Annotated in this window: 108 protein-coding genes (2 of these 108 only partly in view); 57 read left to right on the top strand and 51 right to left on the bottom strand. The window is 70.9% G+C overall.

Features of this window, described 5'->3' with window-relative positions:
- The 10 genes from alaS to ACLF3G_RS03585 form a co-directional block, all read right to left on the bottom strand.
- Positions 1–1,401 carry the 5' portion of an alanine--tRNA ligase gene (gene alaS / locus ACLF3G_RS03540; RefSeq protein WP_430667936.1) on the bottom strand. 1,248 nt of this gene lie to the left of the window's left edge, so only the first 1,401 of its 2,649 coding nucleotides appear in the window; it begins with the start codon at positions 1,399–1,401; its stop codon lies off the left edge, out of view.
- A gap of 62 nt (positions 1,402–1,463) precedes the next feature.
- Positions 1,464–1,742, bottom strand: coding sequence for a PepSY domain-containing protein (locus ACLF3G_RS03545; RefSeq protein ID WP_430667937.1), 279 nt, complete (start codon positions 1,740–1,742; stop codon positions 1,464–1,466).
- Between the two features lie 56 nt (positions 1,743–1,798).
- Positions 1,799–2,833: a recombinase RecA gene (gene recA / locus ACLF3G_RS03550; protein WP_430667938.1), complete on the bottom strand. Its 1,035-nt coding sequence runs from the start codon at positions 2,831–2,833 to the stop codon at positions 1,799–1,801.
- Positions 2,834–2,996: 163 nt separating this feature from the next.
- A complete protein-coding gene (locus tag ACLF3G_RS03555; protein WP_430667939.1) occupies positions 2,997–4,568 on the bottom strand; it encodes an ATP-binding protein in 1,572 nt (523 codons plus the stop codon).
- A 51-nt stretch (positions 4,569–4,619) separates the two neighbouring features.
- Complete coding sequence (locus tag ACLF3G_RS03560; protein ID WP_430667940.1) at positions 4,620–5,690, bottom strand: EscU/YscU/HrcU family type III secretion system export apparatus switch protein; 1,071 nt, start codon at positions 5,688–5,690, stop codon at positions 4,620–4,622.
- A gap of 3 nt (positions 5,691–5,693) precedes the next feature.
- Positions 5,694–6,476 (bottom strand): flagellar biosynthetic protein FliR, encoded by a 783-nt coding sequence (locus ACLF3G_RS03565; protein WP_430667941.1) that lies wholly within the window; start codon positions 6,474–6,476, stop codon positions 5,694–5,696.
- Between the two features lie 22 nt (positions 6,477–6,498).
- Complete coding sequence (locus tag ACLF3G_RS03570; RefSeq protein ID WP_430667942.1) at positions 6,499–6,774, bottom strand: flagellar biosynthetic protein FliQ; 276 nt, start codon at positions 6,772–6,774, stop codon at positions 6,499–6,501.
- A gap of 43 nt (positions 6,775–6,817) precedes the next feature.
- On the bottom strand, positions 6,818–7,108 hold the full coding sequence (locus ACLF3G_RS03575; RefSeq protein WP_430667943.1) for a flagellar hook-basal body complex protein FliE: 291 nt from the start codon (positions 7,106–7,108) through the stop codon (positions 6,818–6,820).
- A gap of 22 nt (positions 7,109–7,130) precedes the next feature.
- Positions 7,131–7,556, bottom strand: a complete 426-nt coding sequence (gene flgC, locus ACLF3G_RS03580; protein WP_430667944.1) for a flagellar basal body rod protein FlgC — start codon at positions 7,554–7,556, stop codon at positions 7,131–7,133.
- Between the two features lie 25 nt (positions 7,557–7,581).
- Entirely contained in the window at positions 7,582–8,022 is a 441-nt protein-coding gene (locus ACLF3G_RS03585; RefSeq protein WP_430667945.1) for a flagellar basal body rod protein FlgB, read from the bottom strand.
- A 130-nt stretch (positions 8,023–8,152) separates the two neighbouring features.
- On the opposite strand from ACLF3G_RS03585, the gene ACLF3G_RS03590 reads away from it, so the two are divergent.
- From ACLF3G_RS03590 to ACLF3G_RS03605, 4 genes are all read left to right on the top strand, one after another.
- The gene (locus ACLF3G_RS03590) at positions 8,153–8,443 is read left to right on the top strand and encodes a hypothetical protein (RefSeq protein ID WP_430667946.1); all 291 of its coding nucleotides are present in this window, start codon (positions 8,153–8,155) and stop codon (positions 8,441–8,443) included.
- A gap of 46 nt (positions 8,444–8,489) precedes the next feature.
- Positions 8,490–8,783: a hypothetical protein gene (locus ACLF3G_RS03595; protein WP_430667947.1), complete on the top strand. Its 294-nt coding sequence runs from the start codon at positions 8,490–8,492 to the stop codon at positions 8,781–8,783.
- A complete protein-coding gene (fliP, locus tag ACLF3G_RS03600) occupies positions 8,780–9,499 on the top strand; it encodes a flagellar type III secretion system pore protein FliP (RefSeq protein WP_430667948.1) in 720 nt (239 codons plus the stop codon). Before ACLF3G_RS03595 ends, fliP begins: the two co-directional genes overlap by 4 nt.
- Positions 9,500–9,611: 112 nt before the next feature.
- Positions 9,612–11,021: a hypothetical protein gene (locus tag ACLF3G_RS03605; RefSeq protein ID WP_430667949.1), complete on the top strand. Its 1,410-nt coding sequence runs from the start codon at positions 9,612–9,614 to the stop codon at positions 11,019–11,021.
- Positions 11,022–11,041: 20 nt separating this feature from the next.
- Here the strand turns inward: ACLF3G_RS03605 and speE are convergent, their stop codons facing one another.
- The 9 genes from speE to ACLF3G_RS03650 all read right to left on the bottom strand — a co-directional run bounded on the left by speE (position 11,042) and on the right by ACLF3G_RS03650 (position 19,352).
- Positions 11,042–11,911, bottom strand: coding sequence for a polyamine aminopropyltransferase (speE, locus tag ACLF3G_RS03610; protein ID WP_430667950.1), 870 nt, complete (start codon positions 11,909–11,911; stop codon positions 11,042–11,044).
- A 75-nt stretch (positions 11,912–11,986) separates the two neighbouring features.
- Positions 11,987–12,439, bottom strand: a complete 453-nt coding sequence (speD, locus tag ACLF3G_RS03615; RefSeq protein ID WP_430667951.1) for an adenosylmethionine decarboxylase — start codon at positions 12,437–12,439, stop codon at positions 11,987–11,989.
- 212 nt (positions 12,440–12,651) lie between these two features.
- The gene (locus ACLF3G_RS03620) at positions 12,652–15,591 is read right to left on the bottom strand and encodes a hypothetical protein (protein ID WP_430667952.1); all 2,940 of its coding nucleotides are present in this window, start codon (positions 15,589–15,591) and stop codon (positions 12,652–12,654) included.
- 29 nt (positions 15,592–15,620) lie between these two features.
- Complete coding sequence (locus tag ACLF3G_RS03625) at positions 15,621–16,238, bottom strand: protein phosphatase CheZ (protein WP_430667953.1); 618 nt, start codon at positions 16,236–16,238, stop codon at positions 15,621–15,623.
- Positions 16,231–16,611: a chemotaxis response regulator CheY gene (locus ACLF3G_RS03630; protein ID WP_430667954.1), complete on the bottom strand. Its 381-nt coding sequence runs from the start codon at positions 16,609–16,611 to the stop codon at positions 16,231–16,233. Before ACLF3G_RS03630 ends, ACLF3G_RS03625 begins: the two co-directional genes overlap by 8 nt.
- A 47-nt stretch (positions 16,612–16,658) precedes the next feature.
- Positions 16,659–17,300, bottom strand: coding sequence for a MotE family protein (locus tag ACLF3G_RS03635; protein WP_430667955.1), 642 nt, complete (start codon positions 17,298–17,300; stop codon positions 16,659–16,661).
- Entirely contained in the window at positions 17,297–17,713 is a 417-nt protein-coding gene (locus ACLF3G_RS03640; protein ID WP_430667956.1) for a DUF6468 domain-containing protein, read from the bottom strand. The genes ACLF3G_RS03635 and ACLF3G_RS03640 overlap by 4 nt, the downstream gene beginning before the upstream one ends.
- The gene (gene fliM / locus ACLF3G_RS03645) at positions 17,710–18,822 is read right to left on the bottom strand and encodes a flagellar motor switch protein FliM (RefSeq protein WP_430667957.1); all 1,113 of its coding nucleotides are present in this window, start codon (positions 18,820–18,822) and stop codon (positions 17,710–17,712) included. The genes ACLF3G_RS03640 and fliM overlap by 4 nt, the downstream gene beginning before the upstream one ends.
- Positions 18,819–19,352: a flagellar basal body-associated FliL family protein gene (locus ACLF3G_RS03650; RefSeq protein WP_430667958.1), complete on the bottom strand. Its 534-nt coding sequence runs from the start codon at positions 19,350–19,352 to the stop codon at positions 18,819–18,821. The genes fliM and ACLF3G_RS03650 overlap by 4 nt, the downstream gene beginning before the upstream one ends.
- A gap of 209 nt (positions 19,353–19,561) precedes the next feature.
- On the opposite strand from ACLF3G_RS03650, the gene ACLF3G_RS03655 reads away from it, so the two are divergent.
- Genes ACLF3G_RS03655 through flgH form a run of 4 tightly spaced genes read left to right on the top strand, consistent with a single transcriptional unit; the run spans position 19,562 to position 22,775 of the window.
- Complete coding sequence (locus ACLF3G_RS03655) at positions 19,562–20,308, top strand: flagellar hook basal-body protein (protein ID WP_430667959.1); 747 nt, start codon at positions 19,562–19,564, stop codon at positions 20,306–20,308.
- A gap of 39 nt (positions 20,309–20,347) precedes the next feature.
- On the top strand, positions 20,348–21,133 hold the full coding sequence (flgG, locus tag ACLF3G_RS03660; RefSeq protein WP_430667960.1) for a flagellar basal-body rod protein FlgG: 786 nt from the start codon (positions 20,348–20,350) through the stop codon (positions 21,131–21,133).
- A gap of 5 nt (positions 21,134–21,138) precedes the next feature.
- Positions 21,139–22,056, top strand: a complete 918-nt coding sequence (gene flgA / locus ACLF3G_RS03665; RefSeq protein ID WP_430667961.1) for a flagellar basal body P-ring formation chaperone FlgA — start codon at positions 21,139–21,141, stop codon at positions 22,054–22,056.
- Positions 22,053–22,775: a flagellar basal body L-ring protein FlgH gene (gene flgH, locus ACLF3G_RS03670; RefSeq protein ID WP_430667962.1), complete on the top strand. Its 723-nt coding sequence runs from the start codon at positions 22,053–22,055 to the stop codon at positions 22,773–22,775. Before flgA ends, flgH begins: the two co-directional genes overlap by 4 nt.
- 13 nt (positions 22,776–22,788) lie before the next feature.
- On the opposite strand, the gene ACLF3G_RS03675 is transcribed toward flgH, so the two are convergent.
- The 3 genes from ACLF3G_RS03675 to ACLF3G_RS03685 all read right to left on the bottom strand — a co-directional run bounded on the left by ACLF3G_RS03675 (position 22,789) and on the right by ACLF3G_RS03685 (position 26,531).
- Positions 22,789–23,610, bottom strand: a complete 822-nt coding sequence (locus ACLF3G_RS03675; RefSeq protein WP_430667963.1) for an alpha/beta fold hydrolase — start codon at positions 23,608–23,610, stop codon at positions 22,789–22,791.
- 63 nt (positions 23,611–23,673) lie between these two features.
- Positions 23,674–25,524, bottom strand: coding sequence for a TRAP transporter permease (locus ACLF3G_RS03680; protein WP_430667964.1), 1,851 nt, complete (start codon positions 25,522–25,524; stop codon positions 23,674–23,676).
- A gap of 62 nt (positions 25,525–25,586) precedes the next feature.
- Complete coding sequence (locus tag ACLF3G_RS03685) at positions 25,587–26,531, bottom strand: TAXI family TRAP transporter solute-binding subunit (RefSeq protein ID WP_430667965.1); 945 nt, start codon at positions 26,529–26,531, stop codon at positions 25,587–25,589.
- A 127-nt stretch (positions 26,532–26,658) separates the two neighbouring features.
- On the opposite strand from ACLF3G_RS03685, the gene ACLF3G_RS03690 reads away from it, so the two are divergent.
- A complete protein-coding gene (locus tag ACLF3G_RS03690; protein WP_430667966.1) occupies positions 26,659–27,387 on the top strand; it encodes an SOS response-associated peptidase in 729 nt (242 codons plus the stop codon).
- A 70-nt stretch (positions 27,388–27,457) separates the two neighbouring features.
- Here the strand turns inward: ACLF3G_RS03690 and dksA are convergent, their stop codons facing one another.
- On the bottom strand, positions 27,458–27,871 hold the full coding sequence (dksA, locus tag ACLF3G_RS03695) for an RNA polymerase-binding protein DksA (protein WP_430668136.1): 414 nt from the start codon (positions 27,869–27,871) through the stop codon (positions 27,458–27,460).
- Positions 27,872–28,015: 144 nt separating this feature from the next.
- Entirely contained in the window at positions 28,016–28,429 is a 414-nt protein-coding gene (locus ACLF3G_RS03700) for a flagellar assembly protein FliX (protein ID WP_430667967.1), read from the bottom strand.
- 163 nt (positions 28,430–28,592) lie between these two features.
- Here ACLF3G_RS03700 and ACLF3G_RS03705 point away from each other — a divergent pair, with 163 nt between their 5' ends.
- Genes ACLF3G_RS03705 through ACLF3G_RS03760 form a run of 12 tightly spaced genes read left to right on the top strand, consistent with a single transcriptional unit; the run spans position 28,593 to position 37,566 of the window.
- Positions 28,593–29,705, top strand: coding sequence for a flagellar basal body P-ring protein FlgI (locus ACLF3G_RS03705; protein ID WP_430667968.1), 1,113 nt, complete (start codon positions 28,593–28,595; stop codon positions 29,703–29,705).
- Positions 29,705–30,016 carry a rod-binding protein gene (locus tag ACLF3G_RS03710; protein ID WP_430667969.1) on the top strand — a complete coding sequence of 104 codons (312 nt, stop codon included), beginning with the start codon at positions 29,705–29,707 and terminating at the stop codon, positions 30,014–30,016. The genes ACLF3G_RS03705 and ACLF3G_RS03710 overlap by 1 nt, the downstream gene beginning before the upstream one ends.
- Entirely contained in the window at positions 30,013–30,408 is a 396-nt protein-coding gene (locus tag ACLF3G_RS03715) for a hypothetical protein (protein ID WP_430667970.1), read from the top strand. Before ACLF3G_RS03710 ends, ACLF3G_RS03715 begins: the two co-directional genes overlap by 4 nt.
- A 50-nt stretch (positions 30,409–30,458) precedes the next feature.
- A complete protein-coding gene (locus tag ACLF3G_RS03720; protein WP_430667971.1) occupies positions 30,459–31,019 on the top strand; it encodes a hypothetical protein in 561 nt (186 codons plus the stop codon).
- The gene (locus ACLF3G_RS03725; RefSeq protein ID WP_430667972.1) at positions 31,016–31,528 is read left to right on the top strand and encodes a hypothetical protein; all 513 of its coding nucleotides are present in this window, start codon (positions 31,016–31,018) and stop codon (positions 31,526–31,528) included. The genes ACLF3G_RS03720 and ACLF3G_RS03725 overlap by 4 nt, the downstream gene beginning before the upstream one ends.
- Positions 31,529–31,569: 41 nt before the next feature.
- Entirely contained in the window at positions 31,570–32,334 is a 765-nt protein-coding gene (locus ACLF3G_RS03730; protein ID WP_430667973.1) for a RibD family protein, read from the top strand.
- Positions 32,331–33,308, top strand: a complete 978-nt coding sequence (locus ACLF3G_RS03735; protein ID WP_430667974.1) for a zinc-dependent alcohol dehydrogenase — start codon at positions 32,331–32,333, stop codon at positions 33,306–33,308. The genes ACLF3G_RS03730 and ACLF3G_RS03735 overlap by 4 nt, the downstream gene beginning before the upstream one ends.
- Before the next feature lie 13 nt (positions 33,309–33,321).
- Complete coding sequence (locus ACLF3G_RS03740) at positions 33,322–33,735, top strand: 6-pyruvoyl trahydropterin synthase family protein (protein WP_430667975.1); 414 nt, start codon at positions 33,322–33,324, stop codon at positions 33,733–33,735.
- Positions 33,736–33,737: 2 nt separating this feature from the next.
- Positions 33,738–34,781: a glycosyltransferase family 4 protein gene (locus tag ACLF3G_RS03745; RefSeq protein WP_430667976.1), complete on the top strand. Its 1,044-nt coding sequence runs from the start codon at positions 33,738–33,740 to the stop codon at positions 34,779–34,781.
- Between the two features lie 2 nt (positions 34,782–34,783).
- Positions 34,784–35,659, top strand: a complete 876-nt coding sequence (locus ACLF3G_RS03750; RefSeq protein ID WP_430667977.1) for a class I SAM-dependent methyltransferase — start codon at positions 34,784–34,786, stop codon at positions 35,657–35,659.
- A 19-nt stretch (positions 35,660–35,678) separates the two neighbouring features.
- Entirely contained in the window at positions 35,679–36,938 is a 1,260-nt protein-coding gene (otnK, locus tag ACLF3G_RS03755; RefSeq protein ID WP_430667978.1) for a 3-oxo-tetronate kinase, read from the top strand.
- Entirely contained in the window at positions 36,931–37,566 is a 636-nt protein-coding gene (locus ACLF3G_RS03760) for an aldolase (RefSeq protein WP_430667979.1), read from the top strand. The genes otnK and ACLF3G_RS03760 overlap by 8 nt, the downstream gene beginning before the upstream one ends.
- Here the strand turns inward: ACLF3G_RS03760 and ACLF3G_RS03765 are convergent, their stop codons facing one another.
- The 5 genes from ACLF3G_RS03765 to ACLF3G_RS03785 form a co-directional block, all read right to left on the bottom strand.
- Positions 37,567–38,037: a GNAT family N-acetyltransferase gene (locus ACLF3G_RS03765; RefSeq protein WP_430667980.1), complete on the bottom strand. Its 471-nt coding sequence runs from the start codon at positions 38,035–38,037 to the stop codon at positions 37,567–37,569.
- A 73-nt stretch (positions 38,038–38,110) separates the two neighbouring features.
- The gene (locus tag ACLF3G_RS03770) at positions 38,111–38,767 is read right to left on the bottom strand and encodes a hypothetical protein (RefSeq protein ID WP_430667981.1); all 657 of its coding nucleotides are present in this window, start codon (positions 38,765–38,767) and stop codon (positions 38,111–38,113) included.
- A 5-nt stretch (positions 38,768–38,772) separates the two neighbouring features.
- The gene (locus ACLF3G_RS03775; protein WP_430667982.1) at positions 38,773–39,087 is read right to left on the bottom strand and encodes a hypothetical protein; all 315 of its coding nucleotides are present in this window, start codon (positions 39,085–39,087) and stop codon (positions 38,773–38,775) included.
- A 273-nt stretch (positions 39,088–39,360) separates the two neighbouring features.
- Positions 39,361–40,491 carry a bifunctional 2-methylcitrate synthase/citrate synthase gene (locus ACLF3G_RS03780; protein WP_430667983.1) on the bottom strand — a complete coding sequence of 377 codons (1,131 nt, stop codon included), beginning with the start codon at positions 40,489–40,491 and terminating at the stop codon, positions 39,361–39,363.
- 16 nt (positions 40,492–40,507) lie between these two features.
- Entirely contained in the window at positions 40,508–42,049 is a 1,542-nt protein-coding gene (locus ACLF3G_RS03785) for an MmgE/PrpD family protein (RefSeq protein WP_430667984.1), read from the bottom strand.
- A 125-nt stretch (positions 42,050–42,174) separates the two neighbouring features.
- On the opposite strand from ACLF3G_RS03785, the gene ACLF3G_RS03790 reads away from it, so the two are divergent.
- The 13 genes from ACLF3G_RS03790 (at position 42,175) to ACLF3G_RS03850 (ending at position 55,546) form a co-directional block, all read left to right on the top strand.
- Positions 42,175–43,101, top strand: a complete 927-nt coding sequence (locus ACLF3G_RS03790; RefSeq protein WP_430667985.1) for a LysR family transcriptional regulator — start codon at positions 42,175–42,177, stop codon at positions 43,099–43,101.
- A gap of 9 nt (positions 43,102–43,110) precedes the next feature.
- Entirely contained in the window at positions 43,111–43,461 is a 351-nt protein-coding gene (locus ACLF3G_RS03795; protein WP_430667986.1) for a hypothetical protein, read from the top strand.
- A gap of 108 nt (positions 43,462–43,569) precedes the next feature.
- Positions 43,570–43,737, top strand: coding sequence for a hemin uptake protein HemP (hemP, locus tag ACLF3G_RS03800; protein ID WP_430667987.1), 168 nt, complete (start codon positions 43,570–43,572; stop codon positions 43,735–43,737).
- Positions 43,738–43,814: 77 nt separating this feature from the next.
- Complete coding sequence (locus ACLF3G_RS03805) at positions 43,815–45,821, top strand: TonB-dependent hemoglobin/transferrin/lactoferrin family receptor (RefSeq protein WP_430667988.1); 2,007 nt, start codon at positions 43,815–43,817, stop codon at positions 45,819–45,821.
- 28 nt (positions 45,822–45,849) lie between these two features.
- Complete coding sequence (locus ACLF3G_RS03810; RefSeq protein ID WP_430667989.1) at positions 45,850–46,869, top strand: hemin-degrading factor; 1,020 nt, start codon at positions 45,850–45,852, stop codon at positions 46,867–46,869.
- Entirely contained in the window at positions 46,866–47,723 is an 858-nt protein-coding gene (locus ACLF3G_RS03815; RefSeq protein ID WP_430667990.1) for a heme/hemin ABC transporter substrate-binding protein, read from the top strand. The genes ACLF3G_RS03810 and ACLF3G_RS03815 overlap by 4 nt, the downstream gene beginning before the upstream one ends.
- A gap of 56 nt (positions 47,724–47,779) precedes the next feature.
- On the top strand, positions 47,780–48,805 hold the full coding sequence (locus ACLF3G_RS03820; protein WP_430667991.1) for a FecCD family ABC transporter permease: 1,026 nt from the start codon (positions 47,780–47,782) through the stop codon (positions 48,803–48,805).
- Complete coding sequence (locus tag ACLF3G_RS03825; protein WP_430667992.1) at positions 48,802–49,593, top strand: heme ABC transporter ATP-binding protein; 792 nt, start codon at positions 48,802–48,804, stop codon at positions 49,591–49,593. Before ACLF3G_RS03820 ends, ACLF3G_RS03825 begins: the two co-directional genes overlap by 4 nt.
- 35 nt (positions 49,594–49,628) lie before the next feature.
- Complete coding sequence (locus ACLF3G_RS03830) at positions 49,629–51,338, top strand: ShlB/FhaC/HecB family hemolysin secretion/activation protein (RefSeq protein WP_430667993.1); 1,710 nt, start codon at positions 49,629–49,631, stop codon at positions 51,336–51,338.
- 25 nt (positions 51,339–51,363) lie between these two features.
- Positions 51,364–52,575 carry a CoA transferase gene (locus tag ACLF3G_RS03835; protein WP_430667994.1) on the top strand — a complete coding sequence of 404 codons (1,212 nt, stop codon included), beginning with the start codon at positions 51,364–51,366 and terminating at the stop codon, positions 52,573–52,575.
- Position 52,576: 1 nt separating this feature from the next.
- Complete coding sequence (locus tag ACLF3G_RS03840; protein WP_430667995.1) at positions 52,577–54,250, top strand: acyl-CoA dehydrogenase family protein; 1,674 nt, start codon at positions 52,577–52,579, stop codon at positions 54,248–54,250.
- Between the two features lie 74 nt (positions 54,251–54,324).
- Positions 54,325–54,504: a hypothetical protein gene (locus ACLF3G_RS03845; protein ID WP_430667996.1), complete on the top strand. Its 180-nt coding sequence runs from the start codon at positions 54,325–54,327 to the stop codon at positions 54,502–54,504.
- A 124-nt stretch (positions 54,505–54,628) separates the two neighbouring features.
- Positions 54,629–55,546 carry a peptidoglycan-binding domain-containing protein gene (locus ACLF3G_RS03850; RefSeq protein WP_430667997.1) on the top strand — a complete coding sequence of 306 codons (918 nt, stop codon included), beginning with the start codon at positions 54,629–54,631 and terminating at the stop codon, positions 55,544–55,546.
- 57 nt (positions 55,547–55,603) lie between these two features.
- Here the strand turns inward: ACLF3G_RS03850 and ACLF3G_RS03855 are convergent, their stop codons facing one another.
- From ACLF3G_RS03855 to ACLF3G_RS03880, 6 genes are all read right to left on the bottom strand, one after another.
- On the bottom strand, positions 55,604–56,935 hold the full coding sequence (locus tag ACLF3G_RS03855; RefSeq protein WP_430667998.1) for a TRAP transporter large permease: 1,332 nt from the start codon (positions 56,933–56,935) through the stop codon (positions 55,604–55,606).
- A gap of 2 nt (positions 56,936–56,937) precedes the next feature.
- Positions 56,938–57,468, bottom strand: coding sequence for a TRAP transporter small permease (locus tag ACLF3G_RS03860; RefSeq protein WP_430667999.1), 531 nt, complete (start codon positions 57,466–57,468; stop codon positions 56,938–56,940).
- 161 nt (positions 57,469–57,629) lie between these two features.
- Positions 57,630–58,616: a TRAP transporter substrate-binding protein DctP gene (gene dctP, locus ACLF3G_RS03865; RefSeq protein ID WP_430668000.1), complete on the bottom strand. Its 987-nt coding sequence runs from the start codon at positions 58,614–58,616 to the stop codon at positions 57,630–57,632.
- Positions 58,617–58,682: 66 nt separating this feature from the next.
- Positions 58,683–59,666, bottom strand: coding sequence for a TRAP transporter substrate-binding protein (locus ACLF3G_RS03870; protein ID WP_430668001.1), 984 nt, complete (start codon positions 59,664–59,666; stop codon positions 58,683–58,685).
- A gap of 121 nt (positions 59,667–59,787) precedes the next feature.
- Complete coding sequence (locus tag ACLF3G_RS03875) at positions 59,788–61,350, bottom strand: ABC transporter substrate-binding protein (RefSeq protein ID WP_430668002.1); 1,563 nt, start codon at positions 61,348–61,350, stop codon at positions 59,788–59,790.
- A 5-nt stretch (positions 61,351–61,355) separates the two neighbouring features.
- Positions 61,356–61,793, bottom strand: coding sequence for a CBS domain-containing protein (locus ACLF3G_RS03880; protein ID WP_430668003.1), 438 nt, complete (start codon positions 61,791–61,793; stop codon positions 61,356–61,358).
- Between the two features lie 200 nt (positions 61,794–61,993).
- On the opposite strand from ACLF3G_RS03880, the gene ACLF3G_RS03885 reads away from it, so the two are divergent.
- Genes ACLF3G_RS03885 through ACLF3G_RS03900 form a run of 4 tightly spaced genes read left to right on the top strand, consistent with a single transcriptional unit; the run spans position 61,994 to position 65,948 of the window.
- Positions 61,994–63,082, top strand: coding sequence for an Ldh family oxidoreductase (locus ACLF3G_RS03885; RefSeq protein WP_430668004.1), 1,089 nt, complete (start codon positions 61,994–61,996; stop codon positions 63,080–63,082).
- A 14-nt stretch (positions 63,083–63,096) separates the two neighbouring features.
- The gene (locus ACLF3G_RS03890) at positions 63,097–63,993 is read left to right on the top strand and encodes an isocitrate lyase/PEP mutase family protein (protein WP_430668005.1); all 897 of its coding nucleotides are present in this window, start codon (positions 63,097–63,099) and stop codon (positions 63,991–63,993) included.
- The gene (locus tag ACLF3G_RS03895; protein ID WP_430668006.1) at positions 63,990–64,709 is read left to right on the top strand and encodes a haloacid dehalogenase type II; all 720 of its coding nucleotides are present in this window, start codon (positions 63,990–63,992) and stop codon (positions 64,707–64,709) included. The genes ACLF3G_RS03890 and ACLF3G_RS03895 overlap by 4 nt, the downstream gene beginning before the upstream one ends.
- A 57-nt stretch (positions 64,710–64,766) precedes the next feature.
- Positions 64,767–65,948: a class I SAM-dependent methyltransferase gene (locus ACLF3G_RS03900; protein ID WP_430668007.1), complete on the top strand. Its 1,182-nt coding sequence runs from the start codon at positions 64,767–64,769 to the stop codon at positions 65,946–65,948.
- Positions 65,949–65,978: 30 nt separating this feature from the next.
- Here ACLF3G_RS03900 and ACLF3G_RS03905 read toward each other — a convergent pair whose 3' ends face one another.
- Positions 65,979–66,974: a Bug family tripartite tricarboxylate transporter substrate binding protein gene (locus tag ACLF3G_RS03905; protein ID WP_430668008.1), complete on the bottom strand. Its 996-nt coding sequence runs from the start codon at positions 66,972–66,974 to the stop codon at positions 65,979–65,981.
- Between the two features lie 108 nt (positions 66,975–67,082).
- Here ACLF3G_RS03905 and ACLF3G_RS03910 point away from each other — a divergent pair, with 108 nt between their 5' ends.
- From ACLF3G_RS03910 to ACLF3G_RS03930, 5 genes are all read left to right on the top strand, one after another.
- Positions 67,083–67,802, top strand: coding sequence for a DUF1028 domain-containing protein (locus tag ACLF3G_RS03910; RefSeq protein WP_430668009.1), 720 nt, complete (start codon positions 67,083–67,085; stop codon positions 67,800–67,802).
- 29 nt (positions 67,803–67,831) lie between these two features.
- Positions 67,832–69,037, top strand: coding sequence for an MFS transporter (locus tag ACLF3G_RS03915; protein WP_430668010.1), 1,206 nt, complete (start codon positions 67,832–67,834; stop codon positions 69,035–69,037).
- Between the two features lie 29 nt (positions 69,038–69,066).
- On the top strand, positions 69,067–70,032 hold the full coding sequence (locus ACLF3G_RS03920; RefSeq protein WP_430668011.1) for a Gfo/Idh/MocA family oxidoreductase: 966 nt from the start codon (positions 69,067–69,069) through the stop codon (positions 70,030–70,032).
- On the top strand, positions 70,022–70,672 hold the full coding sequence (locus ACLF3G_RS03925) for a hypothetical protein (protein ID WP_430668012.1): 651 nt from the start codon (positions 70,022–70,024) through the stop codon (positions 70,670–70,672). The genes ACLF3G_RS03920 and ACLF3G_RS03925 overlap by 11 nt, the downstream gene beginning before the upstream one ends.
- A gap of 79 nt (positions 70,673–70,751) precedes the next feature.
- The gene (locus ACLF3G_RS03930) at positions 70,752–71,909 is read left to right on the top strand and encodes a sensor histidine kinase (protein ID WP_430668013.1); all 1,158 of its coding nucleotides are present in this window, start codon (positions 70,752–70,754) and stop codon (positions 71,907–71,909) included.
- 54 nt (positions 71,910–71,963) lie between these two features.
- On the opposite strand, the gene pobA is transcribed toward ACLF3G_RS03930, so the two are convergent.
- Positions 71,964–73,148: a 4-hydroxybenzoate 3-monooxygenase gene (gene pobA, locus ACLF3G_RS03935; protein ID WP_430668014.1), complete on the bottom strand. Its 1,185-nt coding sequence runs from the start codon at positions 73,146–73,148 to the stop codon at positions 71,964–71,966.
- A gap of 246 nt (positions 73,149–73,394) precedes the next feature.
- Between pobA and phnD the strand changes: the two genes are divergently transcribed.
- Genes phnD through ACLF3G_RS03955 form a run of 4 tightly spaced genes read left to right on the top strand, consistent with a single transcriptional unit; the run spans position 73,395 to position 76,610 of the window.
- Positions 73,395–74,318, top strand: coding sequence for a phosphate/phosphite/phosphonate ABC transporter substrate-binding protein (gene phnD, locus ACLF3G_RS03940; protein WP_430668015.1), 924 nt, complete (start codon positions 73,395–73,397; stop codon positions 74,316–74,318).
- Complete coding sequence (phnE, locus tag ACLF3G_RS03945; RefSeq protein WP_430668016.1) at positions 74,315–75,178, top strand: phosphonate ABC transporter, permease protein PhnE; 864 nt, start codon at positions 74,315–74,317, stop codon at positions 75,176–75,178. The genes phnD and phnE (ACLF3G_RS03945) overlap by 4 nt, the downstream gene beginning before the upstream one ends.
- On the top strand, positions 75,175–75,957 hold the full coding sequence (phnE, locus tag ACLF3G_RS03950; protein WP_430668017.1) for a phosphonate ABC transporter, permease protein PhnE: 783 nt from the start codon (positions 75,175–75,177) through the stop codon (positions 75,955–75,957). Before phnE (ACLF3G_RS03945) ends, phnE (ACLF3G_RS03950) begins: the two co-directional genes overlap by 4 nt.
- A complete protein-coding gene (locus ACLF3G_RS03955; RefSeq protein ID WP_430668018.1) occupies positions 75,954–76,610 on the top strand; it encodes a chloramphenicol acetyltransferase in 657 nt (218 codons plus the stop codon). Before phnE (ACLF3G_RS03950) ends, ACLF3G_RS03955 begins: the two co-directional genes overlap by 4 nt.
- Positions 76,611–76,629: 19 nt before the next feature.
- Here the strand turns inward: ACLF3G_RS03955 and ACLF3G_RS03960 are convergent, their stop codons facing one another.
- The 4 genes from ACLF3G_RS03960 to ACLF3G_RS03975 all read right to left on the bottom strand — a co-directional run bounded on the left by ACLF3G_RS03960 (position 76,630) and on the right by ACLF3G_RS03975 (position 81,042).
- Positions 76,630–77,661, bottom strand: a complete 1,032-nt coding sequence (locus tag ACLF3G_RS03960) for an amino acid ABC transporter substrate-binding protein (RefSeq protein WP_430668019.1) — start codon at positions 77,659–77,661, stop codon at positions 76,630–76,632.
- The gene (locus ACLF3G_RS03965; RefSeq protein WP_430668020.1) at positions 77,658–79,571 is read right to left on the bottom strand and encodes a TRAP transporter permease; all 1,914 of its coding nucleotides are present in this window, start codon (positions 79,569–79,571) and stop codon (positions 77,658–77,660) included. Before ACLF3G_RS03965 ends, ACLF3G_RS03960 begins: the two co-directional genes overlap by 4 nt.
- Positions 79,572–79,596: 25 nt before the next feature.
- Complete coding sequence (locus ACLF3G_RS03970; protein ID WP_430668021.1) at positions 79,597–80,592, bottom strand: TAXI family TRAP transporter solute-binding subunit; 996 nt, start codon at positions 80,590–80,592, stop codon at positions 79,597–79,599.
- Positions 80,593–80,694: 102 nt separating this feature from the next.
- Positions 80,695–81,042 carry a hypothetical protein gene (locus ACLF3G_RS03975; protein ID WP_430668022.1) on the bottom strand — a complete coding sequence of 116 codons (348 nt, stop codon included), beginning with the start codon at positions 81,040–81,042 and terminating at the stop codon, positions 80,695–80,697.
- A 143-nt stretch (positions 81,043–81,185) separates the two neighbouring features.
- Between ACLF3G_RS03975 and ACLF3G_RS03980 the strand changes: the two genes are divergently transcribed.
- A complete protein-coding gene (locus ACLF3G_RS03980) occupies positions 81,186–82,769 on the top strand; it encodes an ABC transporter substrate-binding protein (protein WP_430668023.1) in 1,584 nt (527 codons plus the stop codon).
- A gap of 58 nt (positions 82,770–82,827) precedes the next feature.
- Positions 82,828–84,549, top strand: a complete 1,722-nt coding sequence (locus tag ACLF3G_RS03985) for an ABC transporter ATP-binding protein (protein WP_430668024.1) — start codon at positions 82,828–82,830, stop codon at positions 84,547–84,549.
- Between the two features lie 3 nt (positions 84,550–84,552).
- On the opposite strand, the gene ACLF3G_RS03990 is transcribed toward ACLF3G_RS03985, so the two are convergent.
- The 3 genes from ACLF3G_RS03990 to ACLF3G_RS04000 all read right to left on the bottom strand — a co-directional run bounded on the left by ACLF3G_RS03990 (position 84,553) and on the right by ACLF3G_RS04000 (position 88,488).
- Positions 84,553–86,304, bottom strand: a complete 1,752-nt coding sequence (locus ACLF3G_RS03990; protein WP_430668025.1) for a DEAD/DEAH box helicase — start codon at positions 86,302–86,304, stop codon at positions 84,553–84,555.
- 82 nt (positions 86,305–86,386) lie between these two features.
- Positions 86,387–87,235 carry an HpcH/HpaI aldolase/citrate lyase family protein gene (locus ACLF3G_RS03995; protein WP_430668026.1) on the bottom strand — a complete coding sequence of 283 codons (849 nt, stop codon included), beginning with the start codon at positions 87,233–87,235 and terminating at the stop codon, positions 86,387–86,389.
- Positions 87,232–88,488 (bottom strand): CaiB/BaiF CoA transferase family protein, encoded by a 1,257-nt coding sequence (locus tag ACLF3G_RS04000; protein ID WP_430668027.1) that lies wholly within the window; start codon positions 88,486–88,488, stop codon positions 87,232–87,234. The genes ACLF3G_RS03995 and ACLF3G_RS04000 overlap by 4 nt, the downstream gene beginning before the upstream one ends.
- 118 nt (positions 88,489–88,606) lie before the next feature.
- Between ACLF3G_RS04000 and ACLF3G_RS04005 the strand changes: the two genes are divergently transcribed.
- Positions 88,607–89,545: a LysR substrate-binding domain-containing protein gene (locus tag ACLF3G_RS04005; RefSeq protein WP_430668028.1), complete on the top strand. Its 939-nt coding sequence runs from the start codon at positions 88,607–88,609 to the stop codon at positions 89,543–89,545.
- A 91-nt stretch (positions 89,546–89,636) separates the two neighbouring features.
- On the opposite strand, the gene ACLF3G_RS04010 is transcribed toward ACLF3G_RS04005, so the two are convergent.
- Positions 89,637–91,094: a pentapeptide repeat-containing protein gene (locus ACLF3G_RS04010; protein WP_430668029.1), complete on the bottom strand. Its 1,458-nt coding sequence runs from the start codon at positions 91,092–91,094 to the stop codon at positions 89,637–89,639.
- A gap of 257 nt (positions 91,095–91,351) precedes the next feature.
- Positions 91,352–92,326: a Bug family tripartite tricarboxylate transporter substrate binding protein gene (locus ACLF3G_RS04015; RefSeq protein WP_430668030.1), complete on the bottom strand. Its 975-nt coding sequence runs from the start codon at positions 92,324–92,326 to the stop codon at positions 91,352–91,354.
- Between the two features lie 175 nt (positions 92,327–92,501).
- Here ACLF3G_RS04015 and ACLF3G_RS04020 point away from each other — a divergent pair, with 175 nt between their 5' ends.
- From ACLF3G_RS04020 to ACLF3G_RS04030, 3 genes are all read left to right on the top strand, one after another.
- Positions 92,502–93,608: a Bug family tripartite tricarboxylate transporter substrate binding protein gene (locus ACLF3G_RS04020; protein ID WP_430668031.1), complete on the top strand. Its 1,107-nt coding sequence runs from the start codon at positions 92,502–92,504 to the stop codon at positions 93,606–93,608.
- An 84-nt stretch (positions 93,609–93,692) separates the two neighbouring features.
- Positions 93,693–95,666, top strand: a complete 1,974-nt coding sequence (locus tag ACLF3G_RS04025) for a tripartite tricarboxylate transporter permease (RefSeq protein ID WP_430668032.1) — start codon at positions 93,693–93,695, stop codon at positions 95,664–95,666.
- Positions 95,667–95,687: 21 nt separating this feature from the next.
- The gene (locus ACLF3G_RS04030; protein WP_430668033.1) at positions 95,688–96,794 is read left to right on the top strand and encodes a 4-oxalomesaconate tautomerase; all 1,107 of its coding nucleotides are present in this window, start codon (positions 95,688–95,690) and stop codon (positions 96,792–96,794) included.
- Here the strand turns inward: ACLF3G_RS04030 and ACLF3G_RS04035 are convergent.
- The 3 genes from ACLF3G_RS04035 to ACLF3G_RS04045 are packed head-to-tail and all read right to left on the bottom strand — an operon-like array spanning position 96,755 to position 100,176.
- Positions 96,755–98,692 (bottom strand): PAS domain-containing protein, encoded by a 1,938-nt coding sequence (locus ACLF3G_RS04035; RefSeq protein ID WP_430668034.1) that lies wholly within the window; start codon positions 98,690–98,692, stop codon positions 96,755–96,757. The two genes, ACLF3G_RS04030 and ACLF3G_RS04035, sit on opposite strands and share 40 nt — an antisense overlap.
- Before the next feature lie 54 nt (positions 98,693–98,746).
- Positions 98,747–99,940 (bottom strand): PqqD family peptide modification chaperone, encoded by a 1,194-nt coding sequence (locus tag ACLF3G_RS04040; protein ID WP_430668035.1) that lies wholly within the window; start codon positions 99,938–99,940, stop codon positions 98,747–98,749.
- A gap of 23 nt (positions 99,941–99,963) precedes the next feature.
- The gene (locus ACLF3G_RS04045; protein WP_430668036.1) at positions 99,964–100,176 is read right to left on the bottom strand and encodes a hypothetical protein; all 213 of its coding nucleotides are present in this window, start codon (positions 100,174–100,176) and stop codon (positions 99,964–99,966) included.
- Between the two features lie 302 nt (positions 100,177–100,478).
- Here ACLF3G_RS04045 and ACLF3G_RS04050 point away from each other — a divergent pair, with 302 nt between their 5' ends.
- The 3 genes from ACLF3G_RS04050 (at position 100,479) to ACLF3G_RS04060 (ending at position 106,288) form a co-directional block, all read left to right on the top strand.
- Positions 100,479–104,087, top strand: a complete 3,609-nt coding sequence (locus tag ACLF3G_RS04050) for a PAS domain S-box protein (protein WP_430668037.1) — start codon at positions 100,479–100,481, stop codon at positions 104,085–104,087.
- Positions 104,088–104,213: 126 nt separating this feature from the next.
- Positions 104,214–105,035 carry a response regulator transcription factor gene (locus ACLF3G_RS04055; RefSeq protein WP_430668038.1) on the top strand — a complete coding sequence of 274 codons (822 nt, stop codon included), beginning with the start codon at positions 104,214–104,216 and terminating at the stop codon, positions 105,033–105,035.
- Positions 105,032–106,288, top strand: coding sequence for an ATP-binding protein (locus ACLF3G_RS04060; protein WP_430668039.1), 1,257 nt, complete (start codon positions 105,032–105,034; stop codon positions 106,286–106,288). The genes ACLF3G_RS04055 and ACLF3G_RS04060 overlap by 4 nt, the downstream gene beginning before the upstream one ends.
- Before the next feature lie 13 nt (positions 106,289–106,301).
- Here the strand turns inward: ACLF3G_RS04060 and ACLF3G_RS04065 are convergent, their stop codons facing one another.
- Entirely contained in the window at positions 106,302–106,811 is a 510-nt protein-coding gene (locus ACLF3G_RS04065; protein ID WP_430668040.1) for a ferritin-like domain-containing protein, read from the bottom strand.
- A 138-nt stretch (positions 106,812–106,949) separates the two neighbouring features.
- The gene (locus ACLF3G_RS04070) at positions 106,950–109,133 is read right to left on the bottom strand and encodes an ATP-binding protein (protein WP_430668041.1); all 2,184 of its coding nucleotides are present in this window, start codon (positions 109,131–109,133) and stop codon (positions 106,950–106,952) included.
- A gap of 264 nt (positions 109,134–109,397) precedes the next feature.
- Here ACLF3G_RS04070 and ACLF3G_RS04075 point away from each other — a divergent pair, with 264 nt between their 5' ends.
- Positions 109,398–109,822, top strand: partial view of a shikimate dehydrogenase gene (locus tag ACLF3G_RS04075; RefSeq protein WP_430668042.1) — the 5' end (the start) only. 448 nt of this gene lie beyond the right edge of the window; the window shows 425 of its 873 coding nt (coding positions 1–425); it begins with the start codon at positions 109,398–109,400; its stop codon lies beyond the right edge, outside the window.

Consider the following 109,822-nt stretch of genomic DNA (forward strand, 5'->3'; position numbering starts at 1 on the left):
ACCCTCGGCACTCTCGGTCGAGTAGCCGAGGAACTCGGTGGCGCCGAGCTTCTCGCGGATGTCGAACCACTGGGTTTCCGTCGCGGCCTCGCCGGAGCCGGCCCAGGCGGCGCGGGCGCGCTGCTTCTGCTCGGCCATCGCAGCTTCGAAACCGGCGGTGTCCACGGACTTGCCCTCGCCGCGCAGCGCGTCCTGCGTCAGGTCGAGCGGGAAGCCGTAGGTGTCGTAGAGCTTGAAGGCGACCTCGCCAGGCAGCGTGCCGCCCTCGCCCAGCTTTCCCGATTCATCCGACAGCAGGCCGAGGCCGCGTTCCAGCAGCAAGCGGAAGCGGGTTTCCTCCAGGCGCAGGGTCTCGATCACCAGCGCCTCGGCGCGGAAGATCTCGGGGTAGGCGGCACCCATCTGGCGGGTCAGGGCCGGGACCAGGCGGTGCAGCAGCGGCTCCCGCGCGCCCATCATGTGGGCGTGGCGCATGGCGCGGCGCAGGATGCGGCGGAGGACGTAGCCGCGGCCCTCGTTGGAGGGCAGCACGCCATCGGCGATCAGGAAGGTGCCGGCGCGCAGGTGGTCGGCCACCACGCGGTGGCTGGTCTTCCACTGGCCATCGGGGTCCTGCCCGGTGGCCTCGGCGCTCGCCAGGATCAGGGCGCGCAGCGTGTCCGTGTCATAGTTGTCGTGCTTGCCCTGCAGGATGGCGGCGAAGCGTTCCAGCCCCATGCCGGTGTCGATCGAGGGGCGCGGCAGCGGCACGCGGGTGCCGGGCGGGCCTTCCTCGTACTGCATGAAGACCAGGTTCCAGATCTCGATGAACCGGTCGCCATTCTCGTCCGGGCTGCCGGGCGGGCCGCCGGGGATCTTGTCGCCGTGGTCGAAGAAGATCTCGGAGCACGGGCCGCAGGGGCCGGTGTCGCCCATGCGCCAAAAATTGTCGGCGGTCGGGATGCGGATGATGCGGCTGTCCGGCAGGCCGGCGATCTTCTTCCAGAAGACCGGCGCCTCCTCGTCCTCCGAGTACACCGTGACCAGCAGGCGGTCCTTGGGCAGCGAGAAATCGCGGGTCAGCAGGGTCCAGGCATGCTCGATCGCCTGGTCCTTGAAGTAGTCGCCGAAGCTGAAATTGCCCAGCATCTCGAAGAAGGTGTGGTGCCGGGCGGTGTAGCCGACATTGTCCAGGTCGTTGTGCTTGCCGCCGGCGCGGACGCATTTCTGGGCGGTCGTGGCGCGCTGGTAGCTGCGCTTCTCCTGGCCCGTGAAGACATTCTTGAACTGCACCATGCCGCTGTTGGCGAACATCAGCGTCGGGTCGTTGCGCGGCACGAGGGGGGAGCTTTCCACCACCTCGTGCCCGTTACGCGCGAAATAGTCCAGGAAGGTGGCGCGGATGTCGTTGCTGCTGCTCATGGTCTCGGCATGTCTCTCAACGGGCCGGGATCGTTAGAGCAGAATGAGCAAAACCGGAAGCTTCAGTCCCGATCCGTCTTCAGGACGCGCCCGTCGCGCGGGTCGATATCAACCTCGATCTCCCGGCCCTGGGCATCGCGGCCTTCGACCTCCCACTTGCCGTCGTCGCATTCAACCTTGCGAACCTGAGTGACACCTGCCTCCCGGCCAATCTCGGCCGCGCGGGCCAGGTCGATGCCGCCCTGGCAGTCGCGCGACGCCGCGGCGGGCGGCGTTTGCGCCATCACTGGCACCCCAGCGAGGAACAGGGTGGCGAAAGCTGCGGCGAAGGGCTTGGACAAGGGACTGCTCCGTTCAGGGTCAGCACCAACCAACGCCGCAGCGGATTAAGGTTCCGTCACTCCGCCGCGGCGGCATCCTCCCCTTCGCCTGCCAGCATGGTGCTGGCGAGGCCGTTGGCCTGGTCGCGGATGCGCTTTTCCACGCTTTCGGCCATGGCCGGGTTGTCGCGCAGGAACTGCTTGGCGTTCTCACGTCCCTGCCCGATACGCTGGCTGTCGCAGCTGAACCAGGCGCCCGACTTCTCGATGATCCCGGCCTTCACGCCGAGATCGATCAGCTCGCCGACCTTGGAGATGCCCTCCCCGTACATGATGTCGAACTCGATCTGCCGGAATGGCGGCGCCATCTTGTTCTTCACCACCTTCACGCGGGTCTGGTTGCCGGTGGTGGTCTCCCGGTCCTTGATCGCGCCGATGCGGCGGATTTCCATGCGGATGGAGGCGTAGAACTTCAGCGCGTTGCCGCCCGTCGTGGTCTCCGGGTTGCCGAACATCACGCCGATCTTCAGGCGGATCTGGTTCAGGAAGACCAGCAGGGTGTTGGAGCGGGAGACGCTGCCGGTCAGCTTGCGCAGCGCCTGCGACATCAGGCGCGCATGCAGGCCGACATGGGTGTCGCCCATCTCGCCTTCGAGTTCCGCCCGCGGCACCAGCGCGGCCACGCTGTCCACCACCAGCACGTCGATGGCGCCCGACCGCACCAGCGTGTCGCAGATCTCGAGCGCCTGTTCGCCCGCATCCGGCTGGCTGATCAGCAGGTTCTCGATATCGACGCCGAGCTTCTTGGCGTAGCCGGGGTCGAGCGCATGTTCCGCGTCGATGAAGGCGCAGGTGCCGCCGCGCTTCTGCGCCTCGGCGATGATGTGCAGCGCCAGCGTGGTCTTGCCCGAGCTTTCCGGGCCGTAGACCTCGATGATCCGCCCCTTCGGCACGCCGCCGATGCCGAGCGCGAGGTCCAGCCCGAGCGAACCGGTGGAGATCACCTCCACTTCGTCGGTCGCGGCCTTGTTGCCCATGCGCATGATCGAGCCCTTGCCGAAGGCGCGTTCGATCTGGCTCAGCGCGGCGTCCAGAGCCTTGGTCTTGTCCATGCGGCTCGCTCTCCCGAAATCCGATCTCAACCTATGGGTGAAATTGAGGCAGGTCTACCACCTGCCGGTCAATCCCTCTGACCGGGGGCGCCCTGAAAAAGGGGCTTCATCGCCGGTCGGCTGAGTGGAATATCGCGCGGAACAGCGATTTCGACAAGAACATTTAGGAAACTTTCAACGTCTCCACCGGCAAAATCGACTTCAGCTCGGCGACCAGCGCGCCTAGGCTGTAGGGCTTGGCCAGCAGGCGGATCCCCTCCGCGTTCAGGTCGCGGCCGAGCGCCGCCTCGGCATAGCCGGACATCAGCAGCACCGGCAGGTCGGGCCATTTCCGCCGCAACTTCGCCGCCAGTTCCAGCCCGTCCAGCCCCGGCATCACCACGTCGGACACCATGGCGAGCGGCCTGGTGGCGCTGCGGTCCAATGCCTCCAGTGCTTCTTCCGCGCAGCCGGCGGTCAGCACGTCGAAGCCGGCGCGGCGCAGCGCCCGCTCCGCCAGGCGCAGCAGCGGCACCTCGTCCTCCACCAGCAGGATCGGGCCGCCTTCATGGGTCACCAGGGGCACCACGGCCGGCGGCTGCGGCAGCGGCGGCGCGGCGACCATGGTGGTGGGCAAGGGGACATCGGCGGGGCCTTCATGCCGCGGCAGCCAGATGCGGAAGCGGGTGCCCTGCCCCGGCTTGCTATCTACCGCGATGAAGCCGCCAGATTGCCGGACGATGCCATGCACCGTGGACAGCCCGAGCCCGGTGCCGCCGCGATCCCGGCGCGTGGTGAAGAAGGGGTCGAAGATGCGCGGCAGCACCTCCTCCGGGATGCCGGCGCCGCTGTCGGCGACTTCCAGCATTGCGTAGCGGCCGGGTGGCAGGACCTCGGCGCCCAGCGGTTCCGGGCGCAGCACGACGGCGTGCCCGGTGCCGATCCGCATGGCGCCGCCATCCGGCATCGCATCGCGGGCGTTCAGCGCTAGGTTCATGATGACCTGGTCGAGCTGCGTCGGGTCGATCCGTACGCGACGGGAAGGCTCGTCCAGCGTCAGGGCCAGCCGCACGCGGCTGCCGAGCAGGCGATGCAGCAACTCGCCCATCGCCGCCACCGCCTCGTTCAGGTCGACCACGCGGGGGCGCAGCGCCTGCTGGCGGGCGAAGGCGAGGAGCTGGCGCACCAGGGCGGCGCCGCGACCGGCGCTTTCCATCACCTGGCGCAGCTCCGGCCCGGCATCCCCGGCCGGCGCCCGGGCCAGGGCGGATTCGGCGCTGCCGGCGATGGCGGTCAGCAGGTTGTTGAAATCATGCGCGATGCCGCCGGCCAGGGCGCCCACCGCCTGCAGCCGCGCCGCCGCCGCCTGTTCCTCCGGCGGCCGCGCCAGGATGCGGGTCAGGCGCAGCACGGAGTTCCCTTCCTGCATCGGCAGCCGGCGGCGCTCGGCCTCGAATCGCGGCGAGCCTTCGACGGCCAGGGTGACGACCCAGCGCTGGCCGGAGGCGAGCGCCGCCATCGCCTCGCTGCTGCGGTCATCCGCCAGCAGGCGCTTCAGCTTCAGGCCAGGGCGCAGCGGCAGCATCGGGCCGCAGAGTGCGGCGAAATCGCTGTTCCAGGCCAGCAGGCAGTCTTCCTGGTCGACCAGGGCGAGGCCGGTGCCGGCCGCCTCCAGCACCGCCATCACCGTGGCGTCCGGGCCGGGCCGTAGGGTACGGCTGAGCAGGGCTTGCAGCTTGCGTCGAGTTTCAGTCACGGCACTCTCCTCCTCCGGCGCCAGGCGGCGCCGGATGGTTGCTTGCTGCGGTCATTTCGCATCCGTCCTGGCCGCGGCGCCACGCTGGCGCCAGACAAAGGCGATGATTTCCGCGACGGCCTGATAATGTTCCGCCGGGATTTCGGTATCCACCTCCAGCCGCCAAAGCGCACGGGCCAAGGGTGGATTGGCGACGAGGGGCACGCCGGCGGCCTCCGCGGCCGTGCGGATGCGGGCGGCCATGGCATCGACGCCCTTGGCCACCAACGTCGGTGCCGCGCTGTCGCCGCCATAGGCCAGCGCCACGGCGTAGTGGGTTGGGTTGGTGATGACGACGGCCGCCTTCGGCACCGCCGCCATCATGCGCTGGCGGCCGCGGGCCAGGCGGAGCTGCCGGCGGCGCGCCTTGAGCATCGGGTCGCCTTCCGCATCCTTCGCCTCCTCCCGCAGTTCCTTGATGCTCATGCGCAGGCGGCTGAGGTGGCGGAAGCGGACCCACAGCATGTCGAGCGCGGCGATGCCGGCGAAGGCGACCAGGGCGGCCAGCATCAGGCGCAGCGCCGCAGCCCCGGCCGAGGCTGGCAGCGCGCCCGGCGCCTGGTGCAACGAGGCCTGGAGTTCCGCGAGGTCGCCCAGCGCGTACCACAGCGCAGCGCCGACGAGCCCCAGCTTCAGCAGCGTGCGCAGGAACTCCGCCGCGGCTTCGGGCGCGACCAGGCGCTTGGCGCCGGCCAGCGGGCTGATCTTGTCGAGCCGCGGCACCATGGCCTTGGCCGAGACCAGCCCGCGGGTCTGCAGCAGCGTGGCGGCGACGGCGCCGAGCGCCGCGGCGGCCGCCACCGGCAGCACCGCCATCAGGCCATGCCCGGCCAGGATCTGCACCGCCTCCGCCATGACCAGTTCGTGGCTGCGTTCCATGATGGCGCGGAGTGCGCGCAGGATGTCGGCGCCCATCGGCGGCAGCGCCAGCATGGCGGCGAGCGTGCCGGCGGCCAGCGCGGCCCAGCCCACCACCTCCCGCGACAGGGCGACCTGGCCATCCTCGCGCGCTCGCTCGATCCGCCGAGGCGTGGCGGCTTCCGACCGGTCGGTGGCATCGGCATCGTCGCCATCCCCGGCCATGGCTCAACGCGCCCCGGGCAGGGCGAGGAAGCTGGCGCGCAGCGCCTCGGCGAAGGTTGCGATCATCGGCGGCGCCAGCAGGCCGAGCAGCGCAAGCCCGGCCAGGATCTGGCCCGGCACGGCGACGAAGAAGGTCTGCACCTGCGGCGCCAGCCTGGCCAACAGCCCGAGAGCGACGTTCAGGACGATGGCGCCGATGACGAAGGGCGCCGCCAGACGCAGCGCCAGCGCCAGCGCATCCGCGCCGGCCTGCGCCAGGGTGGCGGCGGCGGCACCGGCGGGGAACGGGTTGCCGGCGGGCAGCACGGCGTAGCTTTCGGCCAGCGCCCGCAGCGCCACGCCGTGCAGCCCCGTCGCCATCACCAGCACGACCGCGAGCAGCCCAAGCGCACGGCCGAGCGCGGTGGCCTGCAAACCGAGGCCCGGGTCCACCACCAGCAGCCCGCCCAGCCCGATCAGCGCCGAGATCGCCTGCCCGGCCATGGCGAAGGCCAGCAACGCCAGCCGCGCCAGCCCGCCGATCCAGAGGCCGATGAGGATTTCCGTGGCCAGCAGCCGCAGCGCATCGGCGGCCTCCTGCGGCACCGGCGGCAGGCCCGGCGCGACCACGGGAAACAGCAGCGCCACCAGGGCCAGCCCGAGCCCGAGCCGCAACGGCGCCGGCACCTCCTCCTCCCCCAGCCCGGGCAGCAGCATCACGGCGGCGCCGAGCCGCGCGAAGACCACCACGACCTGAAAGGCGATGGCCGGCAGGGTTTGCAAAAGGGCGAGATCGGCCTCGTTCACGCGGCGCAATTCAGCGCCCGGCTCATGGCGCGCCTCCCAGCGCGACCATCCGGTCGAATAGCGTGTGGGTCCAGCCGGTCATGGCGGCCAGGGTGAAGGGGCCGAGCAGCAGCATCAGCGCACCGCCGACGACGAGCTTGGGCAGGAAGGCGAGCGTCGCCTCCTGGATCTGGGTCAGCGCCTGCACCAGCGAGACGACGAGGCCGATCACCAGGATGGCGACCAATGGCGGACCCATCACCTGGGTGGAGACCCACAGCGCTTCCCGCAGCGCCTGCCCCATGGCCTGTTCCGACATCGGCCCTCCTGGCCCTCCACGTGCGCGCCGCTTCCGGCAGGCATCAGATCGGCATCCGCATCACGTCCTGGTACGCCGCGACCACGCGGTCGCGCAGCGAGACGGCGGTCTGCAAGGCAAGCTCGGCGCGGGAGATGGCGAGCACCGCCTCCGTCACGCTGCCCTGGCCCATCAGCGCCTGGGTCGAGGTGGCCTCGGCACTTCGCCCGACCTCGATGCCGGATTCCAGCGCGCGGCTCATCGCCGCGCCAAAGCCGCTGCCGGCGGGTTCGGCGCCGGCGGGCCGGGCGGCGGAGGCATAGGCGGCGGCGGCCTGGACGGCACCGACCGTCATCAGCGGAATGACCTGGCAGCGCTCATCGCAGCGCCTCGATGGCGCGGGTCAGCATGCCGCGGGTGGTCTCCAGCACGGACAGGTTGGCGCTGTAGCCGCGCTGCGCCTCCCGCATGTCCATCACCTCGACCACGCTGTCGACGTTCGGCGTCTTCACGTAGCCCCGCGCATCGGCGGCGGGATGAGCGGGGTCGAAGCGCGTCGGAAAATCGCCGGGCGCGGTGCCGATGCGGGACACGGCGACGGTTTCCGTGCCTGGGCCGGACCCGCTGCCCAGGGCATGGTCCAGCCGGTTGGCGAAGCTGACGGTGCGCCGGCGATAGGGGTCAGCTCCGGCGGATTCCCCCGTGCTGTCCCGGTTGGCGAGGTTCTCCGCCACCACCCGCAGCCGGGTGGACTGCGCCGCCATGCCGGCGGCGGAAATGCGCAATGCGCGGTCGAGATCCATGCCTGCCCTCCTCCTGACGCCCCGTTCAGCCCTGGCGGCCGAGCGCGAGGCGGTACATGCCCGTGAAGCTGCGGTGCACCTGCATGGCGAGCGCATGCGCGGTGTCGGTTTCCGCGATGCGCACCGCCTCCCGGTCCAGGGACACGGCGTTGCCGTCCGGCGCGGCCTCGGCCACCGAACGATCCTCCCTTCCGCCATCGCGGGCGCGGCCGCCGGCGTGCAGGTGGTTGGGGGTCGTGCGCGCCAGGGCGGGCTGCATCGTGCCGGCCAGCGTGCGGGCGAAGGGCGTCAGGTCCCGCGGGCGGAACAGCGGCGTGTCCGCATTGGCGATGTTCTGCGCCAGCACGGCCTGGCGCCGGTCCAGCCAGCCCAGGCGTCGCGCGGCGAGGTCCAGCGGTTCGGCACGCGGGCCGGGGCGGGTCGACGCCGCGCCCAGGCCGGGCGGGGTCAGGTTCAAGGACTGCATGCGGCGCATCCTGCCGCGCGGACATGAATCAATGGTTGCCACCTCGGGTTGTACTGCGCGGTGCGGGTCGAGAGGGATCGTCGCGGCGCGCATCAAGGATTTGTTCATGCGGGCCTGCGCAAATTGGGGCATGTCGGATGATCTCAGCCCGGGCCACGCGACCGCCGCCTTCCACGACACAGGCCTGCACGCTCGCGCCGTGCAGGCGGCGATCGAGGCGATGGGGGGCACCGTGCTGATGGCCCGCGCCCTGGTGGAATCGGGGCGGCGGGTGGATCTGGAGGGGCTGGACCGCGACGCGACGGCGCTGTGCGCCGCGGTGCTCGGGCTGGCCGGAGACCAGGGAAGGCGGCTGCGCCCGGCGCTGGAGGGCCTGCTGCGACAGGTCGATGGCCTGCTGGCCGAGGTGGCGCGCAACTGAAGCGGCACGGCGCCCAGGACGGGGCGCCGGATGCAGGGGTGTCAGGATGACCGAATCGAGCCTGCCGACCGCGGCGCTGACCGCCATCGCCGCGCTGCTGGCCGTGCTCGCGGCGTTGCTGCTGGCCGGGCGCGCCGCGCGGGCGGCCGGCATGGGCGCACGGCCGGGCAAGCGCCTGGCGGTGGAGGAGACGCTGGCGCTGGACGGGCGGCGGCGCCTGACCCTGCTACGCTGCGAGGGCCGCCACCTGCTGCTGCTGACCGGCGGGGCGCAGGAGGTGGTGGTAGGCTGGCTGCCGCCGGACCCGGCCGCGCCTGCGCCCGGGGCGCCGCCGCGATGAGGTGGCTGGTCCTGGCGCTGCTGCTGCTGCCCGGCTCCGCGATCGGGCAGAGCCTGAACCTCGATCTCGGCGCGGGCCAGGCCGGCACCACGGCGCGGCTGCTGCAATTCACCGCGCTGATCGGGCTGCTGTCGCTGGCGCCGTCCCTGCTTGTGATGATGACCGCCTTCGCGCGCATCGCCATCGTGCTGGCCTTGCTGCGCAGCGCCATCGGCGCGCCCTCCATCCCGCCCAACCCGGTGCTGATCGGTCTCGCGCTGTTCCTGACGCTGTTCGTGATGGAGCCGGTGCTGCTGAAATCCTGGCAGGAGGGAATTCTGCCGATGGCGGAAGGGCGCATCGGCGAACTCGCCGGGATGCAGGCGGCGGCCGAGCCGTTCCGCGTCTTCATGGCCGCCCAGGTGCGCGACGACGACCTGGCGCTGTTCCTCGACCTGGCGAACCTGCCCATGGTGGGCGCGACAGAAGCACCGTGGCGGGCGCTGACGCCGGCCTTCATGGTCAGCGAGCTACGCCGCGCCTTCGAGATCGGGTTCCTGGTCTTCCTGCCCTTCCTGGTGATCGACCTGGTGGCGGCCAGCCTGCTGATGTCGCTCGGCATGATGATGCTGCCGCCGACCGTGGTGGCGCTGCCCTTCAAGCTGGCCTTCTTCGTGCTGGTCGACGGCTGGCGGCTGATCGCGGGCAGTCTGGTGCAGGGATTCGCCGCGGGCTGAGCGCCACACGCCGCCGGTGAAATGCGCGAAACCAAATAGTCGTTGCACCGCCCGCGCCGCGCGCCGCACCGTCAGCTTCCGTTTTTCGGGGTGCGTCATGCCGCGCTGGATCATGGCCCTGTCGCTGGTCTGCGCGTTGTCGGCGGCGCTGCTGCCGGCCCGGGCCGCCCTGGCGCAGGCGCCGGCGCGGGAATCGCGCATCGTCCAGTGCAGTGTGCCGGCGTCCCGCGACGGTCCGTGGCAGACAGGATCCGGCTTCATGGTGCTGGGCGATGTCGCGCAGCATCTGACAACCAGTGCGCCGGCGCTGCCGTTGCAGGCGGTGCGGCAGACCTCAAAAGCCGTGCCGACGCTGGAGCTGACGCTGTCCCGGCCGAGCTGGCTGACACCGCTGGAATGGCGCAACGCGTGGTTCGAGGCGGTGGTCTATCCCGCCGACCGGTCGCCGGTTGCGCTGCGTGAAGCTGATCTGACGCGCGGCACCGTGCTGCCGCCAACGCCGAATGACGACGCGACGACCGTTTCCGCGGTCTTTCCGGCGCTGGAGGCGGGATGGCGGCCCTCCTACTGGGAGGTAGTGCTGCTGCTTTGCGTCGATCCGGCGGAGTCACTGAACCCGCTGCGGGCAAATGGGCGGGAATTGCGGGCTTATGCGCGGCAGCCGATGTTCGTCTCCAAGCTGCGCACCTCGGCCTCCGCCGGGCTGGCGACGAGCCTGCTGGCCTATCTGCTGCTGGCTTTCGCAGCAATGCAGATCCACCAGCGGCAATATGCACACAGCCGCAAGCTGCTGGGCAGCGGCGCGCCGAGTGCCTATGGCTACGCGCTGCGGCCGACCGTGATCGCGCAGGACAGCTTCGGCTACTGCAGCCTGTCGCGCTTCCAGGTGCTGCTGTTCACGCTCGTGCTGGCCGGGGTCTATGCCTACGTCATGGCACGGACCGGGGAATTGCCGAACCTCAGCAACAGCGTGCTGACGCTGCTCGGCGTGACGCTGACGGGTTCCACCCTGGCTCGGCTGACCGAGGGGTCGGTGATGCAGACGCAGAACCGGATGTGGCTGTTCGGCACCGGCGTGCTGGACCCGGCCCCCCGGCTGCCGCGCTGGACCGACCTGGTGGAATCCGATGGCGAGATCGACGTGACGCGGGTGCAGGCGCTGCTGTTCAGCCTGTTCGCCGCGGTCGCGCTGGTGGTGACGGGCACCGGCGACCTGGCCAATTTCGAGATCCCGGACCAGTTGGTGACGCTGATCGGCATCAGCCAGGCGGTCTATGTCGCCGGCCGCGCCCTGCCGCGGGATTCGGCCAAGCGGCTGAACGAGGAAGTGGCGGCGATCCGCGATGCGGAGGCGCGCGTGCTGGCCAACCCGGCCGACGCCACCGCGCTGAAGGATTTCGAGACGGCACGCAACGCGGTGGCGGCTTCGCTACGCGACGTGTTCAGCGAGCGGTTCCAGGATGTGCGGCTGCGGACGCTGCGGCCCGGGGACCGGGTGCCGCCCGCGGTGGAGCCGACCTGAGCCTCAGCGGTTGCGGGCCGTCAGCCTCGCGGCAGGTGCATGCCGATGTAGGGCGGCAGGTTGAAGGCGCCGACATGGATTTCCGGCGTCCAGTAGCGCGTGGTGTCCAGCACGCCGGCGACGTCGGCGCGGCGGCGGATCTCGGCGACCTCCACCTGCCGGCAGCCGGCATCCTTGGCGGCCCAGCCCAGCGTCATGAAGCCGCCGACATAGGTTGGCACGGCAGCGACATAGGCGAAGACGTCGGGGAAGGACTTGGCGCGGCGGAGCGAGGTCTGGCGCAACTCCTCGGCCTGCATGAAGGGCACGCCGCACTGGTTCACCACCAGGCCGCGGTCGGACAGCAGGCGGGCGCAGTTCGCGTAGAACTCGTCGGTGAACAGCACCTCCCCCACCCCGATCGGGTCGGTACTGTCGACGATCACCACGTCGTAGCTGCCGGCTTCCGCCTGGCGGACGTGGTCGATGCCGTCGCCGACGATGACGGTGGCGCGCGGGTCCGTCCAGGCGTCGCCGCCGATGCCGGGCAGGTGTTCCTTTGCGAGGCGGATCACCTCCCCGTCGATTTCCACCATGACCGCCTTCTCGACGGTGCGGTGCTGCAGCACGCGGCGCAGCACGCCGCCGTCGCCGGCGCCGATGATCAGCACGCGCTTCGCATCGCCATGCGCCAGCAGCGGCACATGGGCGAGCATTTCCTGGTAGACGAACTCATCCGCCTCGGTGATCTGCACCACGCCGTCCAGCAGCATGACGCGGCCATGCAGGTGGCTTTCGAAGATGCGGATGTCCTGGAACTCCGACTTCACATGCGCCAGGTCACGCTTCACCAGGAAGCGCTGGCCCCATTCGGCGTAGAGCGTCTCGTTGATCCAGGCTTCATCCGTCATCGTCGCTCTCCGCACGCGCGAAAAAGGGCGGGCCCTGCGGCCCGCCCCGAACCAACCCGGCCCTGAGGGCCGGACTTACCCGATCAGGCCGCGCTTGTGCTCGGCAAGCTGCACGCGCTCCGCCAGGAAACCCTTCTTCAGCGCCGGCAGCGCCTTGTAGGGGTCGCAGTCGCCGCAGACGAAGATGTCGAGCGCGGCGTAGTCACGCTCCGGCCAGGTGTGGATCGACACATGGCTCTCGGCCAGAACCAGCACGCCGCTGACGCCACCATTCGGGGAGAAGTGGTGGAAGTGCCCGTGCAGGATGGTCGCGCCGGTGGCCAGCGCACCCTCGCGCAGCACCGCGTCGATATGGTCGGGGTCGTCGAGATTCGTCGCCCCCCACAGGTCGATGATCAGATGCGTTCCCGCATACCGCACGCCGTTGCGATGGACGAAATAGTCCTTCGTTTCCGCCGAGCGGTTCTCATCAATCTGGGCGTCGCTCGGGAGATCCGAGACCATCCCCAGTTGGACGAGAGCTTCCATGTTCAGGGCTCCTTCCAGCCAGCAGATGACCGGGATGATCGCTCGCCGCGGGAGTGCGGCTGTTCAAAGCAGATCGGGTCAAGGCCGCGGCATATGGGGCAAAGCCAGGGGGGGTGCAAGCGAAATCGGGACCTAACGCCGCAAAAAAACATGGTCCCCCCCCGGGGGGGACCGGTAAAGCCTCCGGTCCCCCCCGGGGGGTAGCCGGAAGATCATCTTGTCACAGGGGTTTCGCTCCGAAACCCGTCCAGTCGGGAGGGCAGGCCGCGCGCGACATCAAGCTCCCGGCCCAGGCGGGGCAGGTCTGACAGGGCGGCGACGCGGTCGGCGGTGAACAGGGTGAAGGCGTCCGACAGCGTGCCGCCCATGCGGCCCTGTTCTTCCACCCGCAGCGCCGCCAGCGCCGAATCGTCCCCGGCAAGCGTCAGCAGCGCCGCCAGGCGGGCGACCAGAGGCTGGTGTTCGGCGGCGAGCGGCGCGGGCGGCGGTGGGGCCGCCGCATCCAGGTGCTGGCGCAGTGCGGCGGCGGCGCCCGGCCAATCCTGCTTCTCCTCCAGCAGCGTGGCGAGTTCGTTCGCCGCCGCGAGGCCGGCCGACCTGTAGCGCGCAACCGCCTCGGCCACCCGCCCGGCACGCGCCAGGGCACGGGCCTCCAGCAGGTGACGCTGCCGGGTGAGCTCGGGCGACAACCCCTCCCCCGCCGTATCCGCCAGCGCGGCGAGGGCAGCACCCTGGTCGCCGGCCGCCAGGCCAAGGCCGGCAAGGCGGGCGCCGATGCGGCCGCGCGCCTCGGCATCCGGGGCGCGGGCGATCGCGCCGCGCAGCACATGGCTCGCGCGGTCCAGCAGGTCCAGCGCCGCCAGCCGGTCCGCAAGCGAACCAAGGGCCTGTTCGGACGCCTCGCCCGGCGGCAGCATCTCGGCATGGGCGTCGTAGAGCACCACGGCTTCCAGCGGCGGCGCCTTGTCCAGCGCGCCGAGCAGGGCGGCGACCTGCCGCTCCCGCAGGCCGGGTGCCAGGTCGGGGAAGATCGCCGCCGTCTCCCGCAGCAGGTCGAAGGCGCCGCGCCAGTCGCCGGCCTGCTGGCGCAGTTCCGCGAGACGCGAGCGGCCCTCGGTTTCGAGCGCATCGCCACGCCAGGCGGCGAGGGTGGACTCGAGCGCGGCGGCGGCGCCGGCGGCGTCGATCAGGCTGGTCGCAAGCCGCAGTTCGGCGGCGCGGCGCATGGCGATGGCTCTCGCCCGGCGGTCGCGACCGGCGGCGAGCGCGTCGTAGGCGGCCAGCGCCGGGGCCGTGGCGCCCTCGGCTTCCAGGATGCGGGCGCGGGCGAGTGCCAGGGCCGGATCCTCCTGGTCCCGCGCCGCGAGCAGGCGGCGGCCGGCGGCGGGCTCGCCTCCGGCGGCCAGCGCCTCCGCCGCCAGGGGCGCGAGGCGGGACTGCAACGGCTCGGGGTAGGCCAGCAGCAGCGGCAGGCCGGCGGCGACGGCCGCGGCGCCGTTCTGGCCACGCGCGGCGGCGAGCAGGCCACGCCACAGCGCCACCTCGTCGTTCTCGGGCAGGCGCGGGTGGTCCAGGCCGCCGGCTTCCGCCAAGCGCCCGGACAGCAGGGCTGTGGCACCGGCCAGGGCGCGGGCGCGTGGCGTTTCGGCCAGGGCCGGATCCTCCCGCGTCGCCAGGCCGACCATGGCCTGCGCTTCCTGCGGCAGGCCCAGGGCGAGCAGCGCCTCCGCCGTCTGCAGCCTCGGCGGGCCGCGGCCGAGCGGTGGGCTGGCGGCTACGGCGGCGGTGGCGCCGCGGACACGTTCCTGCAACGCGGTCAGTGGTTCGGCCGGCAGGTCGAAGAGGCGGGTCATGGACGCCGCGGCCGCGGCGGCACCCGGCGTCTCGGGGCCGAGTGCCATTTCCGCACCGGGTGCGGCGCCGGTCACGAACCGGCCTTCCAGCACCCGCAGCGTGACGGTATCGGCGCGCGGCAGCAGGGCGGCGCCAAGCCGGGTCGGCAGGAGTTCGAAGATCGCGGCGCGGCGGCCGGCCGGCACGGCTTCCGCGCCGTCGCGAACGGTGCCGACCAGCAGGGAGGTGCCGGTCTCGGGGTCGAGCACGGAGACGCTGCCGATCCCGCGCGTGGCGCGCAGGACCAGGCGGATGGGCGGGCCGGGCTCAACCTCCGGCAGGATGGCCCGCAGCGCGACCTCGCCGGCGGGCTGGTCGAGCAGCCAGGCGTTGCCCTCCCGCCGCAGGCGTGGATTGGACAGGGCGGCGGCCGGCAGGCGCAGCGTCGTCGCCTGCGGGCCGCTGCTGGTCTCGGCATCGACGAAGGCTGGATCGGCGCGGAGCGCGGTGAGGTCGAGCGGCTGCGGCTGGTCCAGCACCAGCATCCAGAGGCCGCCGCGGCGGAACAGCGCGGCACCGGTTTCCGCGCCCGCCGTAATGGACAGCACGGGTCCGGGCAGCAGGCGGACGGCAAGGCCGGGCATGGCGGAGGGCGGCCGGGCGACTGGCGCCGGCGGAGGTGCGGGAGGCGCTAATGCCTGGGCGGCCACCGGTTCCCGCGGCGCGGCCTGGACGATGACGGGTGCCTCGGCGGGCGGCGCGACGGCGCGCTGGAAGGGTGAGGCTTCGGTCGGCGCCGGACGCGCGACCGGTGCGGCCGGACGAGGCGTGGCAGCACGTATCGGCTGCGCGACCGGGCCTGGCGTCACCGGGCCTGGCGTCACCGGGCCGGGCGCCACCGGGCCGGGCGCCACTGGGCCGGGCGCCGGCGCGGCAGGCGTCTCGCGGCGGGCATCCAGCAGGTCCAGCACCACGCGGTTGCCGAGCCGGAAATGCCGCAGGCGCGTCCCAGGCGCGGTCGCGATCTCGGCGCGCGCACCTTCCGAGGTCAGGCCGCGCAGGTTGCGGACCGGGCGCCGGGCCGCGGCCAGGTCGAAGGCGGCGGGGCTGGCGAAGTGCAGCACGATGCGGCCCTCGCTTTCCTCGACGCGGTATTCCACCGTTGCGGGCCAATCGAACACCACCCGGCCGAAGCCGGGATGATCGCCGACGCGCACGCCGACACGGTCCTGCGCCAAGACCCGGTCCTGCGCCAGGACAGGGGCCGCGATCAGCAGGGCCAGGGCGAAGCCGGCCGCGCTGGAAAGGCCACGCAACATCCGCCTGCCCTTCCCGTGCCGAGCCATGTTCAGTCGAAATCCGCCAGCAGCTTGTCGATATCGGCCTGGCTGACGCCGGCGCCGGGAAGCTGCGGGCCATGCGCCAGGCGGCGGCCCTCGGTTTCGGCCTCCGCCGACGGGGCCGGCAAAGGGTCGGGTGGTGGCCCATGCGTGGCGGCGGCGCCGAAACGGGAGGTGACCTGCGCCACCCGCGCCTCGATCGCCTTCAGCGCCGAGACCACCTTGCCGATGCGCTGGCCGGTAATGTCCTGGAAGCTGCAGGCTTCGTAGATGCGGGTGACGGCGGTGCCGAGCGCCTCCGCCTCCGCACCGCCGACGCGCGTGGCGACGCCTTCCAGCGTCTCGCACACATCGAGGATCTCGTTGGTCGCGGCGGCGGTGTGGCCGACGATCGCGTCCAGCTCATCCGTCGCCGTCGGGATGTGGCTGATCGTGATGTCCTCGACCTGCAGCGAGGCGATTTCCTGCTTGGCGCGCGCCACGGTGCGGCCGAGCCCTTCGAGCTCCGCCAGCAGCGACGCCTCGACCAGAGTGAGATCGCCGGACATGCTGCCGAGCACGGCGCGGACGGCCGCGTCGATCCGCGCGGCCTCCGGTTCCGCGGGGGGGATGATACCGTCAGGCATTCGCCATCACCTTCTCGATCTTGCCGCGCAGCGTCTCGGCGTTGAACGGCTTGACGATGTAGTTGGAGACACCGGCCTGTTTGGCGGCGACTACATTCTCCGTCTTGCTCTCGGCGGTGATCATGATGAAGGGGGTCGATTTCAGCCGCGCGTCGGCGCGCACCTCCTTCAGCAGGTCGAGGCCGGTCATCGGCGCCATGTTCCAGTCGCTGATGACCAGGCCGAAATTGCCGGCGCGCATCTTGGCCAGCGCCTCCGTCCCGTCCATCGCTTCCTCGACATTCTCGAAATCGAGCTGCTTCAGCAGGTTGCGGATGATCCGCAGCATCGTCTTGTAGTCGTCCACGATGAGGACCGACGTGTTCTTGTCCATCTGGCCATGCGCCCTTTCAACCGATTCATCCGCCATCCTGGCGCCACTTACTGTGCCGCGCCGCGCCCGGCGCGCAGGCGCGCCAGCTCCGCCGTCAGCAGCCGCGCCCGGTCGGGGCGCATGGCGCCCATCACCGGTGCGGCCTTCGCTTCCCGCATCTGGTCCATCAGGCGGACCAGCACGGGCATTTCCAGCTCGTCGAAGATCACCGCCGCATCGCGCGGCCGCATGCCTTCGTAGAGCTTCACCAGGCCGCGCATGCCCGCTTCCTCGCGGGTCGCGCGGTCCTGTTCCATCGCCTCCAGCCGGCGTTGCAGCGCGACCAGTTCCTCGACGCGCTGCGCCAGGCGGCGCTCGGCGGCGGCGACCAGCGTTTCGCGGGCGACCGCCTGCGCCTCCCGCTGCTCGATCGCGGCGCGACGGGCGCGCAGTTGTTCCAGCAGGGCGCGTTCCGCGGCCTGTTCGGCGGTGGGTGCGGGCGGCGTGGTGCTAGGCGTCGCGGCCGGTGTGGCGGCGGCCGGCACCTGGGGCGCCTGGGCCTGGGCCTGGGCCTGGGCCTGGGCCTGGGCCTGGGCGATCCCCGGCCACGCCACCTCCCCCGCGCGCCACAGGCGTTCCGCCTTGACCACGGCGAGCAGCGCCATCAGGCCGAAGCACACCGGCAGCAGGCGGAGGCGCGGCAGTCTCATCGGCCGCCCCGCAGCGCCCGCAGCAATTCGCGCTCGGCCTCGCTGCGCGGCGCGGGGCCGGTGGCGGGCGGCGGTTCGGCGGCGGTCGGGCGGGCCTGGCGCACCAGGCCATCCAGCCGGTCGGCCAGCATCTCCGCACGTTCCGTCAGGAAGCGCAGGTCCTCGCGCAGCGGCGTCGCTTCCGCGACACGCTCGGCGACGCTGCGGCCGGCCTGTTCGGCGGTGGCGCGCAGCCGCGCCAGCGTGGCCTCCGCGGCCTCGCCGGCGGCGGAGATGCCGGCGGCGCCGGCCTCCATCGCGGCGCCCTCGCGGCGCAGTGCGGCGATCTGGCGTTCCAGCCGCCAGCCGAAGGGCACGGCGATGGCCAGCAGCAGCAGCAGCGCGCCCTGCGCGGTCCATTCGATCAGGCTCATGCTCCGCGTCCCTCCAGCCGGGCCTGGATCGCCGCCGGCGATACCTCCCGCCCATTGTCGATGCGCACGGCGAGGCGGTTCTCCCGCCGGCCGAGCTGGCCTTCGAACAGCGGTACGTCGCCGCAGCGCAGCCGCACCGGCGCGCCGGAGGGCGAGGCCAGCATCAGGCGGTCGCCGACATTCAGCCGCAGCACCTGCGACAGCAGCATGGTCTGCTCATCGAGCACCACGTCCAGCGCGACCTCGGTCTGGCGCAGTTCCTCCGCCAGGTGGGTTTCCCAGATGCTGTCGCGGCCGAAGCGTTCGCCCATGAATTGCTGCAGCAGCAATTCGCGCACCGGCTCCAGCGTCGCATAGGGCAGCAGGATGTCGATGCGGCCACCGCGATCCTCCATGTCCACCCGCAGGCGGGCCAGCACGGCGGCGTTCGAAAGCCGGGAGACGGCGGCGAAACGCGGGTTCACCTCCAGCCGGTCGAAGCGGAAATCGATCGGGCACAGCGGCTCGAACGCCGCGCGCAGGTCGCCCAGCACCACGGTGATCAGGCGCTCGACCAGCGTGCGCTCGATGGTCGTGTAGGGCCTTCCCTCGATGCGCATGGCGGCGGTGCCGCGGCGGCCGCCGAGCAGCACGTCCACCACCGAATAGATCAGGCTGCTGTCGACCACGACCAGCCCGTAATTGTCCCACTGCTCCGCCTTGTAGACCGCCAGCATGGCCGGCAGCGGGATGGAGTTCAGGTAGTCGCCGAAGCGCAGCGAGGTCATCGCGTCGATGCTGATCTCGACGTTGTCGGAGGTGAAGTTGCGCAGGGTGGTGGACATCAGCCGGACCAGGCGATCGAACACGATCTCCAGCATCGGCAGGCGTTCATAGGCGATGAGGCCGGCCGAGATGATGCGCTCGATGCCGCTTTCGCCATTGTCGCCGGCCGGGCCGTTCTCGAAGCCGAGCAGGCTGTCGATCTCGGCCTGGTTGAGCACGCGTGCGGCATCGGCGGGTGGCGGGCCGGCAGCGGGCGCGTCGTCGAAAGGGTCCGGCGCGCCGGCGGTATCGACCGAGGCACCCCAGGCGGCGGCGAGTTCGTCCTCCTCCGGCGTACCGCTCATTGAACCAGCATTTCCATGAACAGCACGTCGGTGATGCGGGCCGGGTGGGCGGCGAGCGTGGCGCGGGCGATCAACTCCTCCCGCAGCCGGTGCGTGCCGGCGCTGCCGCGCAGTTCGTCCGGGCGCACCTCCCGCAGGTAGGTCTGGAACAGGTCGAGCAGGCGCGGCATCGCCTCCGTCACCGCCGCCGTGTCCGCCGCCTTGCTGATCTCGAGCTTGGCGCGCAGGCGGACGAAGACCGGGCGGCGGCCAGGCGCGTTCAGGTTGGTGATGATCTCCGGCAGTTCGACGAAGGCGGGCGGACTGCGCGGTGGTGGCGCGGGCTCGCCGGGTGTCTCCACCGCCGGAGGTTCCGCATTCATGCCGAGCAGGCCGGGCAGGATGCCGCTGAACCACAGCCCCGCCGCGGCGCCGAGCAGCAGGACGGGCAGCAGGATCAGCAGCAGCTTCTTCTTGCCGCCGCCCTTCTTCGCCCCGTGGGCGGCGGGGTCCTCCCCCGCCGCCGCATCCATCTTGGCTGCCGCCGCCATGCGCCTGTCCGAGCCTTCCTGCCGTGTCCGTGTCGCGTCGTGCTTCGGGCACCATGGGGCAGCGGGCTTGCGGGAGAGTTAAAGCGCCGGCGTTTGCCGGGTGGCGGCGAAATATGCCGGGCGGGCGGCAGAAGCTGCGCGGCCCAGGCGCGCACCGGCTGGCACACGGCTTGCCCAGTGCCTGACGGAACGCGGAGCCTGATCGACCCATGGACAGCCCCGGCTACATCGTCCTGTCGCGCCTGGTGGCGCAGAGCCGCGCCTCGGCGGTGACGGCGAACAACATCGCCAACGCGGATACGCCCGGCTTCCGCGCCGCGAGGCCCGTGTTCGGCACGGTGCTGGAACGGCAGATGGATGCGGCAGTGCCGGAGGGCGGTCGCGACCTGGCGTTCGCGCAGGACCGCGCCACCTGGCGCGATACGGCGCCGGGACCGTTGGCCGCAACCGGCAACCCGCTGGATCTGGCGCTGGCGGCGCCGGAGGGGTTCTTCGCCGTGGAGACGCCGCGCGGCGAACGCTTCACCCGCGCCGGCCGCTTCACGCTGGACAACGAGCGGCGCGTGGCGGACGCCGAAGGAAATCCGGTGCTCAGCACCAACGGCCAGCCGATCCGCGTCGCCGAGGGCGACAGCCGGATCGAGGTGCTGGGCGACGGCACGCTGCGCACGGAGACCGGCCCGGTGGCGCGGCTGCGCGTGGTGCGATTCGACGATCGCCAGAAGCTGAACGCCGAGGGCGACCGGCTGTTCGCGGCGCCGGAGGACATGCCGGGCGTGGCCGTGGAACGCCCCGGCGTGGTGCAGGGCGCGATGGAGGGCAGCAACGTGCGGCCGGTGATCGAACTGACCCGGATGACGGAGGACCTGCGGGAATTCCAGTTCGTGGCCCAGATGGCGGAACGCGAGGGCGAGCGGCTGGGCAGCGCGGTGGAGCGGATTCTGCGGCGGAAGTAGCGCGGCGGCACGTGGACCTGATCACAAGGAACAAGAAGAATGCGCAGCCTGCACATCGCCGGAACCGGCATGATGGCCCAGCAGACGAATGTGGAAGTCATTTCCAACAACATCGCGAACATGAGCACCACCGGCTACAAGCGGCGGCGCGCGGAATTCCAGGACCTGATCTACCAGAACATGCGCCGCGTGGGCTCACAGTCCGCCGATACCGGCAGCGTGCTGCCATCCGGCGCGCAGGTCGGGCTCGGCGTGAAGACCGGGGCGGTGTACCGGATCTCGGAACAGGGCAGCTTGTCACAGACCGAGAACCGGTTCGACATGGCGATCCGCGGCAACGGCTATTTCCAGATCACACTGCCCTCCGGCGAGACCGCCTATACCCGCGACGGCACCTTTGCGCTGTCGCCGGAAGGCATCATCGTCACGGCCGATGGCTATGTGGTGCAGCCCGGCATCGCGGTGCCGGCGGCGGCCCGCGACGTGACGATCAACGCGACGGGCGAGGTGCTGGCGAAGCTTGATGGCCAGGTCGACCCGCAGAATGTCGGGCAGATCCAGCTCGCCATCTTCGCCAACGAGACCGGGCTGGAGGCGGTGGGCGACAACCTGCTGCTGGCAACGCCAGGGTCCGGCGCGGCGCAGCAGGGGGCGGCGGGCACGCCGGGCTTCGGCCAGGTGCTGCAGGGCTTCGTCGAGACCAGCAACGTGAACGTGGTGCAGGAGATCACCAACCTGATCACCGCGCAGCGCGCCTACGAGATGAACAGCAAGGTGATCTCGGCCAGCGACGAGATGCTCTCCACACTCTCGCGGCTGCGGTGAGCGCCATGCGCCACATCCTGCTGGCCCTGTGCTGCATCCTGCCGGCGGCGGCGCAGGACCTGCCCACGCTGCGGCCCTTCGCGACGGTGGAGGATGCCACCGTGCGGCTGGAAGACCTGTTCGACGGGCTGGGCGCCCGCGGTGCCACGGTGCTCGGCCCGGCACCGCCGCCGGGGCAGCGCCTGGTGGTGGAGGCAGCGCAGTTGTTCGCCATCGCCCGGCGGCACGACATCGCCTGGCAGCCCAGTGGCGGCGCCGACCGCGTGGTGCTGGACCGCCCGGGCCGCGCCCTGACGCAGGAGGAGGTGCTGGACGCGCTGCGCCAGGTTCTGGGGCCCCAGGGGGTGGAGGAGAAGGCGGACCTCGTCCTGAGCGGGTTCAGCGCGCCGCTGCTGCCGCCGGCCGCGCTGCCGCAGATCCTGGTGGAACAGGCGAGCTACGATGCCGGCAGCGGCCGCTTCGGCGCCAGCCTGGCCGTGGCCGCGGACGGCATGCCGACGCAGCGCATCCGGCTCGCGGGCCGCGTGGTGGCGACGCATCCGGTGCTGGTCGCGGTGCGGCGGATGGCGGTGGGCGAGGTGCTGCGACCGGAGGATGTGCGGCTGGTGCGGCTGCCGTCCAGCCAGGGTCGCCCTGGAGCTGCGGAGCGTGCGGACCAGGCAGTGGGCCAGGCGCTGCGGCGGCCGGCGGCGGCGGGGCAGCCGCTGCTGCTGGCAAGCCTGGCACCGCCGCTGGTGATCGAACGTGGTGCCACGGTGACGCTGCACTACGAGACGCGCGGGCTCGCCATGACGGCGCAGGGGCGCGCCATGGAAGGCGCGTCGCGCGGCGCGGTGGTGCCGGTGATGAACCTCGGCAGCCGGATCATCGTGGAGGGTCGCGCGATCGGGCCGGGCCAGGTGCGGGTGGAGGCGGCGCGGTGAGGCGCCTCGCGCTGGTGCTGCTGCTGGCCCTGCCGGCCTGTGAACGCCTCACGGAGGTCGGGCGGGCCCCCATGATGGCGGCGATGGACAACCCGACCGCCGCACCGGGCTACCAGCCGGTGTCCATGCCGATGCCGGCGGCGCAGACGCCGAACCATGGCGGCAACAGCCTGTGGCGCCCCGGCAGCCGCACCTTCCTGCGCGACCAGCGGGCCGCGGCGGTGGGCGACCTGATCACCGTGCTGGTCAGCATCCAGGACACCGCGCAGTTGCAGAACACCACGGCGCGGGAGCGGGAGGGCACGGATACCATCGGCCTGCCGCGGCTGTTCGGCCTGGAATCCTCGCTGACGCGCATCCTGCCGAACACCATCGATCCCTCCGCCCTGGTGCAGACCAACGGGGCGCAGACCACCAACGGCACCGGTTCCGTCCGGCGGACGGAGACGGTAACGCTGCGGCTGGCGGCAACCGTCACGCAGGCGCTGCCGAACGGCAATTTGGTGGTCGCAGGCCGGCAGCAGGTGCGGGTGAATCATGAGCTGCGCGACCTGCAGGTGACGGGCGTGATCCGCCCGCAGGACATCGCCAGCGACAACACGGTGCGGCACGACCGGCTGGCGGAGGCGCGGATCGCCTATGGTGGGCGGGGCACCATCTCCGATGTCCAGTCGCCGCGCATCGGGCAACAGATACTGGACATCGTTTCGCCGTTCTGACGCGTCGTCGGGCTCAGCCGCGCAGGAAGGCGAGCAGGTCCTGCGTCAGGCGATCCTTGTGCGTCGCCGCCAGTCCGTGCGGCGCGCCATCATATTCCAGCAGGCGCGATTGCCGGATGGCCGCGGCGGCGGGACGGGCAGAGGCATCGATCGGCACGGTGGCGTCGGCGGTGCCGTGGATGATCAGCGTCGGCACCGTGAAGGCCGGCAGGTCGGGCCGGAAATCCGTGGTGGCGAAGGCCTGGGCGCAGGCGAGCGTTGGCTTCAGCCCGGCCATCATCGCGGTATTGACCGTCCACTGCACCAGATCACTGCTGACCGGGCTGCTGAGCATGCCGACGCCGTAGAACTGCTTGAAGAAGGTGGCGAAGAAGCCGGGACGGTCCTCCTTCATCTGCGCCGTCATCTGGTCGAAGGTGGCCTGCGGCACGCCTTCCGGGTTGTCCCGGGTCTGCAACATGTAGGGCACGACGGAAGCGATGAGCCCGGCCTGGCGCACGCCGCGGCCGGCATGGCGCGACATGTAGCGCGCAATCTCCCCGCCCCCCATCGAGAAGCCGATGATGGCGGCATCGGCGGCGCCGGTCTCGGACAGTACATCGGCCAGGTCGTCCGCGAGCGTGTCGTAGTCGTAGCCCGACCAGGGCTGTTCGGACCGGCCGAAACCGCGGCGGTCATAGGCGATGACCTTGAAGCCGGCTTCCGCCAGCGGCATCGCCTGGTCGTCCCAGCTATCGGCGGAAAGGGGCCAGCCATGCGTCAGGACGACGGGCCGGCCGCTGCCCCAGACCTTGGTGTAGAGCGAGGTTCCGTCGCGGGTCTTCAAATACGGCATCGGGTGTTGGATCCTTGTGGTGGTCCAGCCCCCAACGCCGGAGGCGGCGCAGCGTTTCGAAGGCTAAACCACCGCCGGCCGCCGCCGCTGCACCAGTTGCAGCAGCAGCACGCCGCCGCCGAGGATGATGCCCACAGCATCCGTCACCAGGCCCGGCTTGATCAGCGCCAGCGCGGCGATGAAAAGCGCGACCCGTTCCCACATCGGCATCGGCCGCAGCAGATAGGCATGCAGGGACGCCGCCAGCAGCAGGCAGCCGGCGGTGGCACTGGCCACTGCGAAGATCACCTCGCTCCAGGTGCCGATCAGCAGCAGCGCGGGCTGGAAGACAAAGATGAAGGGCACGATGAAGCCGGCCGCGCCGATCTTCATCGCGGCCCAGCCGCTGCTCCACATGTCCGTCTTGGCGAGCCCGGCGGCGGCGAACACGGCCAGCGCCACCGGCGGCGTGATGGCGGACAGGATGGCGAAGTAGAAGGCGAACATGTGCGCCGCCGGCACCACCACGCCCATGGCGATCAGCGCCGGGACCAGCAGGGACACCATCACGATGTAGGCCGGCGTGGTCGGCATCCCCATGCCGAGGATGATGCCGGCCATCATGGTCAGGATCAGCGCGAAAATCAGGTTGTTGTTGGCGACGTTCACGACGAGCTGCGTGAAGGTGATGCCGAGTCCGGTGAGTGCGATCAGCCCGATGACGATGCCGGCGCAGGCGCAGGCCATGGCGATGCCCAGCGAGTTCCGCGCGCCGTCCAGCATCGCGTCCCACACCCCGCCGAGGGTCACATGGTGGCGGCTGTTGGCACGCAGCGCCGCGGCCGGGAAGCAGGACAGTGTCGCGACCAGCGCCACCAGCGGCGCGGAATAGCCGCCGAACAGGCCGATGATGATGACCAGGATCGGCAGGAACAGGTGCCAGCTTTCGCGCATCACGTCACCGAGCCGTGGCACCTCGTGGTCCGGCAGGCCGGCGAGCCCGGCGCGCTTCGCCTCGAAATGCACCGCGGCGAAGGTGGCGACATAATAAAGGAGTGCCGGGATCAGCGCCCAGGTGACGACCTGGAGGTAGGAGACTCCGAGGAACTCCGCCATGACGAAGGCGGCAGCCCCCATGATCGGCGGCATGATCTGCCCGCCAGTGCTGGCCACGGCTTCGACGCCGGCGGCGAACTGCGGCCGGAAGCCGCTGCGCTTCATCAGGGGGATCGTCACCTGTCCCGTCACCATCACGTTGGCGACGGCGGAGCCGGAGACCGAGCCGAACAGGGAGGAGGACACCACGGCGACCTTGCCCGGCCCGCCGCTGCTGCGCCCGGTCAGGGCGAGCGCGAAATCCATGAACAGCTTGCCGACGCCCGATCGCTCCATGAACGAGCCGAACAGCACGAAGATCACGACGAAGCCGGCGGAGACGCCGAGCGTGGAGCCGAAGATACCGTCCGTGGTCAGGTACAACTGGTCCAGGATGGCCAGTGCGCCGACATCGGTGAAGAAGTAGGACCAGATCAGGAAGACGCTCGCGGTGATCGGCAGGGCGAGGCCGATGACGCGGCGCGTCGCCTCCAGGATCAGGACGGTCAGCAGCCAGCCGCCGATGATGTCGGAGGGGCGCGGGTCGTCGATGTAGGGGATGCGGTTGACCAGCCAGTCATAGTCCACGAACAGCCGGCCGACCGCCCAGATGGACAGGGCGCAGAGCAGCCAGTCCTCCGGCCCCGGCACGCGGCGTTCGCCATCCTGGCCCTTGCGCAGCGGGAACATGATGAAGACCAGCGACATGGCGAACAGAAGGTGGGTGCCGCGGAAGATCACCGCCTCGGGCGGCGACAGGGCGATGGCCCACATGTGGTAGATCGCCATCGCCGCGGCGATGGTGCCGGCCAGGCCGTGCATGGCGCGCGCGTAGGTCATCCGCTGGTCCTAATCGAATGGGCGGTCGGAGCCTGCCGCTGCGGCAGGCCCCTATCGGTCGGTCAGCGAGCGGCGGCTTCGCGGTAGAAGCGCGCGGCTCCGGGATGCATCGGCACGCCGATATCGGCGGCGGCGGTCGCCGGGGTGCTGTTGCGCATGGCGCTGACGATGTTGCGCAGCGTGTCCGCGTTGTCCCACAGCAGCTTCACCATCTGGTAGACCTGCTCCTCGTTGCGGTCGCAGTTGGTGATCAGGTGCGCGGTGTAGGTGATCTGCATCGGCGTGCCCTGCTGCTGCGGATAGGTGTTCGCCGGCAGCGCTTCCCCCTGGTAGCCCGGGTTGATGGCGCGCATGCGGTCCACATACGGCGCCAGGTCGATGATCCGCATCTGCCGCGCGCTCGCCAGATCCATCACCGAACTCGCCGGGATGGTGGTGCCGAGGGTGAAGACCTGCGCGTGGCCGTCCCGCAGCAGGCCCACCGCATCGGTGTAGCTGGACTGGAAGCTGGCGCGCACGTCGCTGTAGGACATGCCCGCGGCCTGCAGGATGTGTTGCGTGACCACTTCCGCCGTGTTGCCGCGCGGCTGCAGCGCGATCGGGCGGCCGCGCATGTCCTCGATCCGGTTGATGCCGGAATCGGCCAGCGCGATCACCTGGAACCACTGCGGGTACAGCGAGCCGATGTTGCAGACATTGCTCACCTTCTCCGGGAAGGGTGCGTTGCCGGCGATGCCGTCGACCGTGCTGATGGAGTTGCCGAAGGCAACGCTGGCGCGGCCGCCGCCGATGCCACGGACATTGGCGACGCCGGCGCCCGGCAGGGTCTGCACGCTGATGCCGGGGATGGCGCGTTCCCAGATGTTCTTCAGCGCGCCCGCGATCGGCACCCAGGCACCGCCCTGCGGGCCAGTCATGAAGCGCAGCGTTTCCTGCGCCGAGGCGGGGGCGGCGAGAGACAGACTACCGGCGAGGCCGAGCGCCATCACCGCGGTGAGGTTCTTCATTTTGTCATCTCCCAGCAAGTTCTTGGACGGCCCTGTTTAACGCCTGTGCCGCGTGCGGCAACCCCGCAACCTGTCCGCGCACCCATCAAGGCGTTATCCTGGCGGCTCGTGAAGGACGATCGGACCCATGTGCGGACGCTACCTGTTGCAGCGCAGCCCGGCGGAGCTGGCGCAGTATTTCGGCACGGTGAACCCGACGCCGAACCACGCCGCCTCCTGGAACATCGCGGTGACGCAGGACAGCCTGGTGGTGCGCCGGCATCCCGAAAGCGGCGAGCGGCACCTGGACCGGCTGCGCTGGGGCCTGGTGCCGCGCTGGGCCACGGACACCAAGGATGCGGCGAAGCTGATGAATGCGCGGGCGGATGGAATTGCCGAAAAGCCATCCTTCCGGGACGCCTTCCGCAAGCGCCGATGCCTGGTGCCGATGGATGCCTTCTACGAATGGCGCAAGGCGGAGGACGGCACCAAGCAGGCCTATGCGGTGGCCCAGGCGGATGGCATGCCGATGGCCGTTGCCGGCCTGTGGGAGGGCTGGAAGCAGCCGGATGGCGCCTGGCTGCGCAGCTTCACCGTGATCACCACGGACGCCAACGAGAAGCAGGCGCTGGTGCATCACCGCATGCCGGTGGTGCTGCCGCCGGAGGTCTGGGACGCCTGGCTGGGCGAGGAACCGGCGGAGCCGGAGGATCTGCTGGAACTGCTGGTGCCCTGCCCGGCGGAGGAACTGCTGGCCTGGCCGGTGGACAACCGCGTCGGCAAGGTGTCGGAGAACGACGCCCGCCTGGCGCGGCGCGACCCCGGCGCCCGGCCGCCGCCGGGGCTGGATGACGCGCCGCCGGAGTGGGTGGGCTAGAACCCCCTCACCCAACCCTCTCCCCCTGAAGCAACCCTCTCCCCCTGAAGGAGGGGGAGAGGGCTTAGGGTCAGTCGTCGCGGTGGACCCGCTCCATCCGCTCATGGCGCTCCTGCGCCTCGATCGACAGGGTGGCGATGGGGCGGGCTTCCAGGCGGCGCAGGCCGATCGGCTCCCCGGTCTCCTCGCAATAGCCGTAGGTGCCGTTCTCCACCCGCTCCAGCGCCTGGTCGATCTTGGAGATCAGCTTGCGGGCCCGATCCCGGGTGCGGAGTTCCAGGGCCCGGTCGGTCTCGACGCTGGCGCGGTCCGTCAGGTCGGCCTCAATGATGCCTCCCTGGCCCATCGAGGTCAGGGTCTCGCCGGCCTCGCGCAGCAGGTCATTGCGCCACTTCAGAAGCTTCTGCCGAAAATACTCCAGCTGCAGGGGGTTCATGAACTCTTCGTCGCTCATCGGACGGTAGTCCGGCGGCAAGGTCACCAGCATGGCAGGACGTCCCCAAGCTTCTGCCACCCCAGGCCCGGCGCCCGGCTGGCGAAAGCGGCCGGACCATAGTGGCGGGGATGGGGCGGAAGCAAGGCCTCGTTTCGGCGCAAGCTTCTGATCTTCGCCCGCTTTTCAGTTGCGTTAAAGCTGCGCGACGGTTCTGCGCGCGATCTCCAGCCGCGCCCGCAGCCGCACCTGCTGGACCAGGGCGGCCAGCTCGGGCTCAAGCCCGACCGGGCTTTCGGCGGCGAGGCGTTCCAGCCGGTCCAGCCGGCCGGGGTCCGTGGCGCCGCGCAGCAGGTCCAGTTGCAGGCCGCGCAACTCCTCCAGCGCCTGGCCGGCGCGGCGGCGGGCACGGCTGGCGGGGGCCTCGGGTGGCGGCGCGGCGCCGGCATCCTGCAACGCCAGCAACGCGCCGGTGGCAGCGGCGGCGGCAAGTTCCGGGGGCGCGCCGGCCTCCGCGGCCTGCCCGGGCAGGGCGAAGGCCCCGCCGCGGCGTGGGCGGCCGGAGGCCACGCCGCTGAACCCGGTTGGCCTGACTGGACCCATGGCCATCGTCTGCCTCCTTTCCTGCCGGGTGGCACGGCAGCCCCTGCCCCATCCCGGCACATCCTGCCGCCCGATCCCGTGCAGACCCTGGCACATGCCTTGCGAAGGTCGCCGCGCCCCCTGGCTCCGGGGCGCGGAGGTCAGCTTGTCCGGAAAACCTTGCCCGAGAATGACGATCCTGGGTCGCCTCGCGCTGGCCCTGTCGCTCGCCCTGGCGCTGGCGCCGGACGACGGGCTCGCCCAGCAGGTGCGGATCAAGGACATCGCGGATGTCGAAGGGATGCGGGAGAACCAGCTGGTCGGCTACGGGCTGGTGGTCGGGCTGAACGGCACCGGCGACAAGCTGCGCAGCGCGGTGTTCACCCGGCAATCGCTGATCGGCGTGCTGGAACGCCTCGGCGTGAACACGCGCGACCAGGAACGCCAGCTGGATACGCGGAATGTCGCGGCGGTGATGGTCACCGCCAACCTGCCGGCCTTCGCGCGCACCGGGGGGCGCATCGATATCGCCGTCTCGGCGCTCGGCGATGCCACCAACCTGACCGGCGGGATGCTGCTGGTGACGCCGCTGCTGGCCGCGGATGGGGAGGTGTATGCGGTGGCCCAGGGGCCAGTCGTGACAGGCGCCATTTCGGCCCGTGGCGCGGCCGGGTCCGTCACCCGCGGCGTGCCGACCGCAGGGCGCATCGCGAATGGCGCGACGGTGGAACGCGAGGTGCCGTTCCGCTTCGCCGCCACCAGCCAGCTGCGGCTTTCCCTGCGCAACCCGGACCTGACGACGGCGCGGCGCATCGCCGCCGCCATCAACGCCAGCGCCGGCGGCACCGTCGCCACGGCCACGGACCCGCGCACCGTCAGCCTGGCGCTGGCCGGCCGTGATTCCATCGGCTTCCTGGCGCAGATCGAGCAGTTGCGGGTGGTGCCGGACCAGGTGGCGCGGGTGGTGATCGAAGAAGCCTCCGGCACCATCGTCATGGGTGCCAATGTGCGGCTTTCGACCGTCGCCATTGCCCAGGGCAACCTGACCATCCGCATCACGGAGACGCCGCAGGTGGTGCAGCCGAATGCGCTGGCCGGCGGGCAGACCGCGGTGGTGCCGCGCACCGACGTGCAGGTGGACGACCAGTCCGACCGGCGCCTCGGCATCCTGCGCGGCGGCGTGACGCTGGAGGAGCTGGTGCGGGGGCTGAACGGATTGGGCGTCGGGCCGCGCGACATGATCACCATCCTGCAGACCATCAAGTCGGCGGGCGCCTTGCAGGCCGAACTCGAGGTGCGCTGATGGACATCGCACCCGCCCGCCTGCCTGCCGCGTCCCAGAATCCCGCGGCGCTGCGGCGCGTGGCGCAGCAATTCGAGGCTCAGGCGCTCGGCGCGCTGTTGCAGCCGATGTTCCAGGGCCTCCAGACCAGCGGCACCTTCGGTGGCGGCGCGGCGGAGGCGCAGTGGCGCCCGATGCTGGTGGACGCCATCGCCAAAGATCTTTCGCGCATCGGCGGCCTCGGCATCGGCGAGGCGGTGCTGCGCGAGCTGACGCGGATTGCCGGCGCGCAACCTGGCACGACCCAGAACACGGAGACACCATCCCCATGATGCAGCCCCTGATCGTGGCCGCCCAGCGCCTGGCGGAGGCCCTGCGCGCGGAGAACGAGGCGCTGGCGCGGCTCGACCTGGATCGCGCCGGGGCGCTTTCCCTGCCGAAGCAGCAGGCCTCCGACGCCTTCGCCGCCGCCTATGACGCGGCGAGCCGGACCAACACGCGCGCCGAGGGCGCCGAGCGGGCGCAGGCGGAAGCCCTGGCCGGCGGCCTGCGCGACCTGGGCGCGGAGAACCGCCGGCTGCTGGAACGCGCGATCGACCTGCAGTCGCGCGTCATCGAGACCATCGCCGGGGCCAGCCGGCCGAAGGGGCCGGGCACCTATGGCGACCAGGGGCGGAACCGGGAGGGCCGGGGCGGGCCGCTGTCCCTTTCCTCCCGCGCCTAGGGCGCGCGGCTTGCGGCGGGCGGCCGGGGGGCGCAGCTTGGCGGTCCCGCATGTTCCGCCGCAATGCAACATTCCTGGTCATCTCCGCGCTCACGCTGGCCTCCGGCACCGCGGTCCTGCTGCTGCGCGGGCGGGATGCCGCCTGGCAAGCGCTCGGCGCGACCTGGGACCTGATGCTGACGGTGCTGCCCTCCATTCTCGGCGGGCTGCTGCTGTCTGCGGCGCTGCGGCAGTTGGTGCCGCCGGGTGCGCTGGCGCGCTGGATGGGGGCGGAAAGCGGGCTTCGCGGGCTGCTGGTGGCGACGGCCGCGGGCATGGCGATGCCGGGCGGGCCGGTGGCGGCCTTTCCCGTCGTGCTGGTGCTGGCGCAGGCGGGGGCGGATCGCGGCGCCCTGATCGCCTTCGTGCTGGCCTGGTCGCTGAACGGCTTCCAGCGGATCGTGGTGTGGGAACTGCCGATCCTCGGCGCCGATTTCTCGCTGCTGCGTTTCCTGTGCGGCCTGCCGCTGCCGGTGCTGGCCGGGCTGTTCGCGCGCTGGCTGCCGATTCGATGGACGCCGGCGGATGCGCCGGGCATGGCGGCCGCGCCGGGCAGAGACCGCGACGCATGACCTTCGGCGTGATCGCGATCTGGGTGGTGGCGCTGGGCGCGCTGGCGATGTGCCTGCGGCGCAGCCCGGCGGTCGCACGCCGCGCGGTGCAGGATGCCACCAGCGGGCTCGGGCGCGTGTTGCCGGTGATGCTGATGGCGCTGCCCATGGCGGCTTTCGTTGCGGAGTTGATTCCGGCGGGCTGGGCGGAAACCTGGCTCGGGCCGGATAGCGGCGTCGGCGGGATCGTGCTGGCATCCCTGGCGGGCGGGCTGATGCCGGGCGGGCCGTTCGTGGCGTTTCCGCTGGTGCTGGGGTTCCTCAAGGCCGGCGCCGGTCCGTCGCAGATGGTGGCGCTGATTTCCGGCTGGGCGATCCTCGGGCTGCACCGGACCCTGGCGTGGGAACTGCCGATCCTGGGCGGGCGGTTCATCCTGCTGCGGCTGGTGGCGAGCTTCAGCCTGCCGCTGCTGGCAGGGCTGGCGGCCGAGGCGATGCTGCCGCTGTTTCCCGGCGTCGCCGCGCGGTAGATTGCCGTAATCCTGCCGTTGCGGCATGGGATGCCCCGCGCATGCCTGATGATTCCGCCATTGCCGACGCCGAGTGGACCGCGCTGCTGGATGCGCGGCGCCGTGGCGCGCCCGGAGTTGGCCCGCTGGCGGCGCTGTTCGCGCCGTTGCTGGTGCCGCCCGTGACCCCGGATGGCTGCGTCGTGTTCGGCCGGCTGGCGCAGACGCTGGATGGGCGCATCGCCTGCGCCAACGGCGCCTCGCAATGGATCGGCGGGCGTGGCGATATCCTGCACACGCACCGGCTGCGGGCGCTGTGCGATGTGGTGCTGGTGGGCGCCGGCACCGTCCACCACGACGACCCGCGCCTGACGACGCGGGAGGTGGCGGGGCCGAACCCGGTGCGCGTGGTGCTGGACCCGCAACGCCGTTTGCCCGTGACGCACAAGGTATTTTCGGACGGTGCGGCGCCGACGCTGCTGGTCACGTCACTGCCCGGCGAAGCGCGCCACGGCGCGGCAGAGGTGCTGGTGCAGCCGGATTTACCGGGGCTGCTGCGCGACCTTGCCGCGCGCGGACTCGGGAGGATCTTCGTGGAGGGCGGCGGACGCACCGTCTCCGCCTTCCTCGCCGCCGGCTGCCTGGACCGGCTGCACCTGACGGTGGCGCCGGTGATCCTGGGGTCCGGCATTCCCGCCTTCACCCTGCCGGAGGCCGCCTGCATCGGCGACGGGTTGCGCTTCCGCTGGACGCCGCATGTGATCGGGGACGACATGCTGTTCGACATCGCGCTGGATCGCGTCAAGCCGGGGAACCAGGTGGCATGAAGGCGAACGCGCTGTGGATCACTGGCCCGTTCCAGGCCGAGCTGCGCGAGCACGAGCTGGAAATCCCCGGCCCCGACCAGGCGCTGGTGGTCACTGCGGCCAGCGGCATCTCGCGCGGGACCGAACGGCTGGTGTTTGCCGGGCGGGTGCCGGAAAGCCTGTGGCCGGCGATGCGGGCGCCACTGCAATACGGGGATTTCCCGGCGCCGGTGTCCTATGGCTATGCCGCGGTCGGCACGGTGAAGGCGGGGCCGGCGCATCTGCATGGCCGGCGCGTGTTCTGCCTGCACCCGCACCACGATGCCTTCGTGGCACCCGTTGCCATGTGCATCCCCGTGCCGGATGCGGTGCCGGACCGGCGCGCGGTGCTGGCGGCCAACATGGAGACCGCGGTGAACATCCTGTGGGATGCGCGGCCGCTGGTGGGCGAACGGGTGCTGGTGATCGGTGCCGGCGTGGTCGGGCTGCTGGTGACGTACCTGCTCGGCCGGATGCCCGGTTTGGACCTGCATGTCTGCGACCTCGACGCCTCGCGTCGCACCATCGCCGAAAGCTTCGGTGCGGCGTTCTGCGCGCCGGAAGACGTACCGGGGGATCGCGACCTGGTCATCCATGCGTCCGCCAGCACGGAGGGGCTGCGCCTGGCACTGTCGCGCTGCGGCTTCGAGGGTCGCGTGATCGAAGCCTCCTGGTTCGGCGATCGCGGCGTGGAATTGCCACTGGGCGAGGCGTTCCATTCGAAGCGGCTGGCGCTGATCTCGACGCAGGTCGGCCAGGTGGCGCCGGCGATGCGCGGGCGGCGCACGCATGGCGATCGCCTGGCGCTGGCGCTGGACCTGCTTGCGGATGCACGGCTCGATGCGCTGCTTGGGCCGGAGACCGCCTTCGCCGATCTGCCGAATGCACTGGGTGCCTTGCTGTCGCCACCATCGGGGGCACATCAGCCGCTCTGCCCCGTCGTCATCTATCCATAGAGTGAGTCACCGCATGTCCAGCCTGCCGATGTTCAGCCTTACGGTCGTCGATCACATCATGATCGCGCATTCCTTCCGCGGCGAAGCCTTCGGCCCGGCGCAGCGCCTGCACGGCGCGACCTTCGTGGTGGAAGCCGAGTTTCGCGCGCCGAAGCTGGATGACCTGCATCTGCTGGTCGATATCGGCCTGGCGAAGGATCATCTGCGCGCCATCCTGGCGCCGATGGACTACCGCAACCTGGATTCCGAGCCGGTCTTCGCCGGCAAGAACACCACCACCGAATACCTTTGCCTGCACATCCACGGCCTGCTGGCGGAGGCCTGCCGTACCGGCGTGCTGGGCGATGGCGGCAAGGCGGTGACCGGGTTGAAGATCCTGCTGCGCGAGAGCCACATCGCCTGGGCGGCGTTCGAAGGGCCGGTTTGACCTTGCTGATTCACTTTCTCGTCCCGGCGCCGTTCGAGGCGATCTCGGGCGGCTATGGCTATGACCGGCGCCTTGTCGCCGGGTGGCGCGGACTGGGGCACGAGGTGCGCGTGGTCGAGTTGGCCGGCGCGCATCCGCTGCCGGATGAGGCGGCGTTCGCCAGCGCGCGGGATGCGCTGGATGCGGTGCCGGAGGATGCGCGCATCGTCATCGATGGCCTCGGCCTGCCTGCCTTCGCGCCGCTGATCGAGACGCTGGAGCGGCGCCGTGCCGTCGGGCTGATCCATCACCCGACGGCGCTGGAGCATGGCAACCCGGGGCCGGTACGGGATGCGTTGCGCGAGGCCGAGCAGGCGTTGTTTCCGCGCCTCGCCCGGCTGGTCGCGACCAGCAACCTGACGGCGCGGCGGCTGGAGCCGGAATTCGGCGCGAACCCCGCGCGCGTCGGCGTGGTGGAGCCCGGCACCGATCCGGCGCCGCGCAGCGCCGGGTCTGGCGGGCCGGGCTGCGCCATCCTGGCCATCGGCACGCTGGTGCCGCGCAAGGGTCATGACGTGCTGCTGCGGGCGCTGGGGATGCTGGCGGATTTGGACTGGTCGCTGACCATCGTCGGCCCGCCGCGCGACCCTGTGCATGCGGAGGGGCTGCTGGCGCTGGTCGAGGAACTGAAGCTCACAGCACGCGTGACCTTCGCGGGCGAGGTGACCGGGGAGGCGCTGGACGCGCTGTGGGCCGGCGCCGACCTGTTCGCGCTGGCGACCCACTGGGAAGGCTACGGCATGGCGGCGGCGGAAGCGCTGGCGCGCGGCGTGCCCGTCGCCATCACCGCCGGCGGCGCGATCGCGGAGGTGGTGCCGATGGAGGCCGGGGTGGTCTCGCCGCCGGGGGACCACGTGTCCCTGTCCCGCGCCATGCGCCGCGCCATCTTCGACACCGACCTGCGTGCGGAGATGGCAGAAGCCGCGTGGACGGCCGGCCAGAAGCTGCCGCGCTGGGATGATCGCGCGGCGGCGTTCCTGGCTGAACTCGAAAAGGCCGCGGGTTGAGCATGGCCGAGAGCTTCGACGGCGATTGGCTGGAACTACGCGAGCCGCACGACGCGGCCGCGCGCAACCTGGGGCTGGCGCAGGCGCTGGCGGCGGTACTGCCGGCACGGCCGCGCATCATGGACCTCGGCGCCGGCACCGGGGCCCTGCTGCGCTGGCTGGCGCCGGTGATCGGGCGGGCGCAGGCCTGGACGCTGGTGGATGCCGATGGCGGGCTGCTCAGCCGCGCCTTTGCTACCACGGCGGACCATGCCGAAGACCGGGGCTGGCCCGCCACCTTCGCCTCCCGCAAGACGCTGCTGGTGCATGCGCCGGGCGGCGCCTGGCGGGTGGAGGGACTGATCGCGGATCTGCGGGACGCACCGTCCGGCCTGCCGCTGCACCAGGTGGATGCGGTCGTGAACACCGCGCTGTGCGACCTGGTGTCGGAGGACTGGATTGCCCGGATCGCCGCAGGCTGCGCGAGGCACCGCCTGCCCTTCTACGCCGCGCTGAACGTGACCGGGCGCGAACGCTTCGATCCGCCGCATCCCGCCGATGCGCTGGTCAATCGCGGCTTCGCCCGCGACCAGCAGCGTGACAAGGGGTTCGGCGGCATCGCGCTGGGCGCACGGGCGCCCGCTGTCCTCGCCGCCGCCTTCGCGGCGCATGGCTACAGTGTGCAGCGCGCGCCGAGCGACTGGCGCATCCCGAGGCGCGCGCCGGAGATGGCGGCGGCGGTCGCCAGCGGCCACGCGCAGGCGGCAATGAGCCGGGAGCGGCGGGAACGCCTGAAGCTGCTGGACTGGGCGATGGACCGCCGGGCGCAGGCGGGGCTACAGCGGCTGGCGGTGCGGATCGGCCACGCCGATGTGCTGTGCCTGCCACCGCCGCCATGACTGCCTGGGGAGTGAAACAATGAGCCTTCTGCTCGGCTGCATCGCTGATGATTTCACCGGAGCGACCGACCTCGCCTCCATGCTGGTGAAGCACGGCATGACCACGGTGCAGGTCATCGGCGTCCCGAATGGCGCCCTGCCGGAGGCCGATGCGGTGGTGATCGCGCTGAAGTCGCGCACCATCCCGGCGGGAGATGCCGTGGCGCAGAGCCTGGCGGCGGCGGAAGCGCTGCTGGCGGCCGGTGCCAGGCAGTTGCTGTTTAAATACTGCTCCACCTTCGACAGCACGGATGAGGGCAATATCGGCCCGGTCGCCGATGCGCTGCTGAAGCGGCTGGGCGCCGGCTTCGCGCTGGCCTGCCCCGCCTTCCCGGCGAATGGCCGCAGCATCTACCAGGGCCACCTGTTCGCAGGCAGCCATCTGCTGAGCGAGAGCGGGATGGAGAACCATCCGCTGACGCCGATGCGCGACCCGAACCTGGTGCGCGTGCTCGGGCGGCAGACGGAAGGCTCGGTCGGGCTGGTGCCCTTCGCGGTGGTGGAGCGTGGCGCGGGTGCGATCCGCGATGCGATGACGCGGCTGGCAGAGGGTGGCCGGCGCTACGGCATCATCGATGCGGTGACCGACGCGCATCTGCTGGCGATCGGCGAGGCGGCGGCGAAGCATCCGCTGATCACCGGCGGGTCAGGCATCGCGATGGGCCTGCCGGCGAATTTCCGCGCCGCCGGGCTGCTGCCGGAGCGGCCGGATGCGGCGGTACTGCCGGCGCCGCAGGGGATGTGCGCGGTGGTGGCGGGCAGTTGCTCGCGCGCGACTCTCGGGCAGATCGGCTTCGCGCGGGACCATGTGCCGGTGCTGGAGCTGGATGCGCTGGCGCTGCCGGATGCCGCGGCGCTGGCCGCGCAGGCGCTGGAATGGGTGCAGGGCAAGCTCTCGGCCGACCGGCCGGTGGTGATCGCGGCGAGCGCGCCGCCGGACAAGGTCGCGGCCTTGCAGGCGAGGCTCGGGCGCGATGCGGCGGGCGTGCTGGTGGAGGATGCGATGGCGGCCGTCGCGGCGGGTCTGGTGGCGCGTGGCGTCGGGCGGCTGGTGGTGGCGGGCGGAGAGACCTCCGGCGCCGTGGTGTCGCGGCTCGGCGTGCAGCAGCTGCGCATCGGCGCGGAGATCGACCCGGGCGTACCGTGGACCTTCGCCGCGCCCACCGGCATCCACCTGGCGCTGAAGTCCGGCAATTTCGGCGGCCGCGACTTCTTCCTGAAGGCCTTCGAGCATGGCTGAGGCAGCGCTGCGGACGCAGCTTTGCGAACTGGCGAAAAGCCTGTTCGACCGCGGCTACAGCGTCGGCACCGCCGGCAACGTCAGCGTTCGGCTGCCCGATGGCTACCTGATGACGCCGACCAATTCCTGCCTTGGCCGGCTGGACCCGGAGCGGATCAGCAAGCTCGGCCCGGACTGGGCGCATCTGTCCGGCGATAAGCCTTCGAAGGAGGTGTTCCTGCATCGCGCGGTGCTGGACGCGCGGCCGGAGGCGGGCGCCGTGGTACACCTGCATTCGACGCACGCCACCGCGATCTCCTGCCTGGCACCCGAGGGCGGCGATGCGGAGATCCCGCCGCTGACGCCCTATTTCGTCATGCGCATCGGCCGCCGCCTGCCCTGCGTGGCCTATTACCGCCCCGGCGATGCGGCGATGGAGCCGGCGGTGCATGCGGCGGCGCGCGCTGCGAAGGCGCTGCTGCTGGCCAATCACGGGCCGGTGGTAAGTGGGGCCAGCCTCACCGAGGCGGTGCATGCGGCGGAGGAGTTGGAGGAGGCGGCGCGGCTGGCGCTGGTGCTGCGCGGCGTGCCGGGCGTCCGGGCGCTGAATGCGGCGCAGGTGGATGACCTGCTGGAGACGTTCGGCTGATCAGAGCGAGGCGGCAGCATCCAGGCGGATGACGTAGCTGCGCCAGTCCGCGCGTGTGGCGATGCGCTGGTATAGCGCGATGGCACCGGCATCATCCTCCGGCACGATCCAGCGCAGGTGGCTCCAGCCGCGCAGGCGGCCTTCCGCAACGGCGGCCTCGATCAAAGCGCGGGCGAGGCCCTGGCCGCGCGAGGCGGGGCGCACGAACAGGTCGTCCAGCATCCCGCAGCGCCGTGCGAAGACCACCTCCGGCAGGTCGAACAGGATGGCGAAGCCGAGCGGCATGGCGGCTTCATCCTCGGCCAGCAGCACCTCGGCCGCGGGATGCGAGGCCAGCAACGCCGCCTGCGCCTCCGGCGTCGCGATGGCGGCGCCCGCCAGCACGCCGCGCATCTCGGCAGCGTAGAGCGCCAGCAGCGGCGCCAGCCGGTGCCTGTCCTGCGGCGGCAGGAAGTGGATGCGGGGGATCATGCGGTCCGGTCCTGGACATGAAAAAGGCGCCGCCCGCGGATGCGGACGGCGCCTTTCGACGTGAGCCGAAGCCTCAGGTGCTGGCTTCGGTCGCGGGCGCGGCCGGCGCTTCCGAGGCGGCAGAGGCGGCAGCGGCCTTGCGGGCGGCGCGGGTTGCCGCACCCTTGCGGGCGGCTTCCGAGCGTGCGGAGGACGCGGCCTTGGCCGCAGCGGTCGGCCGCGGTGCGGCGGCCTTGCGCGGCGCGGCCTTCTTCGCGGCGGTCGCCTTCTTCGGCGCGGCGGCCTTGCGGGCTGCCGGCTTCTTGGCGGCTGCGGCCTTGCGCGGCGCGGCCTTCTTCGCGGCGGCGGCCTTCTTCGGCGCGGCGGCCTTGCGGGCGGCCGGCTTCTTGGCGGCTGCGGCGTTGCGCGGCGCGGCCTTCTTCGGCGCGGCAGCCTTGCGAGCAGCGGGCTTCTTTGCGGCCGCGGCCTTCTTCGGCGCCGCCTTCCTCGCGGTTGCGGCCTTCTTCGGCGCAGCCTTCTTCGGCGCCGCCTTCTTCGTGGTCGCAGCCTTCTTCGGCGCGGCCTTCTTCGCGGCGGGCTTGCGCGTCGTCGCGGCCTTGGCGGCGGGCTTGCGTGCGGCCGGCTTCTTGGCGGCGGGCTTCTTCGCCGTCTTGCGCGCGGCGGCCATCGCCATCGGCTGGGCGCGCGGCGCGGCCTCGTCCGTCGCGATCGTGTCGTTGATGTCGGTCATGGTGGTCAGGGTCTCCGCTCGGTTCCGGTGATGGTGCCGTGTTGGTGCAGACGGGCTGCCCGGCTTGCGCCGCGCCGCACTTTAGAAGCCAGGTCGGAACGTCCGGTTTCCACGGAGGGCGCGATTCCCGTCTCGCGCCGTGCCGTCGCAGCCGCTGTCCGTCTCGCGCCGGCGCCGGTGGGACGCTGCTGCGACGTGATGTCGCGCGGCGTCCTCTCGGCCTCTCTCCCGCCGTGCCCGAATGCCACGATGGCATCTGGCGGCGGTGCGGAGAGGTTCGTGCGCTGCACGAAGCCCTGCTCCACGAGCCTGCGGTCCATGGACCGATCCTTCCTGTGCGTGCCTCGCCTGCGTGCGGCGCAGCGCCCGTCGCCATCTACAGGATGGCTGCGAGGCGCTGCGCGAATCGCGTCAAGCGATGCGTGCAACGTCACGCTATCCGTGTGCGCATGCTGCGTGTCAAACGGAATCGCACGAAAGCCGTGCACGCTTGTGCAAGGCCTGTGCAGCGACGGTGGTTCGAAGGATGCGCGGCGTGGCGCGCGGCCGTGCGGAAGCGTCACGCGGCGGCACCGCCGCGTGACGCGAAGTGGTTAACCGCGTGCGGAGATTGGCGGCACCGGGCGCTGGTCCGGGCCGACATAATGCGACAGCGGGCGGATCAGGCGGTTGTCGGCGGCCTGCTCGAAGACATGCGCGGCCCATCCGGTGATGCGGGAGCAAACGAAGATCGGCGTGAACATCGGGATGTCGAAACCCATCAGGTAGTAGGCAGGGCCTGCCGGGAAATCGAGGTTGGGGTGGATGTTCTTGCGCTCCAGCATCTGGCGCGCCAGCACGCGGCTGGTCTCCATCCAGCGGCGGTCGCCGACGACCTCCGCCATCTTCTCGGCGTATTTGGTCATCGTCGGCACGCGCGAGTCACCCGACTTGTAGACCCGGTGGCCGAAGCCCATCACCAGGGCGCGGTGGTCGAACTTGCCCTCCAGCCAGTCCACCGCCGCCTCAGGCGAGCCGACTTCCTTCAACATGTGCATCACGGCTTCGTTGGCACCGCCATGCAACGGCCCCTTCAGCGCGGCGATGCCGGCCGTGATGGCGCCGTGGATGTCGGCACCGGTCGAGGTGACGGTACGCGCGGTGAAGGTGGAGGCGTTGAAGGTGTGCTCGGCGTAGAGGATCATCGAGACGTCGAAGGACTTGATGACCTCGGGCTGCGGCACCTTGCCGAAGACCAGGTGGAAGAAGTTCTCGCAGAAGGGCAGGTTCGGGTCGGGCGCGATCGGCTCGCGGCCCTTCGACAGGCGGTTGGTCGCGGCGACGGCGGTGGGCAGCTTCGCCAACATGCGCATCGCCTTGCGGCGCTGTGCGGCATCGGACACGTCGGCCGCCTCCGGGTCCTCCATGCCCATGAAGGACACGGCGGTACGGATGGCGTCCATCGGGTGTGCCTCGGCCGGGAATTCCCGCAGCACGCGCAGCAGGGCCGGCGACAGGGCGCGGTTGGCACGTTCCTCCGCCTGGAACTCCCTAAGCTGCGTCGCGGTCGGGAGTTCCCCGTGCCAGAGCAGGTAGGCCACCTGCTCGAAGTCGGTCTCCTCGCACAGGTCCTGCACGGCATAGCCGCGATAGGTCAGGCTGTTGGTCTCCGGCATCACCTTGGAGACGGCGGAGACGTCGGCGTAGACCCCGACGAGGCCCTTGTAGAGGGTGGGTTCGGTCATCTCTCGTGTCCTCCGCTCAGAAGATGCCCGGCTTGGCGTCCGCCAGCGTGCCCGCCGGCAGCACCACGTTCAGCCCGGCCAGTTCCTCCGCCGTCAGCTTCGGCAGGTCCTGCACCAGTTCGAGGAAGCGGTTCTGTTCCCGCGTGGTGATGATGCCCTCGGTCAGGATTCGGAACTTGTTGATGTACTCCTCCCGCCCGAAGGGACGCGCGCCGTTCGGGTGGGCGTTGGCGACGCCCAACTCATCGACCAGCTTCGAGCCGTCCTTCATCAGGATCTCGACGCGGCCGCCGAAGGCCAGCACCTCCGGGTCGCGGGAGTGGTACTTCGCCGTCCACTCCGGATCCTCGGTGGTCTCGATCTTGTGCCAGAGGCGGACGGTGTCGGCGCGGCCGGCGCGCTTCGGGGCGTAGCTGTCGACGTGGTGCCAGCGCCCGTCCTGCAAGGCCACGGCGAAGATGTACATGATGGAATGGTCCAGCGTCTCGCGGCTCGCCTTCGGGTCCATCTTCTGCGGGTCGTTGGCGCCGGTGCCGATCACGTAGTGCGTGTGGTGCGACGTGTGGATGACGATCTTCTCGATCGCCTCCATGTCCTGGATCTGCTCCCGCATCCGGAAGGCGAGGTCGATCAGCGCCTGGGACTGATACTCCGCGCTGTGTTCCTTGGTGTAGCTGTCCAGGATGGCGCGCTTGGGCTCGCCGGCCTCGGGCAGTGGCACCTCGTAGTACACTGGGTCGAAGACGGTCTTGCGGCCCTGGCTATCGGCCTGCGTGCGGCCGGACAGGACCCAGGCGATGACGCTGTCCTCGCCTTCGTAGATCGGGCTCGGCGCACCCTCGCCGCGCATGCAGCGATCCACCGCTTCCACCGCCAGCTTGCCGGCATGGGCGGGGGCATAGGCCTTCCAGGAGCTGATCTCACCCTTGCGGGACTGGCGGAAGGACACGCTGGTGTGCAGCGCCTGCTGGATCGACTGGAACACCACCTCCTGCTTCAGGCCGAGCAGCGTGCCGATGCCGGCGGCGGCGGCGGGGCAGAGATGGGCGATGTGGTCCACCCGGTGCTCATGCAGGCAGATCGACTTCACCAGGTCGATGTGCAGTTCGTAGGCCGTCGCCAGGCCGCGCACCAGGTCGCGGCCGCTGCGGCCCATCGCCTGCGCTACCGCCAGAACCGGTGGGATGTTGTCGCCGGGGTGGGAGTAGTCCGCGGCCAGGAAGGTGTCGTGCATGTCGAGTTCGCGCACCGCGGTGCCGTTCGCCCAGGCGGCCCATTCGGGGGAGACGGTCTGGCCGGACTTCACGCCGAAGACGGTGGCGCCACCGGCCTTCTTCATGTGGCCGAGCGCCATGCCGCGGGCGGAGACCACCGGGCGGCGGTTGATGGCGGCGATGGCGACGCTGGCATTGTCGATGATGCGGTTGATGATCATGCCGGCGGTGTCTTTCGGCACCGCCACCTTGTCGGTCGCGACGCCTGCCATCTTCCAGGCCAGCTGGTCCTCGCGCGCGAGCAGCGCCTTGGAAGGATGGACCTTCACGGGATGCATCTTCATTCGTGTTTTCCTCGAACTGCCGTGGTGAACAGGCTGGGTCTTGTGAACCCCGGTTGCGTCATCGTCCATTCCGATTGGCGTGGCAACGCGATAGGGTTTCGGTATCGCGTCACAGGCTCAACGCCATGGATTTCCGTCTGGTGCGCCGGCTCGGCCACTTTCTCGCCGTGGCGGAGGAAGGGCATTTCGGTCGTGCCGCCGCGCGGCTCGGCATTTCCCAGCCCCCGCTGACGGCGCAGATCCAGGCGCTGGAGCGGGAGCTGGGCGTGAAGCTGCTGGACCGCACCGGCAAGGGCGCGCGCCCGACGCGGGAAGGTGAGGCGCTGCTGCCGCTGGCGCGGCGGCTGGCGGAGGAAGCGGCGCAGCTGGAAGCGCTGGCGCGCGAATTGCGGGCCGGTCGTCACGCGCCGGTCGCGCTGGCCTGCGTCACCTCCGCGCTGTTCGACTACCTGCCGCCACTGGTGCGCGGCCTTCAGGCGGCGCGACCTTCTTCCGCGATCGTGGTGCGGGAGATGGACACGGCGGATGCGGTGGAGGCTCTGCGCCGTGGCGAGGTGGACCTCGCCTTGCTGCGGCTGGACCGGGACCGGCATCCGGTGCGCCTGCGCAGCCTGGGGCGGGACGTGCTGGCGGCCGCCCTGCCCGCCGCGCATCCGTTGGCGGCGGACTCCGCGCCGCTGGACCTGGCGGCGCTGGCGGACGAGCCGATGCTGGTGCTGCCGCGCGCGATCAGCCCGGCCTATTCGGATGCGATGGTCGCCGCCTGCCGCGATGCCGGCTTCGCGCCGCGGGCGGAACGCGAAGTGGGCTCGGCCATGGCGCAGCTCGGCTTCGTCGCGGCGGGGCTGGGGGTGGCGCTGGTCTCGGCCGGCATGGCGCGGCTGCGGCCGCCGGGGGTCGCGTTCCGCCCGCTGGCGGGCCCCATCCATGCGGTCGGCGTGGCGCTGGCCTGGCATGCGGAGCGGGAGAGCGAGGCGACGCGGCTGGCGTTGGAACTGGCGGAGGCGCTGTTTCCGGCCTGCCCGGAAGACAAGGCCGCCGCGATGCGCTAAGCCGCGCGCATGGATCTCTCCCCCGACCAGGTCAGGGCAGCCCGCGCGGCGGGTTGCGCCTTCCTCCCCGCCACCGACGACCAGGTGGCCCGCCTCACCATGCAGCGCCGGATCTTCCGCATCGACGGGGTTCCGCATTTGGCGCAGCGCGCCGACAGCGGCTTCTACGAGACGCATGGCACGCTGACGCCGCTGCTCGGCGCCGCGGCCGGCGAACCGGCCGCGCCGCCGCCAGAGACCCTGCAGGAGGCGGAGGCCGCGGATGCCTCCGCAACTCTGGCGCTGGCGGCGGAAAGCCGCGGCGGGCGCGGCGCGCAGGTGATCCGTCGTGGACGGCCGCGGGGCCCGCGCGGCGGCTGAAGCCGGCTTTTCGGCGGCCTGGCCTCCCCAGGAGGTCAGTCCGTTTCGTTTTCGCGTATTGCGAATGACTCTCAGTTGCGATAGAGGTTCGGCAGGAGCATTTGCCCGATGAGCCAGCACCTGACCAACCGATCCGCCGAGCCGCCCAACCCGTCACCTCTCTGCGTCCCGAGTGCCGACTTGCTGCGTGGGGCGCGCGAATTGCTGATCCTGCACCAGGGCGAGACCTATCGCCTGCGGCTGACCAGCAACGACAAGTTGATTCTGACCAAGTAGCCCGACCGCCTTCTTTCCCTGTCCCCGCCAAGCCAGCCGCAGCGCCAGCCAGGCCGTTCTCCACCCGGAGCACCCGCATGGCTTTCGCACGACTGGCATCCTCCACCCTCAGCGCAGCGATCTTCGCGTTGGCGGCCTCACCGGCGGGGGCGCAGACGAACCCTCCCGGCGCCGTCACGGCGCTGGATGCCATCACCACCACCGCCACCCGCACCCGCGCCGTTTCCGGCGATGTCGCGGCGCCGGTCACCGTGATCGGGCGGGAGGAGATCGAGCGGCGCGACGCCCGCAGCGTGGTGGATTTGATCCGCGACATCCCCGGCGTCGAATCCTCCGGCGTGCCGCGGACCACCGCGCTGCAACCCGTGATCCGCGGGCTGGGCGACGAACGGATCGTGCTGCGCACCGATGGCGCGCGGAACAACTTCAATGCCGGCCACCGCGGCCGCACCTTCGTCGACCCGGACCTGCTGCGCCAGGTGGAGGTGCTGCGCGGGCCGGCCAGCACGTTGTATGGCTCGGGCGCGCTGGGCGGCGCGATCTCGCTGCGGACGATCGAGGTGGAGGACATCCTGCTGCCCGGCGCTTCCTTCGGCGGCACGCTCGGCGCCGGCTGGCAGAGCCAGGGCAGCGGGCCGCGCGGCAGCCTGGCGCTCGGCGCGCGGGCCGGTGATTTTTCGCTGCTGGGCGCGGTGGCGGGCTTCACCAACAACAACTTCACCGACGGGCGCGACACCACCATTCCCTATACCGGGGACAATGCCGTGTCGCTGCTCGGCAAGCTCGGCTGGAACCCAGGCAACCATCGCTTCCAGCTCTCGGCGCTGCGCTTCCGCGACGACCACCAAATCCCGATCTCGGCCAACACCGCGACCACCACCGGCATCACGGATCGTGACACGGTCTCGGAAAACCTGTCCTTTCGCTGGTCCTACGAGGACCCGGCGCTGCCCTTGTTCGCACCGCAACTGGTGCTCTACCGCACCCATGTGGACCTGACGGAGCAGCGGCTGACGGGGGCGCGGGTGCGCGACCGGACGGAACTGACGACGATCGGCCTCGATGCGCAGAACACCTCCCGCTTCGGGCTCGGGCCGACGCGGCATGCGCTGACCTTCGGCACGGAGGTCTATCGGGACGAGCAGGAGGGCCGCGCCAACGGCCTGGCGCGGGCACAGTTCCCCTCCGCCGAGCAATCCGTCACCGCCTTCTTCGTGCAGGACGAGATCAGCCTCGGCGCCTTCACCCTGACGCCGGGCGTGCGCCTGGACCGCTTCGAGCAGGAGAGCCCGGACGGCCGCAACGACCGCAGCTCCGAACGTGCCTCGCCGCGCGTTTCGCTGGCCTGGCAGGTGACGCCCTGGCTGCAGCCCTATGTCAGCTACGCCGAGGGGTTCCGGGCGCCGTCGCTAACGGAACTCTACGTCGCCGGCCAGCACTTCCCGGGCAACACCTTCGTGCCGAACCCCAACCTGCGGCCGGAGGTGTCCCGCAACAAGGAAGCCGGCGTGAACCTGCGCTTCTCCGACGTGATGCGGGACGGCGACCGGCTGCGGGTGCGGGTCGCGGCCTTCCGCAACGACGTGGACGACTTCATCGAGCAGACCGTGCTGCGCAGCACCACCGTCTCCGCCAACGTCGCGGAGGCGCGGATCGAGGGTGTGGAGGCGGAGGCGCAGTACGATGCGGGCCTCTGGTATGTCGGCCTCGGCGCGGCGGCACTGAAGGGCGACAATCTGGTGACGGATGAGCCGCTGGCCTCCATCCCGGCGCATCGGGTGACGCTGTCCGCCGGCTACCGCTTCCTCGACCAGGGCGTGACCGTGGGCGGGCGGATCACGGCGGCGGCGGAACAGGACCGGGCGCCAAACCGGCCGGGCGTGGCGCAGCAGACTTCCGGCTATGGGCTGGTGGACCTGCATGCGGCCTGGACGCCGAACTTCGCGCCGAATGTCCGTCTCTCCGTCGCCGTCGACAACCTGTTCGACCATGCCTACCGGCGGTCCAACTGGAACAGCGACCCGGCGCCGCCCTTCTACGATGTCGGCCGCAACATCCGCGGCGCGCTGCGCGTCAGTTTCTGAACCGGGGGAATCTTCCATCATGCCGAGCTTGAACGAACGCCATGCGGAGCTGCTGCGGAACGGGCCGCTGCGGGCGCGCGATGCGGCGCAGCGCCTGGGCACGACGGAGGCGGCGCTGGTCGCGGCCGGCGCCACCGGCACGGCGACCGCGCTGAAGCCGGACTGGGGCACGCTGTTCGCGGCGCTGCCGCGGCTCGGGCGGATCATGGCGCTGACGCGGAACGAGAATGCGGTGCATGAGCGGCACGGCGCCTTCCAGGACGTGAGCAGCGGGCCGGGGCACATCCTCGTGCTGGGGCCGGATATCGACCTGCGGCTGTTCCCCGGGCGCTGGGCGCATGGTTATGCGCTGGGCGGTGAGCGGCCCTCGCTCCAGATCTTCGATCGCGACGGCACGGCGGTGCACAAGGTGTTCGCGACCGCGGAGACGGATCGCGACGCCTGGGACCAGGTGGTGTCGGAATTCGCCACGCCGCTCGCCGCCCTGCCGCCGATGGCGCCGCCGGAGCCGGTGGCGAAGGCCGCGGAGACGCTTGTGGATGCGACGGCGTTGCGCGGAGAATGGCAGGCGCTGCGCGACACGCACGACTTCATCACGCTGCTGCGCCGCCACAAGGCCAGCCGGCGCCAGGCCTTCCTGAACGCCGGGGAGGATCTGGCGCTGAATCTGCCGGCGGCGGCGGGTATCGCAACGCTGCAACGCGCGGCGGAGGCCGAGGTGCCGATCATGGTCTTCGTCGGCAACCGCAGCGCCATCCAGATCCACACCGGCCCGGTATCGCGCCTGCGCGCGACGCCGGGCTGGTTCAACGTGCTGGACCCCACCTTCAACCTGCATCTGCGGGAGGCCGGCGTGGCGGAGGCCTGGCGCGTGGTGAAGCCGACGGAGGATGGCAACGTCAGCTCCATCGAGCTGATGGATGCCGAGGGGGAGGTGATTGCCATGCTGTTCGGCGCCCGCAAGCCGGGGAAGCCGGAACTGCCGGAATGGCGCGGGCTGGTGGAGTCCGTCGCCGCTTCTCCCTGGCCGGCCGAGCGCGCGGCATGATCCCACGGCGTGCGCTGCTCGCGCTTCCGCTGGCCTCGGCGGCACACGCAGCCGCGCCGCGCCTCGTCTGCGTCGGCGGCGCGGTGACGGAGACGGTGTTCGCGCTGGGCGCCGGCGCACAGGTGGTGGCGGTGGACAGCACCAGCCGCTTCCCGGTGCCGGTGCAGCGCCTGCCGCAGATCGGCTACCTGCGGTCCCTGGCGCCAGAGGGGCTGATCTCGCTCGACCCCGACCTGCTGCTGCTATCGGACGAGGCCGGGCCGCCCCAGGCGCTGGCGGTCCTGCGGGCGGCTGGCGCGCCCCTGTCCATGGTGCCGGATGGCGCGGGCGGCGCGGCGGTGGTGCGCAAGATCGAGGCGGTGGCGCGGGCGCTCGGGCGTGATGGCGCGGCGCTGGCGGCGACGGTGGCCGAGGATTGGCGGGCGCTGGATGCGCCGGTCGCGGCGCTGCGGCCGGTCCGGGCGATCTTCGTGCTGTCGGCATCGCGCGGCGCGCCGCTGGTCTCGGGGCGGGACACCCATGCCGATGCACTGCTGCGGGCGGTGGGGGCGGAGAATTGCGTGGGGGATTTCCGCGGCTACCGGCCGCTTTCCGCGGAAGCTGCGGCGGCCCTGGCGCCGGAGGCGGTGGTGATGATGGACCATGCGCTCGCCGAGGCGGGCGGCATCGATGCGGTGCTGCGGATCACGGCGCTGGCGGTGACGCCGGCCGCGGCGGCGCGAAGGCTGGTGGCGCTGGAAGGTGGCTACATGCTCGGATTCGGGCCGCGCGCGGCGCATGCGCGGCGGGACCTTGCGGCGCTGCTGCATCCGGGCGCGAGGCTGCCGGTGCTGGCGGAGCGGGATTGGGTTTGACGACGCGGGTGGCCCCCCTCACCCAACCCTCGCCTCCCTCTGTGGAGAGAGGGCCTTTGCAGTCCCTGGTGCTGGGCGGCGGGGCGCTGCTGCTGCTGGTGGCGATGGCGGCCGGGATCTTGCTGGGGCCGGCGGGCATCTCGCCCGGCGGGTTTTTGGCGGTGCTGGCGGATGCGGTGGGGCTCGCACAGCTGCCGGATGCGTTCCGGCGCGATGCGGCGGTGCTCGGCGTGATCCGGGCGCCGCGGGTGCTGATGGCGGCGCTGGTCGGCGCGGGGCTCGGTGCGGCGGGGGCGGCGATGCAGGGTTTGTTCCGCAACCCGCTGGCGGACCCTGGGCTGATCGGGGTGTCCGCCGGCGCGGCGCTGGCGGCGGTCGCGGCCATCGTCTTCGGCGGGACCGTGTTCGGCGCGGCGGCGGGCGTGCTCGGGCTGTGGCTGCTGCCGGTCGCGGCGTTCTGCGGCGGGCTTGCGGCGACGCTGGTGATGGCACGCCTCGGCCATATCGGCGGCGTTACGGGCGTCGCCACGCTGCTGCTGGCGGGCGTCGCGGTGAATGCGCTGGCCGGCGCGCTGACCGGGCTGCTGATCTTCACCGCGGATGACCGGCAGGTGCGCGACATCACCTTCTGGACGCTGGGCAGCCTGGCCGGGTCGCGATGGGAGCAGGTGCCGGTGGTGGCGCTGCTGGTCGGGCTGCCGGTGCTGGGACTGTGTGCGCTGGCCCGGCCGCTGGATGCGCTGCTGCTGGGCGAGGCGGAGGCGTTCCACCTCGGCCAGCGCGTCGAATGGGTGAAGCGGGTGGCGGTGACGCTGGCGGCCGTCGCGGTGGCGGCCGGCGTCGCCTTCACCGGGTTGATCGGGTTCGTCGGGCTGGTGGTGCCGCATCTGCTGCGGCTCGGCTTCGGCTCCGGCCACCGGCTGGTGCTGCCGGGCTCCGCGCTGCTGGGGGCGGCGCTGCTGGTGCTGGCGGACCTGGCCGCGCGCAGCCTGGCGGCGCCTGCGGAACTGCCGGTGGGGGTGGTGACGGCGCTGCTCGGCGCACCCTTCTTCCTGTGGCTGCTGCGGCGGGCCGGGGCGTGATCGCGGCGCGCGACATCGTCGTGCGGGCCGGCGGCCGGACGCTGCTGGACCGTGTCTCGCTGGACGTACGCGCCGGGGAGGTGCTGGTGCTGGCCGGGCCGAACGGCGCGGGCAAGTCCACGCTGTTCAAGGTGCTGGCCGGGGAGCTGGCGCCGCAGGCCGGGACTGCCACGCTGGACGGCAGGAGGCTGCGCGACTGGCGCCCACTGGACCTGGCGCGGCGCCGCGCCGTGCTGGCGCAGCATGTCGCGCTCGCCTTCCCGATGCCGGCGCGGGAGGTGGTGGCGCTGGGGCGCCTGCCCTGGCACGGCACGGAGCAGGCGGCACGCGACGCGCAGGCCATCGCGGCGGCGCTGCGGGAGGCCGATGTGGCGCATCTGGCAGGCCGGGCGCACGCCACGCTGTCCGGTGGCGAGCGTCAGCGCGTGCATCTGGCGCGTGCGCTGGCGCAGCTCGATGGCGCCGGAATGCCCGCGGCCCTGCTGCTGGATGAGCCGACCGCGAGCCTCGATGCCGGCCACCGCGCCGCGCTGCTGCGCCGGCTGCGGCGCCTTGCCGGGCAGGGGCTGGCGGTGCTGGCGGTGCTGCATGATCTGCAGGAGGCCGCCTATGTCGCGGACCGCGTCGCGCTGCTGGAGCAGGGCCGGCTGGTCGCCTGCGGGCCGCCGGCCGAGGCGCTGGGTACCGCGCTTCTGGAACAGGTCTATGGCCTGCCCTTCCGCTATGTCCCAGGACTTGGACCGATCCCGCTGCTCGCCGGCCCGGATGCGGCGTTGACGCTAGGATAGAAATTCCGCAAGGGTGATCCCGCCTGGATTGTGGGGTGCCGGTGAAGGCGCGGGGATTTCGCGGGGTTTTCGGGCTGGCGCTTGCGCTGCCGGTCACGGGTCTCGCCCAGGGCACGCCGCCGCCGCAGCCAGGATTGATTGAACGCGTCGCGCCGGCCCCTGCCCCGGCGCTCGGCCCGGCGCTGCTGCCGCCGGAACCGAGCGCGACCACCGGGCCAGGGGCGCAGCGCGGCGTGCGGTTGGGCGCGGTGCGGCTGGCCGGCAACACGGCGCTGGATGCGCCGGTGCTGCGGCCGGGATTTGCAGGGCTTGAGCACCGCATCGCCACGCTGGCGGAGATCGAGGCGGCGCGGCTGGCCGTGCTGTCCGCCTACCGCGCCGCCGGCTTCGCCTATGTCGCCGTCGCAGCCGGACTGACCGCAAACGTCTCGGGTGGTGCCGACCTGGTGCTGGCGGTGACGGAGGGCTTCATCGCCGGCTTGGCCATCGAAGGCGGCATCGGTCCGGCGGAGCGGCAGGCGCGGCGCTTCTTGGAACCCCTGGTCGGCCAGCGCCCCCTGCCCCACGCGGCGCTGGAACGCGCGCTGCTGCTGGCCGGCGACATCCCGGGCATCGAGGCCAGCGGATTGCTGCGGCCGGCGGAGGGTGTTCCCGGCGCGCTGCAACTGGTGGTGCGGCTGGCGCGGCGCGCGGCTTCCGGCTTCGCCACGCTGGATAATCGCGGTCATGCCTCCACGGGCGCCTGGCAGGGGCTGCTGGTGGGGCAGTTCAACGCGCTGGGGTCGCGCGGCGAAAGCGGGCAACTCGCACTGTTCCAGACCGATGGCCATGGCCAGAGCTTCGGCCAGGCTGGCGCCGAGATGTTCCTGGGCGGCTCCGGCCTGCGGCTGCGCGGCTTCAGTGGCGCCGGGCGGGCGGCGCCGGGCGGGGTGCTGGCGGCGCTGGGCTATGCCGGGGAGACGCGGGTGGCGGGGGTGGCGCTGGCGCATCCGCTGGTCCGCTCGCGGCCGCGCAACCTGACGCTGACGGCGCAGTTCGATGCCTTCGAAAGCCTGGTGCGCCTGCGCCAGGCCCCGGACGCGCCGCGCGAGCGGACCAGCCGCGATGCCGTGCGGGCGCTGCGCCTGGGGCTGGAGGGTGAGGCGCGGGATGCATTGCTGGACTGGGCCCCGGCAGCGGCCGTCAGCACCCTCACGCTGCGGCTAAGCCGCGGGCTGGAAGCGTTCGGCGCCAGCGACGGCCGCCACGGCACCAGCGCCCGGCTCGGCAGCGACTTCGGCTTCACGCGGGTGGTGGCGGAGGCGTCGCGAACCCAGCCGCTGCTGCTGCCGCTGCCGGGCTGGATGCTGTCCGCCCACGTCGCGGGGGCGGTGCAGTGGAGCCACGATGTTCTGCCGCCGGCGGAGAAGTTCTACCTCGGCGGCAACCGGCTCGGGCGCGGCTTCCATGCCGGGCAGATCGCTGGGGACCGGGCGCTGGCCGGGACGCTGGAGCTGCAACTGGCCGGGGCGCTCGGCGGGCTAGGCAGCCAATTCTACCTGTTCCGCGACGAGGGCCGGGCGCGCGACGCGGGGGGCGAGGCAAGGCGCCTGGCCTCGGTCGGCGGCGGCCTCCGCCTGCAACTGACGGAGGCCGCGCAGCTGGAGCTGGAGGCGCTGCACCGCATCACGCGCACCCCCGAAGGCGCCAATGTGCGCCAGCTTGCGGAGGAGGCGGTGTTTACCCGGCTGCTGCTGCGGTTCTAAACCCGCAGAACACTGGGAGACTCGCATGACCGGCATTCTGAGCGACCTGCGCGTGGTCGAAGTCTCGGCCTTCATCGCGGCGCCGATCGGCGGCATGACGCTGGCGCAGATGGGGGCGGAGGTGATCCGCATCGACCCGATCGGCGGCAACATCGACTACCGCCGTTGGCCCCTCGCGCCGTCCGGCACCAGCCTCTACTGGACCGGCCTGAACAAGTCTAAGCGCAGCGTCGCGCTGGCGCTGCACAAGCCGGAGGGGCGCGAGATCGCCCGCGCGCTGATCTGCGCGGAAGGCGAGAATGCCGGCATCCTGCTGACGAACCTGCCGGCCAGCGGCTGGATGAGCCATGAGGCGCTGTCGAAAGACCGTGCCGACCTCATCATGCTGCGGCTGACCGGCAACCATGATGGCTCCGGCGCCGTGGATTATACCGTGAACTGCGCCAGCGGCTTCCCGATGGCGACGGGCACCGGCGGAGAACCCGTGAACCACGTGCTGCCGGCATGGGACATCGCCGCGGGGCTTTATCTGTCGACCGGCCTGCTGGCGGCGGAACGCGCGCGGCGGCGGGACGGCAAGGGGCGGGAGGTGACGCTGGCCCTGTCCGACGTAATGCTCGCCTCCGTCGCGACGCTCGGCTACGTCGCCGATGTGCAGGTGAACGATGCGGTGCGGCCGGCGATGGGCAACGATCTGTACGGCGCCTGGGGCCGGGATTTCCCAACGAAGGATGGCCGCCGGGTGATGGTCTGCGCCATCTCCAACCGGCAATGGGCGGCGGTCGGCAAAGCCACGGGCCTGGCCGGGAAGATCGCGATGATCGGGCCGATGCTCGACGTGGACCTCAACGACGAGGGCGGGCGGTTCGAGGCGCGGCACGCCATCAATGCCGTGCTGGCGCCGTGGTTCGCCCGGCACACGCTGGCCGAGATCGGGGCGGCCTTCGCCGGCACCGGCGTGCTGTGGGGCCCCTACCAGGATTTCGCCCAGCTGGTGCGGGAGGATGCGCGCTGCTCCACGGCCAATCCGATGTTTTCGGAGATCGAGCAGGCCGGAGTCGGGCGCATCCTGGCGCCGCGCGTGCCGCTGGGCATCTCGGAAAATGCGCCGGCGGCGCCGGCCCCGCGTCTGGGCGAAGATACCGATCGGGTGCTGGCGGAGGTGCTCGGTCTCACCACCTCTGCCATCGGCAAGCTGCATGATGCCGGCACCGTCGCCGGCCCCGGAGGACACTGACATGGACCAGATCGTCGCCACCACCGGCACCGCGCGCGACCTGTTCGGCCATGCCGGCGCGGCGCTGGCCGCCGCGGAGCGGCTGCATGAGGAAACCCGCCGCGCCATCGCCACGCTACTTGCCCCCGCCGGCAAGGTCGACGCGCCGCTGCTGGAGCGGCACCAGCTCGCCGGCCATGGCCTCGCCTGGCAGGCCACTTATGTCGCCGCGCTGCGGGAGACGTTGCGCTGGGCGCAGCGGCTGGACCAGGCCGGGCGCTTCGGCCCGCTGGAGCAGGGCATTCTCCGGCTCGGCTTCGCGGAATACATGGCGCAGCTGGCCGGCGGCATCCCGATGAGCCAGGCGGAAATGGTGCGGCCTTCCGACATGGGCGTGCCAGCGGCCGCGGTCGCGCGCTTCGCCGCCGAACCCGCCATCGCGGCGCTGTCCGACCTGCCGGCGCTGGAGGCCGCGCGCACGCTGCTGGCGGCGGAGGCCAGCGAGGGCCGGCTTGGCGCCGACCATCTGGAGGATGAGATGCTGGAGGCGACGCAGGCGGAGTTCCTGCGCTTCGCCGCCGCCGAGATCGCCCCCTTCGCGCAGGACTGGCACCGCAAGGACGAGCTGATCCCAATGCCCGTCGTGCAGAAGCTCGCCGAGATGGGCGTGTTCGGCCTGACCGTGCCGGAAGCGCATGGCGGGCTTGGCCTCGGCAAGGTGGCGATGTGCCTGGTGTCGGAAGCGTTGTCGGGGGCCTATATCGGCTGCGGCTCGCTCGGCACGCGGTCGGAAATCGCGGCGGAGCTGATCCGGCTTGGCGGCACGCCCGAACAACAGGCGAAGTTCCTGCCCGGCATCGCCTCCGGCGAAATCCTGCCGACGGCGGTGTTCACCGAACCGGACACCGGCTCGGACCTCGGCAGCCTGCGCACCCGCGCGGTGCGGGACGGCGACACCTATAAGGTGTATGGCGCGAAGACCTGGATCACACATGGCGCGCGGTCCGACCTGATGACGCTGCTCGTGCGCACGGAATCCGGCGCGCCCGGCTACCAGGGGCTTTCGATGCTGCTCGCGGAGAAGCCGCGCGGCACGGACGACAACCCCTTCCCCGCCGCCGGCATGGCGGGCACCGAGATCGAGGTGCTCGGCTATCGCGGCATGAAGGAATACGAAATCACCTTCGACGGCTTCGAGGTTCCGGTCGCCAACCTTCTCGGCGGCGTCGAGGGGCGCGGCTTCAAGCAGTTGATGGAAACCTTCGAGAGCGCCCGCATCCAGACCGCCGCGCGGGCGCTCGGCGTTGCCCGCAACGCGATCGAGCTCGGCGCGAATTATGCGCGGGACCGCAAGCAGTTCGGCAAGGCGATCCAGCATTTTCCGCGCGTCTCGGGCAAGCTTGCCTGGATGGTGGCGGAGACGATGATGGCGCGGCAGCTCACCTATTTCGCGGCGCGACAGAAGGATGCCGACCGTCGCTGCGACATCGAGGCCGGCATGGCGAAGCTGCTGGCGGCGCGCGTCGCCTGGTCCAATGCGGATTGCGCGCTGCAGATCCATGGCGGCAACGGCTATGCGGTCGAGTACCCGATCAGCCGCGTGCTGTGCGACGCGCGCATCCTGTCGATCTTCGAGGGGGCGGCGGAGATCCAGGCGCAGGTGATCCTGCGCGGGATGCTCGGCCGGGTGAACTGAGCCGGGTGAACTGAACGGAACGCTGGCCGCCTCGGTGCGCTGCCTTGTGATACGCAGCCGGAGATGGCCAGACGATGCTGAAATGGGTGGTTGGAATCGCCGTGGCGCTGACGGCGCTGGCGCTTGTCGCGCGAGTGCTGCAGCTTGGAATCTCGCTGGCCCTGATTGGCGTGGCGGTGGTCGCCGCCGTCATCGCGGCGGTGTTGGGGCTGGTCACCCGGGCGCGGAGCGGCAGCGACAGCGACGCCTCGTGAAGGCGGCACGCTCCCTCCGTCGCAACCATTTCAGCCCTCGAAGCGTTGCCCCTCCATGAGCCACCCTGGTCGGATCGTCGCGAGGCTGATCGACCTGGACGGCAGCAACGGAAGGAGCGAAGCCATGAATGCCAAGACAAGACTGCTGAGCGCTGCCGCCCTCGGCCTGATGGTTGCGGCCTGCGGGACTGATCCGCAGGAGCGCACAACAGGTGGCGCGGCGGCTGGTGCGGCGACGGGCGCGGGCATCGGCGCCCTGGGTGGACCTCCTGGCGTGCTCGCCGGGGCTGCGATCGGCGGCGGCGTCGGCGCCGTGACCGGTGCCACCACCAGCCCGAGCGACGTGAACCTGGGCCGGCCGGTCTGGAACGATCCTGAGACCCGGGTCCCGGGCCTGCGCGAAGGCCGCAGCGGCGCGTCCTACGGCGCCAGCACGACCCGCCAGGCACAGAGCGCGCTGAATTCCCGCGGCTACGATGTGGGCCAGGCAGACGGCGTGATGGGCCCGCGGACAAGCCGTGCGGTGCGCGAGTTCCAGCAATCCAACAACCTGACGGCGACCGGCCGCCTCGACCAGGCGACCCTGGCCGCGCTGAACGTCAGCGGCGGGCAGAGCATGCGCGGCGCCTCCAACCGCAACGGCGCCTATATGGGCGGCGGCATGGTCGGCGGGACGCAGACCAGCCAGATGTCGACCAGCCCGGACCGTAGTGGCGTCGCGACGGACGCCGATCCGGGCACCGGCGGTACGGGCGGCTCGGGTGGCAATATCCGCTCGCCGCAGAGCCCGAACTACGGCGGCACGACGCCGACGACCGACCAGGAGCGGCGTGGCGCGGCGACGGGCGCCGATCCGGGAACCGGCGGCACGGGTGGCTCCGGTGGTGGCTCCACCGGCATGCCGCGCGGCCCGGGCGTGTCCGCCTCGCCCAGCGCGGCCGGTGGCCCGCTGGAGCGGAGCGGCCGGGCGACGGATGCCGATCCGGGCACCGGCGGCACGGGCGGTTCGGGCGGCGGCGCGACGGGCATGCCGCGCCGCTGATCCCAGCGCACGGCGTATCGGGCCGGGGGGCAACCCCCGGCCTTTTTCACGTCCGGATCAGCTTCCCATCATCGTGTTGGGCAGGAAGGTGACGAGGCTCGGGAACAGCGTTACCAGCGCCACCGCCGCAACCAGCAGGAAGAAGAACGGCAGGGTGTTACGGGCCACCGTCATCATCGGCCGCCCTGTCAGCCCCTGCAGCACGAACAGGTTGAAGCCGACCGGCGGCGTGATCTGCGCCATCTCCACCACCAACACCACGAAGATGCCGAACCAGATCAGGTCGAAGCCGGTTTGCGCGATGATCGGCAGCACGACACTCGCGGTCAGCACGATCATGCTGATGCCGTCGATGAAGCACCCGAGCACCAGGTAGATCAGCGTCAGCACGGCGATGATCATGAACGGGCTGAAGCCCTGGCTGCCGACCCAGGTGGCCATCGCGGCCGGGATTCCGGAATAGGCCATCGCCTTGGTCAGGAAGGCGGCGCCCGCCAGGATCAGGTTGATCATGCAGGCCAGGCGCACGGCGCCCATCAAGCTGGCGACGAAGGAGGACCGGGTGAGCGTACCGCCGAAGGCGGACAGGGCCAGCGCTCCGGCGACGCCGAAGGCCGCGGCCTCGGTTGCCGTCGCCCATCCGAAGTAGATGCTGCCCATGACGAAGCCGATCAGCAGCAGCACCGGGATCAACTGGCCGCTGACGCGCAGCTTTTCGCGGAACGGCATCGGCGGGTCGGCCGGCGGCACCAGCTTCGGGTTCAGCAGCGACCAGATGGCGATGTAGCCGCTGAACAGCAGCATCAGCAGCAGCCCGGGCACCAGTCCCGCGATGAAAAGCCGGACGATCGAAACCTCCGCCGCCACGCCATAGACGATCATCACGATCGAGGGCGGGATCAGCAGGCCGAGCGTGCCGGCGCCGGCGAGCGAACCGACGGCCATCGGCACGTGGTAGCCGCGCTTGGTCAGCGCCGGCAGCGACATCTTGCCGATGGTGGCGGAGGTGGCGGCGGAGGAGCCGGACACCGCGGCGAAGATGCCGCAGCCGATCACGTTCACATGCATCAGCCGCCCCGGCAGCCACTGCACCCAGGGGGCCAGGCCACGGAACATGTCATCCGACAGGCGGGTGCGGAACAGGATCTCCCCCATCCAGATGAACAGCGGCAGCGCCGCCAGGGTCCAGCTTGCGAGCGATCCCCAGACCGCGCTGCCCAGCACCTTGTCGGCCGGGAAGCTGGCCATGCCGGACATCAGCATGGGCATCGCCACCACGCCGACCAGGCCGGTCATCAACAGGCCGAGGCCGATCCAGACGCCAAGGCCCAGGATGAGGAACAGCACGCCGAGCAGCAGCAGCCCGGCCTCCGTCTGCGCGAGATCCATGTTCAGATTTCCCCGGCTGCGCGTTCAACGGCGGAAAGTTCGGCGGCGCGGCGATAGGAGGGCGTACCGCCGGCGAGGTGGACCACCAGGTCGTCCAGCAGCGCCACCGCAAACAGCACGCAGCCGAGGGCGCAGGCACCCTGCGGTACCCAGAGCAGCCAGGGGACGGTACCTTGGGCGACGTCCTCGAACTGCCAAGAATCATAGGCGAGATCGGCGACCGACCAGCCGAGGAACAGGGCAAGCCCGGCGCTGAGAGCCAGCGCCACCGATTCCATCACGAAGCGAGCCCGGCCCTTCAGGTGGCCGATGATGAGGTCGACCCGGATATGCGCGCCGTGGCGGAACGCATAGGCCAGCGGCAGCAGGGCGGAGCCCGCGACGGCGAAGGCGGTCAGGTCGTCCACACCCTCCAGGTTCGCGCCGAACTGACGGCCGATGACCTGCGAGGCGATCAGGCCGAAGATCGCGAACAGCGACAACGCTCCGGCAATGCCGCCGGCGAGATACAGCAGGTCCAGGCCACGCCGCATCAGGATCGGGCCCGGCGGTCGGAGGAAACAGCAGGATGGGTCATGGCGGCGCGGCCCCTTCTGGATAACAGGCATGAAAGCGCGCGACGCGCCCGGGCGAAAGCAGCTTCGGGCCGCCGTGACGGGCGACAGGCGCAGGATTGCCCAAGGCGCGGGCGGACTCAGCCCTGCGCTGCGCGATATTGATCCAGCATCCGCCGTCCGTCCGCCCCGGCGCGGGTGGCCCAGTCCTCGATCATGGTATGGCCGGCGGCGCGGATCGCCTCCACCACCACGGCGGGTGCCTCCACCACCTGCACGCCGCGTGCCGCCATGCGGGCCTCGGCCTCGGCTTCCGCCTCCGCCGCCAGGCGCCAGCCGCGTTCGCCGGCTGCGGTGGCGGCGGCGAGAACGGCGTTGCGTTGCGCCTCCGGCAGGCTCTCGAAGGCGCGGCGGTTGACGAAGACGGCGTTCTTCGAGGTGGCGATGGCAGCCTTGATGAAGAAGCGGGAATAGTCCCACACCGCGGTGTCCGCCGCGACCGGCGCCGTCGTGAGCTGCGCCTGGATCAGGCCGGCGGCAAAGGCCTGCGGCACTTCCGGCGCCACGATCAGAGTCGGCTGCGCGCCGAGCAGGCTCGCGAGGCGTGACGAGATGGGCGAGTAGCTGCGGATGCGCAGGCCGCGAAGCTGCGCCGGATCTGTCAGGTTCTGGTTGGCGGTGATCGCGACCTGCGGCCAGGGCGCCAAGTAAAGCAGCATCAGGCCCTGCCGGGCCAGCCGCGCCTCGATGAAGGGCGCCTGCACATTGGCCAGGCGGCGGGCGTCCTCCAGGTTGCGGACCAGTCCGGGCACGGCATCGGCCTCGAAGAACGGATCCTCGTTGCCGTAGGCGGCGAGCAGGATTTCGCCGATCTGCGCTTGGCCGGTCTGCACGCCCCGCTTGATCTGCGGCTGCGGCATCAGGCTGCCATTGGCGTGCAGTTGCACCTGAACGGCACCCTGGGTCTCGGCCGCGACCGCATCGATGAAGCTGCGCAGATTGCGCGTGTGGTAGTTGCCCTCGGCGAAGCCGGTCGCAGCCTGCCAGCGGGCGGCCTGGGCGAAGGCGGGGCGCAGGCCGGGCAGCATGCAGGCGCCGGCAAGCGCGGCGCGGCGGGTGATGGGCATCGTTGGCTTCCTCCCGGGCAAGGCACGCAGTGTACCCTCTCCCCCGCAGGGGGAGAGGGCCTAGAGTCAGGCCTTGTAGTCCGCGATCAGCTTGGCGCCGTCGGCCCCGGCGCGGGCCACCCACTCATCCGTCATCGTCGCGCTGACGCGGCGCAGGCCGGCGAGGAAATCCTCGGTCGGCGGGACGATCTGCATGCCGCGCTGGCCGAGCGTCGCCTCCGTGCTGCGCTGCGCCTCCGCGCTCAGTTCATAGCCGCGCGTCTCGGCGGTCGCGGCGGCGGCGCGGACCGCGGCCTGGTCGGCGGCAGACAGCGCTTCCAGCGCGCGGCGGGACACAAGCACGGCGTTCTTGGTCATCGAGAAGCCGAGCGGGGTGAACACCTTTGCGTAGTCCCAGGCGGCGGTGTCGACGCCGGTGGCGGCGGAGGTGATCTGCGCCTGCACCACGCCGGTGGCGAAGGCCTGCGCGAGTTCGGCCGACTGCACCAGGGTGGGCTGCGCGCCGACCAGGGCGGCGAAGCGGTTGGTCGCCGGGCTGAAGGTGCGGAAGCGCAGGCCGCGCAGGCCTTCCAGCGTCGGGATCGGGTTCTGCGCATACAGGCCCGCCGGCGGCCACGGCACCATGTACAGCAGGCTGAGGCCCTGGCGGGCGAGCCGCGTCTCGATATACGGCTTCTGCAGATCGGCCAGCTTCTTGGCCTGCGCGAAATTGGTGACGAGTTGCGGGATCGCGTCCGCGTCGAAGAACACGTCCTCGTTCGAATAGGCGGTCAGCAGGATCTCGCCGGCCTGCACTTGGCCGGTCTGCACGCCGCGCTTGATCTGCGGCATCGGCAGCAGCGCGCCGTTGGAGTGCAGCTGGATGCCGAGGCGGCCGCTGGTCGCGGCCTCGATGTCGGTCAGCATCTGGCGGATGTTGCGGGTGTGGAAATTGCCGTCGGCATAGGGCGTGGCCATCTGCCAGCGCGTCTGCGCCGCGGCGCCTCGCGTCAGCGCGGGCATGGCAAGGGCGGCGCCGGTGGCGGCAAGGAGGTGGCGGCGATTGATCATGGTGAAGCTGTCCCCCGGATGTTGATCTCCGTGGTTCAGCATCGCCTCCAAAGCCCAGCCACGGCAAGCCCTCACCGTGCCGCTCGCGGCAACCCCTCACCGTGCCGCTCGCGGCAACCCCTTACCTCGCCGGTCGCGTGCCCATCGCAACGGTGCGCTCATCCATCCGCGGCTCATGCACCAGCCCGCGGCGGGTCGCCCAGCTGTTGGAGATGTTGAACAGCGGCACCATCGCGACGTCATCGGTTGCCAAGCGAATTGCCTGGCGCAGCACGGCGGCACGGTCTTCCAGTTGCAGCAGCGTCGCCGCGCGGTCGGTCAGCGCGTCAAGTTCCGGGTTGGAATAGCGCGCCGCATTGGCGGCGCCGCGCTGCGCCGCGCGGTTGAAGGTGCCGAGCACGCTGATCAGGAAGCTGCCCGCCTCCCCGGTGCTGCTGCCCCAGCCGGCCAAGCGAATCGGGTATTCCTGGCGGGCGGACCGGGCTGAATAGGCGGACCAGGGCTGCGCCTCCACCGCGGTGCGCACGCCGATCCGGGTCCACATCTGCGCCACCGCCTGCGCGGTGCGGGCATCGTTCGGGTAGCGGTCGTTCGGCGTGTACAGGGTCATCCGGAAGCCCTGCGGGAAGCCGGCCTCCGCCAGCAGGCGGCGCGCGCCCTCCGGGTCGAAGTCGGGCACCGGCACCTCCGGCGCATGGGTGGTGGTGCCGGCGGGCATCCACTGGCCGGCGGGGGCGGCGGCACCCTCCATCACCCGCTCCACCAGCGCGTCGCGGTTGACCGAGATGTTCAGCGCGCGGCGGACGCGGACATCGTCGAAGGGGTTCGCCTCCAGCGGCCTTCCGTCATTGTCCGTCACCTGCGGCGGGGCGCCGCGGCGGGACCGGTCGAAGGCGATGAAGATCAGGCGCAGGCCCTGCACCTCCGCCACGCTCACGCGTGAATCCCGCTTCAGGCGGGCGAGGTCGCTGGACGGCACCTGGTCGATCAGGTCGACGTCACCCGCGAGCAGGGCGGAGACGCGCGCGGCGTCGTTGGCGATGATGCGGTAGGTCACCCGTTCCCATGGCAGGCGGTCGCCGAACCAGGCGGGATTGCGCGTCAGTTCGAAGCGGTCGCCGGGGGTGGAGGCGGTGATGCGGAAGGGGCCGGTGCCGATGGCAGCGCGGCCGGAATTGAAATCCTCCGTCCCGCGGCCCTCCACCGCATGCTTGGCGACGATGGCGATGGAGCCGAGTTCCACCGGCAGCAGAGGATGCGGTGCAGCGGTGTGGAAGCGCACGGTCATCGCATCGACGATTTCGGTGCGCTGGATGGCACGGACGAAGGGGCTGAAGCTGGCCGGCGAGTTCGGAACCAGTGGCGGGCGGGCGGCGGAAAACGCCACATCCTCCGCTGTGAAGGGCTGGCCGTCATGCCAGGTGACGCCGGGGCGCAGCCTGAACTCCCAGATGGTGGGCGCCACCGCCTCCCAGGACGCGGCGAGGCCGGGGTAGGTCTTCACCTCCGCGTCGCGTTCCACCAGGCGGTCGAAGATATGCATCGAGAGGGCGAAGTTCGGCGCGGCGTTGTAGAAATGCGGATCGACGGAGGTGGGCGGCGCGGCGGTCGCCACGGTCAGGTTCTGTGCCCCTGCCCCCAGCGACCCAAGGCAGAAGACACTCGCCAACAGGACACGCCGCATCTGGATCACCCCGCGCTTTCGACGTAGTGCCGCAATTCCTCGGCCTCGTGCACCGCTTCCTCGATCCGTGCCTTCACCAGGTCGCCGATCGAGACCATCCCGGCGAGGCTGCCATCCTCCGCCATCACCGGCAAGTGACGCACGCGGCGGTCGGTCATCAAGGCCAGCGCCTCGGGAATGCGGGTGCGTGGCGTGACGGTGTGCAGCGCGCGGGTCATCAACTCCGCCACCGGCATGGTGACGGCGGCGGCGCCGTGTTCGCCGACGACGCGCACGATGTCGCGTTCGCTGACGATACCGAGCACGTCGCCCGCGGAATCGCGGACCAGCGCGGCACCGATGCGATTTTCCGCAAGCACGCGCGCCACGCTGCCGACGTCGTCACTGGCGCCGACCGAAATCACCGTCGTGCCCTTGCGGTGCAGGATGATGGCGATGGTCATGGTGTTGTTCCTCCCGGTGGCGCGGGCAACAGCCCGGCCCTCCTCGCGCAATGGTGGCAGGGTCGGGCCGGCGGATTCAAGGATTGCGTGACGCGGCGGTCATTGCGGGTTCATGCGAAGAGGCTGCGTCCAGCCCGATTGACGCCGCGCCGCGCCCGGTCCACCCCTTGCGCAAATGGGCTCGGGGGAAGCAGCAGACCATGCGGGCGACGGCGGACAGCGTACGGGCGCAGATCCTGGCGATCCTTAAAGCCTGGGGCATGCCGGGGGACCTGGCGACGGAAACCGCCGAGGTGATGGTGGACACCGACCTCTCGGGCGTCGACAGCCACGGCATCGGCATGCTGGCGAGCTACGAAGCGATGCGCCGGGCGGGGCAGGTCAAGCTCAACGCGCGCCCGCGCATCGAACGCGATGGCGGCGCGGTGGCGCTGGTCGATGGCGGCGCGGGCCTCGGCCATCCGGCGGCGGCCTTCGCCATGCGCATGGCGATCAAGCGTGCGAAGCAGCATGGGGTGGGTGCTGTGGCGGTGCGCAACAGCCACCATTTCGGCGCGGCGGGCTGGTATGTGAAGCTGGCGGCGCGGGAAGGCTGCGTCGGGTTGGTGACCAGCGGCACGCGGACCATGGCGATGGTGCCGACGCATGGCGCCATGCCCGTGCTCGGCACCAACCCCATCGCCTTCGCCGCCCCCGGCCAGCGGCACCCGCCGGTGTTGCTGGACATGGCGACGACGACAACGGCGGCGAACAAGGTGCGGTCGCGCGCCATGCGCAACAAGCCGATCCCGGAGGGCTGGGTGGTGGATGGCGCGGGCCGGCCGGTGACCGAAGGCGCGGCCGCCGTGGCGCAGGTGTTCGAGCGCGCCGAGGGCGGGCTTTCGCCGGTGGGCGGCACGCCGGACATGGCGAGCCACAAGGGCTACGGCCTGGCGCTGATGGCGCATATCCTGGGCGCCACGCTGTCCGGTGCCTCCTTCTCCCCGATCCGGGTGAAGACGCAGCGGCCGGAGGACCCGGACGATATTGGCCACTTCATGCTGGCGCTGAACCCCGCCGCCTTCCGGCCGGAGGGAGATTTCGAACAGGACCTCGACCAGGCCGTGGACGTGCTGCGCGCGACGCCGGCCGCCGACCCGGCGCAGCCGGTGCTGGTGCCGGGCGACCCGGAGCGCGCCGAACACGCGGCACGCCTGGCCGGCGGCATTCCCATCCCGGCGGCGCTGGAGGCGCAGATCCGCGCCATCGGCGAACGCGCCGGGGTGCCTTTCCTCCTCATCGATGCCTGAAGGATCTTTGCGAAATGGCACATCCCAGCCTGCGGCAGGCGCTCGCCGCCGATGAATTTATCCTCGCCCCGGGGGTGTTCGACATGATCTCCGCCAAGGTGGCGGACGGCATGGGGTTCAAGGCGCTGTACGCGACCGGGTTCGGCGTCACGGCCTCGCATCTCGGGCTGCCGGATGCGGGCATCGCGACCTATACGGACATGGTGTCCCGCATGGGCACCATCGCGCGCGGCTGCACGACACCGGTGATCGCGGATGCGGATACCGGCTATGGCGGGCTGCTGAACGTGCGCCACACCGTGCGCGGCTACGAGGATGCCGGCGTCACCGCGATCCAGATGGAGGACCAGGAGGTCCCCAAGAAGTGCGGCCACACGCCGGGTCGCAAGGTGATCCCGGCGGAGGAGATGGCGCTGAAGATCCGCGTCGCGGCGGAAACGCGGCGCAGCGAGGATTTCCTCATCATCGCCCGCACCGATTCGCGCACTTCGCTGGGGCTGGAGGAAGCGATCCGGCGCGGCAAGATGTTCGCGGAGGCCGGCGCCGACGTGATCTTCATCGAGAGCCCGGAAAGCGAGGCCGAGATGGCCGAGGTCGGCAAGCAGATCAAGAAGCCGCTCTTCGCCAACATGGTCGAGGGCGGCCGCACGCCGATCGTGCCGGCGGACCGGCTGCATGCCATGGGCTACCGCATTGCGATCTACCCGGCCGTGGGCTTCCTGACCGTGGCCGCGGCGCTGACCAAGGCCTATGGGCAGCTCAAGGCGGATGGGCATTCGAACAACATGGGCGTCAACGACGCCTACAGCTTCGCCCGCATGTGCGAGCTGATGGGCTTCCCCGACGTGTGGGAGTTCGACCGGAAATGGGCGGAGGCGGCGGGCAACCTGCCGGCGAAGGCGGCCGAATGAGCGATATCAAGGCCCTGCTGTTCGACGTCTTCGGCACCGTCGTCGACTGGCGCAGCGGCGTGGCGCGGGAGGCGGCGCCGTTCCTGGCGAAGCACCTGCCGGGCGTGGACCCGGCGGGCTTCGCCGATGCCTGGCGCCGGCGCTACCAGCCGGCGATGGAGCAGGTGCGCAGCGGCGCGCGACCCTTCGTGCGGCTGGACGTGCTGCACCGGGAAAACCTGGAGGCGGTGCTGCGCGACCACGGGCTCGACCCGGCGCGCCTGGACCGGGCGGAGCTGGATGCGCTGAATCGCGCCTGGCACCGGCTCGACCCCTGGCCGGACAGCGTGGCCGGGCTGCACCGGCTGCGCGCCCGCTTCATCATCGCGCCGCTGTCGAATGGCAACATCGCGCTGCTGCTGAACATGGCGAAGCGCGCCGGGCTGCCGTGGGATGCGATCCTCGGCTCCGAGGTTTCGCAGGCGTTCAAGCCGAGCCCGGCCGCCTATCTGCGCACGGCGGAGGTGCTGGGGCTGGAACCGGCGCAGTGCATGCTGGTGGCGGCGCACAACGGCGACTTGGCGGCGGCGCGGAAGACCGGGTTCCGCACCGCCTTCATCCCCAGGCCGACCGAACATGGCCCAGGGCAGGACAAGGACCTGGCGCCGGCGCAGGATTGGGACTTCGTGGCGGACAGCTTCCCCAGGTTGGCCGACCTTCTCAACTGCCCGGGTTGATAGAAGCCTGATGCGCCGCAACACTGGCGGCGCATCACGGCAGGCTCCCGACCCTCCATGTCCTTCCCGCATGACGACGCCGCCTGGGCGGAAACCGCCCGCTTCCTGCGCGGCCGCCTGGCGCCCGCGGACCGGGTGGTGGCGCCGGACCCGTTCCGCTGGGCGATTCCGCGCGCCGAGCGCTTCGATGCCGTCGACGGCCGGGCGCCGACGGATTTCGCCTGGGTCGTGGTCCACAAGGGCGAGCTGGACCGGCTGCCGCGCCCTTTCCTCGATGCGCTGGTGGTGCAGACGGCACCGGTCTTCGCCAATGCCGTCTTCGTGGTGTTCGCGCAGGGTTCTGGGCTCGCCGACCTGACCGAGACCGACCATGTGCGCGCCTTCGAGGTGAATTACCGGGCGCTGCCGCCAGCGCCGGGGCCGGTGCTGCAACTGGCCGAGGCACGGCCCGAGCCGGTGGCGCCGCCCCCCACCCCACGCCTGGTCGCGGCACCGGCGCGGGCGCCTCGGACGGCACGGCCACCCCCGCGCGTCAGCGACGTGCCGCCGCGACCCTGGCTGCTGCCCGGCGGCGGGCCAGGCGTGGCGCGCGAGAACGCGTTCCAGGCGGAGCTGGACCGACTGATCGTGGACTACCTCGGCCCGGCGACGGGGGAGGCGGTGCTGGATATCGGCTGCGGCGCCGGCCGGCTGGCGCCGCTGCTGCCGCAGGCCGCGCAGGTGACGGGCATCGACATCTCGCCCGCCGCGATTGCGGCGGCGGAGGCGCGCCATGCCGGGCTGCGGGCCTTCGGCTTCACCCGGATGGATGCGGCGCGGATGGCCTTCGAGGAGGCGAGCTTCGACACGGGGCTGCTGATCGACACGGTGGAGACGCTGGCCGATGTGCCCGCCGTGCTGGCGGAGATTTCACGGGTTCTGGCGCGTGGTGGGCGGCTGATGGTCAGCGCGACGAACCGGGACAGCCTGGCGCTGCGGGCACAGCGCCGGCTCGGGCTGGCAATTCCGGAGGCCGGCTTCAACGTGGCGGAACTGACCGGCATGGTGCGCGCCGCCGGGCTGGCCGTGATTCGCAGCGACGGGTGCTTCCTGTCCCCGGGCTGGGCGCTGCCGGGCGCCGCGCCGGGGCTGGCAGCGCTGGAGGAAGACCCGGAATTCATCGAGGCATCGCGGCTGCTCGGCCGGCGTGCAGGGCCGGAGCACGCGCTGGCCTTCGTGCTGCTGGCGCGCAAGGGCTGAGCCCCCGGCGCCAGCAGGCGGCGGCATGCCTCAGCCGGAGGCAATGCCGCCCTCGCGGATGATCGGCGTCCAGCGCGCCACCTCGCGGGCGATATGGGCCGCGAAATCGGCTGGGCTGCCGCCGACCACGGCACCAGCCTGGGTGTCGAAGATGCGCTGCTTCACGTCCGGCATCGCGGCGATGCGGGCGAACACCTCGTTGATCCGCTGCGCCAAGGCGGGCTCCATGCCGGCAGGCGCCACGATACCGTGCCACACAGCGGTCTCGAAGCCGGGCAGCACGGTGGAAACAGCGGGCACGTCGGGCAGCAGCGGCGTGCCACTGGCATTGCCGATGCCGAGCGCACGGGCATTGCCCTGGCGGATCTGGCCGATGCCGGAGGAGACCGTCGGGAAGCCAAACTGCGCGTCGCCGCGGATCAGCGCCGTCACCATCTCGGCGCCCGAGCGGTAGGGCACGTGCACCATCTTGATGTCGGCCTCCTTCAGGAACAGCGCCATGAACAGGTGGCTGCCATTGCCGTTGCCGGCGGAGGAATAGGTGAAGCCATCCGGCCGGGCCTTGGCCTGGGCGATCACCTCCCGCATGTCCTTCGCCGTGACACTGGGATGCGCCATGAGGACGGCGGGCAGGTTGACCAGGTGGATGATGGGCGTGAAGGCGGTGGGCGGGTCGTAGGACAGGCTCGGGATCAACTCCTTGCCGATGGCATTGGCGCCGACATCGGCCATCATCAGGGTCAGGCCATCCGGCTTCTCCCGCGCCACCACGGCGCCGGCGATCGTGCCGCCAGCCCCGGCGCGGTTTTCCACCACCAGGGTCTGGCCGCCAGTGACCTCGGGGAACTTGGCGGCGACGGTGCGGGACAGCGTGTCGATGGCGCCGCCGGCCCCGAAGGGCACGATCAGGCGGATCGGGCGATCCGGCCATGGGGATTGCGCGCGCGCGGCGCCGCTGGAAACCGCCGGGGCAGCGAGGGCGCCGAGACCAACCAGCACGTGTCGACGCAACAGCTTGGACGACATGTTTCGTTCCTCCCTTGAGATATTGGAAGCAAAATGACCCAGCGCGGACTGGCGCGCAACCGCGGAAGGCCATCTAGTGTGGTGCCCTCGGGAATCGGAAAGCCTGCCATGACCTGGTCCATCGTAGCCCACGACCCGGAAACCGGTGCCTTCGCGGTGGCCGTCACCACCTGCGCCTTCGCCGTCGGCGCTTCCTGCCCCTTCGTGCGGTCCGGCGTCGGCGCCGTGTCAACGCAGTCCATGACCAACCGGTACCTGGGGCCGGCGGTGCTGGACGGCTTGGCGCGTGGCCTCTCGCCAGCGGCGGCCATCGAGGGGGCGCTGGCGGGTGACGAGGGGCGCGGCCTGCGGCAGGTCCATGCGGTGGACCGGCACGGGCGCAGCGCCGCCTACACGGGTGGCAACTGCGTCGAGTGGTGCGGCGACGTAACCTCCGCCCATGTCTCCTTCGCCGGCAACATGCTGGCCGGGCCGGCGGTGCTGGCGGATACCTATGCGGCCTTCGTGGCGAACCCGGACCTTGTGATGGCGGAACGCCTGCTGGCGGCGCTGGATGCCGGGGAGGCGGCGGGCGGCGACCGGCGCGGCCGCCAATCCGCGGCGCTGGTGCTGACCACCACGGAGGATTTTCCGGACCTCTCGCTGCGCGTCGATGACCATGCGCTGCCGCTGGTGGAGTTGCGCCGGCTCTACGGCATCTGGCTGCGCGACCGCGCGCCGGGGCTGCGCGACCAGCCCTCCAAGGCGCGGCCTTCGGGGATCACGGACCTGGACGGCATCGAGCAGCGCTGGATAGCCAAGGGGCTGGACCTCCGGTTGCGGCGCTGACTGACGCTCCGCGTCACGGGCCGGTGACCATGCCGAGACCCTGGGTCGCGGCACTTTCGGCCACGCTGCTGATGCAGACGGTGGGCACCTTCCTGAGCCAGGCGGTGCCGGTGGTGGCGCCGCTGATGACGGCGGAACTCGGTCTGCCGCCGGAGAGCATCGGCAATTTCTCCAGCCTGAATACCCTGGGCGCGATCCTGTTCCTGCTGTTCGGCACGCCGCTGGTGGCGCGCTTCGGGCCGTTGCGGATGCTGCAGGGGGGTGCGCTGCTCGGCAGCCTGGCCTTGGCGGCGGCGGCCGGCGGAGTGGTCTGGCTGCTGCCGCTGGCGGCGCTGCTGATGGGCGTGGGCTATGGCCCCACCGGGCCGGCCGGCAGCCGCATCCTGCAGGCCACCGCCCCGCCGCGGCACCGGGTGCTGATCTTCTCCGTCAAGCAGGCCGGCGCCCCGGCGGGCGGCGCACTGGCCGGCTTCATCGCAGCGCCCATTGCGGCGCTGTATGGCTGGCAGGCAGCGCTGCTGGTGGGCATCGTCGTGGCGCTCGCCTGCGCCGTCGCGATCCAGCCGATGCGCGCCACGCTGGATGCCGAGCGTGACCCCGCGCGGCCGCTGCGGGAGGCCTTCGCGCTGAAGCGGCTCGGCGCGCCGCTGGCGGCGTTGCGGATGCATCCCGTGCTGCCACGGCTGACCTTGCAGGCCTTCGCCTTCGCCGCGTTGCAGGGCAGCCTGTTCAGCTTCACCGTGACCTGGCTTGTGCAGGAACATGGCGCCAGCCTGACTGCGGCCGGCGGCCTGTTCGCCGCGATGCAGCTGGCCGGCGTCGTCGGGCGGCTGGTGCTGGGGTGGGCGGCGGACAGGCTGGGCGATGCGACGCGCAGCCTGGCGGTGCACGGGCTGGTGGCGGCGGCGCTTTCGGCCGCCTGGGTGCTGGCCGGGCCGGGCGCGCCGGGCTGGCTCGGGCTGCTGTTGGCCATGGCGTCGGGCTTCACCGCGGCAAGCTGGAACGGGATCTTCCTGGCGGAGGTTGCTCGCGTTTCGCCGCCGGACCGGGTGGCGGAGGCATCTTCCGGCGCCATCCTGCTGTGCTTCCTGGGCTACCTGACGGCGCCTGCCGCCTTCGCCTGGACTGTGTCCGCCACCGGAAGCTGGGTGCTGCCCTTCCTGGTGGGCTGTGGGTTGCTCGCGGTGGTGTCGCTGCTGGTACTGTGGGGTGGACGGCGCGGCGCCACCGGCTAAACCGCCTGCGGCAATCAGGGAAGCGCAGCATGGCGGTCACGCTCGGCATCGTCGGTTTCGGCATCATGGGGGAACGCCTGCTGCGCGCGGCTCTGGCGCATGACCAGGCGGTGATCCGGCCGGTCGCGGTGTGGGACCCCTCCCCGGCCGCCGCCGCGCGGCTGGCGGAGGTGGCGCCGGGACTGCCGATGCTCGACAGCCCGGCGGCGGTGATCGCGGCCTGCGAGGCGCTGTACGTCGCCTCCCCGCCCAGCTCTCACCTGGACCACGCCGGCGCGGCCTTTGCCGCCGGGCGCGCCGCCTTCCTGGAAAAGCCACTGGCGGCGGACCTCGCTGCGGCGCGCAGCTTCGTGGCGGCGGCGGAGGCCAGCGGGGCGCGGGCAGCGGTGAACTTCCCGATGGCGTCCTCTCCGGCCGTCGCGCAGCTAGGCGCCTGGCGTGCGGGCCTCGGCGCGCCGCGCGCGCTGGGCATCCGCGCGGAATTCGCCACTTGGCCGCGCGGCTGGCAGCAGGGTGCGGCCGGCTGGCTTGCGAAGCGGGCGGAGGGTGGCTTCACGCGGGAGGTGCTGTCCCACTTCCTGTTCCTGACGCGCCGGCAACTCGGCCCGCTGCAATTGCTGGAACGCGACGCCACCTTCCCGCCCGGCGACGGCGCGGAGACGGCGGTGCGCGCGCGGCTGCTGGCGGGCGGCGTGCCGGTGACGGTGGAGGGCCGGGTCGGCGGGACCGACCGCGACGAGGCGAATGAATGGCGGCTGGACGGTGCGGCGGGCAGCATCCGCCTGCGTGACTGGTCGCTGGCGGAACGGCTGGAGGCGGACGGCGCCTTCCGCCCGGCGCCCGACGCGCTGCCGAATGAGCGGATGCGGCCGATGGTGCTGCGCGGGCAGCTCGACAAGCTGGCGGCCCTGACGCGCGGGCAGCCGCAGGATTTGGCGACGCTGCGGGAGGCGCTGGAGGTGCAGGAGGTGGTGGAGGCGATCCTTGGCCTTTAAGCGACGCGCCCTACTGGCGGCGCTGGTGGCCTCGGGTCCGGCGGCCGCCCAGCAGCGCCTGGTGCCGCGGCGTGTCGACAGCCCCGAGGGTTTGGCGCTGGTCGAGGCGCTGCGCGGCGGCGGGCTGGTGATGTTCTTCCGCCATGCTGACACGCGCGGCGAGCCTTGCGACCGCAGCTTCCGCATCGGCGACCGCGCCGGGCAACGCAACATCGGGCCGGTAGGCCGGGCGCAGGCGGCGCGGATCGGGCCTGCCCTGGCTGAATTGGGCATTCCCGTCAGCCGGCCGGTGCTGGCGGGCCCGGTGTTCCGGGCGCGGGATACCGCCGAACTCGCCTTCGGTACGGAACACGTTGCGGTGACTAACAGGCTTCTGGCGGACGACTATTCCGGCGGCCGCCTGGCCTGGGTGCTGGCCGAGCACAGGCGGCTTTTCTCCGCCCCCGTCCCGCCCGGCGGCAACCGCGTCCTGGTCGGCCACCGGACGCCCGCCATCATGGTGGCCGGCGAGTCGGTCGGCGGGCGCGCCTTTCCGGAGGGCGCGACGCTGGTGCTGCGGCCGCTGGGCGAAGACTTCGAAGTTCTGGGAATCCTGGACCTGGTGCCGCTGCCCGGCGGCGGGTTCCATATGTGCGGCTGAACATCCGCCAAGCCCTCATGACGGATTCCTGACGCGGCCGGAGAGGCAACCGCTTGCCGATCCAGGCTTTTGGGCCCGCATGTCCACCAACACCCAGGCCGACCCCCAGGAATTGCTGGCGCAGCAGGCGGCTCTCGCCCGGTTCGGCGAGTTCGCGCTGCGCTGCGATGATCTCGGCGACATCCTTCACGAAGCCTGCCGCCTGGTGGGCGAGGCGCTTGGCACCGACCTCGCCAAGGTGGTGGAATTGCAGCCCGATGGGCTGACCCTCCTGGTGCGCGAAGGTGTCGGCTGGAAGCCCGGCGTGGTGGGCGGGGTCCGCACGGATATGGCGCATGGGCCGGAGGGGCTGGCGCTCCGTACCGGGCAGGCGGTTGTCTCGCCCGACCTGAACCGGGAGGACCGCTTCGAGATCCCGGACTTCGTGCGCGAGCATGGCAGCCAGTCGGCGGTCTGCGTCGTCATCATGGGCGTGGACGGCACGCCGCCCTATGGCGTGCTGCAGGTGGACAGCCGTCAGCGGGAGGCGTTCGGGCCGCCCGACATCTCCTTCCTGCAGACCTACGCCAACATGCTGGCCTCCGCCGTCGGCCGGCTGCGCGCCAGCGCGGAGCTGCGCCGCAAGGCAGAGGACAACGAGCGCCTGCTGCGGGAATTGCAGCATCGGGTGAAGAACAATCTGCAGGTCATGGTGGCAATGCTGGACCTGCAATCGCGCCAGCTCCGCGCGCCGGAAAGCAGGGCGGCGATGCGCGGCGTGGCGCGGCGGGTGGAGGCGCTGCGCCTGCTGCACGACAAGCTGCATCTGTCCGGCGAGGTGGACCAGATCGATCTCGGCGAATACCTGGCGCAGCTCAGCGCCGGGCTGCTCGGCTTCCATGAGGGCGGCGCGGCACGCATCCAGCTGGTGCTGGAAGTGCAGCACGGGCTGATCGCCTCCCCCGACCAGGCGGCGCCGTTAGGCCTCGCGGTCAACGAGTTCATCACCAACAGCCTGAAGCACGCCTTCGGCAACGGGCCGGGCCGGGTCGGGCTGAAGCTGGAGGCGGAGTCGGTGCAGCGCGCCAAGCTCAGCCTGTGGGACAACGGCCAGGGGCTGCCATTGCCGCGGAAGACGAGCGGCACCGGCATGCGGATGATCGACAGTTTCGGCCGCCAGCTCGGCTCCGCCGTGCATTGGAACAGCGACAGCGGCGGCACGCGGCTGGAAATGACGATCCGGCTGCGGTCCGGCTAGGCGCCTAGACGCAGTTTCCTGGTCGTCCGGCGTACGCGCCGGACCTGGAAATGCTCAAACCTCGTAGGGCAGGCCCACGTAGTTCTCGGCCAGCGTCGTCATGGCGGCCCGGCTGGTGGAGACGTAGTCGAGTTCGGCCACCTGCACCCGATGCTCGAAGCGGTCGTCGCCGTCGAAGCGGTGCAGCATCGAGGTCATCCACCAGGAGAAGCGCTGGCCCTTCCAGATGCGGCGCAGGCAGATCTCCGAGTACTGCTCCAGCAGCGTCGCGTCGCCCTTCGCGAAGAAGCGCTCCAGGCCGCGGGCCAGCACGCGGATGTCGGCGATGGCGAGGTTCATGCCCTTGGCACCGGTCGGGGGCACGATGTGGGCGGCATCGCCGGCCAGGAACAGGCGGCCGTGGCGCATCGGCTCCACCACATAGCTGCGCATGGCGGTGACGCCCTTCTGGAAAATCGGGCCTTCCTGGAGTTCAGGACCGCAGCCGAGGCGCTTGTGCAGTTCCGCCCAGATCCGCGCATCCGGCCACAGCGCCAGATCCTCGTCCGGCGCGCATTGCAGGTACAGGCGCGTGACGGTCTCGGACCGCATGGTGGCCAGTGCGAAACCGTCCTGGTGGCGGGCGTAGATCAACTCCTCGGACACCGGCTTGCTGCGCGCCAGGATGCCGAGCCAGGCAAAGGGGTAGATGCGGTCGTAGATGCGGATGATGTCGGCCGGGATGGCGCCGCGGCAGATGCCGTGGAAGCCGTCGCAGCCGCCGATGAAGGCACACTCCAGCACCTGCGCCACGCCGTCATGGGTGAAGCTGATGCGCGGCGCGTCGGAGGTGACATCGTGTACCGCGACATCCGTGACGTCGAACAGGATGGCCGGGTTGCCGGAACACGTGCCGGCGGCCAGCCGCGCCGCGATCAGGTCCTTCACCACCTCCTGCTGCCCGTAGATGGTGACGACCTTGCCGGTCAGGTCGGTCAGCGGGATCCGGTGGCCAGTGCCGTCGAAGCGCAGTTCGATGCCGTGATGCGCCAGGCCCTGGCGGTGCAGGCGGTCCGCCACGCCGGCCTCGGTCAGCGTGTCGACACTGCCCTGTTCCAGCAGGCCGGCGCGGACGCGCTCCTCAACGTATGAGCGCGACCGCGCTTCCAGCACCACGCTGTCGATGCCGGCCAGGTGCAGCAGGTGGGACAGCAGCAGCCCGGCGGGGCCTGCGCCGATGATGCCGACCTGGGTGCGCATCGCCTTGGGTCTCCTTCGTCCTTGGCCCGTATGTGCCGCGGCGGCCGGGCTTGGCAACGGGGTGGGGCAGGAATTGTTTTGAAGCATAACAATCAGGCGCTGTTTGACCATCCTGCTGGCCAATCCTCCGGACCAATCTGCCAAAGGCGCGCGCGGATCGCAGGTCGTCCCGACATGGTCATGCCGGTGTCAAGCAACTGCAACAGCCGGCGCGCTAGACGGCGCCATCCGAACGGGAAACGCCGCATGATCCGTCGCCGCACCACGCTCGCCGCCACTGCCGCGATCCTCGCAACGCCCCTGGTCGCGAGGCCAACCCAGGCGCAGGCCGGCTGGCGTGCCAGCATCCGCGAGCTGCGCCTCGGCGTATCCTCGGCCGAGAACGAGCGCGACGCGATCGCGCGCCAGCAGCCGTTCCAGGACTACATCCAGCGCAGCCTGGGCGTGCCGCTTCGGGTGTTCCGCGCCACGGACTACGCCGGGGTGGTGGAGGCGCTGCGCGGCGGCAACATCGAATTCGCCCGCTTCGGGCCGGCGGCCTATGCGCTGGCACACCGGGTGATGGGGGACGGCGTGGTGCCCTATGCCCGTGACCGCGATGCGGCGGGGGCCACGGGCTATCACAGCGTGGTCTTCGTCCGCGCCGACAGCCCGCATCGCCGAATCGAGGATCTGGCCGGCAAGTCCTTCGCCTTCGCCGATCCCAACTCCGCCTCCGGCTTCGCCTTCCCGTCCTATTTCCTGCGCCGGGCGGGCTTCGATCCGGCCCGGCATTTCAGCCGCACCGGCTTTTCCGGCAGCCACGAGCAGAGCGTGATCGCGGTGCTCAACGGCACCTACGATGCCGCCGCCACCTTCTGGTCGAACGAGGAACGCGGCAACATCCAGCGCATGATCGAGAAGGGCATGATCCAGCCCGGCACCACGCGCATCGTCTGGACCAGCCCGCAGATCCCGAACTCGCCCTGGGTGATGCGCGGCGACCTGCCGGCGGATTTGCGGCGGGACTGGGCGGAGGCGGTCTTCGCCATGCCGGAGCGGGACCCGGAGGCGTTCCGCGTCGCGTCCTCCGGCGCCGCCGGCCTGGTGCCGACGACGCATGCCGACTACCTCGATGTCATCGCGGTGGTCGGGGACAATCTCCAGCGCCGTCGCCAGCGCGGCTCGTGACGTCCGCGCGGCTTGCGGCGGAGGCGGCCTGGACCAGCGCCAGGCGCCGCCGCCGTGCCTTCTCCTCCCTCTGGACCGCGGTGTTCCTGCTGGCCGTCGCGGTGGCGGCGCAGGTGGGGGAGGTCAGCCTGGCGCGGCTGGCGGCCGGGCTGCCTATGGCGCTGGACTACATCGGCCGCACGCTGCCGGCGCTGAGCCTGTCCACGCTGCGGGCGGACCTGGCGGAATGGATGTGGGGGCTCGACCTGTGGGTCGGCCTGCTGCTGGACACCGTGCTGATCGGCTACACCGGCACCGTGCTGGGCGCCGCGGCGGCGCTGCTGCTGTCCTTTCCGGCGGCGACCACGCTGGCGCCACGCTGGTCCGTGGAGGTGGTGCGGCGCGTGCTGGAGCTGGCGCGCACCGTGCCGACGCTCGTCTTCGCGCTGATCTTCGTCTACGCCTTCGGCCTCGGCCCGCTGGCCGGCGTGCTGGCGGTGGCGCTGCACACCATGGGCGCGCTCGGCAAGCTGTTCGCCGAGGTGCATGAGAACGCCGATCTGCGCAGCGTCGATGCGATCCGCGCCGCCGGTGGAAGCTGGGGCCAGGCGATGCGCTACGGCGTGCTGCCGCAATCCCTGCCCGGCCTGCTGTCCTTCGGCCTGATGCGCTTCGAGATCAACGTGCGGGAGGGGTCCGTGCTCGGCATCGTCGGCGCCGGCGGGATCGGGGAGGAGCTGTACCTGTCGGTGCGGCAATTCTCCTACCCCGACATCTCCGCCATCCTGATCCTGATCCTGCTGACGGTGACGCTGATCGACCTGCTCTGCGGCCGGCTGCGGCACCGTATCATCGGCGCGGAGGCGCTGCGCGCGGCATGATGGCCCCGACCTTCCTTGCACGACATTCGACCGCCCTGATCTTCGGCGGCGGCTTCCTCCTGCTGCTGTTCGGCCTGTGGCGCGTGGATGCCGCGCCGGCGCGGCTGCTGGAGGGGATGCAAAAGCTTGGCTGGCTGCTGGCGCTGATGTGGCCGCCGAGCCCGGGCGGCGCGCTGCGCGACCTGCTCGGCGCGCTGGCGGAAACGGTCGCGATGGCCTTCCTCGGCACGCTGCTGGCGGTGGTGGTGGCGCTGCCGCTGAGCTTCCTCGGCGCCGGCAACATCATCGGCAATGTCCTGGCCAGGTTCACCATCCGCCGCGCCTATGACGGGCTGCGGGCGGTGGACAGCCTGGTCTGGGCGCTGATCTTCGTCTCGGCCGTCGGCATGGGGCCCTTCGCCGGCATCCTGGCGCTGGCACTGCCGGATATCGGGCTGCTGGCCAAGATGTTCTCCGAGTCACTGGAAGCGGCGGAACGTCAGCAGGTGGAGGGTGTGCGGGCGGCCGGCGGGTCGCGGCTGCACGCCATCCGCTACGGCCTGCTGCCTCAGGCGGGGCCGGTGATGCTGGCGCAGGTGCTCTACACCTTCGAGAGCAACACGCGCTCCGCCACCATCCTTGGCGTGGTCGGCGCCGGTGGCATCGGCCTGGCGCTGTCCGACCGCATCCGGCTGAACAACTGGGACGAGGCGGCGTTCATCGTGCTGATGATCCTGGTCGCCGTCGGCCTCATCGACTGGGGCAGCCGGCAGCTGCGATTGAGGCTGATCCGCGCATGACCCGAGATCCCGACAGCGCCCGCAAGCAGCTTGGCGAGGCGCCGCTGATCCACCCGACGGCGAACGTCAGGGACAGCAGCTTCGGCTGCTATACGGAGGTCGGCGCCCGCAGCAGCGTCGCGGAGACCAGCTTCGGCGACTACGCCTATGTCGTGAACGACAGCCAGATCATCTACGCGACTGTGGGGAAATTCTGTTCGATCGCGAGCCACACGCGGATCAACCCGGGCAACCATCCGCTGGACCGCGTGGCGCTGAGCCACTTCACCTACCGGGCCAGCGCCTATGGCCTGGGCGAGGACGAGGCCGGGTTCTTCGACTGGCGGCGCGAACACCATGTCACGCTCGGGCACGATGTCTGGATCGGGCATGGCGCGATCGTGCTGCCGGGAGTGACCATCGGCACCGGTGCGGCGATCGGCGCCGGAGCGGTGGTGACGAAGGACATTCCGCCCTTCGCCGTCGCGGTCGGCAATCCGGCGCGGGTGCTGCGCTACCGCTTCACACCGGGAGTGCAGGCGAGCCTGCTGCGGATCGCCTGGTGGGACTGGCCGCGGGAAAAGCTGGCGGAGAGGTTGGCGGATATGCGCCGTCTTTCCGCCGAGGATTTCTGCGCCCGCTACGACGTCGGCACCCAACCCTCTCCCCCTTGAGGGGCAGAAGGCTTCACGATCAGCGGATTGGCGGCGCGTACATCAGGCCGCCGCGGGTCCACAGGTCGTTGATGCCGCGGGACAGGCCCACCGGCGTGTTGCGGCCGAGGTGACGCTCAAAGATCTCGCCGTAGTTGCCGACCGCCTTGATGGCGTTGTAGGCCCAGCGGCGGTCTAGCCCGATGAACGGGCCATGGTCGCCGGAAACGCCGAGCAGGCGGCGGATCTCCGGGCGCGGGCTGGCCAGCATCTGGTCCACATTGGCCTGGGTGACGCCAAGCTCCTCCGCCTCGATCAGGGCAAACACGGTCCAGCGGACGATGTCGAACCACTGGTCGTCGCCATGCCGCACCGCGACGGCCAGGGGTTCCTTCGAGATGATGTCGGGCAGCACCACATGCTCCGACGGGTTCTGCAGGGCGGAGCGGATGCCGGCGAGCTGCGAGGCATCGGTGGTGAACACGTCGCAGCGGCCGGACTGGTAGGCGATGCGGGTCTCGTCATTCTGCTCGAACACCACCGGTCGGATCGCCAGGTTGTTGCTGCGCGCCCAGTCCGCCAGGTTCAGCTCGTTGGTCGTGCCCGACGTCACGCAGAAGGTGGCGCCGCCGAGCTGCGCCGCGCGGGTAACGCCGAGGCTGGTGCGCAGCAGGAAGCCCTGGCCATCGTAGAAGTTCACCGCGGTGAAGTTCAGGCCGTTCGCGGTATCGCGCGACTGGGTCCAGGTGGTGGTGCGCGGCAGCACGTCGATCTGGCCGGATTGCAGCGCCGGCAGGCGGGCCGCGGAGGTGACGACGACGAAGCGGGCGCGGGCGGCGTCGCCGAACACGGCGGCGGCAATCGCGCGGCAGGTGTCGCCATCAAGGCCGGTGTAGATGCCGCGGCTGTCCATCACGCCGAAGCCGGGCGCGCCAGGATGCGCGCCGCAGTCGACCGAGCCCTTGGCGCGCACCGCCGTGAGCGTCGGGCCGGGTTGTGCCATGGTCTGCGCCACTGCGGGCAGCGCCAGGCCCAGCGCCAGGCCGAAGGCGGCGAGCGATTTACCCATCATGCTTTCTCTCCCGATATGCGGCGCGCGGTTCGAGCCGCCACCATTTGCCATGCCGCGACGGCGCCCAGCGCGCCGACCGCCAGCAGCAGCCTGGCGCTGTCCGGGATCGCGTGCAGGAAGGCGACCGCGAGCCCGAGCGCGCCGAGCAGCAGGCGCAGCATGGTCCCCATCGGCGCCAGCAGGAACCCCGCATAGGCCGAGGTGAACAGCACCAGCGCGCCGGCCATGATGGAGATGGACAGCATGATCTGCACCAGCCCGCCGCGCATCATGATGCCGGGGTCGTAGATGAAGGCGAAGCCGACCGCGAAGCCGGCGATGGCGAAGCGGGAGGAGTGTAGCGCGGTCATGGAGGGGCTGGATTTCGCGATCGCGGCCGCCGCGAAGGCCGCCGCGGCAACCGGCGGCGTGGTATCCGCCAGCACCGCGAAATAGAAGACGAACATGTGCGCCTGCAGCATGTCGACGTTGAGGTACGCACCGAGTTCCAGCACCTGCGGCACGCCGATGGCGGCGGCGATGATGTAGCTCGGTGTCGTCGGGATGCCCATGCCGAGCACCAGCACGGTGATCGCCAGGAATACCAGCAGCAGCGCCAGATTGCCGCCGGCCAACTCCTTGATGATGCCGCCGAAGGCCACGACCATGCCGGTGGCGGTCAGCGCGGAGACGACGATGCCGGCTCCGGCGATGGTGACGGCCAGCGGCGCCATGGTCAGGCCGGCGCGCGCCAGGCTTTCCACCACCTGCATCGGCGTCATGCGGCTGCGCCGGCGCAGGAAGGCGACGGCGACCATCGAGAGCGTGGCGCAGAAGGCGGCGAAATTGCCGGACCAGCGTTCCGTCATCAGCCAGACCAGCACGCCGATCGGGATGACCAGGTGCGCATCCGCCAGCACCTCCCGCCACGCCGGGATCTCGGCGATCGGGACCGGGGCGAGGCCGAGCTTCTTCGCCTCGAAATGCACGGCGGACAGGATGGCGAAGTAGTACAGGACCGCGCCGGCCGCGGCGGCGACCAGGATGTTGCCGTAGGGGATGTTGGTGATCTCGGCCATGACGAAGGCCGCCGCGCCCATCACCGGCGGCATCAGCGCACCGCCGACGCTCGCGGCACTCTCGATTCCGCCGGCAACCGCCGGGCGGTAGCCGACGCGGATCATCAGCGGGATGGTCATCGACCCGGTGGTGATGACGTTGGAGACGGAGGAGCCGCTCATCGTGCCGAACAGGCCGGAGGTCACCACGGCGACCTTGGCGGGCCCGCCGGAATAGCGCCCGGCGACGGCAGTGCCGAAGTTGGAGAACAGCCGCCCGGTGCCGCTGCCCTGCATGAAGCTGCCGAACAGGATGAAGACGGCGATGATGGTGGCGACGATGCCGGTCAGCGGCCCGTAGACGCCGCCGGCGGTGGGCACCAGCCAGGAGGCCTCGACGATCTCGGCCGGCGTGAAGGGCCGCGCGTTGAGCATCCCCGGCACCAGCCAGCCCCACTGCATGTAGGCCAGCGAGATGGCGACCATGAGGGCGAGGCCGGGTTCGACCGCGCGCCGTATCGCCTCCAGCAGCGTGACGATGGCGAGGATGCCGAGCGCCATCATGGTGGGCGTGAAGGGGTCGACGTATTCCATGCGGTCGGCGACCGCCATCCAGTTCCACATCACCCAGGCATGCGGAATGCCGGACGCCACCGCCCAGACCCAGTCCAGCACCGAGGGCCGGCGCTTCGGCGAACGGGTCCTCAACGCCGGGTACAGCAGGAACAACAGCGGCGTGAAGACCAGCAGGTGGAAGCCGCGCATCTGGATCGGCTCGGGAAAGCCCGTGCCGCCGAAATAGAGGTGGACGGCCGCCGCGGCCGCCGCCCACGCCCAACAGACCCACTTCAGTGGGCCGACGAGGTCCCGCATCCTGCCGCGCCGGCCGGGTCTACGCTCAGGCCGGCATCACGCCGGCTTCGCGGAAAGCCCGCGCGGCGCCGGGGTGCAGCGGCACGCCGCTGTACTTCCAGGCGACGGCCGGGTCGAAGGCGCCCATGCTGGCGTGGATCTGCGTCAGCCGCGTGCCGCGGTTCTTGATCAGGGTCTTGGTGATGCCATAGGCGGCGTCGTCCGGCACCGACTCGTTCGCCAGGATGACGCTGTCCATCGTCGTCACCATCAGGTCGGCGGATTGCAGCTGCGGATAGGTGCCGGCGGGCAGTCTGCCCTCGGCATAGGCGTAGGTGTCAGCCAGGTGCTTGCGGACGTCGTCAGGGAAGCCGACGAGTTGCGAGGCGCGGCGGCCCTGGCCGATTTCGGTCAGGATCGCGGCTGGCTTTGCCAGCGCGCAATACAGGTAGTCCACCTGGCCGTCGGCATAGGCGGCGGCGATGTCGGCGTAGCTGCCGTTCAGGTAGCGGCCGCCGTCAGCGCGGATCTTGTCCGGGCTGGAGCCGAGGAAGCGCAGGATGCGCTGCAGGGTCATCTCATCGGTCGAGGACCGCTGCGGGCAGGCGATCTTGAGGCCGCGCTGGGTCAGGATCTCCCGCATTCCCGCCGGCCCCGTGCCCACGGCGCGGACCAGGTTGTGCTCGGTCGGGCTGTAGCCGGTGCCAAGCGAGCGCAGCTTCTCATGCTTGGTCGTGTAGGGCTCCTCGCCGCGCGCCGCGGCGGCGGTGAAGGCATCGATGCCCCAGCCGAGCGGCGACTGGCCGTTGTTGACGCGGGTGGAATTTGCGAGGCCGCCACCGGGGACGACGCGGATGCGGATGCCCGGGTTCTCCTCCGCGATCAGGGAGGAAAGCCCGGCCGCCATCGTGTACCAGCCGCCGCCGACGGACCCCGCGACCCATTCCAGGGTCTGCTGCGCCTGGGCGGTGCGGATGAAGGGCGTGGCGAGCGCGGCGCCGCCGAGCAGCAGGACGCCGCGACGTGAAATGATGTTGGCCATCGAGGGCCTCCCCGTTTGTCTGCGGGGCGATCATGCGCGTCGTCCCGGCCGGCTTGCAACCGGCGGCGCGGCAGCTTTGCGCGGCGGCCGGGGCCGTTCTGCTCAGCTTCGCAGCAGATAGGGGCGCGCGGCCGCCATCGCGGGCACGCAATCCGGCGCGGCCTGTCCCAGCACCGCCTGCGGCTCCACCGTGCCGATCCAGCTTTGGAAGGCGGTGGAGATGGCCCACATCGGCTCGGCCATCGCGCGCTGCACCAGGGCCGGGCCGGCGCTGACGGCGCAGGCGGCGACGCCGGCCATCACGGCGGGTGGGGCGCTGGCCTCCGCCAGGCGGGACTGCATCTCGGCCTGCAACGGGTTGAGCAGGAACAGGGAGACGAGGAAGGCGATCAGGTCGTGCATCGAGGAAACCTCCGGATCGCGGCCGGGGCCGCAAGGGAGGTCCGACATCGCGCGGCGCGCCAGAGGGGCCCGGACCTGGAGGCGCATTTGGCCGTGCGGCGCGGCGGCTTCAAGATCCGGCTGCGCCATTGCGCGGCGGCGGCGCGGGACGGCATGCTGCGCGGCACAACCGACCCGAGCCGGAGATCGCCATGCATCGCCGTACCCTGCTGACTGGCCTTGCCGCCGGCCTCGCGCTGCCCGCCGCGCCCGCTTTGGCGCAGGGCGAGGCGGCGCACACGCTGCGCTTCATCCCGCAGGCGGATGTGACGACGCTCGATCCGCTGAACACCACCAGCTACGGCGTCCGCAACCACGGCCATATGTGCTGGGACACGCTGTACGGGCCGGGCAGCGACTTCACCATGCATCCGCAGCTGGCGGAGGGGCATGTGGTGGAGGACGACGGCCTGCGCTGGGTCTTCACGCTGCGCGCCGGCATCCGGTTCCACGACGGTGAGCCGGTGCGGGCACAAGATGCCATCGCCTCCATCGCGCGCTGGTCGGCGCGCGACACGCTGGGCCAGACGCTGCGCGCGCGCACCGAATCGATGACGACGCTGGACGACCGGCGCTTCGAGATCCGCCTGAAGCAGCGCTTTGGGCCAATGATCGACGCGCTGGGCAAGCCGTCCTCCTACCCCTGCTTCATTTTCCCGGAACGCTTCGCCACGGTGGACCCGACGCGCCCCTTCACGGAAGTCGTGGGCAGCGGGCCCTACCGCTTCGTGGCGGAGGAGCGGCTTTCCGGCGCCCGGGTGGTGTACCGGAAGTTCGCGGAGTACGTGCCGAACCCGAACCCGCCCAACCTGCTCGGCGGCGCCAAGCACGCGCATTTCGAACGGGTCGAGTTCCGCGTGATGAGCGACGCCGGCACCGCGGCCGCCGCGCTCCAGGCCGGGGAGGTCGACTGGTATGAGCAGGTGGCGCCCGACCTGCGGCCGATCCTGCAACGCCACCGCGACATCACGGTGGAGCGCATCGATGCCGGCGGCCTGATGGCCTCGCTGCGCATGAACCACCTGCACCCGCCCTTCGACAATCCGGGGGTGCGGCGGGCGCTGCTGCATTCGATCAACCAGGCGGACTTCATGGCCTCCATCATGGGGACGGACCGGGCGCTGTGGCAGGACGGCATCGGCGCCTTCCCGACCTCCTCCGCCCTGGCCAATGACGAGGGCATCGGCGCCCTGACCGGCCCGCGCAGCTTCGATGCGGCGCGCGCGGCGCTGCGGGCGGCGGGCTACGCCAACCAGCCGGTGACGGTGCTGCATCCGACTGATGTGGTGAACAACAACACCATGACGACGGTGCTGACCGATGCGCTGAAGCGGTCCGGCCTGGCCGCCGAGAGCGCCACCAGCGACTGGGGCACGGTGCTGCAACGCCGCGGTCGGATGGAACCGCCGACGCAGGGCGGTTGGAACGCGCTGGTGGTGCTGTTCGGCGGCGTGGACCTGGCAAACCCCGGCGTGCATCCGCTGCTGCGGGCCAATGGTCGCCAGGCCTGGTTCGGCTGGCCGACCAGCCCCGAGTTGGAGGCGATGCGCGACGAATGGCTGGATGCCAGCTCGCTCGACCAGCAGAAGGGCATCGCCCGCCGCATCCAGGCGCAGGTCTGGCAGGACGTGCCCTTCATCCCGCTCGGGCAGTACTTCATCGACAGCGCCTGGCGGAAGAACCTGTCCACGCCGCAGAAGGGGATGACGCTGCCGATCAACGTGCGACGGGCCTGACACAGCCGTAACGCACGGATGATTGCTGGCGCAGCAGCGGGTGGTGTATCGGCCGACCATGCTCCGCCAGTTCATCCGCCTGTACCGCCCGCATCTGCGCCTGGCGCTGATTTCCTTCGGATGCGCCGCGCTGTCGGGGGTGCTGGAACTCGGCTTTCCGATGGCGGTGCGCGGCTTCATCGACCATCTGCTGCCGCAGCAGGACATGCGGCTGATCGGCTTCGCGGTCATCGCCCTGCTGGCGGTGTACCTGCTGAACGCGGCGCTGATGGCGATCATCACCTATTGGGGCCACGTCCTCGGCATCGCCATCGAGACGGAGCTGCGCCGCCGCGCCTTCGACCACCTGATGCGCCTGTCCTTCCGCTTCTACGACAACCAGAAGACCGGCCACCTGGTCGGCCGCGTCACCAAGAACCTCGAGGACATCGGGGAGGTCGCGCATCATGGGCCGGAGGATCTGCTGGTCGCGGTGCTGACTTTCGTCGGCGCCTTCGCGCTGATGATCCTGGTCAGCCCGGAGCTTGCCCTGATGACGGCGGCGATCGTGCCGCTGGTGGGCTGGGTGGTGGCGCATTACGGCGGGCGGATGACGTTGAACTGGCAGGCGCAGTTCGGCCGCGTCGGCGCCTTCAATGCTCGCATCGAGGAAGCCATCGGCGGCATCCGCGTGGTCAAGGCCTTCGCCAACGAGGCGCATGAGCGGAAGCTGTTCGCCGACGACAACCAGAAATACCAGCGCACCAAGCTGGACGCCTACCGGATCATGGCCGTCAGCATCACGCTGAACTACCTCGGCATGCGGCTGGTGCAGCTTGTCGTGATGCTGGCGGGGGCCGGCTTCATCGTCGCCGGGCGCCTGTCCATCGGAGATTTCGTGGCCTTCCTGCTGCTGGTCGGCGTGTTCTACCGGCCGCTCGAGAAGATCAACGCGGTCATCGAGACCTACCCCAAGGGCATCGCCGGCTTCCGCAGTTTTCTCGACCTGCTGGCGACGCAGCCGGACATCGCCGATGCGCCGGACGCCACCCCGGCGCCCGCGCTACGGGGCGCCGTGCGGTTCGAGAGCGTGACCTTCGGCTACACCCCCGGCCGACCGGTGCTGCGCGGCGTGGACCTGGCGGTGGAGCCGGGGCAGACCATCGCGCTGGTCGGGCCATCGGGGGCCGGCAAGACCACCATCTGTTCCCTGCTGCCGCGCTTCTACGATGTGGAGGCCGGGCGCATCACCGTCGACGGCATCGACATCCGCCGCATGACCCTGGCCTCCCTGCGCGGGCAGATCGGGCTGGTGCAGCAGGATGTGTTCCTGTTCGCCGGCAGCATCCGGCAGAACATCGCCTATGGTCGGCTCGGTGCCAGCGACGCGGATATCCTGGATGCCGCCCGCCGCGCCCGGCTGGACGCGCTGATCGCGGAGATGCCGGAGGGGCTGGACACGCTGATCGGGGAGCGCGGCGTGAAGCTCTCCGGCGGGCAGAAGCAGCGGCTGGCGATCGCCCGCATCTTCCTGATGAACCCGCCCATCCTGATACTGGACGAAGCGACGAGTGCGCTGGACACCGAGACGGAGCGGGCGATCCAGCAGGCGCTGGCGGAACTGGCGCGCGGCCGCACCACGCTGGTCATCGCGCACCGGCTCGCCACCATCCGCGATGCGGACCGCATCGTGGTGGTGACGGAACAGGGCATCGCGGAACAGGGCAGCCACCGCGACCTGCTGGCGGCGGAGGGCGTCTACCGCCGCCTGCACGACGCGCAGTTCGCGGCGGCGGAGTAGCCGCTAACGCTGCGGCCCGCGCTTGGGTCCACCGGCCGCGGCGGCGGGACGCGGGCCGCTGCGGGGCGGGCCGCGATGGGCGTGCGGCGGCGGACCACGATCGGCACGCGGCGGACCGCGGTATTCGCGCGGCACCCGCGGCGCCTCGCGCGGCGGGGCGCGGTTGGGGGCCGGGGCGTGCGCCATCGGCTCGATGCGGATGCGGTCGTCCTCGTCGTTCGTCACGGTCTGCGCCGAGGCGGCGAAGCGCGCGGCGGCCCAGGGGGCGATCTCCACCCGGGTTTCGCGGTCCATCACCTCGATCCGGCCGACATCGCGCCGCGTCAGGTCGCCGCGGCGGCAGATGAAGGGCAGGATCCAGCGCGGGTCGGCCTGGTCGTGCCGGCCGATGGACAGGCGGAACCATACCCCCTCCCCGCCCCCTTCGCGCGGTGCGCGCGGCGCCGGCGGCGGCAGGGAGGACAGTTCCTCCGGGGCCGGCAGGGAGGATCGCAGGGCCTGGAACAGCGCGGCCGCCACCTGTTCCGGCGACTTCTCGGCCAGCAGGGCACGGGCGAGGTCCAGGTCGTCCTCCTCCGCCACCGCATCGACGGCGGTGCGGGCCTGGATGGCAAGCCGTTCCCGGTCCTTGGCGCGGACATCCTCAGCGCTCGGCGGGTTGGACCATTCAGCCTGGATGCGGGCGTTGGACAGCAGGCGTTCCGCCAGGCGGCGGCGGGCGGGGGCCACCAGCAGCACGGCAACGCCCTTGCGCCCGGCCCGCCCGGTGCGGCCGGAGCGGTGCTGAAGGGTTTCCTTGTCGCGCGGCAGTTCGGCGTGGATCACCAGGCCGAGATCCGGCAGGTCGATGCCGCGCGCCGCCACGTCGGTCGCGACGCAGACACGGGCGCGGCGGTCGCGCAGCGATTGGAGGGCGCGGTTACGCTCGGCCTGGGTCAGTTCTCCGGAGAGGGCGACCGCCGAAAAACCGCGTTCCACCAGGCTGCCATGCAGGCGGTTCACCTGCTCGCGGGTATTGCAGAACACCAGAGCGCCACCGGATTCGTACCAGCGCAGCGCGTTGACCACGGCGGCCTCGGCCTCGCGCGGGCCGACCAGCATGGCGCGGTAGGCGATGTCGCCATGGCGCTCACCCTCGGCGGTCGCGGCGATGCGCAGCGCGCCGCGCTGGTAGGAGGCGGCGAGGGCCACGATCTCGCGCGGCACCGTCGCCGAGAACATCAACGTACGGCGGGTTTCCGGCGCGCCTTCCAGGATGGCTTCCAGATCGTCCCGGAAGCCCATGTCGAGCATCTCGTCGGCCTCATCCAGCACCGCGGCGCGAAGCTGGGACAGGTCCATGTTGGTCCGTTCCAGGTGGTCGCGCAGGCGGCCCGGGGTGCCGACGACGATCTCGGCGCCCATGCCCAGGGCACGGCGGTCGGCCCGCACATCGGTGCCGCCGACGCAGGCGATGACCCGCACGGCGGTTCCGGAATACAGCCACGCCAACTCCTCCCGCACCTGCATCGCAAGTTCGCGGGTCGGCGCGATGACCAGGGCCAGCGGCTTCTGGCTGCGGCCGCCTTCCAGCACCTGCTCGGCGATCGCCAGCCCGAAGGCGACGGTCTTGCCGGAACCGGTCTGGGCGGAGACCAGCAGGTCGCGGCCCGCGGTCGCGGGGTCCAGCACGGCGGCCTGGACGGGGGTGGGTTCGGCGTAGCCGCGCTCGGCAAGGGCCTGGGCGAGACGTTCGGGGAGATCGGGAAAGGGCATTATGAGGCGCTGCTTACCTCACTATGCCCGGCGGCGCACGGATTCCCGTCCGATCCGCCGCATGGCTGCCCCGCGTCCAGCCTTACCCGGCCTGGGCGCCAGCCAGGGCCAGCGTCCTGCGGGCGCGGATCAGCACCGGCTCGTCCACCATCATGCCGTCCACGGTGAAGGAGCCTCGGCCTTCCGCGGCGGCGGCCTCCGCGGCGGCGACCTGGCGGCGGGCGAGCGCGACCTCGGCCTCGGAGGGCGCAAAGCCGGCGTTCAGGATCGGCACCAGCGACGGGTGGATGCAGGTGGCGCCGACCAGCCCGGAGCGACGGGAGCGGGCCACCAGGTCGCGGATGCGGTCCGCATCGCGAAAATCCGCCACCGTGCCGAGGGTACCGAGCGGGGCCACGCCGGCGGCAACCGCGGCGATCACCATCTGGCGCTTGGCCAGCACGATCAGCTCGTCATCCGGCTGCGCGCCGCACTCGGCGGCGAGGTCCTCCGCACCCACCAGCAGGCCGGCGACCAGGGGGTGGGCGCGGGCGATCGCCTCGATCCGCAGCAATGCCGCCGCGGTCTCCACCACCGGGACGATGACCATGCGGCGGGGCGCCTCAGCCAGGAGTTCGGCGGCGAGCACGACGTGGTCGGGGCCGAGCACCTTGGTCAGCAGGATGCCCTCGGCACCGGCCTCGATGGCGGCTTCAATATCCGGCAAAGCGAGGCGCAGCGGGCGGTTGACGCGGACCAGCACGGCGCTGCCGCCGGAGGCCGCCAGCGGCACCGCCTCGGCCAGCGCAGCGCGGGCTTCGGCCTTGCGGTCGGCGGGGACGCTGTCCTCCAGGTCCAGGATCACCGCATCCGCACCCGCGCCCGGCGCCTTGGCGACGAAGCGCGGGACGTTCGCGGGAACATACAGCATGGAACGCCAGGCGCGGGTCATGGCTTCGGGTCTCCGTGCAGCACGACGGCCGCTTCGCGCAGCCGGGCCAGTTCGGCAGCACCCAGCAGGGGCGCGAGGATCGTGTCGTTGTCGGCGCCCAGCTTCGGCGCCGCATTCCGCAAGATGCCGGGGGTGGCGGACAGGCGCGGCACCTCGCCATGCATGGGCAGCCAGCCGCCGGGCATCTCCGCATCCGGCACTTCCACCAGCGCCTCCCGCGCCGCCACATAGTCATCTGCGTCGAGGTCGGAGACGTCCATGATCGGGCCGATGGTGACGCCGTCCCGGTCGAATTTCGCCAGCGCCTCGTCGCGGTCCATCTGCGCGAGCGCGTCACGGATGATGCCGTCGATCACCTCGATATTGGCCAACCGATCGGGGTTGGAGCGAAAGCGCGGGTCGTCCACCAGTTCCGGCCGGCCGATGCTGTGCATCAGGCGCACGAACACCGCCTGGGTGCTGGTGGACAGGCTGAGCCAGCCGCCGTCGCGGGTGCGGTAGGCGTTGCGCGGCGCGGTGTTGGTGCTGCGGCTGCCGGTGCGCGGCTTCACCTGGCCGCTGACGCGCCAGTTGGCCATCTGCGGCTCCAGCACCGCGAAGATCGGCTCGAACAGCGACAAATCCACCACCTGCCCCTCGCCCGTCGCCGTGGCGTGGTGCAGCGCGATCATGGCAGCGGAGGCGCCGTAGAGGCCGGCATAGGCGTCCGCCATGAACATCGGCGGCAGCACCGGCTCGCGGTCGGCGAAGCCGTTCAGCGCGGCGAAGCCGGCATAGCCCTCGACCAGCGTGCCGAAGCCGGGCTTGTGGCGGAACGGGCCGGTCTGGCCCCAGCCGGAGACGCGGACGATCACCAGCCTCGGGTTCAGGTCCAGCAGCACCTCCGGCCCCAGCCCCATCTCCTCCAGCACGCCGGGGCGGAAGCTTTCGACGAAGATGGCGGCGGTGGCGGCCAGGTGCTTGACCACGGCGATGGCCTCGGCGCGACGCAGATCCAGGCACAGGCTGCGCTTGTTGCGGCACCAGGTCTTCCAGGCGGTCTCGATGCCGCCGACCTTCCAGGCGCGCAGGCTGTCACCGGCCGGCGGTTCCACCTTCAGCACCTCCGCCCCGTGGTCGGCCAGCACTTTGGTCAACATGTTGCCGGCGACGAGGCGGGACAGGTCCACCACCCGCACACCGTCCAGCGCGCCGCGCGCCGCCGGGTCGAAGTCGCGTCGCCGCTTCGCGCTCTGAGGCCTTGTGTGTTCCACCCGCGTCTCCTCCTCGCAAGGCGTAGGCGCGGTGTCCTGGGGGGTCAATCCGGCTCGACCTGCACGGCCAGCCAGCGTATCTGGTGCAGGTCCGCATCGTTGCGGCAGGATGCTCGCCATGACCCTCGCCGGCCTGTCGCTGCGTGACCTGGAATACCTGCTCGCGGTCGGCGAGCATCTGAGCTTCGGCCGCGCCGCGCAGGCCTGCGCCGTCAGCCAGCCCACGCTGTCCGCCCAGATCCGCAAGATCGAGGAGCTGCTCCAGGTCGAGTGCTTCGAGCGGGCGCCGCGCGGCGTGCTGGTGACGCCGCGCGGGGCGGAGCTGGTGGCGCAGGCGAGGCTGGTGGTGGCGGAGGCGCGGCGGATGTTCGAGATCGCGGCCGCCGGCGCCGCGCCGCTGGAGGGCACCTTTCGGCTCGGCGTGATCTCGACCCTCGGCCCCTACCTCGTGCCCTTCCTGCTGAAGCCGCTGCGGGCGCGCTTCCCCAAGCTGCGCCTGCTGCTGTCGGAGGGACTGACGCGGCAGCTTTCCCGCCAGGTGGAGGAAGGCGAACTGGACGCCGTGCTCGCCGCCTCCCCCCTGCCCGGCCCCGACCTGACGGAGCTGAAGCTGTTCCGGGAGGAATTCGTGCTGGTGGTGCCGCGCGACCATCCCCTGGCGCGGGTCGAGCAGGTGAGCCGGGAGGATATCCCGGTGCCGGAGCTGATCCTGCTGAGCGAGGGCCACTGCCTGCGCGACCACGCGCTCGCCTATTGCCCGACCCGTTTGCAGGAGGATCGCCCCGAATTGCAGGCGGCGAGCCTGGAGACGCTGCGCCAGATGGTCGCCGCCGGCGTCGGTGTTTCCTTCATGCCGCAGCTTGCCGTGCAGGTCGGCGCGCTGCTGGACGACATGGTGGCCTATCGCCGCATCGGCGACGGCAGCATGGCGCGCGACGTGGCGCTGTTCCACCGCCCCGGCTTCAGCCGCATCCGCGACGTGCGCCTGCTGCGCCAGGCGATTCGGGAAATCCTGGCGGAGCAGAGCGCGGTGAAGGTAGCGGCGACGCTGGTGTGAGGAGGGTGCCCCGCAAGTGGCGGTTTGGCAGCCAACGCAATGAATATGGCTTAAGACGTTTGTAAATTAGCTTTACCGGGCGTGCGTTACCTTATTGAAGGGCGAAAAGCGGACCTGCTAGATGTGCCGCCCCCACCCGTATAGAAAATTCCCTCAAGCGCATCCTCACTGCCGACTCGCGCCCTGCTTTTTCGAGGTAGGCTCGCTCGAGGGTCATGCGCTGTTCTGTCGCACTATCTGCTCGAAATCCGACTGCCGAATTGGGATCACTCGTGCAGATGGGCAAGGATGGCTTTTGCAGTTCCGGGAAGTCGGGAAACTGTGAATATGCAGCAATATCGTCATATTCATAGCCGGAGGAAAACCTACTGCTCGGCCACCGTTCTACGAGCTCGATTCGGAGATAGGTACGATGCCGGACTACGTGATGGCAGGTGCCACGATGCTGCGACGCAGTTATACTTGTCGCACGCAGTATGACGGCGGCCATGTTCGTTTGATCGAAAATGGCGCTCTCCAAAAGTGCACCGTTTAGCAAGGCGCCAGGAAAATGAGCGCCAGTGAGGTTCGCGCCTCTCAGATCAGCATTGCGAAGATCAGCAAAGGGAAACGCTGCCCCAGAAAGGTCAGCTCCACGGAAATCAGCGCCACGAAGATCGGCTGCGAAAAAATTTGCGCCACTCAGGTTCGCGCCACGAAAAATGGTTGGCCGGCCATCTAAGACTGATGCGATCAAGAACGGTGCAAACGCTTCCGAAATATCTGCCTTCGAAAAATCTGCACCAGATACGTCGGCGAAGCGCAGGCCGGATTTCGAAAAATTAGCGTTTACAAGCGACGCAGACTTCAGACTGAGGAAGTGAAGCCTTGAACCAGAAAAATTGATGCTATCGAGATGGGCACCGTTAAGAGATACGCCGCTGAAGTCCGCTCCGGCGAAGCTGTGTCCCCTTGCCATGAGAGAACGTAGCGCTTCTCCCTGGCCCTGCTCGGATCCGTCGCGAGCAGCACGAGCTCGGTCGACGATTGATATTGCCAGTGACAGGTCCATGGACGCCTGAACAGCCTCGACTGCTTCCGTTTGTCGTTCGGCGTTGTCCGTCAATATGGCGAAGGCTCGATCAAATCGATCTAAGCGCTCGAGGAGGTAGGTCTGCAGGTCTGCAGCACCTGGAACGGTGCTAGCCAGCGCCCCCCGATTATCTTCGGCTGAATTTGTCAGACCCATGAGCGGCCCGATAACCAGAGTACAAATCGACCCATAGAGTGCGGATCTTAAAATTAGGCGACGCCAGAAGGTTGACTTGGGCGATGATTGCCAATCTCTATGATTGATCCACCAGACAACAAATGCAATAACACTTAGGCTTAGCAGCCAGGGGAAAACACTACCAAGCACATCCTTCCAGGGCTGCGCAAGATCATTGATAAAACCGACCAAGCCGGCGACAACCGCGACGACGCTGCCCTTCACCCAGCCTTCAGCTGATATTAGGCAATCGACTGCGGATCTTAGGCTTCTTGCAAGGACCTTGATCTTGCTCACCATGGTTCCCGCCTCTCTGCCAAATTTAGCAGATCATGGGCAAAGCGCCGCCTCAACGCTTTTTTCAGTGTGCAACAAGAACGGGGCGCGAATGTCCTGCCTATGCTTCGGCGAGACGGATGCGGACCAAAGCTGCACCCTTAATCGCGAGGCTTGCGAGGCACACCTGTCCCTCAGGATCGAAACTGCGATTGGCTTTGCCCCCGTTACGCAAGATATGGCAAACGGGTGCCGCTCAGGATTGGCAGGGGGTCAGTCGTTCATGACCCGCCGCCGATCCCGGCCCGCTCAATGACTGCGCGCCACCGCGGGATCTCCGCGGAAAGCTGCGCCGTCAGCGGGCCGGGGCCATCCATGCGGATGATGGCGGCGGCCGGGCCGAGGCGGGCGATCAGCGTCTCGTCGTCCTTCATTGCCGTCAGTTCCTCGACAAGTCGCGCCATCATCTGCGGGGCCATGCCCTTCGGCGCGAACATGGCGAACCAGTTCGGCGCGGCGTAGCCGGGCACGTATTCAGCGATGGCCGGGATCTCCGGCACCGCCGGCACGCGCTCCGGCATCGTCATGCCGAGCAGGCGGGCGCGGCCCTGGCGGTGGTGGGACAGCACCTCGACGCTGCTGCCGAAGACGAAGTCGATGTCGCCGGTGTAGATGGCATTCACCGCCTGGCTGACGCCGCGATAGGGCACATGCACCGTCTCGATGCCCGCCAGCGCTGCGAACTGCGCGCCGGCCAGGTGGTTGGCGGACCCCACGCCGCCCGAGCCGTAGGTCAGCTTGCCCGGGTTCGCCTTCGCCTCCGCCAGCAGCGAAGGCAGGTCTGCGAAGCGGCTGTCGGCGCGCACCATCATGCCGGCGGGCACGTCGCAGACCACGGTCAACGGCGCCAGGTCGCGCAGCGGGTCGAAGTTCAATTGCTTCTGCAGGGTGGGCAGGATGGAGATGGAGGAGGAGATGAACAGCAGCGTCGCACCATCCGGCGGTGACTGCGCCACCATCTGCGCACCGAGGCCGCCGCCGACGCCGGGCCGGTTCTCGATGATGAAGGTGGCGCCCATGCGCCGGCTCAGGCGTTCGGCGATGATGCGGGCCGGGATGTCCTGCGGGCCGCCGGCGGCGAAGGGGATGACGATGCGGACCTGCCGCACCGGCCAGGCTTCCTGCGCCCGAGCCGGGGTGATCTGCGGCACGGTCAGTGCGGCGCCGGCCAGCAGCAGGGCGTTGCGTCGGTTCATGGTGGTCTCCTCCGGTCCGGCCCGTCTGCGCGGGCCGTTGCCAGGCATGATGGCGCGCCAGCCACGCGGCGTCACCCTCGGCCGGCGACACGCGAAGATGGACGCAGGACGCGAATTGCGACAAAGACGGAAACGAGCGCGGGGAAAACCCGCCTGGGACTCGGGAGACCTCACCATGACACGTCCATCCACCCCCTTCCTGTCCACCCGCCGTGACCTGATGCGCCTGGGCGCCGGGCTCGGGGTTGCCGCCGCACTGCCGGGTGCGGCGCAGGCGCAGAGCTTCGCCGGGCAGACCATCGAGTTCGTCATCCCCTTCGCCGAGGCCGGCGGCAGCGACGTGTGGGCGCGCTTCATGGCGCCCTACCTCGGCAAGTACCTGCCGGGGCAGCCCAACGTCATCGTGCGCAACGCGCCGGGCGGCGGGTCCATCACCGGGACCAACACCTTCTTCCAGCGCGCCCGGCCGGATGGCCTCAGCTTCATCGGCACCTCCGGCTCGACGCAGTTCCCCTATCTGCTGGGTGATCCGCGGGTGCGTTACGACTACACCAAGATGATCCCGACCTACGTCTCCCCCACCGGCGGCGTGGTCTACCTGCCGAAGAGCCTGGGTATCGAGAACGTCTCCCAGATCGCCCGCCTGCGAGATCGGGAACTGATCTATGGCAGCCAGGGTGCGACCTCGCTCGACCTGGTGCCGATGCTGGCCTTCCGGCTGCTGGGGCTGAATGTCCGCCACGTCTTCGGCATGCGCGGCCGCGGCGAGGGACGGCTTGGCCTGATGCGCGGCGAGATCACGATCGATTACCAAACCTCCTCCGCCTACATCACGCAGGTGATGCCGATGGTGCAGGCCGGCACCGCGGTGCCGATGTTCTCCTGGGGCGTGCTGGACGGCCAGGGCAACGTGCAGCGCGACCCGTCCTTCCCCGACCTGCCGCATTTCGTCGAAGCCTTCGAGATGGTGAACGGCACCAAGCCGTCGGGTGTCGAGTTCGACGCCTACCTCGCCTTCTTCGCGTCGGGCTTTGCCGGGCAGAAGCCGGCGATGCTGCCGAACGGGACGCCGGCCAACATCGTCGCCGCCTACAAGAAGGCTTTCGCCGATGCGGTGGCGGACCCGGAGTTGCAGGCGCGCAAGGGCGACGTGCTGGGTGAGTACAAGCAGGCCGTGGGCGATGATGTGGACGCGGTATACCGCGTCGCCACCACCATCCAGCCGGCGGCCCGGGAGTGGGTACGGAGCTTCCTCGCGACCAACCACAACGTCCGCTTCTGAGTTATCCGGCGGGCGTGGCGCGCAGGCGCCCACCCCCCGGTCCGACCGACGCTAACGGCACGCGACGCGAAGGCTGCCCACCCGATGATCGACCTGTTCTTCGCGACGCTCGGCAGCCTGCTGACGCTGCAGCACATGGGCTACATGCTGGCGGGCGTCAGCCTGGGGCTCGTGATCGGCGTGCTGCCGGGGGTGGGCGGCATCGCCGGCCTGTCGCTGTTGCTGCCCTTCCTGTACGGAATGAACGAGACTTCCGCGCTCGCCATGCTGATCGGGCTGCTGGCCATCGTGCCGACGGCGGATACCTTTACGTCGATCCTGATGGGCATCCCCGGCTCCTCCGCCTCCCAGGCCACGGTGCTGGATGGCTTTCCGCTGGCCAAGCAGGGCCAGGCGGCGCGGGCGCTGTCGGCGGCCTTCGCGGCGTCCATGATCGGCGGGCTGTTCGGCGCGCTGTTGCTGACCTTCGCGGTGCTGGTGGCGAGCCCGATCATCCTGTCGTTCGGCTCCGCCGAATTGTTCATGCTGACGCTGTTCGGGCTTTCGATGGTGGGCGTTCTGTCGGGCGCCAACATGGTGAAGGGCATCGCCTCCGCCTGCCTCGGCCTCGCCTTCGGCCTGGTCGGCGCGGCGCCGGCGACCAGCGAGTACCGCATGGATTTCGGCATGCTGTACCTCAGCGACGGCATCCCGCTGGTGGCGGTCGCGCTCGGCATCTTCGCGCTGCCGGAGATCCTGGACCTGCTGCGCGGCGGCGGGGCGATCGCACAGGGCGCCCCGCTCGGGAAGGGCTGGTACCGCGGCGTCTCGGACACGCTGAAGAACATCTGGCTGACGCTGCGCTGTTCCGGCATCGGCGCGCTGATCGGTGCCATCCCCGGCATCGGCGGCAGCGTGGTGGACTGGATCGCCTACGGGCACGTGGTACAGACCAGCAAGGACCGGTCGCAATTCGGCAAGGGCGACATCCGCGGCGTCATCGCCCCGGAATCCGCCAACAATGCCACCGCCGCCGGCGCGCTGCTGCCGACGCTGCTGTTCGGCATCCCCGGCTCCGGGTCGATGGCGATCTTCCTGGCGGCGATGATCCTGCTCGGCATCCAGCCCGGGCCGGGCATGGCGAACGAGAACCTGTCCGTCACCTACACCATCATCTGGTCGCTCGCGATCGCCAACGTCATCGGCACCGCGATGTGCATCCTGCTGGCGCCGGGCATCGCGAAGCTGACGGCAGTGCGCTACGCGCTGATCGCGCCCTTCATGATCATGGTCATCTGCTTCGCGGCCTTCCAGGCAACCCGCAGCTTCGCGGACCTCATGGCGCTGCTGGCGATGGGCCTGGTCGGCATGTTCATGCGCCGCTTCGGTTGGTCCCGCCCGGCGTTCCTGATCGGCTTCGTGCTGGCGCTGGGTGGCGAGCGCTACCTGTACCAAGCCGTGCAGTTCTACGGCTGGGGCTTCGTGACGCGGCCGCTGGTGCTGGTGATCGGCGCGATCACGCTGCTGTCCATCTATTTTGGCCTGCGCGGCACCAAGGTGGGCGCGACGAAGATCGAATCCGAGGGTTCTGCGGCGGATTCGGTGGCGCAGCGCATGGCGCCGCAGATCGTCTTCACGCTGATCACGCTGGCGGCCTTCGGCTTCGCCATCCAGCAGGGGCTTCAGGTCTCCTTCCTGGCGATGATCTTCCCGGTCAGCGTCGGCGTGGTCGGTGGCCTCGCGGCGCTGCTGCTGTTGGTGCAGCAGATGCGCGGGCCGGTGGCGGCGGGGTCCGCCAATTTCGACGGCGAGGCGAACGCGACGGATGGCGGGCCGTGGCGCTTCCTGTTCTGGTTCCTGGGCTTCATGGCCGCTATCGGCGTGGTCGGCTTCTTCGCCGCGCTGGTCGGCTTCTTCCTGGTCTTCCTGCGCGTCATCGCGCGATCTTCCTGGATCCAGGCGGTGCTGCTGACGGCGGGTGCGGCGGGGCTGATGCTGGGGCTGGCGAACGCGCTGAACCTGGTCTTCCCCGGCGGGCTGCTGCAGGAGTACTACGACCTGCCCTGGCCGTTCCGCTGAGACCGCCGTGAAGGACCACACATGACCCTGCAAACCGCGATCCCCTGCACCTTCATGCGCGGCGGCACCAGCCGCGGCCCCTACTTCCTGCGCGGCGACCTGCCGGCGGACCGTGATGCCGCGGGGCGCGTGCTGATGGCGGTGATGGGATCCCCGGATGCGCGGCAGATCAACGGCCTGGGCGGCGCCACCACGCTGACCAGCAAGACCGTGATGGTGAGCCTGGCCGCACCCGGGGAAAAGCAGCAGGTGGACTACCTGTTCGCGCAGGTCTCCGTCGACAAGGCCTTCGTCGACTGGGGCCCCACCTGCGGCAACATGCTGGCCGGTATCGGCCCCTTCGCCATCGAAAGCGGCCTGGTGCCGGCCGAGGATGGCGAGACCCGCGTACTGATCCGCGCCGTCAACACCGGCGCGCTGATCGAGGCCGTGGTGCAGACCCCGGGCGGCCGCGTGACCTATGACGGCGATGCCAGCATCGCCGGCGTGCCCGGCACCGCCGCCCCCATCGTGCTGAATTTCGCCGATGCCGTCGGTGGCGCCACCGGCAAGCTGATGCCGACGGGCAACCCTCTCGACCATATCGAAGGCGTCGACGTCACCTGCCTCGACGTGGCGATGCCCGTGGTGATCGCGCGCGCAAGGGACCTCGGCAAGACGGCGCGCGAGACGGCGAAGGAGCTGGATGCGGACCGGGACTTCATGGACCGCATCGAGCGCATCCGCCGTGCCGCCGGCCTCGCCATGGGCATGGGCGACGTGGCAGGGAAGGTCATGCCGAAGTTCGCGATGGTCGGCGAGCCGGCCGGCGGCAAGGGCGTCGCCGCGCGCTACTTCACGCCGCTGGCCACGCATGAGGCGATGGCCGTCACGGGCGGCATCTGCATCGCCAGCGCCTGCAAGCTGCCCGGAACGGTCGCCGCCGGCATCGCCGTGGTGAATGACGCGGCGCGGGAGATGGTGGTGCTGGAACACCCAACCGGGGTGATGGAGGCCGTCATCACCACCGGCACCGCGGAAGACGGCAGCGCCACCATCCTGGGCGGCGGCACGCTGCGCACGGCGCGGCGTATCATGAAGGGCGAGGTCTACATTCCCGCCAGCGTCTGGGACGGCTCCGCGGGCTGATCCGCCAGCACGGTATCTTCATTGGCCAGCGGCACCTCGATGCCGCAGGCCAAGCCCGTTTCCCGCCAGTCCAGAAAAAGCGATCCGCCGAGCTGTCGCCGGATCGTCCCCTCCAGCACCCGCGCGCCGAAGCCATGCCGGCCCGGTGGCGCGGCGATGGGCGGGCCGCCGGCTTCGCGCCACTGCAGGCATAGCCGAGCCGATTCATCGTGATGCTGGCCGGGGCGACGCTCCCAGGTCACGCGGACCTGCCCACCCTCGATCGACAGTGCGCCGTGCTTGGCGGCATTCGTCGCCAGTTCATGTATCGCCATGGCCAGCGGCTGCGCCATCCCCGGCGGCAGCACCAGCGCCGGGCCATCCATCTGCACCCTCTGGCCACCAAGAAAGGGCGCCAGCTCGCCCCGCAGCAGCGTGTGCAGGTCGGCACCGACCCATTGCTCCTCCGCCAGCAGGGTCTGTGCCCGGGCCAGCGCGGCGACCCGGCCTTCGACGATGCTGGCAAAGGTCGAAAGATTCTCCGCCCGCGTCAGGCGCAGGATGGTCTGCACCACGGCCAGCGCGTTCTTCGCCCGATGGTCGACCTCCCGCGTCAGCAGGGCCTGGCGCTCCTCCCCGGCGCGGCGGCGGGTGACGTCCTGCCCGATGCGCAGGAAGCCGCGGATGCGTCCATCCGCGTGACGCATCGCCGTGACGCTGCCCTCGATGAAGACGCGGATGCCGTCATGGCGCAGGCGCCAGCCGACATCCGGCGCCGTGCCGTCGCGGCGCGCCAGGGCCAATTGCCGCTCGGGCTGGCGGGTGTCGCGGTCCTCCGGCGTGAAGGTGATGGCGGCGGGGCGGCCGATGGCCTGATCCGCCGTCCAGCCGAATACCGCGGCGGCGCCCGGCGGCCACAGGTCGACCAGTCCGTCGGCATCTGTGGTGAAGATGGCGTAGTCGCGCGCCCCCTCAACGATCAGGCGAAGACGTTCCTCGCGGTCCGACAGCGCCATCTCGGCACGCCGGCGTTGGGTGATGTCGTTGAACAGGATCGCGACGCGGCGCTGAGCCGGATCGCCGACACGAAAGGCGTAGACGTCGTACCAACGATCATCGAGGCCGGCCGCGTGGTTCTCGAATCGTGTCGGCGTGCCGGTCACAGCCACGTCGCCATAGATTTGGAACCAGTACGGCTCGAGATCCGGGACCAGTTCCCGCGCCGTCCGTCCTTCCGCGCCCTGCAAGCCGGTGTGGCGCAGGAAAGCCGGGTTCACCTCAACGAAGCGGTAGTCGAACGCGCGGCCCTCGACGTCGAACAGCATCTCGACAATGCAGAAGGCTTCGTCGATCGCCTGGAACAGCATGCTGTAGCGCGCCTCGGCGTCCTGCCGCGCCTGCACCTGCCGGGTGGTCTCGTGGCAGAGCACCAGCACGCCGCCGACGCCGTGCGGGGTGGCCGGATCGTCGATGGGGCCGTAGCTGTAGGTCCAGTAGACTTCCTCCTGGCGGCCGTGGCGCCAGATCGGGACCAGGTGGTCCTCATGCCAGGTCGCCTCACCGCCCTGCATCACCTGGTCCACCTGCCAGGCGATCAACGGCCAGGCTTCCGGCATTGCCTCCCGGAAGGGAATCCCGAGGATGCGCGGATGCGCCTCCGGACCCAGCGAGGCCGCATAGGCGTCGTTGTAGAGGCAGCGATGGTCCGGCCCCCAGAAGATGAACACCGGGTGCCGCGTGGTCAGCATCAGGCGAAGCGCGGTGCGCAGCCCCTGCGGCCAGGCCTCGATCGGGCCGAGCGGCGTGGCGGCCCAGTCATGTGCACGGATGCGCGCACCCATCTCGCCGCCCGCCGCAATGGCGGCCGGACCGGGTCTTGGGTCGACGTGCCGCGCTGCGGAGGTGCCGGGTCTTTGCATGTGCTATGGCAACGACGTAGCGGCCCAAGGGTTCATGTCAACCTGAACGGTAGGTCACCGGGGCTTGCTGGGCTCGATCAGGCCATGAAGCGCGAGACCGCCGAGCAGCGCGGCGACATCCTGGCGCAGCCGGACGGCGGGAATGTCGGTAAAGACCTCGGCCAGCGCCTCCGCAAGTTCCGCGGCGCTGCAGGGTTCCTCGAGCATGGCCCAGACGGCATGTGCCACGGCGTTGAGATGCCAGAAGCCGGCCTCCCCCGCGTGCCACAGGAAGGCGGCCTCCCCATGCCGGCGCAGCACGACCCGGGCGGCGCGGCGGAAGGTCTGGTGCGGCGGCACGGGCGGACGCCGGGCCGGGATGGGCGGGATCTCCGGGCCGAGCGCGAGGGGCGGTCCGGTCGCCGGCCGGCCGAAGGCCTGGCGCAGCAGCGCGGCAGCGTCATCCAGTCCGGAATAGACCAGCTTCACGCAGGCCAGGCCGGAAGCGAGGACTTGCGCGGCCCCGAAGGCCGCATCCGGCGTTCCGGCCATGTTGCGCGCGAGCAGGTGGTGCAGTGCCTCGGCCGGCGCCACGCGGTGCAGGCGCGCGGCCGCGCGCGGCCGGCGTTGCAGCACGACAAGGGCGGCCAGCGCACCGCGAGTGCCGTGCGGCGCCAGGTTTGGTGTGGCGACATAGGCATAGCGCCCATCGCTCGGCCCGGCCCGGCGGGCGACATGGGCGCGGAAGTCGTCGGTGGAAGCCGCGGGCAGCGGCAGGCGCAGGCGCGGCGCGATGCCCAGCGCATAGGCCTGGCCATCCGGCAGCAGCGGTAGCACGTCGTCCCCGAAGATCTCGAGATCCGCCTCAGCGCCCAGCCGGGCAACCAGCGTGCTCTTGCCGGCATGGGCGCTGCCGGCCAGGGCGACCAGTCGGCCGGCGATGCGGACGGCCCCGCAATGCAGCGCCAGGCTGCCCGGGCGCTGCTCGTAGAAACATTGCGCCAGGTCCGCTACCAGCCCGCACAGCGCGGCCGCGGTGGACAGGCCGGGCAGCGGCGCGTCCAGCAGGGTGGAATGCAGGCAGTAGGCGCCATCCTGCGGCACCAGCCAGGCCAGCGCATCGGCCGGGACCTGCGCCGTGTGGCTGACGCGCGGCGTCCAGCCTCGCAGGATCCGGTCCAGACCCTGCGTCAGGCCGGCATCGTCCGGCACCAGCACCGGCCGCGCCAGGCCAGGAAAGTCCAGCCGCAACCAGTCCGCGACCGGCATGGCCCCGCTGCATCCCCGCGCGGCTAGCGGCTGGGCCGGGAGGGCCGCGAGGCGCGGGGCCCCCGCACCCGGGACGGGCGCGACGGGACCGAGGGGCGGGAGACGTTGGCAAGGTTTTGCGCGCGGGTCTCCGAAAGGCCGAACAGCGTCGGCGCCACATAGCCGGCGCCGGCAGCCAGGCCCAACCGTGCGAGCATCAGGCGGCGGGACGAGGCGGAGTTTGCGGGGTTCGACATGGGACTCATCCTTTCCGGGACTTCATGGGGATCAGCTCGGGGAGGCTCGGCTGCCGGGTTCGTCCTGCGGCAGTGGTGCCGGCCGAAGCCAGCATTTGCCGCGCTCTGTGCCACCGGAAAGGCGAATCATGGCGGCAATCGGCACCGGCGGCGCGGCGTTGGCCTCAGGGCCGCCGCGAAGCCGCACATGAACTGCGATTCATCAGGCATAGCGCGGCTTTGGCGCGCTTTTGCCGGCGACATGACCTCCGCATCACGATCAGGCGATTGACGGACGGTGGCGACGCGATATCGTCACGATCATGCTGGTGCAGCCCGCGTGGCTGGCCGGCAATCCGGGGATCAGCACCGTGCAGCACCCGACCTGGATGGCCGAAGCCTCGGATCTAGGGCATCGCGCGGCGCTGGCACCACTGCTGCGCCTCGCCGCGCGTGGCCTCGATGCGCAGATCGCGGTGGCCTGGCTGGCGCAGGGTGGGCTGCTGCCGCCCGCAAGCCCTGTCGCCGCCGAGGCCTTCTGCGCGGCGGCCTTCGCGCGTGGCGGCGAATGGCTGCTGGCCGATGCGACGGACCAGCCGGACCTTGCCGCCCTGCCGATGGGTTTCCGGGCCGCCGTGCCGCTGCACGGGGCGTCCGGCACGCCAGTCGGCGTGCTGGCCGTGCTGGACGGTCCGCCACGCGGCGGGCTGGGCACGGCGCAGCGGGCGGTGCTGCGGGATTGTGCCGCGGCCATCTCCGCCCTGCTGCCCGCGCCGCCGGCGCCGCGCGATGCGCTGCTGCGCATCGTGGCGGAGGCGCCGAGCTTCGCCGCCGCGATCGATGCCGCGATGACCCTGCTGCGCGACGCCACCGGCAGCCTGCTGTGCCTGTTCTTCCGCCTGGCCCCGGATGGCCGCCGCCTGCAACTGGTCAGCGGCCAGGGCAGCGGGCCGTTCGCGGACAGTGCGCATGTTGCGGGGCTGCGGGCGCTGGACCTCGATGTGCACAGCACCGGCGCCGGCCAGGCGCTGCTGGAGGACCGGCAGATCATCGTCGAAAAGTTCGACGACGCGGCGCTGCGGCGCTGGCCGGGCGCGGCGCTGGGTGCCACGCGCGGCATGGCGGCGATGGTGCTGACGCCGGTGACCATGGCCTCCGAACGCTGCTGCATCACCTTCGGCTTCGGCCCCGGCCGCGCCGACCTGGCACAGGTGGCCGCCCTGCTGCGGGATGCGGCCGGCGCGCTGCACCCGCTGCTGCGCCGGCTGCGGGACACCGAGGAGTTGGACCTGTTCCGCCGCGTGGTGGATGCCAGCAGCGATCCGGTCCTTGTGGCCGATGCCGGCACGCAGCACACGGACGGGCCCCGCATCACCTACGCCAACGCCGCCCTTCTGCGGCAGACCGGCTACGCGGCGGAGGAGCTTCTCGGGCGCAATCCCCGCCTGCTGCTGGCGCCGGAGGCTGATCCGCAGGCCTGGCGCGCCATCCGGCAGGCCATGGCCGAAGGCCGGCCGGTGCGCCAGGAAATCCGCAGCCGCCGGCGCGACGGCAGCCTGTACTGGGCGGAGGTCAACGTCTCCCCGGTCACCGACGCGGCCGGCTGGCGGACGCACTGGATGGCGATCCAGCGCGACACGACGCGGCAGCGGGAGGAGACGACGGCGCTGAGCGAAAGCGAGGCCGCCTTTCGCGACCTGTTCCACAACCACCCGGCGCCGATGTGGGTCTATGACAAGTCCACGCTGGACTTCCTCGAGGTGAACGAGGCGGCGGTGGCCGCCTATGGCTGGACGCGGGCGGAGTTCCTGCGAATGAACCTGCTGGACATCCGGCCGGAAGCCGAGCGCGCCAGTGTCGCCGCGGCGGCGCATGGCTTCACCGGGGGTCTGCTCGTGAGTGGCCCGTGGACGCATCGCACGGCGACCGGCGGGGAACGGCAGGTGCAGATCCTGTCGCGCGTCATCACCTTCCGTGGCCAGCCCGCCTCCCTTGTCGTGGTGATGGACGTGACGGAGCGGCTGCGGGCTGAGAACGCCGCGCGCGAATTGGCCGCCGACCTGCACGCCACCTTCGAGAGCTTCAGCGACGGGCTTGTGGCGATGGGCGCCGACTGGCGCTTCACCTATGTCAACGCCCATGCCGAGCGGCTGCTGCGCCGCAGCGCCACGGAGCTGATCGGCCAGCGGATCTGGGACGTGTTCCCCGAGGCCATCGGCACCGAGGTCGAGGTCACCTACCGCGCCGCGCTGGCCAACCGCGAGACCCGCAACCTGACCTACTTCTTCGCGCCGCTGGAGGCCTGGTTCGAGATCACCGCCTACCCGGCGCGGGACGGCCTGACCCTGTATTTTCGCGACGTCACCGAACGCAAGCTGGCCGAGTTGCAGATGGCGCAGCAGGCGGCGCTGCTGGACCAGGCGAGCGACGCCATCCTGGTGGTGGACCGGGACCACCGGGTGCAGTTCTGGAACCGCAGCGCCGAGCGCCTGTATGGCTGGAGCCGGGCGGAAGTGCTGGGCCGTTCGGCGCTGGAGCTTACCTCCGACGATCCCGTCGCCTGCGGCCGCGCCTTGCAGGCCGTGCTGCAGGACGGCGCCTGGACCGGACAGGTGGGCCAGCGCCGCAAGGATGGCAGCCGGCTGATGGTGGAAGGCACCTGGACCCTGGTGCGCGATGCCGGAGGCGCGCCCCGCGCCATCCTCGCGGTGAACACCGACATCACGTCGCGGCTGGAGCTGGAGGGCGCGCTGCGCCAGGCGCAGCGGCTGGAGGCGATCGGCCAGCTGACCGGCGGCGTAGCGCACGACTTCAACAACCTGCTGACCGTGATCCTGGGCAACGCGGAATTGCTGGCCGAGGCGCTGCAGGAGGGCCCCGGCCCGCCCGATCCGGCGCAGACCGAGATGGCGGAGATGGCGCGGATGACCATGGCCGCTGCCGAGCGCGGCGCCGCGCTGACCGGGCGGCTGCTCGCCTTCTCCCGGCGCCAGGCGCTCGACCCCCGGCCGGTGGACCTGCCGCTGCTGCTGGGGGAGCTTGCGAAGATGCTGCGGCCGACGCTGGGCGAGCATGTCGAGACGGAGCTGGTGCATGCCACGGGCCTGTGGCCCGCCATGATCGACGCGCCGCAGCTGGAGAATGCGGTGCTCAACCTGTGCCTCAACGCCCGCGACGCCATGCCCGCCGGTGGCCGGCTGATGATCGAGACGTCGAACGTGACGCTGGACGAGGCCTATGCCCGGCACGAATCCGAGGTCGCACCGGGTGACTACGTGATGATCGCCGTGTCCGACACCGGCAGCGGCATGACGGCGGAGGTCGCGGCGCGCGCGGTGGAGCCGTTCTTCACGACCAAGGACGTCGGCCAGGGCAGCGGCCTCGGGCTCAGCATGGTGTTTGGCTTCGTCAAGCAGTCCGGCGGGCACCTGAAGATCTATTCCGAACCCGGCCTAGGTACCACGGTGAAGCTGTACCTGCCGCGTGCCACCGACGGCGCCGGCCGCGGCAGCCGGCGGGCGGAGGCGGAGCCGCCACGCGGCCGGGCGGAACGCCTGCTGGTGGTGGAGGATGACGGGATGGTGCGCGCGCATGTCGCGACGCAACTGCGCGACCTCGGCTACGAGGTGGTCGTGGCGGCGAACGCCGCAGAGGCGCTGGAGGTGCTGCGCGCGCCCGCCCGAATCGACCTGCTGTTCACCGATGTGGTGATGCCCGGGGCCTTGCACGGCCCGGCCCTGGCCGAGGCGGCCCGCCGGCTGCGGCCCGGCCTGCGGGTGCTGTTCACCTCCGGCTACACCCAGAACGGCATCATCCACCACGGCCGGCTCGACCCCGGCGTGCTGCTGCTGAACAAGCCCTACCGACGGCGGGACCTGGCGGAGAAGCTGCGGCTTGCGCTGGAGCAGGAATTGAACGAACCAAAAGGTTGAGTATTTTACCGGAAATAAACCTCCGACGAAGGTCTGAGGGGGAAAATCGCCTCAAGGTTGCCAAAGCTGCGTCCAGGACGATAGATATAAGCGGCGCATCATCTTTGCCGCCCGCCGGGAGCGCCCATGGCCGCCGACTCGACCGCCGCTCCGCATGACCCGCACGAAACGCCAGCCCTGCCGCGACCGGTCCTGGTGGTGGAAGACGATGCTGCCGTAGCAAATACCGTCTGCATCGCCCTGGCGCGGGATGGCTGGACCACCATCACCGCCCGCACGCTCGCCGAAGGCCGGGTCCGCCTGCACCGGGACAATCCCCGCCTGGTGATCATCGACCTCGGGTTGCCGGACGGCAACGGCATCGCCTTCGTGCGTGAAGCCGCCGGCTGCCCGGGCCGCGGCATCATGGTGATCAGCGGCCGGGGCGACGAGGTGGATCGCGTCGTCGGTCTCGAGGTCGGTGCGGACGACTACCTGACCAAGCCCTTCTCGCTGCGCGAGATGGTGGCGCGCATCCGGGCGCTCAGCCGCCGCCTTGATGCCGTCGTGGCAACGGGGCCGGCGGAGCCGCTGCGAGACCCGGTGCCGGTGGCCGCGAACGAGCCGCAGGATCCCCCACCGGCAGCGGCGCCGAGCCGCGATCCGTCGGGCTGGACCCTGGAGGGCACGCGCCTGCAGCCGGCACGGTTCCGGCTGGTCGCGGCGGATGGGACCGAGACCCGGCTGACCGGCGGCGAGGCCGGGCTGCTGGCGCTGCTGCTCGCCTCTCCCGAACATCTCGTCGATCGCGGCACGATCTCGGAGGCGGTGCTGGGCCGCCGGCTGCTGCCCGAACAGCGTGGCGTCGACCAGTTGACCTCGAACCTGCGTCAGAAGCTTCTCGGCGCGTCGAGCGGCCGCATCAGTATCGCGGCCCTGCGCGGCAAGGGCTATCGGCTCGTGTGGTGACGAACCACATCACCGCCGGCGCCACGGCGGGTGGGGCCAGGGCGCTCGGAATCCTGGTGGTCGACGACGAGCGCCTGATCGTGGAGTTGCTGCTGCGGTCGCTGTTGCAGCGCGGCTACCGGGCGCAGGGCGTCGGCAGCGCCGAGGCCGCGAAGGCCCGCGTCCAGGAGGATCCGGACATCGCCGTGGTGCTCACCGATGTGCGGATGCCCGGCCAGGATGGACTGTCCCTGGCGGAGGACCTGCTGCGGGAACGGCCGGAGACATCGGCGCTGGAAGTCGTGCTGCTGACCGGGGCCGCCACCACCGATGTCGCCCTGGCCGCGCTGCGGGCGCGCAGCTTCGACCTGGTGCAGAAGCCGCTGCGGCTGGCCGAGGTGGCGCTGGTGGTCGAGCGCGCCCTGGCGAGCAGCCGGCAGCGCCGGGACGGCGCCAGGCGCATCGCCGAGGTCGAGGCGCGCATCCAGGCGGCGGAAACCGAGCGCGCGCGCCTGTCCGAGCATCTCGCCGCCTCCGCGGTTCGGCTCGATGATGCGGAGTCGGCGCTGGCCGCCAGCCGGCGGATGCGCGGTGACCTGCTTGCCGTGATCTCGCACGAGATGCGGACGCCGCTCATCCCCATCCTCGGCTTCTCCGAGATCCTGTCGGCGACCTCCGGGCTGCGGCCGGAGGAGGTGCGTGATTTCGGCCGCCTGATCCATGACGGCGCGGAGCGGCTGCTGTGGCTGATCGAGGCGGCGCTCGACATCGTGGCGCTGGACCACGGGCGCGGGCTCGGCGTGCCGGTGGTGGAGCCCTCGGACCGGCTGCTGGCGCGGGTGGCAGGACGGATGGGACGGGCGGCGGCGGCCTCGGGCGTCGCGTTGCGGGCGGATACGGCGTCGCAGCACGTCGTGTCGGGCGACCTGCGGCTGCTGGAGAGCGCCCTGGCGAACCTGGTGGACAACGCCATCAAGGCCTCCGCGCGCGGCACTCCGGTGGAACTGGGCAGCACGGTGGGGGCCTCGGGTGGCACCGTGCTGCTGGTGCAGGACCGTGGTCCGGGCCTGCCGGACGGCCTGGGCGCCCAGGTCGGAACGCCGTTCCTGCAGGCGGACATGTCGAAGACGCGGGCCTGGCCCGGCGCCGGGTTGGGCCTGGCGCTGGCCAGCCGCGTCGCTGCCGCGCATGGCGGGCGGCTCGACCTGCGGCCCCGGCCGGGTGGGGGCACCGAGGCGCGGATCGAGCTTCCGGCCCCGGCCGCCCGGGGCTGAGGCCGGCCGCGGTTCAGACCCCGGCCTTGGCGCCCTGTGCGCGGAGCTCGGCATAGCGCCGCACCACGGCCTCCTGGTTGGCCTCGCACCACTGCGCCATCCGCTGTTCCTCGCGCAGCGACAGATCGAGCGGCGCGTGGGCGGCGCTGTGGCCGGCGAGTTCGGCCAGGGTGATGAGCGACTTGTAAGACGCGATCTCGAAATGCTCGAAGGCGTAATTCGCCAGCGCGTTCTTGAGCACCTCGTCCGGCATCACCGCGTGGCCGATCGCGGCCATGTTGCCCATGAAGCCGGTCGCCATGTCCTTCAGCGCGGAGTGCGACGTGCCGAGCCCGGCCAGCAACTCGTCCAGCCGGTCCCGCTGCACCTCGCTTTCCTGGAGGTGGCGACGCAGCGCCTGCTCCATCTCGGGGTAGTTCTCCAGCCGCTCCACCTGGCGCGACAGGATCTGGATGGCCTGGGTCTCGAGGGCGCGGGCATTGACCAGCCCGTCGACATAGATCTCGCGGAAGTTCTGCTGCATGGCGTTCTCCGGTCGATGGGGCGCGCCGGAAGGTTCGCGCCCGATGACGGGCCGATGCGGCCCCGTGGGAGATGCAACGCAGCCCTCGCCGGAGGTTCCTGGCGCCGGCGGAACGCTCGGATGACGAGGCGCGGAGCGTTACGCGGGCCCCAGGATGTCGCGGACGCGACCGCCGAGGTCGTCCATTTCGAAGGGTTTGGTCAGCAGCGCCATGCCCTGCTCCAGCGCGACGTCACCGATCACCGCGGTTTCGGCATAGCCGGTGATGAACAGCACCGGCAGCCCGGGGCGCAGATGCCTGGCGGCGTCGGCGAATTGGCGGCCGTTCATCCCGCCGGGCAATCCGACATCGGTGACCAGCAGATCGACCGAACCCGCCCGCCGCAGCGCGCCGAGCCCTGCGGCACCGTCCGGGGCCTCGACCACCGCGCAGCCGAGTTCGGCCAGTACCTCCGCCACCAGGGTTCGGACGGCTTCCTCGTCATCCACCACCAGCACGGTCTTGCCCCGCTGCGTCTTGGCCTCGGCACGCCGTGGCACATCGGCCTCAGCGGCCCGCGCCGCGCCGCTGTGGCGCGGCAGGAACAGCGTGGCGGTAGTGCCCTGGCCAGGTGCCGAGACGATGCGCACCTGGCCGCCCGACTGTCGCACGAAGCCGTAGATCATGGACAGGCCGAGCCCGGTGCCCTTGCCCTGCGGCTTGGTGGTGAAGAACGGGTCGAAGGCGCGCTTCACCACCTCCGGCGTCATGCCCGCACCGGTATCGGTGACGCTGACGCGGACGTATTCGCCCGGTGCCAGGTCCTGTTCCGCCGCCATCGTCCGGTCGAGCCGCGCATTGGCGGTGGCGATGCTCAGGCGGCCGCCATCCGGCATGGCGTCGCGGGCATTGATGCACAGGTTGAGCAGCGCGTTCTCCAGCTGGTTCCGGTCCACCATGGTGGTCCAGGCACCCGGCTCCGGCCGCACCTCGACCCGGGCGGCAGGGCCGACGGTGCGGCGGATCATGTCCTCCATCCCCAGGATCAGCCGGTTCGGATCGGTGGGCTGCGGGTCGAGCGTCTGGCGGCGGGAGAAGGCCAGCAGGCGGTGCGTCAGCGCGGCGGCGCGGGAGGCGGCGGTCTGCGCCGCGGCAACATAGCGGCCGAGTTCGTCGAAGCGGCCCTGCAGGCGGCGCTTCTCCAGGAAGGACAGGCTGCCGATGATGGCCGTGAGCAGGTTGTTGAAGTCGTGCGCGATGCCGCCGGTCAGCTGGCCGACCGCCTCCATTTTCTGCGACTGACGCAGCTTTTCCTCTGCCGCCGCGCGCTCCTCCTGCTCGCGTTGCAGCGCCGCGGTGCGTTCCGCGACACGCTGCTCCAGCGCCTCGTTCGCCGCCTGCAACTGGGTCTCAAGGCGCTTGCGGTCCTCGATGTCCTCCATCGTGCCATACCAGGCGATGGGCCGGCCCTTCGGATCACCCGCGGGACGGCGCGGAAAGGCGCGGGCGCGCAGCCAGCGCCAGCTGCCGTCTGCGGTGCAGATCCGGGCCTCGACATCGAAGGGCGTGCCCTCCGCCACCGCCTGCGCCCAGGCGGCCTCCATGCGGGGGCGGTCCTGCGGATGCGCGGCGCCGGCCCAGCCGCGTGCTACCGCGTCCTGCTGCGGCAGGCCGGTCAGGTCCAGCCAGCGCGGGCTGAAGCCGGTGACGGTGCCAGAGGCATCTGCGGTCCAGGGGATCTGCGGGTTCAACTCGACGGAGGCGCGGTGATGATCCTCGCTTTCGCGCAGCGCGGCCTCGGCGCGCCGGCCCTCGGCGGCGATCCGCAGGCGGTTGACCGCAGCGGCCAGCAGATTGGCGTAGCTGCGCAGGAAGCTGATCTCGTGGTCGTCGAAGTTGCGCGGATGCCGGCTGTCGACCTGCAGGATGCCGTAGGGCGGGTGATTCTCCGTGCCCAGGATCACGACATTCACCAGCGCGCGCACACCGGCGTCGCGGATGAATTCCGGGTAGGTGAAGCGCTCCTCCGTCTCGATATCCGGCGACATGGCCGGATCCCCGGTATCGAGCGCATAGCCTTCGGAGGAGCCGGCATGCGCCTGCACCCGGACCTCGCCCACCACGCCGGGTGGCCAGCCGATGCCGGCCCGAACCAGCAGGGTGCGGCCGTCCGCCTGCAACTCCATGACCTTGGCGAGATCGGCCCCGAGCGCGGAGCGGACCAGCGTGCAGGCTTCCTGAAGGATCTCCTGCAACTGGTCCAGCCGTAGCGCGCGCTCGCCGAATTTGGCGAGTGCCTCCTGCTGGCGCTGAAGCTCGCCCTCTCGTTCAGATGTGTTCATCCGCCCGACCTGTGTTCGCACGCAGGTGCCACGTCGGGACGCGGCAGGACCCTGCGGTGGGGTCTAACCCCGTTGCCATCCTTGCGGCAAAAACAATCGAGGCCGGGGCGGGTTTCGCGCGACGGCGAATAATCACGCGGGCGAACCTTTTGCGGCGCGACCGGCGGCGGCGCGCGCAGGGCCGGCGCGGCAGCATCCGCAGCGCTTCGGAGCGTGTATGTGCTGCCGTGCGGCCCTGGCGGGGCCTGGAGTCGGAGACGCGAGATGACGAGCTGGGACCACCACCCCTCCCTGCTGGCCGGGCTGATCGGCAGCGGCATCCAGGCCTCCCGCACGCCTGCGATGCAGGAACGGGAGGGGGCGGCGCAGGGGCTGCGGCTGGTCTATCGGCTGATCGACCTGGACCGGCTGGGGCTGGGCCCGGATGCGCTGGAGGACCTCCTTAAGGCGGCGGAATGGATGGGCTTCGCCGGGCTCAACATCACCTACCCCTGCAAGCAGGCGGTGGTGCCGCTGCTGCACGATCTTTCGCCGGATGCGCGCGCGCTGGGCGCAGTGAATACGGTGGTGCTGCGGGGTGGCCGGCGCATCGGCCACAACACGGATTGCACCGGCTTCGCGGAAGGCTTCCGGCGCGGGTTGCCGGGGGTGGCGCGGGCGAGAGTGGTGCAGCTGGGGGCCGGCGGCGC

Origin of the sequence: Falsiroseomonas sp. HC035 (genome assembly GCF_050563525.1) — a bacterium.
Classification (GTDB): domain Bacteria; phylum Pseudomonadota; class Alphaproteobacteria; order Acetobacterales; family Acetobacteraceae; genus Falsiroseomonas.

Excerpts from the sequence above, each read along its gene's own strand:
- recA (WP_430667938.1), bottom strand. The coding sequence starts at position 2,833 with ATGGACAAGACCAAGGCTCTGGACGCCGCGCTGAGCCAGATCGAACGC.
- ACLF3G_RS03560 (WP_430667940.1), bottom strand. The coding sequence starts at position 5,690 with ATGGCCGGGGATGGCGACGATGCCGATGCCACCGACCGGTCGGAAGCC.
- ACLF3G_RS03570 (WP_430667942.1), bottom strand. The coding sequence starts at position 6,774 with ATGTCGGAACAGGCCATGGGGCAGGCGCTGCGGGAAGCGCTGTGGGTC.
- ACLF3G_RS03575 (WP_430667943.1), bottom strand. The coding sequence starts at position 7,108 with ATGACGGTCGGTGCCGTCCAGGCCGCCGCCGCCTATGCCTCCGCCGCC.
- flgC (WP_430667944.1), bottom strand. The coding sequence starts at position 7,556 with ATGGATCTCGACCGCGCATTGCGCATTTCCGCCGCCGGCATGGCGGCG.
- ACLF3G_RS03585 (WP_430667945.1), bottom strand. The coding sequence starts at position 8,022 with ATGCAGTCCTTGAACCTGACCCCGCCCGGCCTGGGCGCGGCGTCGACC.
- ACLF3G_RS03590 (WP_430667946.1), top strand. The coding sequence starts at position 8,153 with ATGTCGGATGATCTCAGCCCGGGCCACGCGACCGCCGCCTTCCACGAC.
- ACLF3G_RS03595 (WP_430667947.1), top strand. The coding sequence starts at position 8,490 with ATGACCGAATCGAGCCTGCCGACCGCGGCGCTGACCGCCATCGCCGCG.
- fliP (WP_430667948.1), top strand. The coding sequence starts at position 8,780 with ATGAGGTGGCTGGTCCTGGCGCTGCTGCTGCTGCCCGGCTCCGCGATC.
- ACLF3G_RS03605 (WP_430667949.1), top strand. The coding sequence starts at position 9,612 with ATGGCCCTGTCGCTGGTCTGCGCGTTGTCGGCGGCGCTGCTGCCGGCC.
- speE (WP_430667950.1), bottom strand. The coding sequence starts at position 11,911 with ATGACGGATGAAGCCTGGATCAACGAGACGCTCTACGCCGAATGGGGC.
- speD (WP_430667951.1), bottom strand. The coding sequence starts at position 12,439 with ATGGAAGCTCTCGTCCAACTGGGGATGGTCTCGGATCTCCCGAGCGAC.
- ACLF3G_RS03620 (WP_430667952.1), bottom strand. The coding sequence starts at position 15,591 with ATGTTGCGTGGCCTTTCCAGCGCGGCCGGCTTCGCCCTGGCCCTGCTG.
- ACLF3G_RS03625 (WP_430667953.1), bottom strand. The coding sequence starts at position 16,238 with ATGCCTGACGGTATCATCCCCCCCGCGGAACCGGAGGCCGCGCGGATC.
- ACLF3G_RS03630 (WP_430667954.1), bottom strand. The coding sequence starts at position 16,611 with ATGGACAAGAACACGTCGGTCCTCATCGTGGACGACTACAAGACGATG.
- ACLF3G_RS03635 (WP_430667955.1), bottom strand. The coding sequence starts at position 17,300 with ATGAGACTGCCGCGCCTCCGCCTGCTGCCGGTGTGCTTCGGCCTGATG.
- ACLF3G_RS03640 (WP_430667956.1), bottom strand. The coding sequence starts at position 17,713 with ATGAGCCTGATCGAATGGACCGCGCAGGGCGCGCTGCTGCTGCTGCTG.
- fliM (WP_430667957.1), bottom strand. The coding sequence starts at position 18,822 with ATGAGCGGTACGCCGGAGGAGGACGAACTCGCCGCCGCCTGGGGTGCC.
- ACLF3G_RS03650 (WP_430667958.1), bottom strand. The coding sequence starts at position 19,352 with ATGGCGGCGGCAGCCAAGATGGATGCGGCGGCGGGGGAGGACCCCGCC.
- ACLF3G_RS03655 (WP_430667959.1), top strand. The coding sequence starts at position 19,562 with ATGGACAGCCCCGGCTACATCGTCCTGTCGCGCCTGGTGGCGCAGAGC.
- flgG (WP_430667960.1), top strand. The coding sequence starts at position 20,348 with ATGCGCAGCCTGCACATCGCCGGAACCGGCATGATGGCCCAGCAGACG.
- flgA (WP_430667961.1), top strand. The coding sequence starts at position 21,139 with ATGCGCCACATCCTGCTGGCCCTGTGCTGCATCCTGCCGGCGGCGGCG.
- ACLF3G_RS03675 (WP_430667963.1), bottom strand. The coding sequence starts at position 23,610 with ATGCCGTATTTGAAGACCCGCGACGGAACCTCGCTCTACACCAAGGTC.
- ACLF3G_RS03680 (WP_430667964.1), bottom strand. The coding sequence starts at position 25,524 with ATGACCTACGCGCGCGCCATGCACGGCCTGGCCGGCACCATCGCCGCG.
- ACLF3G_RS03685 (WP_430667965.1), bottom strand. The coding sequence starts at position 26,531 with ATGAAGAACCTCACCGCGGTGATGGCGCTCGGCCTCGCCGGTAGTCTG.
- ACLF3G_RS03690 (WP_430667966.1), top strand. The coding sequence starts at position 26,659 with ATGTGCGGACGCTACCTGTTGCAGCGCAGCCCGGCGGAGCTGGCGCAG.
- ACLF3G_RS03700 (WP_430667967.1), bottom strand. The coding sequence starts at position 28,429 with ATGGCCATGGGTCCAGTCAGGCCAACCGGGTTCAGCGGCGTGGCCTCC.
- ACLF3G_RS03705 (WP_430667968.1), top strand. The coding sequence starts at position 28,593 with ATGACGATCCTGGGTCGCCTCGCGCTGGCCCTGTCGCTCGCCCTGGCG.
- ACLF3G_RS03710 (WP_430667969.1), top strand. The coding sequence starts at position 29,705 with ATGGACATCGCACCCGCCCGCCTGCCTGCCGCGTCCCAGAATCCCGCG.
- ACLF3G_RS03715 (WP_430667970.1), top strand. The coding sequence starts at position 30,013 with ATGATGCAGCCCCTGATCGTGGCCGCCCAGCGCCTGGCGGAGGCCCTG.
- ACLF3G_RS03720 (WP_430667971.1), top strand. The coding sequence starts at position 30,459 with ATGTTCCGCCGCAATGCAACATTCCTGGTCATCTCCGCGCTCACGCTG.
- ACLF3G_RS03725 (WP_430667972.1), top strand. The coding sequence starts at position 31,016 with ATGACCTTCGGCGTGATCGCGATCTGGGTGGTGGCGCTGGGCGCGCTG.
- ACLF3G_RS03730 (WP_430667973.1), top strand. The coding sequence starts at position 31,570 with ATGCCTGATGATTCCGCCATTGCCGACGCCGAGTGGACCGCGCTGCTG.
- ACLF3G_RS03735 (WP_430667974.1), top strand. The coding sequence starts at position 32,331 with ATGAAGGCGAACGCGCTGTGGATCACTGGCCCGTTCCAGGCCGAGCTG.
- ACLF3G_RS03740 (WP_430667975.1), top strand. The coding sequence starts at position 33,322 with ATGTCCAGCCTGCCGATGTTCAGCCTTACGGTCGTCGATCACATCATG.
- ACLF3G_RS03750 (WP_430667977.1), top strand. The coding sequence starts at position 34,784 with ATGGCCGAGAGCTTCGACGGCGATTGGCTGGAACTACGCGAGCCGCAC.
- otnK (WP_430667978.1), top strand. The coding sequence starts at position 35,679 with ATGAGCCTTCTGCTCGGCTGCATCGCTGATGATTTCACCGGAGCGACC.
- ACLF3G_RS03760 (WP_430667979.1), top strand. The coding sequence starts at position 36,931 with ATGGCTGAGGCAGCGCTGCGGACGCAGCTTTGCGAACTGGCGAAAAGC.
- ACLF3G_RS03765 (WP_430667980.1), bottom strand. The coding sequence starts at position 38,037 with ATGATCCCCCGCATCCACTTCCTGCCGCCGCAGGACAGGCACCGGCTG.
- ACLF3G_RS03770 (WP_430667981.1), bottom strand. The coding sequence starts at position 38,767 with ATGACCGACATCAACGACACGATCGCGACGGACGAGGCCGCGCCGCGC.
- ACLF3G_RS03775 (WP_430667982.1), bottom strand. The coding sequence starts at position 39,087 with ATGGACCGCAGGCTCGTGGAGCAGGGCTTCGTGCAGCGCACGAACCTC.
- ACLF3G_RS03780 (WP_430667983.1), bottom strand. The coding sequence starts at position 40,491 with ATGACCGAACCCACCCTCTACAAGGGCCTCGTCGGGGTCTACGCCGAC.
- ACLF3G_RS03785 (WP_430667984.1), bottom strand. The coding sequence starts at position 42,049 with ATGAAGATGCATCCCGTGAAGGTCCATCCTTCCAAGGCGCTGCTCGCG.
- ACLF3G_RS03790 (WP_430667985.1), top strand. The coding sequence starts at position 42,175 with ATGGATTTCCGTCTGGTGCGCCGGCTCGGCCACTTTCTCGCCGTGGCG.
- ACLF3G_RS03795 (WP_430667986.1), top strand. The coding sequence starts at position 43,111 with ATGGATCTCTCCCCCGACCAGGTCAGGGCAGCCCGCGCGGCGGGTTGC.
- hemP (WP_430667987.1), top strand. The coding sequence starts at position 43,570 with ATGAGCCAGCACCTGACCAACCGATCCGCCGAGCCGCCCAACCCGTCA.
- ACLF3G_RS03805 (WP_430667988.1), top strand. The coding sequence starts at position 43,815 with ATGGCTTTCGCACGACTGGCATCCTCCACCCTCAGCGCAGCGATCTTC.
- ACLF3G_RS03815 (WP_430667990.1), top strand. The coding sequence starts at position 46,866 with ATGATCCCACGGCGTGCGCTGCTCGCGCTTCCGCTGGCCTCGGCGGCA.
- ACLF3G_RS03835 (WP_430667994.1), top strand. The coding sequence starts at position 51,364 with ATGACCGGCATTCTGAGCGACCTGCGCGTGGTCGAAGTCTCGGCCTTC.
- ACLF3G_RS03840 (WP_430667995.1), top strand. The coding sequence starts at position 52,577 with ATGGACCAGATCGTCGCCACCACCGGCACCGCGCGCGACCTGTTCGGC.
- ACLF3G_RS03845 (WP_430667996.1), top strand. The coding sequence starts at position 54,325 with ATGCTGAAATGGGTGGTTGGAATCGCCGTGGCGCTGACGGCGCTGGCG.
- ACLF3G_RS03850 (WP_430667997.1), top strand. The coding sequence starts at position 54,629 with ATGAATGCCAAGACAAGACTGCTGAGCGCTGCCGCCCTCGGCCTGATG.
- ACLF3G_RS03855 (WP_430667998.1), bottom strand. The coding sequence starts at position 56,935 with ATGGATCTCGCGCAGACGGAGGCCGGGCTGCTGCTGCTCGGCGTGCTG.
- ACLF3G_RS03860 (WP_430667999.1), bottom strand. The coding sequence starts at position 57,468 with ATGCGGCGTGGCCTGGACCTGCTGTATCTCGCCGGCGGCATTGCCGGA.
- dctP (WP_430668000.1), bottom strand. The coding sequence starts at position 58,616 with ATGCCCATCACCCGCCGCGCCGCGCTTGCCGGCGCCTGCATGCTGCCC.
- ACLF3G_RS03870 (WP_430668001.1), bottom strand. The coding sequence starts at position 59,666 with ATGATCAATCGCCGCCACCTCCTTGCCGCCACCGGCGCCGCCCTTGCC.
- ACLF3G_RS03875 (WP_430668002.1), bottom strand. The coding sequence starts at position 61,350 with ATGCGGCGTGTCCTGTTGGCGAGTGTCTTCTGCCTTGGGTCGCTGGGG.
- ACLF3G_RS03880 (WP_430668003.1), bottom strand. The coding sequence starts at position 61,793 with ATGACCATCGCCATCATCCTGCACCGCAAGGGCACGACGGTGATTTCG.
- ACLF3G_RS03885 (WP_430668004.1), top strand. The coding sequence starts at position 61,994 with ATGCGGGCGACGGCGGACAGCGTACGGGCGCAGATCCTGGCGATCCTT.
- ACLF3G_RS03890 (WP_430668005.1), top strand. The coding sequence starts at position 63,097 with ATGGCACATCCCAGCCTGCGGCAGGCGCTCGCCGCCGATGAATTTATC.
- ACLF3G_RS03895 (WP_430668006.1), top strand. The coding sequence starts at position 63,990 with ATGAGCGATATCAAGGCCCTGCTGTTCGACGTCTTCGGCACCGTCGTC.
- ACLF3G_RS03900 (WP_430668007.1), top strand. The coding sequence starts at position 64,767 with ATGTCCTTCCCGCATGACGACGCCGCCTGGGCGGAAACCGCCCGCTTC.
- ACLF3G_RS03905 (WP_430668008.1), bottom strand. The coding sequence starts at position 66,974 with ATGTCGTCCAAGCTGTTGCGTCGACACGTGCTGGTTGGTCTCGGCGCC.
- ACLF3G_RS03910 (WP_430668009.1), top strand. The coding sequence starts at position 67,083 with ATGACCTGGTCCATCGTAGCCCACGACCCGGAAACCGGTGCCTTCGCG.
- ACLF3G_RS03915 (WP_430668010.1), top strand. The coding sequence starts at position 67,832 with ATGCCGAGACCCTGGGTCGCGGCACTTTCGGCCACGCTGCTGATGCAG.
- ACLF3G_RS03920 (WP_430668011.1), top strand. The coding sequence starts at position 69,067 with ATGGCGGTCACGCTCGGCATCGTCGGTTTCGGCATCATGGGGGAACGC.
- ACLF3G_RS03930 (WP_430668013.1), top strand. The coding sequence starts at position 70,752 with ATGTCCACCAACACCCAGGCCGACCCCCAGGAATTGCTGGCGCAGCAG.
- pobA (WP_430668014.1), bottom strand. The coding sequence starts at position 73,148 with ATGCGCACCCAGGTCGGCATCATCGGCGCAGGCCCCGCCGGGCTGCTG.
- phnD (WP_430668015.1), top strand. The coding sequence starts at position 73,395 with ATGATCCGTCGCCGCACCACGCTCGCCGCCACTGCCGCGATCCTCGCA.
- phnE (WP_430668017.1), top strand. The coding sequence starts at position 75,175 with ATGATGGCCCCGACCTTCCTTGCACGACATTCGACCGCCCTGATCTTC.
- ACLF3G_RS03955 (WP_430668018.1), top strand. The coding sequence starts at position 75,954 with ATGACCCGAGATCCCGACAGCGCCCGCAAGCAGCTTGGCGAGGCGCCG.
- ACLF3G_RS03960 (WP_430668019.1), bottom strand. The coding sequence starts at position 77,661 with ATGATGGGTAAATCGCTCGCCGCCTTCGGCCTGGCGCTGGGCCTGGCG.
- ACLF3G_RS03965 (WP_430668020.1), bottom strand. The coding sequence starts at position 79,571 with ATGCGGGACCTCGTCGGCCCACTGAAGTGGGTCTGTTGGGCGTGGGCG.
- ACLF3G_RS03970 (WP_430668021.1), bottom strand. The coding sequence starts at position 80,592 with ATGGCCAACATCATTTCACGTCGCGGCGTCCTGCTGCTCGGCGGCGCC.
- ACLF3G_RS03975 (WP_430668022.1), bottom strand. The coding sequence starts at position 81,042 with ATGTCGGACCTCCCTTGCGGCCCCGGCCGCGATCCGGAGGTTTCCTCG.
- ACLF3G_RS03980 (WP_430668023.1), top strand. The coding sequence starts at position 81,186 with ATGCATCGCCGTACCCTGCTGACTGGCCTTGCCGCCGGCCTCGCGCTG.
- ACLF3G_RS03985 (WP_430668024.1), top strand. The coding sequence starts at position 82,828 with ATGCTCCGCCAGTTCATCCGCCTGTACCGCCCGCATCTGCGCCTGGCG.
- ACLF3G_RS03990 (WP_430668025.1), bottom strand. The coding sequence starts at position 86,304 with ATGCCCTTTCCCGATCTCCCCGAACGTCTCGCCCAGGCCCTTGCCGAG.
- ACLF3G_RS03995 (WP_430668026.1), bottom strand. The coding sequence starts at position 87,235 with ATGACCCGCGCCTGGCGTTCCATGCTGTATGTTCCCGCGAACGTCCCG.
- ACLF3G_RS04005 (WP_430668028.1), top strand. The coding sequence starts at position 88,607 with ATGACCCTCGCCGGCCTGTCGCTGCGTGACCTGGAATACCTGCTCGCG.
- ACLF3G_RS04010 (WP_430668029.1), bottom strand. The coding sequence starts at position 91,094 with ATGGTGAGCAAGATCAAGGTCCTTGCAAGAAGCCTAAGATCCGCAGTC.
- ACLF3G_RS04015 (WP_430668030.1), bottom strand. The coding sequence starts at position 92,326 with ATGAACCGACGCAACGCCCTGCTGCTGGCCGGCGCCGCACTGACCGTG.
- ACLF3G_RS04020 (WP_430668031.1), top strand. The coding sequence starts at position 92,502 with ATGACACGTCCATCCACCCCCTTCCTGTCCACCCGCCGTGACCTGATG.
- ACLF3G_RS04025 (WP_430668032.1), top strand. The coding sequence starts at position 93,693 with ATGATCGACCTGTTCTTCGCGACGCTCGGCAGCCTGCTGACGCTGCAG.
- ACLF3G_RS04030 (WP_430668033.1), top strand. The coding sequence starts at position 95,688 with ATGACCCTGCAAACCGCGATCCCCTGCACCTTCATGCGCGGCGGCACC.
- ACLF3G_RS04035 (WP_430668034.1), bottom strand. The coding sequence starts at position 98,692 with ATGCAAAGACCCGGCACCTCCGCAGCGCGGCACGTCGACCCAAGACCC.
- ACLF3G_RS04040 (WP_430668035.1), bottom strand. The coding sequence starts at position 99,940 with ATGCCGGTCGCGGACTGGTTGCGGCTGGACTTTCCTGGCCTGGCGCGG.
- ACLF3G_RS04045 (WP_430668036.1), bottom strand. The coding sequence starts at position 100,176 with ATGTCGAACCCCGCAAACTCCGCCTCGTCCCGCCGCCTGATGCTCGCA.
- ACLF3G_RS04050 (WP_430668037.1), top strand. The coding sequence starts at position 100,479 with ATGCTGGTGCAGCCCGCGTGGCTGGCCGGCAATCCGGGGATCAGCACC.
- ACLF3G_RS04055 (WP_430668038.1), top strand. The coding sequence starts at position 104,214 with ATGGCCGCCGACTCGACCGCCGCTCCGCATGACCCGCACGAAACGCCA.
- ACLF3G_RS04065 (WP_430668040.1), bottom strand. The coding sequence starts at position 106,811 with ATGCAGCAGAACTTCCGCGAGATCTATGTCGACGGGCTGGTCAATGCC.
- ACLF3G_RS04070 (WP_430668041.1), bottom strand. The coding sequence starts at position 109,133 with ATGAACACATCTGAACGAGAGGGCGAGCTTCAGCGCCAGCAGGAGGCA.